We start from the raw sequence: 115343 nt of genomic DNA, 5'->3' as shown, positions 1-115343 counted from the left end.
ATAGCTGTATTAGGACATCCCGCAGGGCTCTGAAATCTAATATAATAAGTGCTTACTGAAGTAAGCAACTGCGTAGCTGCTATAGGGTTCGTTCCACTTTGTGCATTGGCTAGTGTTGTATAGAATGATAAGATGACAGCAGGATCTGTTGTGAACAAATTCTTATAATCATTAAGATTTACATTTTCAGAACCGTTGAGGTTATTATCACAGATATTCATGTTGGCAGTACCTGTGATTAATGGGATTTTATTTCCAATTTTAAAATTGATCTGTCCAAAAACAGTGGGGCAGTCACCGGAGTTAGCTGATACTCTCACATATACGATTGTATTGGCAGTATACGTCCAGTTCACAGGAAGCGTATTGTTATTTCCTGCAGTGGCATCTGCCTGGCTGAGATAATATTTAACCGTAAAGTTTCCTGAATTAGTAACAATCTGAGGAGTAACAGTTGCAAAGTTGACACTGATAATTCCATCGAAATTATCATCACAGATATCCGCGTTGAAATTACTTGTGTTAATGTTCGGAGAAGGATTCGCCGTTAAAGTGATCTGAGCCGTTTTAGAGCACCCTGCAGCTGATGTTACATTGGCATAAATAATACCTGTCGGTCCCGTATAAGCAGCCTGATTTGCGATCTGCCCGGTTAAATTGGCGTTCGTGAAATAAGTAACTGTCGTACCCAGATCAGGAGTAACGTTGGCTGTAGTCAGATTAAAAGTTCCATTTCCGTTGGTGGTGGTACAAGACGATAAAGATGCATTCGTTACCTGAAGCACATCTGTATTAATGATAATTTTGAAATATTCAAATGCAGCAGGATTTCCATTCCCTTGAATGTAATAGATAAATGTATCCGTTGTATCCACAGTAAGTCCTGGGTTAGGAGTATACGTAATCTGTCCTGTTGTTGGATTTACTGTTGCTGTTCCATTCGTAGGCTGCAAAATAATACTTGTAAAAGAAGGAACAATAGTCTGTGTTGAATTAGTAAATACAGGAGTAATTACTTTAGTATTACAAGAACCGATAGGATATGTTGTCGTAGATATAGGAGGGCATAGCGTATACTCGTATTCTGTAGTCATTCTCGACTCACAGTTATTTTTTGTTATATAACAGGTATAAGTTCCGGCACCATAGAGCTCAGGATTGATAGAAAAAGAAGTCGCTCCCGGAATTGAAACACCATTAAAATACCATTGATAAGCATCATAATTGCTGTCTACCTGAAGAATTATTCCGGCGTAGCAATCCCCTGATTTTGTAATCGCCGGTACCGAAGAAAATCCTGCAAAATATCCTCCATATCCTACTGCACCATTTCCGGCTGCTATTCCTGCGGTTACAGGTTTTGTAGAATTTACCGTTACATTCCCTGTGATATTCAGGATAGAATACGTTACCCAGCCAGCATTTCCCGTTACAGGATAAGGTCCGCTTGCAGCAGGAATTGAGTTTCCGTTTAATGTTACGGCCGCACCTGCCTGGGTGATGATATTAAGTTTAGTATCATAACTCGTAGCTCCAATTTTATTAATAATTCCAATTTCATTAATTTCCTTTGGTAGAAAACAGCTTAATGGGGGAATAAAATTCATTCCTCCCGTTGCATACACCGTACTTCCAGAAGTTCCTGCCAGAAGTTGATAGACATATACATTATTCGTAGCGGAAATACTCATATTATAGTTGCTGTTCCCCTGATTGATATAGTTGGTACCCTGCACAATATAGTATTGTCCTGCATTCAGGGTAACATTATTCAAAAGGTTTCCGTTTACAGTAAGTTTGGTATTGTTGACGGTTGCGACGACCAAAGCTGCTTCCATCCCTGAATTCGCCGGGCCGTTTCCTTTTACCATTACAAAATCTTTTCCTAAACGGTCTACAGGAACAGCTTGATCCATAAGCACATCTACATTGCTGTTGTTTTGGGTTGTATAAATACTGTTGAAATTTCCGTTGGTTACAGAAATAGGTTTGTTGGCTACAATTTTAGCCCCTACGAGCCCAGCTAAATTACTTGGAGCCAGGTCACTCTGTGCTTCGATGATATATGATTTCCCCTTATTAAGAGTGAAAGTTCTGGTAGAAGCCGAAATACCATCAGAAAACACCACGTTAGGATTATATCCGGATAATGTTACTGTAGTATTGTCTTCTGTTGCAATCACACCAATGGTTGAATTCACATATGGTTTTGCGGTTGTATTGGGAGCTAATCCTACGAAAAAGTTTTTTCCGATGGCAGCTAGCCCTTTTGAAGTTATAATTTCAGCCTGATTGGGAACGGCAAACCTGAAGTTGGCAAAGAATTTTTTGTTCCCTTTTACATTTAATCCCATGGGTCTTGGGTTAAACAGATTCGCCAGTGTAGAAGCCACCATGAAATTGTTAGGAATCGTCACTTGTACCGGGTTGCCCTTACTTACCTGTACGGTAGAAAATAAAGTATTGTTGTTATAAATCTGTACGGGAAAGGCTGCCGTTTCATTGGTAGATAAATATAAATAACATTCTGCGCTTCCCTGAAGAGAACTTGCAGACATTGGAGCAAACCAGTGTTCAGTATCTAATTGTGCATTAACTAACAAACAAAGGAAAGTGCAGATAGCGAGTAGAAGTTTTTTCATGTATTATTATAAGGGGCAGCAAATTTAAACATTAAAAGTCAAAATTTTACATAAAAAATCCCGTGTAATCCCGTTTACCTCGATATTGTTGTATATTTAAAATTAGCGTAATAAATGGTTCATAATGAGCACAAAAAATCCCGGTGAAAACTCACCGGGATCAGTATTTTTCTTTGAAAAGAGAAATTAAGCTAAGCTTGCTCTTACAAATCCAGTTACTTTAAGGTCTCCATTTACAGATTTTACATAATCAGCAATAGAAATACTTGCGTCTTTAATGAAATCCTGGTGTACCAAAGTGTTGTCTTTGTAGAATCTCTGCATTTTACCTTTCAAGATATTGTCGATAATGTTTGCAGGTTTACCTTCTTCAGTAAGTTTATGTCTTTCGATCTCTAATTCTTTATCGATTGTTTCCTGAGAAACAGCATGTTCGTCAAGAGCGATAGGGTTCATAGCAGCAACCTGCATAGAAACAGCTTTAGCAGCTTCGTCAGCTCCGTCTACTTTAGCAGAAAGAGAAGTGATCGCAGCGATTTTGTTTCCAGCGTGGATGTAAGCTCCAACGAAAGGTCCGTCTAATCTTTCGAAAGTACCGATCTCGATTTTTTCACCGATAACACCTGTTTGCTCGATAAGTTTTTCAGCAACAGTCATTCCGTGGAAATCAGTAGCTAAAAGCTCTTCTTTAGAAGCAGCAACAACAGCCATCTCAGCCAATTCGTAAGCTAGCTCGATGAACGCTTCGTTTTTAGCAACGAAGTCAGTCTCACAGTTTAGAGAAATGATAACTCCTAATGTGTTATCTTCGTTTACTCTAGCGATAACTGCACCTTCAGCAGACTCTCTGTCAGCTCTGTTAGCAGCAACTTTCTGTCCTTTTTTTCTAAGGATGTCGATTGCTTTGTCGAAATCCCCTTCAGCTTCAACTAAAGCTTTTTTGCAGTCCATCATACCTGCACCTGTAATGTTTCTCAATTTTGCTACGTCTGCAGCAGCTGGTGTATAAGACATAATATCTATTTTTTTTTATTTAAGATTGATTTTTTAGTTTATTTTTGAGCAGGGCAAAGATAATGATTTTAATGATAAACTAAAAAATGACTTTTTGCGTTATTTGTATATCTACTAATATTTAATAGCTAATTAATGAAAAAAATCTTTCTACTTCTATTTGTATGCATCTTCACACTTGGCTTTTCTCAAAAAAAGAAGAAAGCGAAAACTAAAGCTGTTATAGAAAAAGAAACTGTGATTATCTATACCGAGCAGGATGCGGAAAGCTCAAAAGAAGCCAGAATCATTGCAGGGTTTTTGAAACAGAATCCAGGACATGCAAAAACAGATTATTTCAAAAGAAAGCTTATCGATATGATCATGGCGGATAATTCCCCTGAGGCCAAACCTACAATTAAGCCTATCAGTAAAGAGAAAATTGAAAAAATTGTTAAAAATAATGAGCTGAACAGCGGTAAAACTATTGCTTCAAACGCTTCTTCGCCTGCCAAGGCCGAAAGAAGTGTAAACTATGCCTCTGTTGGTTCTGCAAAAGCTACAGGTTCCAATACCAAAGGTGAACCCAGCGAAGAAGCTAAGAGAACAGCCGCCATGCTTACCCATCTTTTCAATAATGATCCTACCAATACAGAAGCGTATCTGAATATTAAAAATAAATCCAGCTGTAACCTGATTGTAAAGCTTACCGGTAAGAAATTTTACAACCTGACGGTTCCGGCAAAAGGCCAGAATTTTATTTTGGTGAATAAAGGAGAATATGTTTTGACCACCATGGTCTGTGATGCAAAATATTCTTCGTTGAAGAGGATTGACCAGGATATTGAAATCGTGCTGAATGTAGCCGATTAATAAAAAACAAAAAAGGTTAAGAAATTTTCTTAACCTTTTTATTTTATCCTTTAAACTGACCCATTGCAATGAACTTGTCTTGTCGCTGGGTTTCGAGTTCTTGTCCTGTAAATTTAGAAAAAGCTTTAATATTCTGTAGAATAGAGTTTTTCAGATTTAAGAAGGTTGTCTCAGGATCATACTGTGCTCCTCCAAGAGGCTCTTCGATGATTCCGTCAATGAATTTCTCTCTTAAAGCATCTGCTGGGGTAAGATTCAATGCATTGGCTGCATCTTCCTTATGATCCCAGTTTCTCCATAAGATGGATGAACAGCTTTCAGGGGCAATTACAGTATACCATGTATTTTCAAGCATGTATACTTTGTTTCCCACACCGATTCCTAAAGCGCCACCACTGGCTCCTTCTCCGATGATGTATGTGAAGATTGGAGTTTTAAGCTGAACCATTTCAAAAATATTTCTTGCAATCGCTTCACCCTGACCTCTCTCTTCAGCTTCTAATCCAGGATAAGCTCCCGGTGTATCCACCAAAGTAATCACAGGAATATTGAATTTTTCAGCAAGCTTCATCAATCGTAAAGCTTTTCTGTATCCTTCAGGATTTGGCATACCAAATCTTCTGTGTTGTCTCTCCTTAGTTGTTCTTCCTTTCTGGGTCCCGATAATCATCACTTTCTGACCGTCAAGAGTGGCCAAACCGCCAATCAATGCAGGATCATCTGCGAAGTTTCTGTCTCCGTGAAGTTCTAAGAAGCTGCCTTTATCCACCATTCCATGAATATAGTCCAATGTATACGGACGATTCGGATGACGGGATAGCTGTACTCTCTGCCAAGGCGTAAGGTTTCCATAGATCTCTTTCTTCTTTTCTATGATCTTATCCTCAATTTGGCTGCATGCTAATTTTACATCAACACCACTTTCTTCTCCTACTAAAGAACAGGTCTGGTATTGATCCATTAAGTCTTTTATAGGAAGTTCGAAACTTAAATATTCCATTTCTTGAAGTAAATTAAATCTTTCAAATTTATGAAAAATTATAGAATTCTATTTAAAATTATTGATAGCATTGTGTATTCGGTCCTTACTTTCCTCTTTTCCAAGGATTTCCAGGATATCAGGAACGTCCGGACCTTTAAGTTCTCCAACCAATGCTAAGCGCAGCGGCATCATCACTTTTCCCATTCCCAGGCCTTTGTTTTCCGCGAAATCGTGAATTTCCTGTTTTAAGATTTCCGCCGTGAAATCTACTGATTCCAACTGTACAGAAAGTTCCCCCAAAATAGTAGAAGTTTCATCGTTCCATGCTTTTTTCGATGCTTTTTCATCGTAAGAAGTAGGAGTTTCGAAGAAAAATTTTCCGTTTTCATAAATATCTTTCGGGAACGTTGCTCTTTCTTTCATCAAATGAATGATCTTCAGTAATTTTTCATCAGAAACCGCTGAAATATTGGCTTCCGTATTTTTCAGCATCTGAAGAATTTCTTCATCAGATTTTGTCTGCAGATACTGATGATTGAACCATTCTGACTTTTCTTTACTGAATCTCGCTCCTGCCTTATGTACCTTGTGAAGATCAAATTCCTTGCTCATCTCTTCAATGGTAAGAATTTCTTTATCGTCAGCCGGTGACCAGCCCAATAATGCCACCATATTGATGAAAGCATCCGGAAGGTATCCGTTCTCTCTGTATCCTTTAGAAATATTTCCTGTTGCAGGATCTTTGAAATCTAACGGGAATACCGGGAATCCAAATTTATCACCATCTCTTTTACTTAATTTTCCGGAAAGACTTTTCTTTAGAAAAGCTTTTACAGCAGCAGTTAAAGCATCGTCTTTTTCATTTTCAGTTAAAGATGATTTAAACCTTGGACTTTTAATCTCTGCAAAGAAAGATTTAATCAAAACAGATGCTTCATCAAATGAATAAGCGTTGTTTTTTAGAATGAAGTCCTCGGTAAAAGCTTTGGTAATGCTGTCTATATTATCTTTATTAATAAGTGATGCGGCATCCGGTTTTAAGATCAGTGAAAGATGGGCAAATTCCGGAGCGGTCCAGCCCATTGCCTCATACAGCAAGGTATGAAGACCTAAAGAAGGCAGCCATTCTTCTCCACGGATCACATGAGAGATTTCCATTTCATGGTCATCAATAATGTTAGCGAAATGATACGTTGGCATGCCGTCGTTTTTAACCAGAACTTTATCATCTAAAGTATTGGTATTCACAGAAGAATGTCCACGGATGATATCTTCAAGGTTCAATGTTCTGTTAACAGGCATTTTAAACCTTACCACATAAGGCGTTTTCTGATCCAGCAATTGCTGTACTTCCTCTTCAGAAAGGGCAATGCTGTTTCTTAAACGGTTTCTGGTTTTGTTGTCATAAGAGAAAACATCACCGTTAGCCTCAAATTCTGCACGGACAGCATCCAGTTCTTCCGGAGTGTCAAATGCCAGATAAGCATAATCTGTTGTAAGGATCTGCTCGGTATATCTGTCGTAAATATCTCTTCTTTCAGATTGTCGGTAAGGAGCAAATTTTCCTCCTTTTTTAGGACTTTCATCAGGGATGATTCCGCACCATTCCAGGGCTTCTTCAATATATTCCTCAGCTCCTTCCACATACCTTGCCGTATCCGTATCTTCTATTCTCAATACAAATTCTCCGCCTTGGTTTTTGGCAAAAAGATAATCATATAATGCAGTTCTTACGCCTCCCAAATGTAAAGGTCCGGTAGGACTTGGAGCAAAACGTACTCTTACTTTCTCCATTTCAATTAAAATTTAGGTGCAAATTTACTTAAAATTATGCGTTTTAAGGATGTTTTACCATTTGGTTGTTGGCTTTTTTAATCTTAATTTTTACATTTGTATCAATTAAGAATTCAGAGATTATGCTAGAAATCGGCGAAAGGCCCTGGGGAAAATATTTTGTATTGGCAGATGAGCCCAATTACAAACTGAAAAGAATAGAAGTAAACCCGGGGGAGAAGCTGTCTTACCAATATCACCACAAAAGGCAGGAGCAGTGGACCATCATTGAAGGCGATGCAACGGTGGTTTTGGACGATAAAGAAATACAATTGGCTTATGGTGAAAGTATTTTTATTCCATTAGGAGCTAAACACCGGATGATGAACCTGTCAGAAAAGCCTGTTATCTTTATTGAAGTACAGACCGGAACGTATTTCGGAGAGGATGATATCGTAAGAATTGAGGATGAATACGACAGAAGCTAAACCATGAAACGAATGAACACCATTTCTCTTTTAATAGGATTAAAAAATAACGTAGAGTATTCAAAAAGCTGTTATCACTCGATACGAGAGAACTATCCGGATGCAGAAATTGTTTTTGTAAGCTATGGAAGTTCGGATGGAACCAACGAGTGGCTTGATTCTTTAAAAGACGAAAATCTTGTTCATTTTTTCAGTCCGGAGGAAAAAACGCTTTCGGATACCTACAACAAAGCCATAGAAATCTCCACCAAAGAATATGTGTGTTTTCTGCATAATGATATGGTGATTGGACGGAATTTTTTGGGTGAACTTGAAAACGCACTTTCAAAACACAATCTTGTCTATTATAAAGTGGTGGAACCACCTATCTTTGCTGCGGATAAAAGACTCTGGAAAGAAATACAGGATTTTGGAAGTGATTTTGATTCCTTCCAGTTCAACGATTTTTTTCAGTTTGAAAGTCAACAGGCAAAACAGGAAGAAAGCTATACCGAAGATGTAAGTTTCTTTCTGGTAGCCAAAAAAGAGGTATTGCGTAAAGTCAACGGTTTGGATCCGCTTTTCAAACCCATGTTTTGTGAGGATGATGACTTGATTTTACGATTGAGAATGTCCGGCGAAAAAACATTTGTGTGCCCAAACGCCATGGTATATCATTTTGTAAGCAAAACGTCCAGATTTTCGGAAGAATTTCAAGACAAAACCCAGAAAATAGAAGAGAACTCACTTCGTAATTTTATACGGAAATGGGGATTCATGAATCAGTCGAAAACCAAAAAGAAATTGAAGTACGGACTGATTTTAGAAAACCCTAATCACAAAGCTATCAGGGATTTGGAAATTTTTGCAGATCACATTTATTCCGATTATGCTGCCGAATCATATATTTCAGATGAGCAGCCGAAAACATCATTTGATCTCAACGAAAAGTTTAAAGCTAAAAATGATGAGGTTTTAGATGATGTTATTATCCGGTTTGATGCGAGAAAGCTTTCTGAAAAAAATATGCAAAGCTTCAGGAACCTTGCAGATAGTATAGACGAGAAGAAAAACTCGGAGAGATCGTTTTTCCAAAAACTTTTTGGAAAGCAGAATCACTTTAAAAGCAATAATCTGCAAATAGAAGTCGTAAAGGATGCTTCTTATGAGCACGAACTAATACAAAGGAAATAATGTTTGATTTTTTAAGACCTGTTACGGTAACCTACGGCATCACGGTATGCAATGAGCATAAAGAACTGAAAATACTTCTGGATAGTCTTTTGCCTTTAATTGATGCAAAAGATGAAGTGCTCATTTTACGTGATATGACGAACCCTGATGAGAAAGTAGGTGAGCTGCTGGCGCAGTACGGGTCGAAAATCAAAGTAGTTGAAGCCCGGTTGAATGGGGATTTTGCAACTTTTAAAAATAACCTGATTCACAATGCCAGCTGTAAATATCTTTTTCAGATAGATGCTGACGAATATCCTGCTGATGGTTTTATCAAAAGGCTTAAACCTTATTTAAGAAAAGAAAAAAGCGTGGAATGTTTCTTTGTTCCCAGAATTAATATTGTAGAAGGTATCACCGAAGATTACATCAGGGAAATGAAATGGAACATCAATTCAGAAGGATATGTCAATTTTCCGGATTATCAGGCTAGAATTATTAAAAATAACAAAAAGATCTTTTGGAAAAATAAAGTTCATGAAGTACTCTATGGCAACAAAAACTTCACAGAAATGCCCAAAGATTACGACTTTTGCTTAATCCACAAAAAAACTTTTGAGAAGCAGAAGAAACAAAACGACTTCTACGACACACTGGATTAATCTTCCCAGAAATATTTTCTTTTTTTGCCGGTAAGCTTATTTTGAAGATTTTTAAATTGTATTTTCCATTGTACCGGTTTTAAACTTCTGATTTTAGCTAGTTTTTCTTCAAGTATTTTAATTTCAAACTTTAAAAGCGATTCTTCGTTAGATGTTTTATTCGAAAAAGTAGGGATGATTTCTTTGTTGATCAGTTCCAGTCTCTGCTTGATTTTTTCACCCATAATTTCAGGTGAAAGGAATTTTTTAACGTCGCTTTGACCTCTTTGAGCTATTGCAGCTGCCTTATCTTTGTCTTTGTATACAAGAGACATTTGTTCAGAAGCATGATCTACATCTGCATCTGCCCAGATATCTTTTTCTGTACTGAAATAGTAGAGATCTCCTGTTTTTATAAGAGTATACTTCACCGGAAAAGAGTTGTTGATATTCATAAACTCTGTGTTTGCTGAATATGCGGTTGCAATAACGGGTTTCCCCAGATACATTGCTTCGGCCATCGTCAACCCGAAGCCTTCAGAACGGTGCAGGGAAACAAAACAGTTACAGCAGTTCATTAAGCTGTACAACTGATCTCTTTCTAAAATTTCTTCGATGATGATAATGCTTTTGTTGTCGGCGATTCTATCGACCAGCATTTTTTTCTCATCAGGAAACTCTTTACTGATAGAGGTTTTTATAAGAAGAAGAACATCCGGATTATTCTTTCCAAATGATTGCTCATACGCTTCAATAGTCGCAATAGGGTTTTTTCTTACGATCGAGCTGTAATAGTCGAACATCGTCATGAAAATGAACTTGTCTTCAGGAAGATCAAAATCCTTTCTCGTAAATGATGGAGTTTCAATTTCAATGGAGTGCATCATCTTGACCACTGGCACCGGTGAAACTTTGGAAATAGCTTCTGTACAAAAGTTACTTGGTACCCATATTTCATTAAAAAGACTAAAGAAAACTTTAGATTCTTCAGGGAAGTTTTCCAGCTCCCAAGCCCAGAAAGCGATGTTGTATTTATTTTGGAAATAGGACTTATCCGTTTCCTGCATTACAGAATGCAATCGGTCGATATTGATCTGTACCAGATTGATGTTGTAAGGATTCTCCTCAGAAACAGCCAGTGCATTTTGGGTGTCATCCATCACATGTTTTGAAATTGTGATGTTGAAATCATTGATGACATAAGGAACATCCGTGGTTTTAATGGCTCTGATGTTAGAGCGTACGCCCTCTCCCAAACCAAACTGCTTATTGATGTACCCCGAAATATTAACCCCAAAATTTGCGTTACTGCCCATATTGTATTAGAAATATAATAATTTAAATAGTTGATATTGTATGAAATTTGTCTTTTTAAGATGATCCTTTATATGGTTTTCATACTCTTGTATAGACTTCAACATTCGTGCAAAGATAGGATTGCTGGCGTAATTTTCTGTAGATAAAATTTTATTCTTTTTATCTTTCAACAGTAAAATCCGTCTTTTTAAGATCCGGAAAGAAACATTATTGTTGTGAATATTAAACCGTTGCATCATGATATCTTGATTGTCTTTGAAGAAAATTCCGCCTACCTGTTGCTGGTCATGGATTCGGTAGCAGGATTTTTTATCATCGATAAAATAAAAAGTGTTTTTACAGGAAGACACTAAGGCGATCCATTCATCGTGATGATAATAATTGGCAGGAAAGGGGATGATATCGTTGATAATGCTTCTTTTAAGGGCCATATTGGCTCCGGTAGCAATGTTTCCCACCAGATTGATCACCTCAAAATAAGTGAAAGCGATATGATGTTGCTTAAAAAGGCTGAAAATATCCCATATGGTGTTCTTTTCAATCGTTTCACCCTGTTCATTTATGGTGAGAGCATTGGATGCAATCACTTCAATAGCAGGGTTTTCCTCAAATACTTTCAGAAAATCTTTTACTTTATCAGGATGCCAGACATCATCCTGATCGCTCAGGAAAATAATATCACCGGTACAGAGGGAGATCGCCTTTTCAAAATTCTTGACGCTCCTTAGGTTTTCTGTATTAATGTAAATCTTAACAACTCCGGGAAATTTACTCTGATATTCTGATAAAATTCGGGATGTATGATCTGTAGAACCATCGTCGCAGACTACCATCTCATCTACCTGTACCGATTGGCCAAGGATAGAATCGATTTGCTGGTGAAGAAACTTTTCACCATTATAGGTACAGACTGCAACAGAAATTTTCATTATTTATCTAATTTGAAGATCGTATTGACCCAATTGTCTAACGTGTATTTATAATAAACTTCATCCGGAAGCTTTTCATATGGCTTTTCAAAAAAATCTTTTTCAATATTGTTAAAATCTTCGTTTAATATCAAGATATTCTCAGGATTGTAAAAATCGTAGTTCTTGATGGCCGGATTATCTGCGATTATTTTTTTTTCCAGGGCCATAGCCTCAAAGATTCTAAAACTTAGGCCTGTCTGATTGCAGCGCATCAAATCCAGAATAACTTTCGTGTTTTTATAATAATAGGGAAGGGAATGATGTGGGATGTTTTTTGTTCTGAATTTTAAAATTTCAATATTTTTGGTGTCAAAAATCTGTATCAGCTGATTTTTCCAGCTTTTTTTCCCGGCTGTAATCACTTCAAATTTAATGTTCAGAGGTTCTAATTTATTAATTAACGTATTTAAAACAGATAATCTTTTTTTATCATGGGAAGTGATGTAGAACAGATCCAGTTTAGGGTTTTGCTTTGCCGCAGGAAGATATTCCAGATAATTGTAATTGGTGATTTTTTCAAATCCAAAGTTTTTAACGTCTTCATCATCAAAGGAAAAAACGGTATCGAAATAATGCAGGAGATGTTTAACCGGATTTCTTGCCACACTGTCGTAAAGATAGGCGATGTTCCGGTCTGTATATTCCCTGATCTTTTGATGAATTCTTTCTTCAATAGCTTCGGGATTAATGACCAGGATTTGATCCTGTCTGCCGATTTTTTCCAGAGATTCTAAAATGAAATCTTGTCTCTTATGATATTTCAGATTTTTCCCTAGGAATACTTTACTGAAAGTATTCTTCAGGCGCTCTCCGGAATTTTTATGAGTAAAGGCGCCAATGTTGATATGGCAGGCGTCAATACCTTTTTCGTTTAGTTTTTTGACTATATGCTCGTCGTAATGCCAAAAATCAAAACTGATTAAACAAATTTTCATATTGCAAAAATAAAGATTTCATATTTAAATTTATATTTTTGGAGAAAAGCTCACTCATAATGTATCATAAAATTCTCATTGATGTTGAAAGACTGAAGTATCCTAAGTCGGGAATTGCCAATGTATGTGTCTCGCTGATAAAGGGATTGGATGAAAAAAAGAGTAATTTTGATTACTCTTTCTACGGGCCTGAAAAAAATATTCCTGTCACTAAAAATAAATTTACTATCATCAACTGGAAGTTCTGGCAGAAAAAACTTCCCATCCCAACAAAGTCTTTTTCTCTGATTCATTCTACCCATCAGCTTTCTGATTATTTTCATAAGGTAAAAGTTGGGCAGAAAAAGATTGTGACGCTTCATGATCTTAATTTTTTGCATGACAACAGCTCTGATCAGAAAATACAAAAAAGTATTAAACTGGTTCAGAAAAACATCGGATCAGCAGATACCATCGCCTGTATTTCTGAATTTGCTAAAGAAGATTTCATTAAAAATAAACATCTTTTCCATTTGAAAAGCAACGTTAGGGTAGAAGTGGTCTATAATGGCTTGATTTTTCCGGAGACATTGGATTTTGATTCAAAAAATCAGTACAGTTTTATCAATGAAAAATATATTGTCAATATCGGGGTTCTTTTTCCTAAAAAAAATCAGGAAATTTTATTAGATCTTATTTCACGAACTGACAGGCATCTTGTGCTAATTACTTCCTCAGCAAAATCTGCCTATAAAGAAAAGTTTTTAGAAAAAATTAAAACGTTGGGATTAGAAGAGCGGGTTCATATTTTAGAGAATCTTGATAATAATGAAAAATACTTTCTTCTTCAGCATTGTGAATCATACTGTCATCCTTCATTAGCGGAGGGATTTGGTATTCCTCCTGTCGAAGCTATGTACTTTGGAAAACCTGTGTTCCTGAGTAAACTGACAAGCCTGCCGGAAATAGGCGGTAATCTCGCTTTTTATTTTGATGATTTTTCTGTAGAAAATATGCAGAACGTTTATGAATCGGGGATAAAGCTATACAATGCAAATCAGCAGGAGTACGCTCTAAAGCTGAAAGAAAGAGCGCTGAAGTTCGGGTATAAGGAAATGGCCGTCGCTTATGAAAAACTGTATACAGCGCTGCTGGATTAAAGCTTTATTTTTCCCAGTCTAAGCTTCCATTTGAATGCATTAAAACTGTCACAACCTTTGATGTCGATTCTTTTGATTTCAAACTTATTTTTCCAGGGATAATAATCTACATTATTTCCAATCCTTACTGCAGCCGTAATTCCTGATCTTTCCAATATCTTGAAAAATTCTTCTTTTTGGGGATTTTTTTTAGGAAACTTCCCATACGGATAGGCGAGAACTTTCGTAAAGTTGATCTGCTTTTCCTCAAGCATGGCCATGTTTTCACGAAGGTCTTCTTCTACTTCCTGCAATGATATCTGGGAGTAATTTCTATGGGTATGACTGTGTAATGCAATCTCAACGAGTTCTGGATTTAGAGATCGTATTTCATCGAAAGTCATCATTTTCCTTTTATCGTTCTGGTCATCCTTTTGAATAATGTCTGTAGGAATGAATATTGTTGCCTTGAGCTGATATTTTTCAAGCAGAGGAAGCAGATATTCCAGGTTATTATAATAGCCGTCGTCGAAGGTTAATATAATTTTATTGTGAATGGATTTTTTACTTTCTAATTCTTTAAAAAACAGGGTTTGATAGTTTTTTTTAATATATTCAAATTGTTTTTCGAGATCTTCAGTGGTAACAATGAGATTATCTTTATAACTTTTTTCCTTGGGCAGGACCATATGATACATCAGGATCCGAATACTTTCCTTTTTCGAAAATCCCAATATTCTTGCAAAGAACTTAAGCATTGTCATTTATTTAAATTGGTAATCTCGTGTAGCTTTTTATATTTCAGAAAAGTGTAGAAAGCAGCTGTAAAGGCTGCATAATATCCTACCAAACCATCTAAAAAGCCCAGTCTTAAAAAATAAGATTTAATGAATTGATAAAGAGGTTTAAACAGGATTTTCGCAACGGTTGCTTTTTTTCCGTTTCTATACATCTTTTCCGCCATCATTGAAGTATACTTATTCGATTTTTCAATGTGGTGATGGATATCTTTATAGGTATAGTGATTGATTCTGCCGTTCAGCCTGCATTTTGTTTCTGTTGTAATGAATTCTTCATGCACGATATCCTCAGAATATTTTCCATATCCTTTTTTGAAAAAACGTTCCCTTCGGGTATTTCCCCAACCACCGTATTTCAGTGCTTTTCCTAAGAAGATATTATTAAACCTGATATCATAGACAAAGCATTTCTGATGTTCATCAGACATGATTTTACGGATGGAATCTTTTGCAGTCTCATCCGGTATTTCGTCGGCATCAAGAAAAAGAATCCATTCGGAGGTACATAAACTTATCGCGTAATTTTTCTGCCGGCCGAAACCTAAGAATTTTTGCTGAATAAATTTAAGTTTTGAAAAACGTTTACAAATTGTTTCTGTATGATCGGTAGAATAGCTGTCTACAATAATAATCTCATCTGCCAAACCCTCAATTGAGGATAAGGTTTTTTCAAGAATCCTTTCTTCATTGAACGTTATAATTGCAACAGAAAGTTTCATAAGGTACTCACTTTATTGTTGCAAAAATACAGTTTATTTTCAGATATTGTTATGAATACTGTTCTTTCAGGTATTCATATGTTTTGAAAGATGTTAAAGCGCTAAAATAAGAAAGTATAAATCCTTTTTTGCCATCCAGAATTCCTAATTTAAGAATATACATTTTGAAAAAATTAAAAGCACTTTTCCCTATTTGCTTAAAAAAACCATATTGAACATGCTTTTCGTGTAAATCTTTGGCTTTGAGATGAGCGTAATGCAATATTTTTCTATAATAGGCTTCGTAGGAATCAAAAGAGTAATGTAAAAGATAATTATGAAGAGTTCCTGAGCTTTGGATATTACTTAAGCCTTCATGCACTCTTTTAGTATCATCGTAATGTCCTACTTCCTTTTTAAAAAGACGTATATTCTTATCATTACGGGTGCCGGAGAAATTGACTGGTTTTTTCATAAAGAAAAACTTCCTTTTGAAAAAATACGCATCCTTTGCATCTGTTTTTTTTATTTCTTTCTTGATCTCATCTTTCAATGCATGAGGTATTCTTTCATCTGCATCTAAAAATAAGATCCAATCATGGCTGGCGTACGTAAGGCACAGATTGCGCTGTTTCGTAAAGTCTTCAAATTTATTTTGAAAAATTTTTACCTGAGGAAATTTTTTGCGGATAATTTCAAGTGTTCTATCTGTACTAAATGAATCAAGAACAATAATCTCATCAGCAAATTCGAGTGACTTTAAGGCACCCTCAATATTTTTCTCCTCATTGAACACGATCATCAGTGCGCTCAGCTTTATATCTTCCATTCGTTATTATTTTCATTTTTTTAGATCATAATAATTTCAGGAAGTTAAACAATCGTTTGTTGGGTTTTGCTTATAAAAATATAACACTCTGAATAAGAGTGTTATATTTTTATATTTTTGTGGTATTATTTTTTAAATTCGAGGAAAGTTTTCTCAATAATTTTCACACATTCGTGTAATTGCTCCTCAGTAATCACCAATGGGGGAGCTAATCTGATGATATTTCCGTGGGTAGGCTTTGCCAGCAATCCGTTTTCTTTTAATTGTAAACAAAGATTCCATGCTGTAGAACTTTCAGGAGTATCGTTGATGATAATCGCATTCAGAAGACCTTTTCCTCTTACTTTCGCGATAAGATCAGATTTTCCTATTAACTTTTCGATTTCAGCTCTGAAGATATTTCCTAAATTTTCAGCTCTTTCTGATAAGTGTTCTTCTGCAACCACATCTAAAGCTGCAATGGCTACTGCACAAGCAATAGGGTTTCCTCCGAATGTAGAGCCGTGTTGTCCCGGCTTAATAACATTCATAATAGCATCATCAGCTAAAACTGCAGATACTGGGTACATTCCCCCTGAAAGAGCTTTTCCTAAGATCAGAATATTGGGTTGTACATCTTCGTGGTGACATGCGATCAATTTTCCGGTTCTTGCGATACCCGTTTGAACTTCATCAGCGATAAAAAGAACATTATGTTTTTTACAAAGTTCAGAAGCTTTTTTCAGGAAACCTTCATCGGGAACATATACTCCGGCTTCACCCTGGATAGGTTCCACTAAAAATGCGGCAATAGTTCCGGCTTCTCTATTCAGAATTTCTTCTAAAGCAGGAATATCATTATAAGGGATTTTAATAAATCCTGGAGTAAACGGTCCGTAATTTTGGTTGGCATCAGGATCATTAGAGAAAGAAACGATAGTGGTGGTTCTTCCGTGGAAATTATTTTCGCAAACGATTATTTTCGCAGCATTTTCTGCAATACCTTTTACTTCGTAGCTCCATTTTCTGGCTAATTTTACAGCCGTTTCCACAGCTTCAGCTCCGGAATTCATTGGAAGTACTTTATCGAAACCGAACAGGGTAGTGATTTTCTGTTCATATTCTCCTAATTGAGAATTGTAAAATGCTCTTGACGTTAAAGCAAGCTTTTTGGCCTGCTCTACTAATGCGTTAACAATTTTAGGGTGTGAATGTCCTTGGTTTACAGCAGAATAAGCAGAAAGAAAATCATAATATCTCTTGCCTTCTACATCCCAAACGAAAACGCCTTCGCCTTTGTCTAATACAACGGGAAGAGGGTGATAGTTGTGTGCTCCGTGTTTGTCTTCAAGGTCAATGAAATACTGTGAATTTTTTACTGTTGCTGTTGACATATATTTTGGTTTTCTACAAAGTTATGAATTTGTATATGATTTTCTGTCTTAGAAATATGAAATAATACAAGGTTCCGGCTATCAAATTGATGGATTGAGCAATGTTCTGTAGTGAGGCAGGAGAGATTATCTTTTCATATAAGTGTAAAAACAATCATATTAAAATGCGTATTCAAGGTTTGAATTAAAATTCTTTTTAAGGTCGGTTTATAATAAAAAAACGGCCTCATTTGAGGCCGCTTTCAATATATTGCTAGATGATAATCTTAGTGGTTATCATACTTTCTATCCATTACAAAACTCTCCATGAATTTTGTAGTATAGTTTCCTGCAAGGTAATCTTCATCATCCATCAGCTGTCTGTGGAAAGGAATAGTTGTTTTTACTCCCTCAATATAGAATTCTTCTAACGCTCGTTTCATTTTTGCAATCGCTTCCTCACGGGTTTGAGCCGTAGTGATCAACTTAGCAATCATTGAGTCGTAGTTAGAAGGGATGGTGTATCCTGAATATACGTGAGTATCAACTCTGATTCCGTGTCCACCAGGAATGTTTAATCCTGTAATTTTTCCTGGAGAAGGTCTGAAATCAGCATAAGGATCCTCAGCGTTAATTCTGCATTCAATTGAATGTAACTTCGGATAATAGTTGATTCCTGAGATAGGTGTTCCTGCTGCCAAAAGAATCTGCTCTCTGATTAAGTCATAATCAATAACCTGTTCAGTGATCGGGTGTTCTACCTGGATTCTGGTATTCATTTCCATGAAATAGAAATTTCTGTGCTTGTCTACCAGGAATTCAATCGTTCCTACTCCTTCATATCCAATGAATTCTGCTGCTTTTACAGCGGCATTACCCATTTTCTCACGAAGTTCGTCAGTCATGAATGGAGAAGGCGTTTCTTCCGTTAATTTCTGATTTCTTCTCTGTACAGAACAGTCTCTTTCAGAAAGGTGGCAAGCTTTACCGAATTGGTCTCCTGCAACCTGAATTTCAATATGTCTAGGTTCTTCAATCAGTTTTTCCATATACATCCCTCCGTTTCCGAAGGCTGCTACTGCTTCCTGAATGGCAGATTCCCAGTGTTCTTTAAGATCTTCTGCTTTCCATACGGCTCTCATCCCTTTTCCACCACCACCAGCTGTTGCTTTGATCATCACAGGATATCCTGTTTCTTCAGCAGTTTTCACAGCGTGTTCGTAAGATTCGATAAGACCTTCAGAACCAGGTACACATGGTACGCCAGCTGCTTTCATGGTTGCTTTAGCGTTAGCTTTGTCACCCATTTTTTCGATCTGTTCAGGGGATGCTCCAATGAATTTGATGCCATTTTTCTGGCAGATTCTGGAGAAGTTCGCATTTTCAGATAAGAATCCGTAACCTGGGTGGATGGCATCAGCATTGGTAATTTCTGCTGCTGCAATGATGTTAGGGATTTTAAGATATGAGTCTTTACTCATCGCAGGACCAATACATACCGCTTCATCAGCAAACCTTACGTGAAGGCTGTCTTTATCCGCAGTAGAATATACTGCAACGGTCTTGATTCCCATTTCTTTGCAAGTACGAAGAATACGCATTGCAATTTCGCCACGATTGGCTATTAATATTTTTTTGAACATCTCTTCGAAAATTTTAAATTATAAATTTTGAATTTTAAATTATTTTAAATGAAAAAGATTCATCTAAAATTTATAATCTTTAATCTAAAATTCCTTAAGATGGGTCTACTAAGAATAAAGGTTGGTCGTATTCTACCGGAGTAGCGTCGTCTACTAAAATCTTAACGATTTTTCCGCTTACTTCAGATTCAATCTGGTTGAATAATTTCATTGCTTCAATTACACATACGATTTTTCCGTTAGAAACTTCGTCACCTACATTTACAAATACATCTTTATCTGGAGATGGTTTTCTGTAGAAAGTACCGATCATTGGAGACTTGATCGTTATATATTTACTGTCATCAGATGCAGCATCTGCTTTCTCAACAGGAGTACCTGAAACAGCCGGAGCTTGTGCAGGAGCTGCTGCTTGCTGAGGCGCTGTATGGTAAACTGCAGGCTGTGCATATGTAACTTCGCTTCCAGCTAATGGAGTTTTAATAGTGATTTCGAAATCTTTAGTTTTATATTTTACTTCTGAAACTTCAGCCTTAGATACAAACTTAATAAGATTTTGTATGTCTTTAATGTCCATAAATTTGATATTTGATTTTGGGTCAAAGATACCAAAAAAACACAAAAAACAACAAAAAACCGTCTAATTTTATCAAAATTGGACGGTTTTTGTATTAAAATGAGTCTTTTTTGAAAATTTGACTCTTAGTTTTCTTCAGTAGTTGCTACTTCTTTTTCCAATACTACTTTACCTCTGTAGTAAAGTTTTCCTTCATGCCAGTGAGCTCTATGATAAAGGTGAAGTTCACCTGTAGTTGCATCTTTTGCTAATTGAGGAACTACAGCTTTGTAATGCGTTCTTCTCTTATCTCTTCTTGTGGACGACTGTCTTCTCTTTGGATGTGCCATTTTGTAATAACTTTATTTAATTTGATGAGCGATGAGATGTATCATCTCATCATATTTAAATTATTTTTAATTTTTATCTCTTAACTTCTTAAGTGCCTCCCATCTTGGGTCACTTTTTTCTTCCTCTTCTTCCACCTCTTCAATATCTTTTGAACTGAATTTTTCAAGAATCTCCAGATCTTCATCACTTACGTTAGGTGAAACCTTTTTCATAGGAATGGAAAGGGCCACGTTTTCGTAAATCAACTGTGCGGTATTGAAAGCATGATCTCCGATAGGAATGGTGATTACATCCTCATCACTATCATCGTATTCTTCTCCAAACTTTACCAGAACATTGATTTGGTTTTCAACAGGATGCTGAAAATCTTCGTTTGTAATATCACAAACGAGGTCTACAGTACCTTCTGTTTTAATTTCAAATTCTAAAAAAGTAGTATGCTTATCTAATAAAACATCTGCTGTAATTTTAGGATTTGTGAATTCTTGCTCGGTGTCAAATAATTGAAAGAACGATTTATCTATCTCAAATTTGAACTGGTGCTTTCCGTTTTTAAGTCCGGGAAAGCTTACGTCGTAGTTTCTTAACTTGTCCATAAAATGAGTGTGCAAAAATATGCAATTTTTTTAAAATAACAAATAATTTCTCTAACAAATTAATTTAAAATCTGTTTTAATGATTTATGCATCAGTTTCATCTGGCAGATCTTCGTCAATTCCATTGTCTACAACCATTTTTCGCGGTTGCATGCGATTGGCCATAAGATCGTTGTATTCACTTCTGTTCTTGAAAATTTTAATAGCAGTGAAAATAGCTTCCATAAAACTCTGTTCATCGGCAACGTTTTTTCCTGCAATATCATAGGCTACTCCATGATCCGGAGAAGTTCTGATAAAAGGAAGTCCCGCAGTATAATTTACACCTTCTTCATATGCTAATGTTTTAAAAGGAGCCAAGCCCTGATCATGGTACATGGCTAAAACAGCATCAAAACTTCTGTATTTGCTCGGCTGGAAGAAGCTGTCGGCAGGATATGGCCCGAAAGCTAAAATTCCATTGTCTGAAAGTTCTTTGATGGCAGGGCCTATAATTTCTATTTCTTCAGTTCCAATCACGCCGCCGTCGCCGGAATGTGGATTTAATCCTAAAACAGCAATTTTCGGTTTCGAAATACAGAAATCCTCAATTAAAGTTTGGTTAAGAGCCCTGATTTGCTTTTTGATCTTCTCTTTGGAAATATTTTCAGCAACCTTTGCAATAGGAATATGATGGGTGGAGACTGCTACTTTCAGATCTTCAGTCACCAAAAACATTAGTCCTTTTTTGTCAAATTTTTCTTCAAAATATCCTGTGTGACCAGCATGTTTAAAGCCCATCTTCATCATTTCGTCTTTGTTGATAGGAGCGGTTACAAGAACATCTATCTCTCCTTTCATTAAAGCTTCGGTTGCAGCTTCCAGAGAATCAATGGCCATTCTGGTGGACTCTTCAGTGGGTTTTCCCAATTCTACATTCACATTGTCCTTTACAAGATTGATCATATTGAGTTTTCCTGCCTGCGCCTGAGAAGCCTCATTGATGTAGTTGAAGTTCAGATTAATCTTGAAAATATTTTTCTGATAGGTGAATAGTTTTCCAGAACCAAAAATAACAGGAGTAAAAAAATCGGTGATGGTTTTGTCTTTCAGGGACTTTATAATGATTTCCGGGCCGATGCCATTGAAATCACCAATTGAAATTCCTACTCGTACTTTATGGTTTTTTGGGCTCATTTTGATTATCTTTGAAGATTATAATTTTACAAATTTAGCAAAAAATAATATGTTCACAGGAATTATTGAAGCAGTTGGAGTTATTGAAAAGATTGAAGAAAAAGGAAGCAATATCGATTTCACTTTAACATGCCCTTTTACGAACGAGTTGAAAATAGACCAAAGCCTTGCCCATAACGGCTGTTGCTTAACAGTGGTGGAGATTAAAGGTGACCAATATGTCGTAACAGCAATCAACGAAACCTTAGAAAAGACCAATCTTGGAAAATGGGAGACGGGAAGCGTGGTTAATCTTGAGCGATGCATGAAAATGGACGGAAGATTAGATGGCCATATTGTTCAGGGGCATGTTGATAAAACAGGAGAGGTTACCGGGATTGAAAATAAAGACGGGAGCTATTTTATAACCATTACCTATCAGTCAGATGGCAGTTTTGTAACGGTTCCTCAGGGATCCATTACAGTAAACGGCATCAGTTTAACCGTAGCAAAAAGTGAAGATTTTCAATTTTCTGTAGCGATCATTCCTTATACGTGGGAGTTCACCAATATGCAGCATTTGAAAATTGGAGATCAAGTTAATTTGGAATTTGATATTATTGGTAAGTATATTGCTAGGTTAATTAATAAACAGAATGGCAATTAGTAAATACAAAGGATATAGCTTAAGAAACCGGGTCTTTTTCGGTTTCTTACTGGTATGTTTTTTAAGTGTTGTCGCTACTTCGCTGGTTCCTTATTTTGTCCTGAGAAAAAATTCAATGCAACAGAGCAGTATTGATATGCAGGAAAAGACCAACGCAGTAATGCGGTATATGGATTATGCCGTAAGCCGTACGCTGGTTGAGACAAAAGATCTTCCAAAAGTTTTAGAAAATAAAATCTTCGAAATAGCAGATATTAATCAGCATGATATTGTTATTTATGATTTGTCCGGCAAATATCTGCTTTCGAATAAGGATAAAAACCTGATTGAGCAGAAAGTAATTCCTGTCAGTATTGTCAATAGGATTTTAGCGACGGATGCTCGGGTTGATATCAAAGGATATGACAAAACGAAAGATGCAGGACTTACTTCATCTTATCTGCTCTTAAAAAACAATGAGCTTGAACCTATCGGGATCGTATATATTCCTTTGTATCATAATGAATCTGCCTATCTTGATGTTCTTCATCAATACATAAAATACATTCTTTTAGTCGATATATTTTTGATTCTGTTCAGTATCTGGATCAGCTGGGTGACGTCGAACAGTCTTGCGAAAACAATCACGAAGTTTTCTGATATGATTACCCGTATTACCTTGTTTGAAAATGAAATGCGTCCTATCAGGTACTATAAAAATGATGAATTGAATGCTTTGGCAAGGGCCTATAACAGGATGATTCTCCAGATTCAGGATCAAAAGGAAAGATTGCGTTTCAAGGCATCTGAAGAAGCGTGGCGTGAAATGGCAAAGCAGGTAGCCCATGAGGTTAAAAACCCGCTTACCCCGATGAAATTGACCATTCAGAATTTCGAAAGAAAATTTGATCCCGAAGATCCAAATGTAAGAGAAAGAGTAAAACAGATGAGTAAAACGATGGTTGATCAGATAGATTTGATCGCTACGGTTGCATCAGCGTTTTCAGAATTTGCCAAACTTCCCGAAAAGAATAATGAAGTCATTAATTTAAATACAGAAGTCGAAGATATTCTCCGTGTTTTCAATGATGATAGTATTTTCATGCATTCCAATAAGAGTAACATCATGATTAATATGGATAGGATTTACCTTTACAGAATCATTACCAATCTTGTTACCAATGCCAAGCAGGCGGAAAGTGAAGAAAGAAAACTTATTATTAATGTGGATGTAGAACAGCATCAGAGAAGAGTGATGGTCTCCGTTCAGGATAATGGGGTAGGTATCCCGGAAAATATGTACGAAAGGATTTTTGAGCCTAATTTCACTTCAAAAAACAGTGGAATGGGGCTTGGCTTATCCATGGTAAGAAAAATGATCGAGGATTATAAAGGGGAAATCTCTGTAAAATCAGAAGTCGGAAAAGGTTCAACATTCACCATTACACTCCCTACCAATTTATAGTGAAACCTTTTACTTTTAAATATTTCGAAATTACACAGTCGAAAGAAGTCTTCCGCGTGGGCACGGATGGTGTTTTGCTGGGTTCTTTGGCGAATATAGATACAGCTTCCCGTGTATTGGAGGTGGGAACCGGAACCGGATTAATTTCATTAATGCTTGCTCAAAGGAATTCTAAAGCCAATTTTTTGGGAATTGATATTAATGAAGATGCGGTACAACTTACCAGACAGAATTTTGAACATTCTATTTTCGCTGGCAGATTAAAGAATCAGTTACAGGATTTTAAAACATTTGAAACAGAAGGAAAGTTTGATCTTATTGTTTCCAACCCTCCTTATTTCGAGGAATCCGGTTCTGATAAAGATAAAATTGCACGGCAGACTGTGGAACTTAATTTTAAGCAGTTAATTTCAAAATCTTCAGGAATCCTTTCCGAAAAAGGAATTTTTTCCGTTATTATTCCTGCTGATGCCGGCGATGATTTCGTTAAAACGACAACAGAAAACCTTTTGTTTTTACACCGGAAAATTAACATTAAGGGAATAGAACATTCTAATGCAAAAAGAGTGATTCTTGAGTTTTCTTTAACAGAAAAACCGCTTGAAGAATCTGATTTTGTAATAGAAAAAAGTCCGAGAAAATACTCGGACCAATATCTTGAACTCACCAAAGAGTTTCATGTTTTCGGTAAATAATTATTCAAATAATTCTGCGGTATCCAATACAGAAACCTTTCCGTCTTCACATCTGATCGCTTCTCCCGGGAAGTTTTGGATCATATGGTAATCATGTGTTGCCATTACTACTGCCGCTCCGTTTTCAAGAGCTACCTGCTTCAGTAAGGTCATAATTTCGTTAGACGTTTCAGGATCAAGATTTCCGGTAGGTTCATCGGCTAATATAAGATCAGGATGATTTAATAAAGCTCTTGCAATGGCAATACGCTGCTGCTCTCCACCGGAAAGTTCGTGAGGCATTTTATGCTTTTTACTTTTCATATTAACGCTTCCAAGAACTTCATTAATACGATCTTCCATCTTTATTTTATCGCTCCATCCGGTAGCTTCAAGAACGAATTTCAGATTTTTCTCTACCGTTCTGTCTGAAAGCAACTGGAAATCCTGAAATACAATTCCTAATTTTCTCCTAAGATTTGGAATATCAGAGGTTTTCATTTTTGCCAGATCAAAACCCACGACTGCTCCATGTCCTGATGCTAAAGGAATATGTCCGTAAAGCGTCTTCAAAAGAGAACTTTTCCCGGAACCTGTTTTTCCGATAAGATAACAGAATCTTCCTTTTTTGATGTTAAGGTTTACATCAGAAAGAACCGTGAAGTTTTTTTGTGCAATCTTGGCGTGCTGTAAACTTATGATATTATCTCCGGAGATATTTGTATGTGGCATAATTGAATTTTAAGAGGCTATTTCTAAAAAATTTTTTCAGATTTTAAAAATAGAAAAAAGAATCCTAAAGAACGTAAATTTTATTATATTTTAACAACAAAAAATGCCTGAAAAACTTCTTTTCAAGCATGATTTGTATATGGTAACTAAAGAAATTATCTTTTAGCTCTTGCAGAACTAACAGTTAAACTCTTTCTGCCTTTAGCTCTTCTTGCAGCCAAAACTCTTCTTCCGTTTGGCGTTGACATTCTTTCTCTGAAACCGTGTTTGTTTCTTTTCTTTCTTTCTGATGGCTGGAATGTTCTTTTACTCATTACTATATGTTTAAATCGTAATTATCTATTAATTTTCAGGTTGCAAAGATATAGGTTTTTTTATAAGATACAAATTTTAATTGCCTTTTTTTCAAATATTTTAGCATGTTTTAAAAGAGAGAATCAGCAAACACTTTATAGAAACGAAATTCCGGAACCTTAAAAATTATCCTGATGATTTACATAAAAGCTTTATCTTTGGAAACTCAATTTTAAAGAAGCATAAATGTTTACACCGGCGGAACTTTTAGAAATCAATACTCTCCTTACTCCTGGACGCAAAATCGTTATTATTACCCACTATAATCCTGATGGGGATGCTGTAGGTTCCAGCTTGGGACTGAAACATTATCTGCATGCAAAAGGAATCGAGGCGGAAGTTGTGGTACCTAATGATTTTCCTAAGTTTCTGAAGTGGATGCCTGATGCTAAAAAGAATATTGTGGCCGAATACAAAAGAAAGGTTGCCTTTGACTTAATCAATGAAGCAGAGGTTATTTTCTGCCTGGATTTTAATTCTCCTTCGAGAATCGGAATTCTGGGTGACTGGCTTGTCAACGCAAGAGCTAAGAAAATCCTTATCGACCATCACCAGCAGCCGGAACAGTTTGATTTCGTATACTCTGATACCGTTATCCCGGCCACCTGCCAGATGATCTACCATTTTATCGAAGCGATGAATGATGAACATTTGGTGAATAAAGATATTGCTGAATGTCTTTATACGGGAATTATGACCGATACCGGTGGTTTCCGTTTCCGCTCTACAAGTGCTGATACGCATAGAATTATTGCCAACCTTATCGAAAAAGGGGCTGATCCTTCTGTGATCACATCCAATACCTGGGATACGAATACGGTTTCCCGTCTTCATTTGCTTGCCCTTATTTTAGGACGAATAGAAGTGGTAAACGACGGTAAAGTAGCGGTTCTGTACCTGACAAGAAATGAGTTGAAAGAATATGGCTTCCAGAAAGGAGATACGGAAGGTTTCGTTAACTATGGGCTGAGTATTGTCGGAGTGAGAATGGCAGCATTTTTCATGGAAGACCTGTATGAGGATTTCATTAAAATCTCTTTCAGAAGTAAAGATGATGTAGATGTGAACCAATTTTCCAGAAAATATTTCAGTGGAGGCGGGCACATCAATGCAGCAGGAGGAAAGTCTAATGAGCCGCTTCTTGATACGATTGAAACTTTCAAGAAAAGACTGGAAGGAGAGAATCTTTAAAGATTTTCACACACTTATATTTTACGATACCCTTTATCTTCCAATTCCAGGCAGGTGTATTCATATACCTGCTGAAACATTTCGTCTATAAATTTTTTATTGAAAAGACTGAATTTTGTCATTCTCGGAGGATCTAAAAATATATCGCAATGCTTCACTTTAGAATAGACTGATTTTGCAATAGCCAAATGCAGGATTCTGTCGAATTCCTTCATCAGGCTCATTTTTTTCAGTTCGTCATAGCTTATTGAATTGACATGGGAGGCGATCAGAAAGTCGCATTTGTCAATAATAGGCTCTATAGGCAGATTATCTAAAACACCGCCATCAACATATATTTTTTCGCCCATCCTTATAGGCGGAAGTATAAAAGGAACGCTTGAGGATGCCAGCAACGGATCAAAAAGTTTTCCTTCGGAAAAATAATCTACAATCCCATGGGTCATTTCTGTGGCCGTCACATATACCGGAATTTTTAAAATCTTAAAATCATCTTCCGGAAAATGGTCCTGAAGAAGTTTTAAAATAAAATTCGAACTGAAAAGTCCGTTTTTGGAGAGCTTTAAATAAGACCGGGAAAAGAAAGTGGTAGATTTTACGATTTCCATCATTTCATCCGGGGTTTTCCCGAAAGAATAGAATGCTCCAACGATAGAGCCCGCACTGGTACCCGAGATAATGTGCGGTTTTAAATTGTATTCTTCCAGAGCTTTAAGGACTGCAATATGAGCGATTCCGCGCATGCCTCCGCCGGAAAGTGTAAGACCTATTACTGGTGGTTTCTTTTTAGTGAAAGAGAATAAACCCATTGGCAAAATTGTTCTCTACTAAGATACAAGATTTTTTGATACCTGCCCTCCAGCCGTCTTTATTTCGAAACGATTCAGGCGTTTTCTATCATAAGAATGACGAAAAATATGTTTTTTGGTTATAGCAGTATGATGGAAAGTCTAGAATCTCTTGTCTGATATCTGACATCTCTCTACAACACTAATTTTTTAGGAAGATTATGAAGCAGTTCAGTATTAATGATTGCAGCGCAGATGGCTGGTTTCTCCCAATGACCGTTGTGACCGCAGTCCAGAATATAGGATTTTATATTGGTTCTGTCCGGAAGGTTCTTGATGGTAGTTTCTGTTTTTACTGCATTGTCGTGTTTTCCGGCTATTACTAAAATCTTTGAATCCAGATTTTCCAATACGTGTTTCTTGCCGGTTCTTTCCACCATCCCTTTTACACAGGCTAAAGCTCCCTGGTTATTGGTTGAAAGGGCAGTTGCTAAAGCCGTCTCTATTTTCCCTTCAAGAATATCTCTTTCGTTGGGATTAAAAAGGTTAGGAATGCCCGCTCTTGCATAATGAGCGAAAGAGTCGGTGATAATCCTGTAGCTCTTGATACGCTGATTTTTCTTCTCTTCATCATCGGGAAAATAAGTGGAAAAGAATAAGGTTAAGCTTTTTAAAGAATCAGGAAATTTTTCAGCGAAAGCCAATGATACATAACCGCCCATAGAATGGCCCAGCAGGTGCACTTTTTCTAATTTCTGATGGTCTAATACCTTTTTTACTTCATCTGCCATCAGTTCCATCGTATGAACCTCTGCTAAGATATCAGACTGTCCGTGGCCGGGAAGGTCAATCTTTACCAGCGAAAAATTTTCAGAAAGATGAGGCTGCATATCACTCCAGATTGATAGGTTTTCCATAAATCCGTGAAGCAGTACTAATGTTTCTTTTCCGTTTCCTTTTCGTTCAAAGTTCAGCATAGTTTCAAAGTTCTAACAGTTAAAAAGATTAAATATCTTTTCAAATGTATATAAAAAAAGAGCATTTAAAAAATGCTCTTCTGTATTATTTTGTTAATTCGTTGTATACTTTCTTTTCCCACGGCTTAATATCTGTAATCCCGTAACGTTCCTTTTTGGAGATCGCAATATTGTCTATTACGTCTACAAAATTTTTGTAGTTGGCTTCATCAGTAGGTTTTACAATGATGGTGAAGTTTTCAGGATTAGGAGCTTTTTTGTAAGCTTCAGAAATGATATTTGAAATTTTCACTCCGCTGAAGTCCGTCTCTTTTAAATTCCCTGCATTGAGCTCATTGGCATTGCTCTGATGATAAAATACCCGATTGTCTTTTCCAAGAATAAAAGTTACCTGGTTTTTGTCATTGACTACAGTGGTTGAATGGGGACCTTTTGCAGGCAGTCCCAAATCCATAACATTGGGTTTTGAGAAACTCGCTGTGAACATGAAGAACATGAGCAGCAAGAAATTTAAATCTACCATGGGGGTCATATCAACCTTAATTGTTTTTCTTTTTGATTTCCCGCCTTGCGTTTCTTTTGTAATTACTTCAGCCATAATACATTTTTTTTGGTGTTAAACAGTTGTGATAAAGAGTGAACTGTGAGTCTTTATTTGGAAGAAACAATACAAAGTTTATGCCTGAATTATCAAAATTTTACAAATTGTTTAAAACTATTGATTTGTTGATATATTAATGTGTATTTTGTTTTTAAATTGTTATGGTTTTATGATATTTTAAATATCTATTTGTTATTTGATTGTCATTACTTTGACGTTTTTTTTTACAATTATATTGAATGGGTTTTGATAAAAAAAGGCCTTATCAAAATGAATTGATAAGGCCTGCTTATTTTGAAGATTGAATCTTATTTATTTTTTTTAAAGTAATCCACTCCACACTCAAGGAATTTTTTGAAATCCTCTTTCGGCATATATCCCGATACAGGAGTATTGATTACTTTACCGTCCGGAGTTACCAAAACATAATGCGGCTGGGAATTGTTGTTGAAATTCACCTGTTGGAATAAACTCCATCTATCACCGATTGTTTTTACTTTTTTCACCTGTCCTTCTCCAAGGTCGATCTTGGTTTTTTCTGCTTCAGGAAGCTCTTCCTTATCATCTACATACAGAGAAGCCAGCACAATATCGTTCTGAAGAATTGGTAAAATATCAGGTTCACTCCACACAAATTCCTCCATTTTTCTACAGTTTTCACATCCGTAACCTGTAAAGTCAATCAGGATAGGTTTGTTTTCTTTTTTAGCAATTTCAATCGCCGTGAAGAAGTCATGTTCAGGATGCATTCCCAATATGCCGTCTTTCTCATCATGGAAATAACTAACGTTCAATGGAGGCAGAATACCGCTTAATAACTGAAGTTTTGGACGTTCTGAAGGAATTAATCCCTGAATCAGATAGATTACAAATCCTACTCCCAATACACCCAGAATTTTTCTTCCGATAGAAATTTTAGGTTTTTTGTCGTCATGCGGGAATCTGATCAGTCCGAATAAGTATAAGGCCAAACCTATGGCGATAACAATCCAGATGGCTATGAACAATTCTCTTTTTAAGAAGAATGTTTTAGAAACTAAGTCTGCTTTTGATAAGAATTTTAAAGCCAAAGCCAATTCTACAAAACCTAAAACTACTTTTACCGTATTCATCCATCCTCCTGATTTTGGAAGACTTTGAAGTGCCTGTGGGAATAATGCCAACAATCCGAAAATAATTGCCCATGCCAATCCGAAACCTGCCAGTGCAAAAGTCAGCAACATCGGGACGTTTGTGGAACCTGTAACCGCACTTCCCAGTAAGCTTCCCAGAATCGGACCTGTACAAGAGAATGAAACAATTACCAGTGTTAAAGCCATAAAGAAAATACCGATAATCCCGCCAGCTTCTTCTGCTTTAGAAGATTTATTGGCAATAGAACTTGGTAATGTGATGTCATAATATCCGAAGAAACTTCCTGCGAAGAATATGAATATGATGAAGAAGGCGATATTCAGCCAGATGCTGGTAGATATTTCATTGAATATATTTCCTGCAATCCCGTCAATAATATGGAACGGAACACTTAATAAAACAAAAATAAGAAGGATGAAAAATCCATAGATAAGAGCATCTCTTTTTCCTTTTGCTTTGTTTTTATTTCCTTTTGTAAAGAATGAAACCGTTAATGGAATCATCGGGAAAACGCACGGGGTTAATAAAGCAATCAATCCACCGATGAATCCTAAGAACAGATACGTCCAATAGTTTTCGTCCACTTTCGTTGAGGCTGTTCCGCAATCTGTTAAAGGTTTTTTGAAGTCTAGTGTTTCAATCTTTAATTTTTTAGGATCAAGTTTTGATACTTCCGTAACGGTCGTTACTGCTGTAGCAGGATGTTCTGCAACAGTCTCTACTGTTTTTACGGAATCTTTAATAGCGGCTGTTACTTCAGGGACAACTTCTTCGGGTACTCCTTTTGGGGTAACTTTCTGATTGAATTCTAAGGTATTGGGAGCCAGACACACTCTATCATCACACGTCTGATAAGTGATTTCAGACGTTACATCAGCAGGCTTAGCCGGATCTTTTAATTTGAATTTCTGTTTGAACCCTGCTGCATTGGAATAGAAAACAATCTTTCCACCAAAAGCTTCAGAAAACTCTTCATGCTTTTTACCGGTTTCTGTAAATTTCCCTATCAGTTCGATATTTTTCCCCGAAACTTTATATTCAGTAGGGATTCCTGTATCTTCAGGCAGATCTTTGGAATAAATATGCCAGCCGCTTTCCATCGTTGCATTCAGGACCGCTTCATATTGATTGTTGCCCAGATCATTGATGGTAAATTTAAATTTTACGGGATTTTTTATTTGTGCATTAATTCCTGTGAATAAGAATAACAGAATTAATAAAAACCAGTTTCTAAATTTCATTTTACTTTTCATTAAAAATTTTGAGAATATTTTTTGTTCTCTCATCACTTGCATTTCTCCTGTCCTGTCTGAATGGTATAACGCCAAGTACGGAATTATTGCCGTCAGTAAGGACCCATATTTTTTGCCTCGCTAAAATAGATAATTTTTCGTCCCTAAAAAACTTAGAAACTTTCTTTTTCCCTGAAAATCCACAGGGGAAAAACTCATCGCCATCCTGCTGTCTTCGTAAACGCAGAGGAAAGTGCAGTTTTTCAGCATCAAAATTCCATTCGAAGGCCTTATTGATTTCGTCAATGTCTTCTATAACCTCCTGAATATTGATACTGATTATGTTTTCAGAAAAATTAAAGCTTTCCATCAGGAGAATTTCACCAGGGAGCTTTTTTTCTTCACTTTTAGGAATTAATATTAATTCGTCTTTATGAATAATCAATTGATACTCTTTTGAATAGAAAGAGCTTCCGTTGGCTGCTGTAAAAATTTTCGAAATTTCTTCTTCCTGATTAAAACCATACTTTTTTAAAATTTCAAACTTTACAAAATCGCTTTCCTGATCCAGCTTCTCTTTTGATAACGTTTTATGGTCTTTGTTAAATATACTGAGACCGCTTTCTATCGCTGTAATTTGTTTTTCTACAAAATCTTTAGCCTGATTCAGATAGGAAGAACTCTTTTTAAAGTTTTCCAGAAAATGCTCATTCGTTTCTAGCAGCTTCGGAACAATTTCATTCCGGATTTTGTTTCTTAGATAATCACTTTTCTTATTGGAAAGATCTTCTCTGTATTCGATAGAATTTTCTTCTGCAAACTGATAAATTTCCTCTTTGGTAAAGGAAAGCAGCGGGCGGAGAATATTACGGTCAGCTGCCGGAATTCCGCTGAGCCCTTTAATACCAGATGCTTTTGATAGATGGATAATGAACGTCTCTAACTGATCATTAAGGTGATGTGCCGTTACCAGAAATTCAAGGTTTTCTTTTTCCCTGATTTCTTTGAAAAAAGCATATCGAAGTTCTCTTGCCCAAAGTTGAATGGAATGTTCCGGTTTACGGTCTTGTTCAGAAACTTCATAGAGATGGAATCGAATATGATTTTTCTCACAAAAATCCTGCACTACTTTTTGGTCCAAATCAGAATCCTTACCGCGAAGTTTATAATTGATATGAGCTACCTGAAATTTCAGCTTTTCTTTTCGGGAAGAGCTGAAAGACGCAAATAAACTGAGTAAAACCATGGAATCAGCACCACCGCTCACGGCTAAAAGAAAGGTGTGGTTTTCAGGAGAATTAACCAGATTTTCTAACTGATTTTTAAAACTTGCTTTTTTCAATGGGGATGTTGAGAATTTCTTTTATGCAAAGATAACTCATATAATTCAATTGAATTTCCCTAACTTTGATACGTCTAAAAATGATTACTTATGAAGATTTTTAAAATTGTAGCAGTTTCTGCAATGGTGTTGGGAATGACATCTTGTATCAGCAAAAAGCAATATGATGCTTTGAGCACAAACTATAAGCAGTGTATTGAGAATATTGGGGAAAGACAAAGAGAAATCCAGGATTTAAAGTCTCAAAACTCTGCATTGTCAGGTGAGAATAATTTACTAAAAAGTCAGCATGATGCATTAAAATCATCATTAGATGCCTGTTTGGCAAATACAGGGAAAAGTTCATCAAATATTGATAAATTGGTAGGGGAAATCAATGCTTCCAATTCTTATATCAAACAGCTTATTTCTAATAACGCTAAAAATGACAGTTTAAATTTAGCATTGTCCAACAAGCTGAAAAGATCATTGGATAACGTAACAGACGATGATGTTCAGGTAAAAGTATTGAAAGGGGTGGTGATGATTTCACTTTCTGATAAAATGCTTTATAAAACTGGAGATTACAACGTACTTCCTGCTGCTCAGGAGGTATTAGGAAAAGTAGCGAAAGTGATTAATGATTATGATAAATATTCAGTATTGATTGAAGGGAATACGGATAATGCTCCTTTAAGCTCTCCGAATTTACCAAAAGACAACTGGGATCTTTCCGCATTACGTGGTACTGCAGTGGCTAAAGTTCTTCAGTCTCAGTTTGGGGTAGATCCTGCAAGAATCACAGCAGGCGGACGTTCTGAATACAATCCTAAAGCAACGAATATGAGTGTTTCAGGAAGAGCGGAAAACAGAAGAACAGAAATCATTATTATGCCGAAACTTGATGAATTCATGAAGTTGATGGATATTGCTCCAAAGAAATAATCTCATTGATTTACCATAAAAAATAAATCCCGAAGTCATTCGGGATTTATTTTTTTAATCAGATTAATTCTTCTTTTCTCAGCAGAGAAATGACTCGTTGTAAAATTGAATTGGATATTTCAGGTTTGGTTTTTTTTAAAGAAGAAGCCGCATTACTTTTCAGTACTGCGGTTTTCTGATTCTTCACGTTAATTTGTTTTTCAGCGACGTTCATTGTGTTGATCACTTAGTGTTTTTACCCTTTGTTCTTTGCAAAGCTATGACAAAGAACAGATAAAACATATCCGGGTTTTTACGGTATTTACTATGGGGCTTTCCCTGTTTTATGATCTGATATTTTAATGATCATTCGTCCTTTTTGTTTATATTTAAGTAAATTTGAATCACAAAATTTGTAGAATGAGCTTTTTCGAAGAAAAAAATGCAGAAATGGACAGGTACCTGGAAACGCATGCTTCCTCAGAACCTGAAATCCTGAAGAAATTAAGAAGAGAAACCTACCAGAAAACAACGCAGCCTCACATGATCTCAGGATACCAGCAGGGAAGATTGCTGACGATTGTTTCTCAGATGCTGCAGCCTAAAAATATTCTGGAAGTAGGAACCTTTACAGGATATGCTACCCTTTGTCTTGCTACGGGTATGGCTAAAGATGGAAAAATTACAACATTAGACGTAAATGAGGATCTTGCCTATCTGCCCAGGAAATATTTTGCAGAAAGTGAATATGCAGATCAGATTGATTTTAAATTGCTTGATGCTAAAGAGTTTTTGAAAAACACGGATGAGATTTTTGATTTAATCTTCATTGATGCTGATAAAGAAAATTATGCGGAATATTTCAGACTTATCAAACCGAGAACCAGATCAGGATCTGTAGTGATGTTTGACAATGTTCTGTGGTACGGAAAAGTGTTGGAAGAAAATCCAAAACAAAGATCTACGCAGGTTATTAAGGAACTCAATGATTTGATTGCAAAAGACGAAGATTTTGAAAATCTTATTTTACCTTTGCGGGATGGAGTCAATTTCCTTCGCAGGAAATAATTGAAAGATTTAGCTGGATCTAATTTTTAATCTTTTTAATCGTTCAATCTTTTAATCTATAATTAATGAATAAAGGAATTTGTATTGTTACAGTAGCGCCGGTTCGGGCAGAAAATTCTGACCGGGCAGAAATCGTTACGGAAATATTGTTTGGTGAAAGTGCTGATATTTTGGAGGTAGATAAAAACTGGACCAAAATAAAAATGCATTATGATGACTATGAAGGATGGATGGATACGAAGCAGATCAAACCTGTAACAGACGAAGAACTGGCAAAAAGAAAGATTACCGTGGTGACGGAAGATTTTTCGTCAGTAATTATGAATGACGGGAAAACATTACTGTCAATGGGTTCTGAAGTGGAATTTCCTGTAGTAGCCTCCAGAAGAAGCCATGAGCCTCGCGAAAGTATTGCTTTAGCAGCCAGAGAATTCCTGAATGTACCTTATTTATGGGGTGGGAAAAGCTTTTTTGCCGTAGACTGCTCCGGTTTTACCCAATTGGTGTACAAAATTCATAATATTAAACTTCCCAGAGATGCATCTCAACAGGCGGAAGTAGGGGAGGCATTGACTTTTGTAGAAGAAAGCCGACCGGGAGATTTAGCCTTTTTCGAAAATCCTGAAGGAAAAATTATTCATGTAGGGATTATGCTGGAAAATCAGAAGATCATCCATGCTTCAGGAAAAGTGAGAATTGATACCCTGGATTCCACGGGAATTTTCAATAAAGAAATGAATAAGCATACCCATAAATTGAGGGTTATTAAAAATGTACTTTAAATCATAAACGGATTGAAATGAAAGAAGTGGCTCTTACGATTTTTGATTGTATTAATTTCGGATTGGTTGCTTTTTTATGGTGGTTGACGATAAAAAATTATAAAACCTTGCCTCAAAGAATTCCTGTTCATTTTGATCTGGATGGTAAAGCTGACAATTTTGGAAATAAAGCTTATATCTTTCTAATGCCTGTACTGGGAACGCTGCTTTATCTTGTCTTTATGTACATCACAAGACATCCTGAATCATCCAATTTTCCTGTTGAAATTACAGAATCCAACCAAGAGGCACAGTTTCTTATTATGATGATCTTTTTAAGATGGCTTCTCATGTTAGTTTTATTTATTTTTCTCAATAGCCAGGACCTAATGATAAGATATGCTTTTGATGAAAATGCCAAACCAAAAGCTTCTGTGGGGACTATGTTGTTTTCGGTTCTTGGAAGTGTAATCGTTGTTGTAATTATTGCTGCTCAATTTAAATAACATATCTTGTCCTACTCATCGCATAGAAATTGAAAACTCATCTGAATGTCTTTTTTATATAACATATTTGTCCGCCTTCTCATTCTCGGAATGAAGGTTTTTTCATGGTTTAATGATAAAACTAAAAAAGGCGTTGATGGCAGGAAGCAATCTTTGGGGGCGGTGAAAGCTGCATTTTCTAAAACAGATAAAGTAATCTGGATGCATGCCGCCAGTTTGGGCGAGTACGAACAAGGACTTCCTGTGCTGGAAAGATTAAAAGAAAATTTTCCAGACCATAAAATTCTGATTACGTTTTTTTCGCCTTCCGGATATGAGAATGTAATTAAGAAAAAGCATATCGCGGATGTTGTCTGTTATTTGCCTTTCGATAAAAAAAGTACGGTAAAAGAGTTTATTTCTCAATTTGATACAGAACTATTTTTTACGGTAAAATATGATTATTGGTACAACCTTCTTTCCGAACTGAAAAGACAAAATACCAGAATCTATGTAGTTTCTGCGCTGTTCTATGAAAGGCAGTCATTCTTTACCTCCTATGGGAAATGGTTTGTCAAGCAGCTGAAGGCGGACGTTGACTGGTTTTTTCATCAGACACCCTTTTCCCTGGCTTTGGCTAAAAGTGTTGGTTTGGTGCAGTCTTCGGTAACCGGAGATACCAGATTTGACAGGGTAAGGCAACTCAGAAACCGAAACAATCATGTGGATTATATTGCAGATTTTATAGGAGAGCATAGAGCGATTGTTTTCGGCAGTTCATGGCAGGAAGAGGAAAAGATTGCTGATATTATTTCTCAAAAAAATTATGCCGTAAGGATTATCATAGCTCCTCACGATTTAAAAAGAGTTACTCATTTAAAACAGCTTTTCCCCGATGCATTGCTGTATAGTGAAATCCAGAACCAACAGCCAGAAACCAACACCCAACAAATACTCATTATAGACAGTATTGGCTTACTATCAAAATTGTATTCCTATGCTGATATTGCGGTGGTAGGAGGCGGTTTTCATGAGGCCGGGCTGCATAATATTTTGGAAGCAGCTACTTTTGGAGTGCCTGTCGTTTTTGGAAATCAGTACAGGAAAAATCCCGAGGCCGATGCATTAATTTCTATGAATGGAGGGAAGTCTTTTGAAGACAGGTCTCAGGCATCAGAATTTATTCTTTTTCTACTCAATAATGAAGAAGTATTGGACGAAATGGCTGAAAATGCAAGGAAATTCGTTGACGAAAATCCCAATTCTACAGAGATGATTATCAAAAAAATTCTATCGTAAAAAACCCTGACTTTTTATTTCTTTAATCACCAGATCCAAATGATCAGGAATATTTTCACATTGAAGCCAGTTGAAATCAAAACTATTATTGACACATAACTTTTCGAAATAATGGTTGGTGAAGATATTTTTTTTCAGGCTTTCTAACAGTTCATCAATTTCCATCCAGTAATCTTCATCTAGTTTTTTCGCCAATACTAAACACTTGAACAGTTTATTAATCAGATAGAGGTACAGCTTGTAGACATTGTCAAATCTTTGTCTGCTCAGTTCCTCACTATGTTCAAGAACTTTGTCAATAAGCAGCAGATTAAGGGAGACATCTCCAAATTTATCCGTGGTTATTTTAACGTGTTCCGTAATTTCTGCACTTATTTTACGGATGATGCCTAGGAAATATTTTTGATTTCCAATATAATTACACGCCATAAGAACTTTCTCCTGAACGGTTTCTTCCATGGCATTACGCTTATCATCGGTTGTTTCCTGATCAATAAGTTCAAAATATAATTTTTTAGACAACAGCTTATCTTTTTTCAGCAGCCTGAAAATAAGACGGTCTTTTTCAACAGCGGAAAAATTACTCAATGCTGCTTTAAATTCTTTTGAATATTCCATTAGTTGAAAATTTTTGAATACTTTAAAAATCCGTTGACGGCCCAGTTGGCTGTATAATAGAGAGATTTTAATGAAGAGAATCCCATAAAATCTTTATACACCAGATATTGGTCTTTAATGATGTTTTTTTTGTTTCTCGAAACACTGTTTTCACGCATTCTGTATTTGGCAAGAGTCTTTGGTAAAGGATGCCCTTCGGGGATAACCTTTAGTAAATTCAGCCACATCACATGATCTTCCCGCTTACTTTTGATCGGGAACAAAAATTTCCCAACCCTTTTTGTATCATACATCGTGGAAACCGGAGCAAGCCTGCAGGTTTTTAGAAGATTAGAGAAGGTAACGACTTTATCTGCTACGAAATCTTTTAAAATAGGCTGTAGCTGCTCATCACATCTTGAATAATTACAGTATACAAGTTCTGTATGGTGTTCCTGCATATAATCCGTCATAGTTTCCAGATATTCTGGGTACCAGTAGTCATCAGAATCCAGAAAGGCAATATATCTTCCTTGAGCTCTTTCAAGGCTGTGGTTTCTTGCATTTCCTGCTCCGCCATTCTTTTCAAGAACATGGAGCTTTATTCTCGGGTCATTATATCTTTTAATAATTTCGACTGTGCTGTCTTTAGATAAATCATCAGTAATCAGCCATTCCCAGTTTTGATAGGTCTGGTTCAGTACAGACTGTATCGTTTCCTCGATAAACTCGGCGGAATTGTAGCTGGGGGTGATAATCGAGATAAGGTCTTTCATTCGTGTTTTAAAATTAATTATAAAAATTTTTTCTCGTAAAAATGCCATGAACTAACGCCGACACCAATGACCACTAACATACATATCAATGCCATTACGAAAGGATTATAATCTTCAAATAATCCCAGGGTTGTAAATGTCCTGATGATTGGGAAGTGGAAAATGTAAATTCCATACGTGAAATCTCCGTATTTCCCAAAATTATTTAAGAATTTGAATGAATACGCAATATAAAGTACAATAATGCCGATCATCATCGGAGAAACTAATTTTATATCAAAGATTAAGTCGATCCAAACGGTAATAATAGCGACAATGAAGAGTGGATTTTTATATTTAATAAATTTATCAAAATTAAAATAAATCAACATTCCAGGGATGAAATAACACAGTACTCCCGGAATTTGTTTTGCGATAGACATTTTATGTAATGATTCAAAATAATTAAGATAAACCAGTGATAAGAAATAGATAACAGTTAAGCTGATATTTCTGTATTTATTGTTTTTACCGAAAAGCAAAAATAATAACGGGACGCAAAAATAATAACACATTTCTACCTTGAGTGTCCAAAGAGCTCCGTTGACAGCCTGATTACCAAAAACTCCCGGAAGCCAGGGCGCTTTGAAATTCAGGAAAAGTGAATTCCAGAAAAGATATTTGTACACCTGAGTATTCGTGAAATAGTCATAAAAAGAAAGTGTACTGACCAAACTTAATAATATGGCACATAAAAATACCACCAATAAATAAGCAGGAACAATTCTCAGGATTCTCTTTTTCAGATAACTTTTTAAACTGGAAGATCGGTCGTAACTTCTAGCGATAAGAAATCCACTGACAACAAAAAAACCGAAAACGGCAATTTCTATCGGGCTATGTTCAAAAATTTTGAGGTCTTTCGAGGCGCTTAAGGTTCCCAAATGTCCAAGGAAAACTATAAAGGCGAGGAGAACCCTTAAAAAGTCAAAATTATTTTTCGTTATGTCTTGCATTTGCGTTTGCATTGTTTTGTGCAAAAATAGCTTTTTTAATAAAATATCAAATCTATTCCTGGGTTCAATATTTGTTAATTAAGAAGACTTTTAGGATTAATTGTTTAAAATACATAGAAATACAGCTTTTTAAAATAATTTTCGGTAAAAAATAGTTATATAATTCAAAAAAATTATAATTTTAGCGATTGAAAAATTTGATACATGAAGAAATTAGCATTACTATTTGCAGGTTTATCATTATTTATAGCTACAGGATGTAATAAAGATGACGATACTACAGTTGAATATCCGCTTGTCGGGGTATGGCAGCCACTAAAAGAAGTGGTAACCACGATCGAGACCGGAGAGCAGCCTGTTTCCGATCTGATTACGTATTCTGACTGTCAGAAGCAATCCAGATGGACATTCAATCCTGAAGCAACAGGAAAGAGAACTGAATGGGGAGATTCTGCGACACCTGGACAATGTGCAGCTTTGTCTCCGGATAGAACTTTTACCTATAATTATGATAAAAGCGGTAAAACAGTACAGATAAAATATCAGGGCACTGTAGAACCTTCAAATGGTAGTATCACAACCCTTAATGAAACCACATTAAACCTTGCCATCAGAGAAAATACGGCAGATCCGGATGTGTATAAAACAAGAACTTATACTTTCAAGAGAATTCCTCAATAAGGAGTAATAACTGAAAATACAATAACAGGTCTCATCTTCGGGTGAGACTTTTTTTATGAAGCGTCTCTTTATAATTAATTCAAAATTAAAGTTCTATTTCTTTTAAAATCATTATTTTTGTGAAAATGGATTTAAAAGAAATACAATTTAACATCCAAAGTCTAACATCTAACATCTAATATAAAGTGTTTTACGATCATCAGCAGATAGAAAAAAAGTGGCAGAAATACTGGGAAGAAAATCAGACCTATAAAACTTCCGATAACACAGATAAACCTAAATTTTATGTTCTCGATATGTTTCCGTACCCATCCGGAGCGGGACTTCATGTGGGGCACCCGCTGGGATATATTGCCTCGGATATTTATGCGAGATATAAAAGACATCAGGGTTTTAATGTTCTTCACCCGGTTGGGTATGACAGTTTTGGCCTTCCTGCTGAGCAGTATGCAATTCAGACGGGGCAGCATCCTGCTGTTACTACGGAACAAAATATTACAAGATATGAGGAGCAGTTAAGAAAAATTGGCTTTTCATTCGATTGGAGCAGAGAGGTGAGAACTTCCGATGCTTCTTATTATAAGTGGACGCAGTGGATCTTTATTCAGCTGTTCCATTCATGGTATAATAAAAATACAGATAAGGCGGAGTCTATTGAAACGCTGATTCAGCATTTTGCAGAAAAAGGATCGGAAGGAGTAAACGCCAACCAAAACGAAGAATTAAACTTCACTGCTGAAGAATGGAATAATGCTTCTGAAATTGATAAAGAAGATATCCTTTTAAATTATCGTTTGTCTTACAGAGCAGAAACAACTGTTAACTGGTGTCCTGCCTTAGGAACCGTATTGGCTAATGACGAAGTAAAAGACGGAAAATCTGAAAGAGGAGGATATCCCGTATTTCAGAAAAAAATGATGCAGTGGAGTATGAGAATTTCTGCGTACTCAGAAAGATTATTACAGGGACTGAAAACATTAGACTGGCCACAGCCGTTGAAAGACGCTCAGGAATACTGGATCGGGAAATCTCAGGGAGCTCAGGTGAAATTTGAAATAGAATATCAGAAACCTGAAGACAAAAATGGAGAATCAGCTCCTGAAAGTCATATTGAGGTTTTCACAACGAGACCTGATACTATTTTTGGAGCAACCTTTATGGTATTGGCTCCGGAAAATTCATTAGTAGAAACCATAACTACTGAAGCTCAAAAGGCAGAAGTGGACCATTATATTGAAGAAACTTCCAAGAAAACAGAAAGAGACCGAATGGCTGACGTGAAAAACGTGAGCGGTGCTTTTACGGGAAGTTATGCAATCAATCCTTTCAGCAATGAAAGAATGCCGATTTATATTTCAGATTACGTACTGATGGGTTATGGAACGGGAGCGGTAATGGCTGTTCCTGCTCATGATGAGAGAGATCACAGATTTGCAAAGAAATTTAATTTAGAAATTAAAAAAGTTGTTGAAACGGAAGAAGATGTTCAGGAGAAATCTTTTGATTCTAAAACAAGTACTTGCGTAAATTCTGATTTCTTGAATGGCTTAAGCTATGAAGAGGCAAAAGCATTGATTATTGATGCTGTTGAAAAGAAAGCCATCGGTCATGGGACAACCAATTACAGACAGCGTGATGCGATTTTCTCAAGACAGCGTTATTGGGGAGAGCCGGTTCCTATATATTATAAGGATGGGATGCCGTATACATTGCCAAACTCTGCTTTACCGTTGGAACTTCCTGAAGTTGAAAAATACTTGCCGACAGAAGATGGAGATCCGCCATTAGGAAATGCAAAAACATTTGCCTGGGATGAAGAAAATCAAAAAGTCGTAGCAACAGATTTAATCGATGACAAAACAATATTCCCGTTAGAATTATCTACCATGCCGGGTTGGGCTGGAAGCTCATGGTATTTTTTGAGATATATGGATCCTCACAATGATGAGGTTTTTGCTAAAAAGGAATTAGTTGATTATTGGGGACAGGTAGATCTTTATATTGGTGGAAGCGAACATGCTACCGGACATTTATTATATTCCCGTTTCTGGAATATGTTTATGAAAGACCGTGGTTATATCAATCAGGAAGAGCCATTCCAAAAACTGATCAATCAGGGGATGATTTTGGGTATGAGTGCTTTTGGATATAGAAGTTTTTTTAATCCTGAGCAATATGAGTTAAAGGATAAAAGTCTTGAAAAGAAAAGACTAAATGTTGTTATTCCTCCAAAATATTTGGAATATTTTAAAAATCCTGATGGTAGAGAAGTTAAAGATGTATCAGTTGTAAAAGAAGAATATTTAAATGATGTTATCGATCAGGTTAAAGAACAAACTGGAATTGATATTGAAAGGTTTAATAGTTTTTCTATTCAAAGATTCTTTATTGATATCTCATTATTAAAAGGAACTTCTGATGAACTAGATATTCAAGAATTCAAGGATAATAAAATTTATAAAAATGATTTTGCTGACGCTGTAATAATTACAGATAAAGGAAAATACATCACAGACCGTGAAGTAGAAAAAATGTCCAAGTCAAAATACAATGTAGTCAACCCTGATGATATCTGTAATGAATATGGAGCAGATGGATTGAGACTATATGAAATGTTCTTAGGTCCGTTAGAGCAGTCCAAACCTTGGAATACCCAGGGGTTAAGCGGAGTCTACGGTTTCCTGAAAAAATTCTGGAACCTATATTTCAATGGTGATGTTTTTGAGGTTTCTGATGAAGAACCTACCAAAGCTGAATATAAAGTATTGCATACCTTAATAAAAAAGGTGGTTTTTGATATCGAGAATTTCTCTTTCAACACTTCTGTATCTTCATTTATGATTGCGGTGAATGAACTTCAGAAAATAAAATGCAATAAGCGCAATATTTTAGAACCATTGGCCGTTATCATCTCTCCGTATGCGCCTCACATCTGTGAAGAGCTTTGGAGTCAGCTGGGACATACCACTTCGATAGAGTTTGAAACATTCCCAATCTTGAATGAAGACTATCTGGTAGAAGACGAAATTGAATATCCGGTGAGTGTAAATGGTAGAATGAAGTTTAAAATTTCACTTTCAGCACAGTTATCTGCCAAGGAAGTGGAGGATTCTGTGATCGCTGATGAAAAGATGCAGCAGATTTTGGAAGGGAAGACCCCTAAAAAAATCATTGTTGTGCATCACCGAATTGTGAATATCGTAATTTAAAAGAAAATTAACATTGGGAAATTAAAAAAAATGAGGGTCTTATTTTTTTAATATTTTAACGTAAATGTTAAAAATGAGAAAAATAAATAAAATATTTGAAAATAATTATAATATCGAAATCGTATTAAATTTTCTTTATCAAAAAAAAGCAAAATGTTTATTTAAGACTCTTGCATTTTAATTAATTTTGCCTTTAATTTACATCCTGTAAAATTTTAAAACAATATAATTTAGTTAAATATGGAAATGAATGTTTCAAAAAATGATGAGCAAGTTGTTGCTAGAAAAGCAGGAGGTTTAAACCCGGCTGTTATTATTCCTATTCTATTGGTTATAGGAATTTGTATTTGGTTATTTGTACTTGGTAGTCCGGGAAATTTTAAAGCTGATCCTAGATTATCTGGAGCATCAGTAGCTTTCTCCGATGTTGAAGGGAAAGAAATGCATCCTCAAGGATTCTTAGGGATGATTTATATGGGAGGTATCATCGTACCATTACTTGTTACATTCATGATCACGGTAATCGTTTTCTCATTCGAAAGATATTTTGTACTAAACAAAGCATCAGGTGCAGGAAATGTAGACAACTTTGTTGTTAAAATCAGAAGCTTATTAAATCAAAACAAAATTGATGAAGCTTTAGAAGAGTGTGACAGACAACAAGGATCTGTAGGTAATGTAGTAAAAGAAGGTCTTACGACTTACAAAGCATTAGCTCATGATACTACATTAAACAAAGAGCAAAAAATGGTTGCTCTTAACAAAGCTATCGAAGAAGCTACTACGCTTGAGATGCCAATGTTAGAGAAAAACATGATGATTCTTTCTACTTTAGGTACTGTTGCAACGTTAGTAGCACTTTTAGGTACGGTAATCGGGATGATTAGAGCGTTCTTCGCTTTAGGAGCTAGTGGAGGTACTCCTGATGCTGCTGCCCTTTCTATCGGTATTTCAGAAGCATTGATCAACACCGCTTTAGGTATTGGTACTTCAGCAGTAGCTATTATTCTTTATAACTTCTTTACATCTAAAATTGATGGATTAACTTATAAGATCGATGAGATCGCAATGAGCATCCAACAGTCTTTTGCTGAATTTCACTAATTCAATTCTTTACAAAAGGATTGTGGTCAATTCAAATTAAATAAGAAGTTTTAATAATTATATAAATAATAATGGCGAGAATAAAACCAAAAAGACATGGAGTAGTAACGGATATGACGGCGATGTGCGACGTTACGTTCCTATTGCTTACGTTCTTTATTATGACCACGCAGTTTAAAAAACCTGATGTGGAGCAGATCAAACCGCCATCTTCAATCTCAGAGAAATTACTTCCTGATGCAAGTTTAATGACTATTAATGCTACTCCTGACGGAAAATTTTATTTTCAGCCGGTAGAAAACGCATCAGAGAGATTAGAGCTTTTAAATAAAATGGGTCAAAAGTATAATATGACTTTTGATAACAACGAAAAAGCTGCATTCCAAAAAGTTCAGTCAATTGGAGTTCCTATGAGCCAGTTGAAAAGCTATTTGGATATGCCGGAAGATGAGCAGAAGAATTTCAAGAGTCCTAAAGGGATTCCTATGGATAGTACAAATCAGCAATTAATTGACTGGGTACAACAGAGTTTAAGCGTTAATCCTGATTACAAATTAGCAATCAAGGGAGACGTTACAACACAGTATCCTAAAATTAAAAGTTTATTTGAGGGTTTAAGAGATATCGATTTTCTTAAATTTTGGTTGATTACGTCACAAGAAGGTAAACCTAATTAATAAAAAGAAATGGCAGAAGTACAAGTACAGGAAAAAGGCGCCAAAGGCGGTAAGGTACGTTCCAAGAAAAATAACCCCAGAGTCGATATGACTCCGATGGTAGATTTGAATTTCTTATTATTGATGTTCTTTATGTTTACTTCAACGTTTAGTAAACCAAATGTGATGGACTTGGGGCTACCGGCAAAACCTAAAAAAGATACGCCGAAACCACCTCCAACTGAAATTAAACTTTCGAACTCTATTTCTTTGTTATTAGGTAAAGACAATAAGATTTTTTGGCATCAGCAAGATAATACATCATTGACTGATCAAAATCTTAATGAAACATCATATGATAGAGAGGGAATCAGAAAGGTAATTGAGCAGGCAAAAGCAAATGCGGCAGATAAAACAAAGTTTACTGTGATTATCAAACCGACTGACGATGCTGTATATAAGAACTTTGTTGATATTATTGACGAAATGGCAATTACAAAGAGCGAGCAATACGGTGTTACCGATGTGAAGCCTTGGGAAAAAGCTATTTATGAAAAGAAAGTAGGGAATTCCGGAACTACGGCTGCACCTGCAACAAAGTAATGTAACCCTAAAATTGTAAATCAATGGCAGATGAAAATATATACAATCAGAATCTTACTTTAGACGAGATTGTATTTGAAAATAGAAATAAGGAATATGGTGCCTATGATATCAGACATCAGTATTCTAAGATTTTAACAAAATCTTTTATTATTGGTACTTCTATATTCTTGGTTTTGGCTTTGTCTCCTTTTATTTATCTTACCATTAAGAACCTTACTGCTCCACCTACAAAGGAAGTGAAAGCAGATTTGGTAGACGTTCTTCAGGAAGATAAAATTATTGAGCAACCAAAAGATGAACCACCTCCACCACCACCACCACCACCAAAAGAGGAAGAGAAAGTAGAGGTTATTCAGAACGTAGTTCCGGAGCCGGTAAAAGCTCCAAAAATTGAAACTCCACCACCGCCAATTTCTAAGCAGTTAGAAACTACGACTGGTTTGCAGAATCAAGAAGGGGTGAAAGCTCCGGCATATGCACCGCCGCCGCCACCACCTTCAACAGGAACTAAATCTACGGCAGCAGAAGTGAAGCCAAGCAACAACCCTAATGAAATCTACAAAGATGTAGACCAGTCTGCAGATTATCCTGGAGGTATGGCAGCATTGAGAAAATTCCTAGGGGAGAACTTTGATACTTCTTTAATGGAAGGAGGAGAAGGGCAGCTTAAAGCAAAACTGAAATTCGTTGTAGAAAGAGACGGAAGTGTTTCCGGAGTTGTAATTGAAGAGAAATCTCCAAATGGCGACTTTAATAACGAAGCAATACGTGTAGTTAAGAAATTGAAAAAATGGACTCCTGCGAAAAGAAACGGGGAGAGCGTTAGATCTTACTATAGCGTTCCGTTTACAATGAACTTTGAATAAAATTAATATTCAAACATATTAAATAAAAAGAGAAGCATATGCTTCTCTTTTTATTTTTTTTGGTATTTTTGTTTTATGATGTTCAAATGGTTATCCTTAGTTACAGGATTTTTTTATATTGTTTTGGGAATTGTAGTTATTGTCTATAAATTCTTCTTTACAATCGTGGAGCCTGCCGTTGCCTATCCTTTAGGTGCGCTTATTATTCTTTATGGTTTATTTAGAATATACAGGGCGATTTTAAAAATTAAAAATTCCAATGATGAAGAATAGTATTAAATATATACTAGCTTCTATCTTCAGTATTATTTCTCTAAGCTGCAAAAAAGTAGATGCTTCTGTATCTTATAATAAAGGGGACCTTACTGTCTTTACTGATGAATCATTTAAAAGTGTCACAGAAGCACTTGCAGATGGCTATATGGCCAGCTATCCTGAAACACATATTAAAGTTACGACCAAAAAAGAAGACCTCGGCTTTGTAGATTTGGTTGATGGTAAAGCTAAAATAATAGTGTTGTCCAGAGATCTTTCTGCAAAAGAGATTAAAGCATACGAAGATAAAGTAGAGCTGAAATTCATACCTGCAAGATTTGCAGCAGATGCTGTGGTTTTTGTGGTTCCTAAAGAATCATCTAAAACAAGTATTTCTATGGATGAAATTACCAACGGCCTTCAGTCGGATGCTAAAGACTTTATTTTTGACGGAACGAATTCCAGTAATTTAAATTTTGTAGCTCAGAAGATAGGAAAGCTACCTAAAGATTTAAAATTCTCAATTATTTCAGGAAATCAAAATATTATAGAGCAATTAAATAAGTATCCAAATAAAATTGGAGTAGTAGGATTGAATACTTTCAGCCGTCCTTACGATAAAACAGCAGAGAAATTAAGAGAGATGGTTAAAATTCTCCCTGTTGAAAAAAATGGAAAACTATATACCGCTGATGTTACCCAATTACGTGGAATGAAATATCCTTTTACGAGAGTGCTTTATTTCTTAACCAACGAAGGTGGATTTAACATAGCCAATGGTTTTATAAGATATTCATGTACACAATTAGGCCAGATGATCGTTGAAAAAGAAGGACTACAGCCTTATAATTTGTACAAAAGAGAGGTGCAAATGCGTTAAAGAAATATAAATTAACATTATACCCCATATAATTACACTATTTTGGTCTAAAAATTGTGTAGAATATAACTCAATTTAGAAAAATATAAAATGAAAGATATAATGAATATGAATGTAAAGAAGATTGCTTTTGGAGCAGCTGTGGTATTTTTTGCCAATTTTGCCAGTGCACAGACGTTGCAGGATGGTATAAACAGTGTGGATAGTGATAAGTATGCACAAGCTAAAACTAATTTTACTGATATGATTGCGAAAGCACCTACTGCAGAAAATTATTTTTATTTAGGAAATACTTTCCTAAGACAAGGTGATCCGGATTACGCTAAAGCAACAGAAAGTTTCAATAAAGGGCTTGCTGCAGACAGCAAAAGTTACCTTAACAAAATTGGTCTGGCAACAGTAAAATTAGGAAAGGGAGACAAAAGTGCTATTGCTGAAATTCAAAAAGTTGTAACTGACTCTAAAGAGAAAGATGCTGAAGTATTGTTCAGAGCTGCAGAAGCTTTGACTTTATTTGAAAAGAACAACTCTCCTGACCTTGCTATTCAATTCCTGAATAAAGCAATTGAAAGAGCTCAGAAAAAAGAAGTTCCGGCTAACTATTACTATACACTAGGAGATGCCTACAGATTGAAAAAAATTCCTGGAGATGCGATGTCTGCTTATGACAAAGCATTACCACTTGCTAAAAACAAAGCATCTGTATACACAAGAATGGGTACGCTTTGGATGGCTGCACAACAATGGAAACTTGCTAAAGAAAGCATTGATAAAGCCGTTGCGGTAGACCCTACATATGCGCCTGCTTATAAAGCGTTAGCTTCATATGACATCAGATACCAGGAGAATGCAAAAGCAACTCAGGATTTGATCAATTATACAAAATATGCCGATGAAGATCCGTATACTTTATTAGAAATCTCAAAACTGTATTTCACCAATGAAGATTATACGAATTCTAAGGATGTATTAGATAAGATTTTTGATAAGATCAATGATCCTATTAAGTTCAAATTAAGAGCATACCAATTGTATGCAGACGGAAAATATGCTGATGCCAAGCAAAATATGGATACTTTCGTTTCTCAGGCAGAGCAGTCAAGAGTACAGCCTTCTGACCAGGGATTACAAGGACTTATTGCTGCAGGATTAGCAAAAACAGAAACAGATGCGGCTAAAAAATCTGCATTAAATGCTGAAGCACAACAAAAAATAGCGATTGCAAAAGCAGCAAAAGATGAGACAATGAAATGGGATATGGAGCTGGCTAAAATCTCTGGAGGAGGAGCTTCTCAGGCTGATGCAGATTCAGGACCTACCAATGCTACTATTGATGCATTGAAAAAACAGGCGGCTGCAGATCCTAAGAATACAGATGTTTTATACAAACTGGCAACTGCTTATCAGGATGCAAAAAACTGGAATGGAGCGATCCTTACATGGCAGAAAGTAATTGTACTTCTTCCAGATTGGGCACCGGCTTATTACAGCCAGGGATATTCTTATCAGCAAGCGGGAAACAATGAAGCAGCTAAATTAGCTTATGAGAAATTCATTGCTACAGTAAAACCTGCTGATCAGGAAGCTAACAAGCAGATTTTATCATATGCATACTTCGCAGTGGCTTATATCAGCAAAACTTCTGATGTAGCTAAAGCTAAAGACTATGTTGCAAAATCTCTTCAGTTAGATCCTACTTACCAGGATGCTGTGAAATTAAATGCAGAACTCAACAAATAATTTAAATTTTAAATTATAGATATTAAAACTTCCCATTCGTAATGTTTGGGAAGTTTTTACTTTAAATCTTATCTTTGAAAATATGAAACGCCCGGAGTTGAAAATTAGAAAATGTGAGAAAGATTATTGGGCGTTCCTGACAAATTAAAAAATAAAAAGAACAGATGAAAACAGATATACTCGCTTTTGGAGCACATCCCGACGATGTAGAATTGGGATGCGGAGGAACAGTCGCCAAAATGGTTTCGGAAGGAAAAATATGCGCAATTGTAGATCTTACCAAAGGTGAACTTGGGACCAGAGGGACCGATGAAATAAGAATGGCTGAAGCAATGGAATCTTCAAAGATTTTAGGCGTGGCAGCCAGAGAAAATCTTGGCATGAAAGACGGCTTTCTTGTTAACTCCGAAGAATACCAAATGAAGATCGTAAAAATGATTCGCAAATACCGCCCAGAAATCGTCTTAGCAAATGCAATTGATGATAGACATCCAGACCATGCAAAAGCAGCGAAATTAGTGTCGGATGCGTGCTTTTTAGCTGGGCTGAGAAAAATTGAAACAGTAGACGAAGGAGAAAACCAGGAGGTATGGAGACCGAAGCATATTTTTCATTATATCCAGTGGAAAGATATCAAACCAGAATTCGTTATTGACATTTCAGAGCATCTTGATAAGAAGATCGAAGCATGCATGGCATTCAAAACACAGTTTTATGACCCGACTTCTAAAGAACCGGTAACTCCAATTGCAACGAAAGACTTTTATGAAAGCTTAACCTACCGCGCACAAGATCTTGGACGTTTATCGGGAGTGGCTTATGCTGAGGGATTTACGTCAGAGAAGCTCATTGCGATGAAAAATTTTGAAGGAATTGTTTGGTAATTAAAAAATCTTCCCTATATTTGCAACCACAAAACGGTGATTGTAGCTCAGTTGGTTAGAGCGTCGGATTGTGGTTCCGAAGGTCGGGGGTTCGAGACCCCTCATTCACCCAAGAAAAGTACACTTTTTATAAGTGTACTTTTTTATTTTACCCCATTGTAAGACTATATTTTTCAGCAATATAGAGACAATAATTTAAAAATTACAGTGCAGAATTTCGTTTCCGATGATTTAATTGGGGCTCACAAGATACAATTCAGCTATTTTTATACTCGTTTAAAGCTATTGGATACCTTCACCTTATTTTCTTTTGAAGCTATTTCCCGCTTTCCACTGCAATCTTTTTTTTCAAAAAAGGATTTCCGCTACAATCGGGGCTAGGGTAGTCTCACTTATTAACTTTCCTCTTCCGGCACCAGACTTCCTGGCATTATCAAAAAAAACAAAATATCTTATCCCAAGCTCAGGTTATTTATCCTCAATCCCTGCCAAACGTCATGTACCACAGAAAAAAAAATTACTACATTTATGCTGATTAACTTCAGCTATGGAAATAAAAGTTACCGTAAAGCAGCTGGGAAAGAAGCATCCCATCCTCTCAGAACAAAAAATTGACATTGAATATCAAGGTACCGATATCTCAGTAAAGAACCTGTTACAATTAATTGTTCAGCAGCAGGTAGAAACATTTAATGCAAAATCATTTGAGTTGGAAGAACAGGATTATGCCAAAATTCCTATGGAAAACTATCTGAATATCCTTACCGATACCGGAAAGGCAGATTTTGGAAGCATTTACCATCAAAAGGAAGCTGATCTTCAAAAGGCGCAGGAAAATGCTGTACAAGCTTTTGAAGATGGCATGTTTGCTGTATTTTACAATGACGAGCAAGTCGAAAGTTTAACACAAATCATAGACTTAAGCTTGCAGCATACATTTGTTTTCATCAGGCTTACATTCCTGGCAGGAAGTTATTGGTAAATTAAAGACACTGAATCTCAAAATACATGGAAATCACAGAAAAATTAGAACCGAAAAAAGCGGTCAATCATTACAGGAATTTACGGAAAGAACTCAAAGACCAAATAGAAACCGATCCGGAATTACAAAATTCACAGCTCAAACTTAAAAAAGAAGTTGCAGAATTAGGATTGTTAATTGTTGGAAAAACCAACTATTATCAGGATTTAACTTTAGGCAGCGAGCGGGCAGAAAAAATTAAAGAACTTGTACACCCAGATATTTGGGAAGACGAAGAATATTATAAACTTTTGGTTTATTTTTTTGGAGATAATGCTGATCTGGTGAAGCATGCCTGGAATAAAATGCCTTATAAAATGTACCAGACAGGATACTACCGCCGTTCATTTCGTGCTCCTAATAATAGCAGATTTACACTGCTTAACCAGTTAAATTTAGTGGGAAATCTGTTGCAGCTTCCAAGTGTCTATTCTTATAATAATGGAGAACAGCACTATAAGCTTACTTTAGAAGAGCAGATCATTTATGACACTGCATTATCTAATAATTCACATCAGTTTTATCTTTGGTCGACCGCAATAGATACGGGAAATACAGCCATTTACCAATTAATTGAAGATATTATTTTCAATAAGCATACCGAGGGAAAAGTATCCCGGAACATCATCAAAGCATTACTCAACAGCGAACAGCAGCAATGCTGGGAATTGGTGGAAAAACTTCTGCTTGCAGCACAACGGCAGGAAGGGCTGCGGCAAACAGTGTTGGAAGCTTTGGATGAAACAAGCATAGGTGCTTTACAGTACATGACCAATGTTATTATAGAACATAAACTTACACGCTTCTCATCCATTGTCCGTTCCATAGATACCTGGACTGGTTTAGGCTGGGATACGGAGAAAGAATCGGTGGTGAAAAATATTGTGTCATTGGCTCATACCTATTTCAATAATCCGGAACAGATTCCGAATGCTGTAAAAAGCAAAAATAATAATGAAGTCTATATGGCGCTTTGGGTACAGGCGGTATGGGATGTGGAAAAAACAATTCCTTATTTACATCAGCTGTTTGATACAGGGAGTGTAGAAAAGAAATGTCTGGCCATAAAGTTCGCAGGAGAAACTCAGGATCCTTATATTCAGATGCCATTGTATTATAAAGCCGTATTGGAGGGTGATCTTCAGGTGCTGGCATTTGCGGGAGAGCCTTTATCAGCATTATTAAGTGCCAATGTAAAATCAAAATTCTTTATCAATAATGCGGATTATCCGGATTTCTTTGAAAAGCTGCATGCGCTGACTCAAAAGATTGAAATAAAGGAAAAGAAGTTTGAAGGAAAGATATTCTCATGGCTGAATGCGACTTTCAATAAAAGCAATTTATATGCTTCCATGTTCTATCTGGTAGGCGAAGATCGCAATAAACTGGATGCCGTACTTTCTTATTTCGATCAGTTTGAGCTTTCCCTGCGTGAACTGTTGACACGGAATATTTTAGAAGATTTCTATTGCTATTCTTATTCCTATAATTTTGAAAAGAAGAAAAAAGCGGTTACTCCATTCCAGAAAGAATTTGCCTTTACCATTATAAAAGACCGCGGGGAATCTCTGGTAGCCTCAGGAATCAATGTATTGCAGCAAAATCCTTTACATAAAGAGGAGGTAATGACCTTCTTTGATTTATTTAAAAGAAAAAGCGGAACCCTTCGAAAGAAACTGATAGAACTTGTGATGCAGCAGGAAGATGGGGTTGTTACGCCATTGGTTGATCAGTTAATGACCCACGGAGACATCGAACAACGAACGGCCTCGCTGGATATTATGCTTCAGCTTCAAAAAAACAAAAGAGTATCTGCCCAAATTGGAAACTGGACTCAGCAATATGCTGAAAAGCTGAAGGTAACGGAAAGAGAGCAGAGCCTTCTTGATCAGCTTGCTCCTTCCGATGATAAAAAAATCCTTTCAGCAGAGAATGGATTCGGGTTCTATGATCCTACTGCAGTCTCAACGTTTGAATTGCCGGTAGTAAAGAATGATTCAGTGTATCTGCAGGCTGTCAAAAAAGATAAATATGGCTTTACGCAATCTCTGGACCAGATTAAAGCAGAATTAAAAAAGTTGAACGATCTTTTCCTGAGCCATAAAGACCATGAATATGAAGCAGAGGAATGGAGTGGTGCTAAAGAAAGAGTCCTGATGGGAAATTCCTTTCGTCAGATCGTTAATAAAACAGAAGGCTTTACCCCTGAACAAATGGCTGAAAATTATCCGCTGCATGAAGTATGGGAACAGTGGTATAAAGATTCAGGATTGCAGCCACGGGATTTGTTTTTATTGACATTCATTGATAATTGTGACAGAAAGGTGTTCAGAGATTTTCTGGATGGCTATGTGTTTTATCATAAGGAGATCATTCCTAACCCAATGAAAGGAAACTATTATTGGGATAATCCGATCAGCAGAATTCTGTCATCACTAGAATATAAATTTGTATTTGCAGAAAAAACAGACTTTTTAATGGATGCATGCAGTACCCTGTTTGCCCATCTTCCTGAGAATATTATCAACTATAAAGGGAAAGATGATAAAGACTATTATTATACCTACAGAGGAAATGGATGGCAGCAATTAGGCTTTTTTGATGTCTTTTTAAGAGCGATCCCTTTAAAGAACCTTACCGATGAGCAGCATATCAAACAGTGGAATTTATACCGATGGATGCAGTATAATGGATTACCTGAAAATATTAAAATCAGTGTGGCTCCTTTCTATTTGTTTTGCAAGGCCTATGAATTGAATATCATTACCAAAGGTGAACTGTACGAAGGAATTCTCACGGCGGAATCTGCTATCCGCGATCTTACCAGAGCCGAATCATATCATCATTATGAAAAATACCTGGAAACATTTCCGTTCCTGAAACCGATCATTGAGGAGATCCAAAATAATTTCCTGGATGTTGAGCTGATTCGTGGGGATGCCAATACTGCCGTTTCCCATTTTGTACAGGAATTTCAAACCATATACGGAATGAATCGCCTGGTACAGCTTCTGAAAGGATTGGGCAAATCCGGATTATATGCCAATTATATCTACAGCTATGGGAATGAGAGCATGACCAAACAAAAGCTGTTTTCCTATCTTTTATCCAACTGTCATCCTTTAGAAAGCGATACACAGGAATCATTCAATGAAATGATGAAAAAGGAGAAAATTGCAGAATTACGTTTGATACAGGCAGCTGTCTATGCCCCGCAATGGCAGAAGCTGATCAGCAGTTATTTAGGTTGGAAAGGCCTGGATTCAGCGATCTGGTGGATGCATGCGCATACGAAAACTACTTCTTATCAGGCACAGAATTCAGGCCTGGAAAGTGAAGTCGCAAAATATTCATCAGTAGATGTTCAGGAATTTCAGGATGGGGCAGTCGATAAAGAATGGTTCACAAAAGCTTATAAAGAATTAGGGAAAGCCCGTTGGGAAATGCTGTATGAATCTGCAAAATACATCTCCGACGGAAACGGACACAGAAGAGCAAGACTCTATTCGGATACGCTTACAGGTGATTTAAAAATTAAAGAAGTTACCGCGAAAGTAAAAGACAAGCGGGACCAGGATTATCTGCGGGTATATGGACTCGTTCCACTCAGTAAAACCAATCCTCAGAAAGATGTATTGAGCCGTTATGAATACATCCAGCAATTTAAAAAAGAAAGCAGGGAGTTCGGTTCCATGAAGCAGTCGAGTGAAGCGCTGGCGATCCGGGTGGCTTTAGAAAACTTAGCACGAAATGCAGGATATCCGGATCCGATCCGATTGACCTGGGCTATGGAAACCCGCCAAATTCAGGGATTATTATCAAAAGATACGCAGGTAACAATTGACGGCGTTACAGTAGGATTAATCATAGAGACTGATGGTAAAGCAGAAATCGTTGTGTTCAGAGACGATAAGCAACTGAAATCCATACCGCCAAAGATTAAGAAAGACAAGGCAGTGGTAGAATTAGGAAATAACCGGAAGATCATGCGTGAACAGTGGACCCGCTCCCGAAAAGGACTGGAAGAAGCGATGATCAGAGGGGATGAATTTCTTCTTGCAGAGATCAAAAATTTATTTGAGCATCCTGTTATCGTAAGGCATTTGGAGAAACTGATATTTATTTCCAGTGATCACAAAATAGGATTCTTTAAAGATGGAAATCTGATAACAGCTAAGGGTGAAATTCAACAGCTAGGAGAGGATACGACCTTGCGTATTGCCCATTGTGTAGACCTACACAAGCATGCGGTCTGGAGTGAATATCAGCATTTTTGTTTTACAGAAAAATTGATACAGCCATTCAAACAGGTATTCAGGGAGTTATATGTACCTACTCCTGATGAATTGCAGGAAAAATCAATATCCCGACGATATGCAGGACATCAGATTCAGCCGAAACAGGCACTCGCATTGCTGAAAACAAGAGGCTGGAAAGTAGATTATGAAGAAGGTTTGCAAAAAGTATATCATAAAGAAGGCTTCCAGGTAAAGCTGTATGCTGCGGCTAACTGGTTTTCACCGGCAGAGGTAGAAAGCCCAACGTTGGAAACGATAGAATTCCATTCATTGAAAGATCATAAAAATATTCCTTTTGAAGATATTAATCCAAGGCTGTTTTCAGAAGTGATGCGGGATATAGATCTGGTAGTATCAGTAGCTCACGTAGGAGATGTAGACCCTGAAGCCAGTCATTCTTCCATCGAAATGAGAGCCGTATTAATGAAAGAAACCGCCAGATTGTTCAAATTGGATAATGTAAGTATTGAAGGCACACATGTATTGGTAAAAGGTAAAATGGCAGAATACAGCGTACACCTGGGAAGTGCTGTTGTTCATCAGGTTCCGGGTAAATATCTGTCGATACTGGCTGTTCAGTCTCAGCATAGAGGCAGACTGTTTTTACCCTTTGCAGATGACGATCCGAAGTCTGCTGAAGTGATGTCTAAAGTTCTATTATTGGCCAAAGATGATGAAATACAGGATCCAACCATTCTTTCACAGATCAAAAGGGAGTATGTGTAAAATAGAATAATGTATCATATAGAGAGAGTATACTTTTAGGAGTGTACTCTTTTTTATACCTATGTAAAAAGTATACGACCACAAATGATCATACTTTTTATACATTTTGCCATGTACATTGCATAAGAATAAAGCATAAAAAAAGCATCTTTTTTCAGATGCTTGTGTTTTTAGATATTCTTTTTTTATTAAACTTCGTCGTCAGAATCTATTGTGTAAGATTTGCTTTTGAAGTCTTTATCATGTTTCTCTGATATAACATCCTCACCCTTTTCGTTAATGATGAAATCTGTGGATTCATTAAACATCTCCTGAAAACTTTTAAAATCTTCCTTGTAAAGGTAAATTTTATGTTTCTCGAATGTAGCTTCTCCATTATCTCCGAAATTCTTTTTGCTTTCGGTAATCGTAAGATAATAATCTCCTGCTTTCGTCTCACGCACATCAAAGAAATAAGTTCTTCTTCCTGCTTTTAACACCTTCGTGAAAATTTCATTTTCATGGCGTTCCTTGTATTCACTCATTGTTAGATATTTTTTAATCTTGTTAAGAACAAATATAAAAGTTTTCTTTTAATCACAAAATTTTTTTTATGATTTATTTAACAATTCAGAATGAAACGGCTAAGCGGTTACAGAATTGGCAATTTCAGTAAGGTTAATGATTTTATCTGCTTTTTGAGCGCTAGACTCTCTGTGTGTGATGATTATGGATGTTGCGTTATGGATTTTTGCATCGATATTTTCCAGGATATTCTGTTCCGTTTCCGTGTCTAACGCCGAAAGGGAATCATCAAAAATGATAATATTTGGGTCTTTAATTAAAGCTCTTGCAATACAGATTCTCTGTTTCTGTCCACCGGAAAGCATAACGCCACGTTCACCGACCAGTGTTTTATACTCGTCTTTAAACTCTATAATGTTTTTATGAACGTCTGCAATCTTAGAATATTCTACCACTTTTTCATGAGAAGGGTGGTCGATCGCGAAACCAATATTGTTTTCAATAGAATCAGAAAACAAATAACTTTCCTGGGGAATATATCCGATAAAGTTTCTATAATTATTTAGATTATGATCCTTCAGGTTTTTACCGTCGATTAAAATTTCACCTTCTGTAGGATCAATTAGACGGCAGAGTAACAAGGCAATGGTTGATTTTCCACTTCCTGTTTTACCCATAATCGCGAGAGACTGTCCTGCATCAATCTTAAAGCTTAGATTTTCCAGTGCTTTGATTCCTGTATTAGGATACGTATAAGAAACATTTCTAAACTCAATGCTCCCTTTGATAGGAGAATTGTCTGAACTTGTATTGACGATGGCAGACTTTTTATCCATGAATTCATTGATCCTCTGCATGGAAGCCTCTGCTCTCTGGTTCACCGAAGTAACCCAGCCTACCATAGAAAATGGCCAGATCAGGATGTTGATGTACATAAAGAAATCGGCAATTTTACCTACGCTTAACTGTCCGGCAATATATTTTTGTCCGCCAATTAAAATAACGGCAACATTTAATAATCCGATAACGAATAAAATAATCGTAAAGAAATAGGCTTCGGTTTTAGCCAGATCCAACGCTTTATTTTGATAATCAGTAACTTTTATCCCGTAATTTTTTTGAATATATTTTTCTTTGGCGAAAAATTTCACCACCCGGATTCCCGAAAAACTATCCTGAACGAAAGTCGAAATAGCAGACTGGCTTTTCTGCATGATCTTAGACTTTTTGTTGATGATCGAACTTACTTTGAAAATAATATAGGATAAAATAGGCAGGGGAAGCAACGTCCATAACGTCATGGAGGCATCCGTCTTCACCATATAGATACTGGTAATGACTAATAATATGACCAGGTTGACCACATACATAACTCCGGGCCCCAAATACATTCTTACCGCCACCACATCTTCACTTAACCTGTTCATTAAGTCTCCAATAGTCGTTTGCTTATAATCGGTAAGAGATAAATCCTGATAATGTCTGTAGATTTTATTTTTCAGTTCATATTCAATTCTTCGTGAGGCAACAATAATGGTCTGTCTCATCATGAACGTGAAAAATCCGGTTAAAAGCGAACAGCCGACAATAATAGCAACATAAATTAATACCTGTTTGTTAAAGCCCAAATTCCCGCTTTTAGTAAGCTCATCTACGGACTTTCCTACAAACTGAACTTTATATATATTGAAGAAATTACTGGCAATAATAAATAACAATCCCCAAAACAATAATAGTTTATGTTTCCAGAAATAGGGGTTTAGAGTTTTTAGCGCTTTCATAAAGTTTTGCAAAATTACAAAAATAGAAGCAGACTACGAATTTCATAAATTTTAAATTTCGTATCTTTGCCCCCATAAAAAAGCTCTTTGAATGTTAGGAAGAAGACAAATCCGTGAAAAAGTGGTAGAAAGCGTGTATTCATACTACCAAAATCCTATAAAGTTTGATGTTTTAGAGAAAAATATGTTCTCTGGAATAGAAAAAATCTATTATCTGTATATCTATCAGCTCAACTTTTTGGTTGCTCTTAAAGATCTTGCAGAACATCAGATCGAAATTGGTAAAAACAAATACATCAAAACTGATGCGAATGTAAATCCTAATCAAAAGTTCATCAACAATCAGGTACTGATCAAGATAGAAGAAAATCCCGAGAGATTGTACTTTACAGGTCAGCACAAACAGTTGAAATGGGATCTTCATGATGATTTATTGGTAAAAACATTCCAAAGAATCACTGCAGGAAAACGTTATCAGGACTTTATGAAAGAAGATGGGTATTCTTTTGAAGAAGACCAGAAATTCATTGGAAAGTTGTTCTTAAGATACATTGCTGAAAATGAGGATTTTCATGATTATCTGGGAGATAAAGAGCTTACCTGGTATGATGATATTCACATTTCAAATTCAATGGTTCAGAAGACAATAGGCTTCCTGAGAGAAGATGAGGAGAGCAGAACTCTGATCAAGATGATTAAAGATGAAGATGATAATGACTTTGCCGGAAAACTTTTAAGGACTACCTTAAATAACTGGGAAAGCAATGAAAAGAAATTATCTGAAAGATTGGAAAACTGGGATCTGGAAAGAGTTGCTTTAATGGATAAGGTGATTTTAACCACTGCCATTACGGAACTTGATCATTTTGCTTTGACTCCTTCAAGAGTAATTATTAATGAATATATAGAAATTGCTAAAGTATTTGCAACAGACCGTTCAAATATTTTCATCAATGGAATTTTAGATAAATATTGTAAAGATCAAAATAGAATTTAACATGAAAAAGACGTTATCAATTATCGCTTTGTCTATTATAGGCTTTGGTTTAGTTTCTTGCAAAAAAGAAAATAAAGAAGTTCAGGGTGCTGATGCTGTACCTACAGATTCTACTGCTGCAGCTGCAATGCCTGCAACCACTGATTCTACAGCTGTTCCGGGAACCACTGCTGTTGCAGCTCCGGTGAAGTCTGACCAACCTTCTACATCGATTGCTTTATCAGAAAGCAACTTCGATTTTGGAAAAGTAAAAAAAGGAGATAAAGTACAACACATATATGAAATTACCAATACAGGAACTAATCCTTTGGTGATTTCTGAAGTGAAGCCAGGATGTGGATGTACCGTTCCTGATTTTACAAAAGAACCTATCTTACCAGGTAAAAAAGGAAAAATTACCCTTCATTTTGATTCTTCAAACTTTGACGGAAACGTTCAGAAATATGCAGATGTATTTGCAAATGTTGACAAGTCTCCGATCAAATTAACGTTCTCAGCGAACATCCAACCTTAATTCAACCAATATGTTAACAATATTTTTACAGGCAGCGCCAGGAGGATCATCCTCTCCAATGATGCTTATTATGATGGGTGTGATGTTTGTGGGATTTTATTTCCTAATGATAAGACCACAGATGAAAAAGCAGAAGCAGGAGAAAACTTTTCAGGAAACCCTGAAAGTAGGAAGCAGAGTAGTGCTTACTTCTGGTCTTCACGGAAGAATTGCTCAAATCCAGGATGACGGTTTCGTTATTGAAACATTATCCGGAAAGCTGAAATTCGAAAAAGCAGCGGTTTCAAGAGAATTTACTGATGCCCGTTTTGGAGAAAAAGCAGCTAAAGCAGCTGAAAAAACGGCAGACAAAAAAGAAATCGAAACTGAAAAGAAATAATTTTTAGTTTGAAAATATTTAATTCGGCGCGGTGAACTTTGTTCACCGCGCCGAATTTTTTTAGGATAGATTCAATTTCATGATATTCTAGTTTAAAAAAATCCCAGCTCTTAAAATTCATTTTTCATACTCTTCTCAAAATAAAATATCTTTGCGCTATGAATCAAAACAGAAACAAAACCGTTCTCATTCTAGGTGCCAATTCGGATGTGGCTAAACAATGTATTATTCAATATCTGGCAAAAGGTTTTTCTGTGATCGCTGCTTCACGCGATATTGCTTCACTTGAAAAGTTGGTCAGAGATCATTCATTGGATGCTTCAAAAATTAACATTCGGTATTTTGATGCTGTGGATTTTGATTCCCATCAGAAATTTTATGATGAACTTCCTCTCCAACCTCATATTGCAGTATATGCGGCTGGTTTTCTTGTGGATAATGAAAAGGCATTGAGAAATTTCAAAGGTACGCAGCAGATGATGCAGGTCAATTATATGGGAGCTGTTTCCATTCTGAATATCATCGCAATGGATGAGAGCAATACCAACCTGGAAAGAATTATCGGGCTGTCTTCGCTTTCCGGAGTGAGAGGAAGAAAAAGTAATTTTGTGTATGGAAGTACCAAAGCAGCATTTACCCAATATCTGGTAGGATTGAGACAGGAATTGGCTTCAAGAAATATCACCGTCAATGCTTTGGTGATTGGTTACATCCGAACCAAAATTAATGAAGGTTTAGAGTTGAATGAATCTTTAATCATGGAGCCGGATTATGTAGCAAAACATATCGTCAATGCAGGAAATTCGTTTACTATTGTCCCGAATTTTAAATGGAAGATTATTTATACGATTTTGAAAGTATTGCCGGAAAGCTTGGTGGCGAAATTGCCTTAAACTTAACATTATGAAAATATTATTTTTAATTTTTATTTCTTTCTCATCTTTAGCTTTTTCACAGCAATACATTGAATGGAATGAACAGCAGAAATTATCATTAGATGATTTTAAAGGTGAAATTGGAATTAGTACAGCTGCTGCAGTTTCAGCTGTAATCATTAATTATAAAATTATATCACAATCAATTTGGACAGGAAAAATTAAAATTAAAATATTTGCAAATTTTGATAAATCATCATCTTGGGTTAAGCCTGAGTTTAAGTCTCTGCAACTTTTAGCTCATGAGCAAGGCCATTTTAATATCACTGAAATCTTTTCGAGAAAATTGCAAAAAAAAGTGGATAAAGAGATAAAAGGTTCAAAAGATTTTTCACAAAAGTTCCAAAAAATGTATGACGACCTGTATGACGAACATTTTCTTTTTCAGACTAAATATGAAGTTGATACTGATAATGGCCGAGATGTTGAAAATCAAGAAAAATATAATAAATTAATTGAAGAAATGCTTAGTTAGTTTTTTGTTGCAATAGCTCCAATGCTTTTATCATATCAATTCCCTTACCCAGAACAGGTTTAAACAAATCTCCTTTTTCTTTAATTCTTTCAAGTGCATTATGAATCGTAAAATCTGTTGGCAGCAAACCTGGTTTTAGCTCCTCCCATTCCAACGGCATTGAGACAGAAGCTCCTTCTTTAGGTCTTATGCTGTATACACTTGCTAATGTTTGTCCCGATCTGTTTTGAAGATAATCGAGATAGATTTTCTTGTCATCTCTTTTCTGCAGGCTTCGTTCGAGTGTAGTGGTTTTCGGGAGTCTTTCATTCACCTGTTTCATCAGAATATGAGCAAAATCTTTTACCTGGTCAAAATCGTATGTTCCACCCATCGGAATATAAATATGGATTCCTGTACTTCCTGAAGTTTTGCAGTAACCTTTCACTTTAACAGACTGTAGAACTTCATTCACCTGAAGAGCTGTTTCTATCACCTCATCAAACGTATTTTTTTTGGATGGATCGAGGTCCAGTACCAGATAATCCGGATGTTCCAAATCCGGAAGCGAACTGTTCCACGGATTCAGGTCAATACAGCCCAGATTGTTGAGGTAAGCTAATGTTGCCTTATCATTACAAATAATATAATCAATGTACTTATCAGTAGATTCAGAAAATACTTTTGTGGTTTTTATCCAGTCAGGAGTATTTTCGCCTGCATCTTTCTGATAAAAACCGGATTCTTCAATACCATTGGGAAATCGGTTTAAAGATAAAGGCCTGTTTTTCAGATAAGGCAGAATGTATTCCGCTACAGATTGATAATATTCTATAACATCTCCTTTTGTGATTCCGTCTTTAGGAAAATAAATCTTATCCTGATGTGTCAGCTTTACTGCATGCTTATTCAATGTAATTTCCTTTTCTTTTTCAGCGTTTTTGGTTGATATTTTAGCTTTCATGTCTTTAGGTTTTTCATTACTATCTTCAGGGTTTTTATCTTCACGGATCGCGACAAAAACAGGATGTCGGAAAATGCCGTCTTTCGTAATCTCAGAATATTTAATCTCACATACCAGATCCGGTTGTACCCAGGTTACCGGCATATTGGTTTTTGGAATCGTTTCAAACGGAGCATTTTTTATCACTATTTTTTTCAGCCTCTCATGAAGCAAATTCAGTAATTCTTTATTAAATCCTGTTCCTGTGTGTCCGGCATAAATTAATTTTCCGTCAATATACTTTCCTAAGATTAATGCTCCAAAACCTTCTCTTGAACCTCTTGGTTCTGTAAAACCACAAATAATGGCTTCTTCCATATTCGTGAATTTTATTTTAAGCCAGTCAGTGCTTCTGTGATTTTCCAGATAGAGACTATCTGCTTTTTTAGCAATCATTCCTTCCAGCTCCATTTTTTTCATTTGATTAAAAAAATCGATGCCTTTTTCCGGGATATGATCGCAGTATTTAATAGAATCTGTTTCTACCAATGCTTCTTTTAACAGTTCCTTTCGTTGTAAAAGTGGGATTTCCTCTGTGGAATGTCCATTCAGCCAAAGCAGATCAAAAACCTGATATACTAAGGCTAAATTAGGATTATCCCCAATTTGCTGTAACAGCTGGAAATTCGGTTTTCCATTTTCGTCGTAGGCAACAATTTCACCATCCAGAATCATTTTGTGTTTCTGTAAGCTGAAATCCTGAGAAACTTTTTCAAATTTCGACAGAAAGGAAATTCCGTTTCGGGAATAGAAGAGCGGAACTTTGTGGCTGAGGTCGGCTACCGCTCTGTAACCATCCCACTTTATTTCAAAAATCCAGTCTTCATCATCAAATGCTTTTTCAGAAAGTTTTGCGAGCATGGGCTTGATAAAATTCTTTAATTTTTTTTCGTCAACTAAAGAATTAAATCTTTGAAAGGCAGGTTTTGTTTCTGATGTTATGACTTCTTTTTGCTGCTTTTTAGGCTTTTTTTTTCCTCTAAAAATTTCGTCACCAATGATTTTGGAGAGATATTCTCTTCTGCGTCGTATTTTTCTTCCGCAAAATCATCTTTATGCTTGATTAAAAGCCAGGCATTATTTTCAGCATTTTTCATTTTAACCAATGCAAATTCACCTTTCAGTTTTTTGCCATGTAAAATGAATTTCAGGGAACCGGCTTTTAATTCTTTCAGCAATTCTTTTTCATCCGAAAGCTGAGAGCTTTCATCTAAAGGCTCATAAGTGCCACTGTCCCAGACTTCCACTTGACCGGCTCCATAATTACCCTCAGGAATATTACCCTCAAAATCTTTATAATCATACGGATGATCTTCCACCATCATGGCAAGGCGTTTATCTTTGGGATCCAGTGACGGACCTTTGGGAACTGCCCAGCTTTTCAGAACTCCTTCCATTTCCAGTCGGAAATCATAATGAAGCCGGCTCGCCGCATGCCTCTGAATGACAAAAACAAGCTTGTCTTTACTCTTTTTTGTTTTTCCTTTGGGTTCACTGGTTTCGTCGAACTTCCGTTTTTCGTTATAATCTTTGAGTGCCATTATGATGCATTTTTAGATTTGGGATTTTGTAAACTGGCTTTTAATTGGGCCATCAGATCAATCACTTTGCCTTCTTTTACAGGCTCAGCCTTTTTCGTTTTCACATTTTTGCCTTTGGCTTTCTGTTTGATGATCTTTAACAGGGCTTCGGAATAGGTATCTTTATATACGGACGGATCGAATGTTTCCGACAGCTGGCTGATAAGGCTTTTAGCCATTTTGAGCTCGGCTGGTTTTGGAGCCTTTTTGGCGGGGATTTTAAGTTCTTTGTAATCTCTGATCTCCTGATTGAATCTTAAGCGATTTAAGACTAGTATTTCATCGTTATAGGGGCGGATCATGCCTATAGCCTCACTCTCCCGGAGTACAAAAGTTCCTATTCCAGCCATTTTTGTCTCCTGAAGGGCTTTTATCAAAAGTCTGTATGCATTTTCACCGTTTTTCTGAGGTTCAAGAAAGTAGGGCATTTCAAAATAAACGCTATCTACTTCTGATTCTTTTACAAAATGCTCAATAGAAAGGATTTTAGTTTTTTCAGGAAGTGCTTTGTCGTAATCTTCATCCTCCAGGACGACATATTTATCCTCCATAAGATAAGCTTTGACAATGTTTTTCCATTGTACTTCTTTCCCTGTTTTTTCGTTGACTCTTTTGAATTTAATATTAGAAAAATCGGATTTATCCAGCATGTCCAGATCCAGTTTGCTGGTTTCTGTGGCAGAATAAATTTTAACAGGAATATTCACTAAACCAAACCCAATGGCACCGTTCCAAATTGCTTTCATAGTCTTACGTTTGTAAGAATCAAGCAATTAATGTACCATTAGACGGGCTTTTTATCCGGGTTTTAAAGATTTGTTGTCAATTGACAATTGCTTTTAAAGACTATTTCAATACCTTTAAAATTCCAATAAACAGCAATATGGAAGAACTGTTCTCATACATTAAAAAGTTTGGAATCCTGAATGAAAAAGAGGAATTACTGATTGCAAAAGGCATTCAGGAAATGAGTATCCAGAAAGGAGAAATCTTTGTGGAAGCCGGGAAGATCAGTCAAACCATAGCTTTTGTAAAAGAAGGGGTATTCCGGTCACTGTATTACAACAAACAAGGCGATGATTTTACCCGGTATTTTATTTACGAAGGCCGGTTCATCGGAGATTTTCATGGTTTTGCAGATCAAATTCCTTCCAACGAATATATTGAAGCGATAACAGACGCTACTGTACTGACTCTTGATTTTGATTATTTTAAAATACTAGAAAAAGAGATTGCGGTCTGGCCGGTTTTAATTGCGAGGCTGCATGCTTTTGTTGCTGAAAACAAGCTGAAAGTCGTAAGCACGATGCTCAACCTTGATGCAAAATCCAGATACCTTCATTTTTTGAGCCACTATCCCGGACTGGCTAACCGTGTTCCTCAGGCGATGCTGGCTTCTTACCTGGGAATTACGCCTTCCTCATTCAGCCGGATCAGGAAAAATGTACTGTAAACTCCTTTCTTGTCAAATGACAATTGCCGCGTAAGGTACTTGCAATAGCTTTGTCCCATAAAAAGTAACATATGGATATTGTATTAGGATTGCAGTGGGGAGATGAAGGTAAAGGAAAATTTATCGATCTTATCAGTGAAGGGTATGACATTACAGCCCGTTTTAACGGTGGGGCCAATGCCGGACACAGTATAGAGCGTAACGGAAAAAGAATCACGTTGAAATCGCTTCCTTCAGGGATTTTTATGAAGGGAGAACAAAATGTCATCGGAACAGGGACGGTACTGGATCCGGTAAGCTTCAGAAAGGAAATTATAAACTTACAGGAATTTGATGCCACTGTACAGCCGGAAAAAAATCTGATTATTTCAAGGAAAGTACATCTGGTCCTTCCTACTTATAAGCTTTTGGATATCTTCATGGAAGACAATCCGGAGTATACGACGATCGGAACTACACGAAACGGGATTGCACAGGCATATTCTAATAAGATCTTAAGACAAAATCTAAGGGTAGGCGATATAGAGTCTGCGGATTTTAAAAGCAGGGTAGAGCATATTTTGAAAAGAGATTACCGATTGCTTGCCGGCGGGGATATGATTCTTCCTTCTCTAGAAGAAATCAGCAGTGAGTTTTTTGAAGCAGTAGATTTTTTAAAGAAATTCATCCGTACGGAAACAGAACTGTTTTTGAATACCGCTTTGTCTGAAGGGAAAAAAGTTCTGGCAGAAGGTTCTCAAGCGGCGATGCTGGATATAGACCATGGGACTTATCCATATGTAACTTCTTCTTCCACCATAGCTGCAGGAGCTTGCGGCGGGCTGGGTATTTCACCTAAAAAGATAGGTGAAATATTTGGCATTGCCAAAGCTTATTGTACAAGAGTAGGGAACGGAATATTTCCGACAGAGATTTTTGATGAACTGGGAGAAGAAATCAGAACGAAAGGCAATGAATTTGGTTCTAATACCGGACGCCCGAGAAGAATAGGCTGGCTGGATCTTCCGGCTTTACGATATGCAATTATGATCAACGGGGTTACGCAGGTAATTCTGACCAAAGCGGATATTTTAAGTGGAATGAAATCCATAGCAGTCTGCACTCATTACGAACTGGAGGATGGAAAAGTTGAAACCATTTCCGGATCACTTCCTGAAAATGCCCGTCCTGTATTGAAATGGATGGAAAGCTGGAATGCGGATATTTCGAATCTTAAAGAAGCATCTTTGTTGCCTGAAGAACTAAAGAATTTTCTTGCATTTTTGGAAGATGAGCTGGGAATTCCTGTAGGATATCTTTCAACAGGACCAGGAAGGGAGCAAATGATAAAAATGAAAGAACTTGAACTGGTTGAATAAAAAAGCGGAGAAATTTTTCTCTGCTTTTTTATATTAGTTGATATATATTTTTTCTACCTGTTCATTATCAGTGTCTAAAATAATGATCCCTTTATTTTGACTATTGAGTTGTCCCAGCAGGCTTCCATTTTTACTCCATAAAGAGGATTGGCCGGCACATTCATAGCCCCCGGATTCTCCTATGAAATTGGCCATTACAACATGCATGTGATATTTTGCAGCAATATTGGAGAGTTTAATAAGATCTTCGTCAATACCATTTACAGAATTGAGAACGCTTGCGGTGTAGATGTTTGATCCTATTTGATGAGCTTCCTGTGAATGTAAAGGATCCGATAAATCATAGCATATGGCCAATGAAATTTTATTCTGTGCTATTTCCAACTGACAGAAACTATCACCTTTTGAAAAAACACTCGTTTCCGTTGGGAAAAGATTGCGTTTTGAATACACCTCTCTTTTTCTTTCCGGTTGGAATATAATACTGCTGATGCATAACCGATCATCAGATTTTGTCGGCATTCCCACAGTGATATGGATGTTGTTCTCGTCTGCTGTTTTTTGAAAAATGTCTAAAACAGAATCTTCATAATGAATGGAAAGCTGTGCTGCCAACTCTGGTTCATATCCGGTAATGGACAGTTCGGGGAAGATAATCATATCAACATGATGATCAACGGCAGCGCTGATTAATATGTTATGATTTTCAATATTTTTAAGAATATTTCCTTTTACAGGCTGGATTTGGGCTGCTGCTATTTTCATTTTTTTTCATTAAAAAAGCGGAGAAAAAATCTCCGCTTCTAATTTATGCTTTTACATTTAATTTCAATTCCAATTCATCGAGTTGTTCATCAGCAATCGCAGCCGGTGCGTCGATCATGACATCACGTCCTGAATTATTTTTAGGGAATGCGATATAATCTCTGATCACTTCGTTTCCATCAAGGATGGCCACTAAACGGTCAAATCCGAAAGCCAAACCACCGTGAGGAGGTGCTCCGTATTTAAAGGCATTCATCAGGAATCCAAACTGAGCTTCTGCTTCTTCTTTGGTAAATCCTAGTAAGTCAAACATTCTTGACTGTAAGTCTCGATCAAAAATTCTGATAGATCCACCGCCGATTTCATTTCCGTTCAACACCATATCGTAAGCGTTTGCTCTTGCTTTTCCAGGATCTGTTTCCAGCAAATGGATATCTTCAGGTTTTGGAGACGTGAAAGGGTGGTGCATTGCATGGTAACGTCCGCTTTCTTCATCAAATTCCAATAACGGGAAGTCTACTACCCAAAGTGGTGCAAATACATTTCCTTTTCTTAATCCTAAACGGTTTCCAAGTTCCATTCTTAAGGCAGAAAGCTGTGCTCTTACTTTATTCTCGTTTCCGGATAAGATTAGCATTAAGTCACCTTCTTTTGCTCCGAATTTTTCGATGATCTTTGTCAGATCTTCTTCGTTGTAGAATTTGTTGACAGATGAGGTCTTCATTCCATCATTCTGAAACTTAGCCCAAACCATTCCTGAAGCACCGATTTGTGGACGTTTTACCCAATCCACCAATTCGTCGATCTGCTTTCTGGTATAGTCTGCACATCCTTCTACATTAATTCCGACAACCAATTCAGCGTCATCAAATATTTTAAAATCTTTTCCTTTTACTAATTCGTTTAATTCTACGAACTCCATTCCGAAACGGATATCCGGTTTGTCGTTTCCGTATTTCTGCATTGCTTCTGCGAATGTCATTCTTGGGAAAGTTCCGAATTCCTGACCTGTAATATCTTTGATCAGGGTTTTGGTCATTCCTTCAAAAACATTCATCACATCTTCCTGCTCTACAAACGCCATTTCACAGTCAATCTGTGTGAATTCCGGCTGTCTGTCGGCTCTCAGATCCTCATCACGGAAACATTTTACAATCTGGAAATATTTATCCATTCCACCTACCATCAACAATTGTTTGAAGGTTTGCGGAGATTGTGGCAATGCGTAGAATTGTCCAGGGTTCATTCTGCTCGGTACAACAAAGTCTCTTGCTCCTTCCGGAGTAGATTTGATTAAAACCGGAGTTTCCACTTCGATAAATCCTTCATCTGAAAGATAATTTCTTACTTTCTGCGCCATTTTGTGACGGAAGATCAGTTTATCTCTTACCGGAGCTCTTCTGATATCCAGATAACGGTATTTCATTCTTACCTCTTCTCCACCATCCGTTTCATCTTCAATCGTGAAAGGCGGCAGTTGAGATTCATTAAGAACCGTTAATTTTTCAACTAAAATTTCAATTTCCCCTGTTGGAATATTAGGGTTTTTGCTTACTCTTTCAATGACTTTTCCGCTTACCTGAATAACGAATTCACGGCCAAGTTTTTTAGCTTCTTCCATTAACTGGGCAGAAGAACGGTCCTGATCAAAAACCAATTGAGTAATTCCGTAACGATCTCGAAGATCTATCCAAATCATAAATCCTTTATCACGGATTGTTTGTACCCATCCTGATAGTGTAACTTCTTCATTAAGATTTTTTAGAGATAATTCTCCGTTTGTGTGTGATCGAAACATTTGTTTTAGATGTTAGATATTAGACTTTAGATATTGAGAACATAAAGGCCCCAATTTTAGACTGCAAAGATAAGATTTTTTGCAGGTTGTATAAACAAAAAAAGACTTCCTTTCGGAAGTCTTCAATATTATGTAGAGCTTTTAGTTTCTAACGGCTCCTTTTTCCAGTAATAATTTTACAGTTTCCTGTCTTTTTCCTAACTCAGCCAGATCAAGCGGAGTTTTTTCATTACAAGGTTTATTGATATCTGCTTTGTTATCCAGAAGATATTTAACAATCTCATTTTTACCATACATAGCACTGAATCCTAACGGACTGAATGAATTTGTTTTCACAACAAAACACTTATTATAGTCTGCTTTTGCAAACTGCTTTTTGAATACATCAATATTGTCTGTGTAAATAGCCTTCATCTGTGGAGCACTCAATTCCTGTGCAGATAGCCTATTTGCAGCCAGTGAAATTCCAAGTACAAAGAATGTAGAGATTATTTTTTTCATGAACTTCATTTTTAAGAATATACAAATCTAAATTAAATTTTGATAATGTTAATAATTAATCTCTATGAAATATTCATGTTTTTTTTAGTTTTCCTTGTTTAAAGATATTTGAGCTTATTATTTTTATAGAACTGTAGTTATATCAAATCACAGAGTATAATCTGTGTCTTTTTGCGATTAAATCAATACAATGTACAGTAAAGTGCCAACGATTATGAAAAGTTTAACAGTCTGTAGCTTTGAATTTTAAAGACTTATTTTTACATTAGTACTCATCAATAAAATATTTCATTATGGGAAAAGGAGACAAAAAATCAAAAAGAGGAAAAATCAATTCAGGAAGTTATGGTAAGAGAAGACTTAGAAAAAAAGGTAAAACTGCTGCAGCTTCAGAAAAAGCAAAGAGTTGATATCATAAAAATGGCGAAGAATACTCTTCGCCATTTTTGTGGTATTGTATTAAAATTCAATTATTTTCCTCCAAAAAGACCGCCAAGGATACTTCCTAATCCTCCGCCGCCTTGCTGCTGCTGTCCTCCACCGCCTAACACACTTCCTAAGATATCGTTCAAAGGATTTCCTGAAGATGAAGCCTGTCCGTTTCCAAGAACGCTTCCAAGAATGTCGTTCAATGGGCTTGATTGCTGACCTTGAGCCTGGTTTGAAGCATTTCCAAGAATTCCATCAAGTAAACCTCCCAAACCTCCGGCACCTACATTGTTTTGTTGCTTTTGTTGCCCGATATATCCCATGATAACAGGAGCTAACATCGCAAGAATAGGTCCTATTTTATCAATAGAGATTCCTGTGTTCTGAGACAATTGGTTTTCTACATTTTCTTTTTCTCCACCAAAAACATGGTTAAGAATAGATCCGCCTTCGGCTTGTCTGGCTTCTGCCTGTGAAGCATCATTTAAAATACTTCCATCATGGTCTTTATCCAAAGCATTATTTAAAGCTTCTGCTTCGTTGCTATCCTGTGATTTATTTCTAAGATGAGAAATAACAAGTGGTGCAGCTACTGCTAATAAGGCAATAATTTGGTTCTTGCTGATCCCAAATTTGTTTTCAGCCTGTTCTGCAACCTGGCTGCTGGTATTTCCTGTAAGTAAATCGATTAAACTCATGTTTGTGTTTATTTTTAAATATTAAGTTGATCAAATTTATTAAAAAATATGAATACCAAATTTTTTTCAACTTATAATTATTGTTAAAGTTTATGATCTTCCGTGGTAGTCGGCAAGAGCGATCATAAGACTTCTCCAAGAATAAATAAAACCTAAAGTAAGGAACAGGAATGATGAATGTTGATTTATGGATTAATTCTTTATAATAGGGACATTAGAACAAGCTTCCCCAAACATCAGAGATTTTACAATAGGTTTAATCTGCTCGACCAATTCTATATAGGCATTTTCAGGGATGTCTTTATCTGTGCAGCCTTTTACCAGAACTCTTTTTCCTCTCATAAAATCGAAATCATAGGTTTGGATGGCATTGTGCATCAAAATAACCTCCAAATCCTGACGGTTTCCGAAAACGATTTTTTTGGCAACATCCGTAAGTTTTGCAGTCAATACAAAATAAGCCCACAGCGGAACAATCGCATCTGCGGAATTGTAGATGTAAATATAAGCACCCTCATATTCCTCAGTGTTAATCGCTTCAACCTTTTCACGGAAGTCTTTCTCTTTCAGGATCATTTCCTGGAAAAGAAAATCTTTCAGGTCAATGCCTTTTCTCACTCCCTTAGGAAGCAGGGTTGAAAGGTCAAAATTTACCAGGCCGCTTTCCGCAACTTTATTTCGGATTTCAAATTCTTCTGACATTTTTTATCATTATCTTTGAACAAATTTACAAATTAAGATTCGATAAAGCCTTAATTTGTTCTCTATCCTTACCATAGAAATGAAGTATTATATTATTGCAGGAGAGGCTTCCGGAGATCTGCACGGAAGTAATTTAATGAAAGCGTTACAACAGAAAGATCCGGCTGCCGAGTTTAGATTCTGGGGTGGAGATCTTATGACCCAGCAGGGAGGCACATTGGTAAAACATTACCGTGATCTGGCTTTTATGGGCTTTCTGGAGGTTGCGATGAATTTAAAAACGATATTGAACAATATTAAATTCTGCAAAGAGGATATCAGAAAAAACAAACCAGATATTTTAATTCTTGTTGATTATCCGGGATTCAACCTGAGAATAGCCAAGTTTGCGAAAGAACTCGGAATAAAGGTAGTTTACTATATTTCCCCACAGCTCTGGGCCTGGAAAGAGGGCAGGGTAGAAATCATCAAAAAATATGTAGATGAAATGATGGTTATTCTTCCGTTTGAGGAAGAGTTCTATAAAAAACATGGTGTGCATTCCCATTTTGTGGGTCATCCATTGCTTGATGCCATTTCAAATCTTCAGGACATCAGTGTTGAAAATTTCAAAAAGGAACATGGCTTAAACGAAAAAGAGATCATTGCACTTTTACCAGGCTCCCGAAAGCAGGAAGTGGAAAAAATGCTTGAGATTATGCTTTCAGTCAGACCACAATTTAAAGATTATCAATTTGTAATTGCCGGTGCACCCAGTCTTCCTAAAGAATTTTATCAGAAATATGTGGATGACAATGTACATTTCGTATCCAATAAAACATATGACCTGCTGAGGTGCTCAAAAGCGGCTTTAGTGACTTCCGGAACAGCAACGTTAGAAACAGCTTTGTTGGATATTCCAGAAGTGGTTTGCTACCGCGGAAGCAAAGTTTCTTATGCCATCGCAAAAAGGCTGGTAAAAAATATCAAATACATCTCATTGGTCAACCTGATCATGGATCGGGAAGTGGTGAAAGAGCTCATCCAGAACGACCTGAATACTAAAAACCTTGTTGGAGAACTTAAAAAAGTCCTGGAAGGAGATAAAAGAGCTCAGGTGCTGACGGATTACAAACTTTTAAGAGAAAAGCTTGGAGGTAAAGGAGCCAGTGATCATGCTGCTGAAGTTATTTTAAAAGTTTAATGAGAATTCGATTTTTATAGGAAAAAATCACGCGTTCAATTGGCTGGTTTACAGTGGAAATTATTGTTAATCTGCAAATTCAGTGATAATTAATTAGCAACTAATTGATTATTTTGAAGGGAAAATAACTGCAGTTGAGTAAACAGCCTTTTCTTATTCTGACCCTCTGTTTTATCCTTGGAATTTTCTTTCAGGATCGTTTCATATTGGACAATACCGCAATTTATATAATTTGTGGACTTTGTTCGCTTATTCTCCTGTCAACTTTTTTTCATTCTTATTTTTTATTTAAATTGAGACCTGTACTCTTAGGTATATTATTTTTTGGAGCCGGAATAACACTTCATTCTTTCAATATTTTTACATCAAAAGACAGCCATATTTCCGGTCGGAAAATCATTGTTTTTAAAATTTCAAAAAAATTAAATTCCACTGAAAAGAATAAAAAATATGAAATTATTGTTCAGGATGGGAAAGAATCTTTAAATGCAATTTTACACAGTCCTAAGAACGGTAAAGAGTTGGATTTTAATCATTATTATAAAGCAGAGGCTTACATTTCTACACCCAAACATCCTCAATATGATTTTCAGTTTGACTACGCGAAATATCTGCAGCGCAAACATATAGTCTCTCAATATTATATTAATGGAGACTTGTCTTCTGCGATAAGAGATGATCTGAACGTAAGTGAAAAAATGGCTCAAAAAAGAATGGAGCTGCTTCAGAAAATCGATGCTATGGAAATGTCTATTCGAAGCCGGGAATTTTTAAAAGGCATTATTCTGGCGGACAGAACCGAAATGGATAGCAATACTGTACAGGATTTTAACAGATCAGGTCTTGTGCATTTTTTGGCTATTTCTGGAACTCATATTGTTGTTATTTTCGGATTATTTTACTTTCTTTTGACTCAAATATTACCGTTGAAATTCAGGAAATATGCTGTCATTACCAGTCTCATTTTTATATGGCTTTTTGCTTTATTTATTGGGTTGGGAAATTCTGTATTGCGTTCCTGTATTATGCTGAGTGTATATTTTATTTACGTATTGCTGCAGCGTAAACCAGATCTTCTTCACTCCCTGGCGTTGTCGGCTTTTATCATTCTGATTTTCGATACCCATCAGATTTTTGATGTGGGATTTCAATTAAGTTTTGCAGCGGTATTAGGAATTTTTTGGTTGAATCAGCCCATTTTACAGTATTTCCCGAAGCAGGATAATTATTTGAAAAAGCTTCTTTTTAATACCATTTCAATTTCCATTGCTGCTCAGGTGGCGACGCTTCCTTTAGTCTTATATTATTTCCATCAGTTTTCTTTTATTTCAATTCTTGCTAACTTCTTTATCGTTCCGTTTTCAGAAATTATTATTGTATTTTCATTTTTAATGACGACGCTGGTGGCACTTAATATTGATTTCAGTTTGATCAATGTGGTGTATGATTTTATTATTCAGGTTTTATTGACATGTATTCACTGGTTTGCGGACGTAGATATTTTGTTTTTTGAAAATATACCAATGAATCTGACGGAGGTTTTATCCATAGCTGTCGTAATTTACCTGCTGAGGTTTGTAATTTTGAGGGTAAACCTTAAAAATTCTGCGAGATTGATAATGGCGATTTTTGTTTTTATACTACTTAGAATAAGCTTCACAATTTATGAAAACAGAAAGGAAGAAGTTCTGTTTCATAGCTTTAGTAAAAATAAAGTGTTTTCAGTGAAGGAAGGGAATGAAGCCTGCTTTTGGATTGAAGAAAATTCAGAAAAAGATAAGGTCGTGCGATTTATTATCAATCCATACCAGGCTGCAAGGAGGCTCAATAGGATTGAAATAAAAACGTTGCCAAAGACGGCTCAAAAGGCGGTGTATAATGGCAAACTTTATAATATAAATTAATTGTTAATTTTTTTTATTTTTCCCGTATCTACAACGTTTTGAGCTCTTATTTAGAAAGGTTACAAACTAACTAATTGTGAGATTTCTCACTTTTTGATATTGTTAACATTTCTTAATTTTGTAGAAATTCAAATTTAAACTTAATATGGCAGGTTTAACGAGTTCTACAATAGGTAGAAAATATGCGATGGCATTATCAGCTCTATTTTTGCTGATCTTTCTTATACTGCATTTGACGACAAACTTATTATCGGTATTACCTAATCGAGATGTGTTCAATACAGCATCAGACTTTATGGGCTATAATCCGTTTGTGCAGTTCTTAATGCAGCCTATTCTTGGTTTTGCAGTGATTTTCCATTTTATTATGGGATTTGTACTGGAAATTAAGAATAACAAAGCGCGTCCGGTTAAGTATGCGGCAAACAACGCTTCTGTGAACTCTTCATGGATGTCTAGAAATATGATTATTTCTGGTGCTGTTGTTTTAGCTTTCTTGGCGCTTCACTTTTATGATTTCTGGTTACATGAAATTAATTACAAGTATGTGGAAAGGCTTGCTCCTGATGCAGAACGTTTTTGGCCGGAACTGCATGAAAAGTTTGCAGATATCTGGAGGGTGGCTATCTATGTGATTGCTTTTGTTTTATTAGGATTACACTTAGCTCACGGATTCCAGTCTTCTTTCCAGTCACTTGGTGCAAGGCATCCTAAATATACTCCGGTAATTAAAGCGTTTGGAAAGTGGTATGCTATCCTTATTCCTGCTGGATTTATTTTTATTGCAATTTATCATTTTATAACTCAATAATATCAATATACTAATATGAGTAAGTTAGATTCTAGAATTCCGGCTGGTCCTCTAAAGGACAAATGGAAAAATCATAAAGACCATATGAACCTTGTTGCACCAAACAACAGAGATAAGATTGATATTATTGTTGTAGGTACAGGTTTGGCAGGAGGTTCTGCAGCTGCTACTTTAGCAGAGCAGGGATATAATGTAAAAGCATTCTGTTATCAGGATTCTCCAAGAAGAGCACACTCCATTGCAGCGCAGGGAGGTATCAACGCCGCCAAGAATTATCAGGGTGATGGTGACTCTACCTATAGACTATTCTACGATACCATCAAAGGAGGTGACTATAGAGCAAGAGAAGCAAACGTATACAGATTAGCTGAGGTATCTGCCAACATTATCGACCAGTGTGTTTCACAAGGTGTACCATTCGGAAGAGATTACGGCGGCCAGTTAGATAACCGTTCATTTGGTGGAGTTCAGGTAAAAAGAACATTCTATGCAAAAGGACAAACAGGTCAGCAGTTATTATTAGGTGCTTATTCTTCTTTAAGCCGTCAAATCGGTAAGGGGAGAGTGAAAATGTATAACCGTCACGAAATGCTGGATCTAGTAATTGTAGACGGAAAAGCAAGAGGTATCATCGCAAGAAACCTTGTAACAGGTGAGGTTGAAAGACATTCTGCTCACGCTGTAGTGATTGCATCAGGAGGATACGGAAACGTATATTTCCTTTCTACCAATGCAATGGGTTCAAACGTTTCTGCAGCTTGGAAGATTCACAAAAAAGGAGCATATTTTGCAAACCCTTGTTATGTACAGATCCACCCGACTTGTATTCCTGTTCACGGAACGCAGCAGTCTAAGCTGACTTTGATGTCTGAATCATTAAGAAACTCAGGAAGAATCTGGGTTCCTAAGAAAATTGAAGATTCAGTTGCTATTAGAGAAGGGAAATTAAGACCTGAAAATATTAAAGAAGAAGATAGAGATTACTATTTAGAAAGAAGATATCCTGCATTCGGAAACTTAGTTCCTCGTGACGTTGCATCTAGAGCGGGTAAAGAAAGATGTGATGCCGGTTTCGGAATCGAAAATAATGATACCAAAGAAGGTGTTTACTTAGATTTCTCTACAGAAATTATCAAAAAAGGTAAAGAATCTGCTATTGAAAAGCATATTCATAATCCTAGTGACCAGCAAATTTACGACCTCGGAAAAGCTTGGATTGAAGAAAAATACGGTAACCTATTTGTAATGTACGAAAAGATTACTGCTGCTGATCCTTACAAGACTCCAATGAAGATTTATCCTGCAGTTCACTACACCATGGGTGGGGTTTGGGTTGATTATAACCTTCAGTCTACCATTCCTGGATGTTTCGTAATTGGTGAAGCTAACTTCTCAGACCACGGAGCAAACAGACTTGGGGCTTCTGCATTGATGCAAGGTCTTGCAGACGGATATTTCGTACTTCCTTACACCATTGCAGATTATCTTTCTGCAGATATTAGAACTGGAACCATTCCTACAGATTCAGCTGATTTTGTTGAAGCTGAAAAAGGAATTAAAGATAAAATAGATTTCTTCTTAAATAACAAAGGAACTCATTCTGTAGACCATTTCCATAAGCAATTAGGAAACATTATGTGGAATAAAGTAGGAATGGGAAGAACTCCTGAAGGATTAAGAGAAGCGATCAGCGAAATTGAAGAAGTGAAAAATGATTTCTGGAAAAACGTAAAAGTTCCTGGAGATGTTGAAGGTATGAACACTGAGCTTGAAAAAGCATTCAGAGTAGCAGACTTTATTGAACTTGGACAATTAATGGCTATCGATGCATTACACAGAAACGAATCTTGTGGTGGGCATTTCAGAGAAGATCATGCGACTCCGGAAGGGGAAGCAGAAAGAGATGACGTCAACTTTAAATATGTAGGAGCTTGGGAATATCAAGGTGATGATATCAAACAGGAAGTTCTGCACAAAGAAGATCTTATCTATGAAAACATCGAAGTTAAAGCGAGAAGTTACAAATAATCTCCAACCTATAAATATAAAATTATGAGTGCAAAAAAAGGCCTTCATCTTACGCTGAAAATTTGGAGACAAAAAAATAGTAAAACTAAAGGTCAGTTTGAGACCTATAAAATATCAGATGTTTCTACAGATTCCTCTTTTCTGGAAATGCTGGACATCTTGAACGAAAACTTAATTAACGAGGGAAAAGAACCTATCGCTTTCGACCACGACTGTCGTGAAGGGATATGCGGGATGTGCTCCCTTTATATCAATGGTAGAGCCCATGGTCCTGATACCGGGATTACAACATGTCAGCTTCACATGAGAATGTTTAATGACGGTGAAACCATCGTTATTGAACCTTGGAGAAGTGTGGCTTTTCCGGTTATTAAAGACTTAATGGTTGATAGAAGCGCGTTCGACAGAGTAATGGCTGCAGGAGGTTTCATTTCTGTCAATACTTCAGGAAATACCCTTGATGCCAATGCAATTCCGGTTCCTAAAGAAGATGCAGACAAAGCAATGGATGCTGCGGCTTGTATCGGATGTGGAGCTTGTGTTGCTACTTGTAAAAACGGATCTGCAATGCTATTTGTAGGAGCTAAAGTATCTCAGTTTGCATTATTGCCGCAAGGTAGAGTGGAAGCGAAAAGAAGAGTTCTGAACATGGTGCAGGCTATGGATGATGAAGGATTCGGTAACTGTTCAAACACAGGTGCATGTGAAGTAGAATGTCCGAAAGGAATTTCTCTTGAAAACATCGCCAGAATGAACAGAGAATACATGGCAGCTCTTGTAGATAAAGGATAAAACCGATTGAAATACATAAAAAAAATCGTCTCCTTACCGGATGACGATTTTTTTAGTTAAATCTTTCATAAAAAGTCCTATTAAATTGTATTTAGTATATTGAAAAACTTATTTTTGTTTAATTATAAAATTCAAAATGAAAAAATATCTTTTATTGTTTATCATTGCAATCTTTGTGATGTCTTGCTCAAAAAAAGTTGAGGTAAAAGGAAAAATTACGGGAAGTTCACCACTGGAGAGAATCGAGTTTGTGGAAGCTTCAGGAGTCGGAACACTTCCTCTTGCCAACATCGGTTTAGATAAAGACGGTAATTTTTCTGGCAGTTTTGAAGCTCCGAAAGATGGAATGTATGTGATCAACTATGCTGGAAGACAGAATTTAATTTACCTTGAAGGAGGTCAAAAAGTGAATATTTCAGGGAATGGAGCTACTTTCCCGAACGAATATATTGTTACAGGAGATGCTAAAAAGAATAATGATTTCTTTCAGGCAAATCAAAAGTTCTTATCCGAATATGGTAAGAAAATTAACATCCAGGAATTAATGGGTGGCGATGAAAAGGCATTTTTAAAAGGAGCACAAAAAATTGAAGCAGATATCAATAAAAATGTTGATGAAATTGCTAAAAAATATAATCCTAGCAAAGGTCTGATCGAATGGAAGAAAAATGACGTTAAAGTAATTATTCTTAATTTATTAGGAAACTACGAAATGTCTCATGGTCAGATGTCAGGGAACCCTTCATTCAAAGTAACAAAGGTGTTTACAGATTATGAAAATAAGCTGCAGGACAATAAAGATGTAATGGTGAAAACTATTCCTCTTTACAGACAATATTTATTGGTTAAAATGAGTCCTGGTTTCCAGAAATATGCAGAAGCAAATAGCAAAGGAAAAACTGACGTAATCACTTCAGAGCTTTTTGCTGAATATTTAAAAAGTCAGAAAGAAGTAACACAAACTGCTAAAGATTATCTTTTAGGATTTGTATTAGCTCAGGATATTCACCCGACTTCACAACCGAAGACGATTGATAAAATCAAGAAAATTATCGATACAGATATTAAAGATGCAACCATTAAATCAGATTTAAATAAAATGCAGGTTGCCATCACCGGTCTTAAAATTGGTGAAGTTGCACCGGAGGCATCTTTAGTGAAACAAGATGGAAAAGCATACAAGCTTTCTGAAAATAAAGGAAAACCTTATATGTTGTTTTTCTATGCTTCTTGGAATCCTTACATTGCAGAAGGTACGGTACCAGTATTGAAAGAAGTAGCAAACTTCTATAAATCTAAAATGAACTTCGTGTATGTAAACGTAGACGATACAAAAGATCAGTTTGTGAAAACAAGCAATGCTTTATTAAAAGGAGTTGAAGGAATTAATGTATATGCTGACGGAGGATTAAACTCTGATATTGCAAAAAAATATGGCGTATACGGTTTCAAATTACCTTGTTTCGTTATCATTGATAAAGACGGTAAAATTGCCAGCAGATCATTTGTAAACCTAGGAGAACAGGATCTTGTTACTATTCTGGATAAACAAACAGGGCTTTCTGCTCCAAAAGTAGATCCTAATATGCAAGTACAACCGGGAATGAATGTTGACCCTGCTGCAATGCAACAACAACAACAACAACAACAACAACAAGCTCCGCAGCCTGCTAACCCGCAGCCGGTTCAGACAAAATAATAAACTTTACCATAGAGGAAAACCTTGTCTTCGGATAAGGTTTTTTTTTGTTGTATTTTTGCGAAATGAAACCGGAAGGTTTCATTCAGTTATATAGAAAAAATAGAATTACGGATGAAACCGAAAGGTTCCTCCGGCCTTATAGAAAAAATAAAAGATTCGGATGAAAAAGAAGAAAGATATCATTCTTGAAAATATCAAATTATTTGCAGCAGGAGCTAAAGGAGTAGCGATTGGAAAAACTGAAGATGGGAAAACTGTATTGATTTCAGGAGCAATTCCAGGAGATGTGGTGAATGCCAGAGTGAAAAAATCTAAGTCCAAATACTATGAAGCTGAAACGGTAGAAATATTGGAGAAATCTCCATATAGAGTAGAGCCAAAATGTATTCATTTTGGAACTTGCGGCGGATGCAAATGGCAAAACATGAGCTATGAAAAACAGCTTGACGTTAAACAGGAAGAAGTATATAATAATATCAAAAGAATTGGCGGAATCGATGATTTCGAAACTATGCCTATTTTAGGAGCTGCCGAACAGTATTTCTACAGAAACAAAATGGAATTCTCGTTCTCCAACGCGAGATGGCTTACCAAATATGAAATAAGCTCAGAAGAAAATTTTGGAAGCAAAGATGCCCTGGGATTCCATATTCCGGGAATGTGGAGTAAAATTCTGGATCTTAAAGAATGTTTTCTTCAGGAAGATCCATCAAACGCAATCCGTTTGGCAGTGAAAAAATTCGGGGTAGATCATGGGCTGGACTTCTTTGACGTTAAAAATCAGGAAGGTTTCCTGAGAACTTTAATGATGAGACAGAACTCTAAAGGAGAATGGATGGTATTATTCCAGCTATACAGAGAAGAAAAAGCCAACAGAATACAGCTTTTTGATTATCTACTTGAAAATTTCCCACAGATAAAAACATTGGTATATGCCATCAATCCTAAACAGAATGATTCTATTTATGATTTGAATGTCAATACCTATTTTGGAGAAGGATTTTTAATGGAAGAAATGGATGGGCTTAAATTTAAAATAGGACCAAAATCATTTTTCCAGACCAATTATAAACAGGCTTTGGAACTGTATAGAAAAACGCTGGAGTTTGCAGATTTAAAAGGAGATGAAGTGGTATACGATCTCTATACAGGAACCGGAACCATTGCTCAGTACGTAGCAAGAAATGCAAAACATGTTATTGGGATTGAATCTGTTCAGGAAGCGATAGACGCTGCGATTGAACATGCCGAATTAAACGGCCTTACCAATACAACATTCTATTGTGGAGATATGAAGAACGTATTTAATGATGAGTTTCTTGAAAACCATCCTAAAGCAGACGTTTTAATTACCGATCCGCCAAGAGACGGAATGCACCAGAAAGTCGTAGAGCAAATTCTGAAACTGGCTCCTGAAAAAGTAGTTTATGTAAGCTGTAATTCAGCAACACAGGCCAGAGATCTTGCATTGATGAAAGATCATTATACCTTGGTGAAAATTTTACCGGTAGACATGTTCCCGCAGACCCACCATGTTGAAAATATTGCTTTATTGATTAAAAAATAATTTAATTAAATTTGAAACTAATAATCTGAAAATTTAATGAAAAGAGCGAAAAATCTTAGTGTTGTATTCATCTTATTGGCCCTGATATTTAATCAGTGTGAATTGAAAGGCCAGGAAAAAGATTCTGTCAATGTAAAAACTGATACTGCTAAAGTAAAAAAAGACGATAAGAAAAAGCCTTTAATAAAACCTTATAAAGAGGTTATTACGGATAAAGCGGTATCCGATCAGGGCGTTTTTACGGTTCATAAAATTGACGATAAGTATTACTTTGAAATTCCTGATTCAATGTTGAAAAAGGAATTTCTATTGGTAACAAGACTTACAAAAGCTGCTGCAGGAATGCGTTCCGGAAGTACGGGCTATGCAGGAGATCAGATTGGTCAGCAGGTAGTAGCTTTTGAAAAAGGTCCTAAAGATAAAATTCTACTGAGGGCCATATCTTATGTAGACTATGCAAAAGATTCTACTTCGGATATGTATAATTCTGTAAGAAGAAATAACGTCCAGCCGATTGTAAAGTCTTTTGATGTAAAAACGTATGGAGTTAATACAAAGTCATCAGTCATTGATGTTACAGATCTTTTGAATTCTGATAACGAAATGGTTTCTTTCTCTGTAAATTATAAAGACGCCTTTAAAGTAGGAGCTTTTCAGAAAGATATGTCTTTTGTGAACTTTGTGAAATCATTTCCTAATAATATTGAAATCAATACCACTAAAACCTTTGCTCGTACTTTAGGAAGAACCATGCCTGGAACTCCACCGGGAGATGTTCCTAAAATAAGTGGAAATTATACAGTAGAAATCAACGCTTCATTTGTTCTGTTGCCTGAAAATAAAATGCAGGCGAGATATTTTGATCCGAGAGTAGGATATTTTACCGTAGGATATACCGATTTTGATCTTGATCCTCAGGGAGTAAAAAAGATTTCTCTAGTAAAAAGATGGAAACTGGAACCGAAACCTCAGGATCTTGAAAAGTATAAAAGAGGAGAACTGGTGGAACCTGCAAAACCAATCGTATTCTACATTGATCCTGCAACCCCGAAAAAATGGGTGCCTTTTCTTATTCAGGGAGTAAACGACTGGAAAAAAGCATTTGAAAAAGCCGGTTTTAAAAATGCTATTTATGCAAAAGTTCCTGATGCTAAAACAGATCCGGAATGGAGCCTTGAAGATGCACGGTTTTCTGCAATAGTATATAAACCCTCAGATGTTCCTAATGCTTCGGGACCTTCAATTTCAGATCCGAGAACAGGAGAGATTCTTGAAAGCCACATCAACTGGTATCATAATGTAATGATGCTGTTAAGAAACTGGTATTTCGTTCAGGCATCACCGAATGATCCAAGAGCAAGAAAAGTTGAATTTGATGATCAATTAATGGGAGAGCTGATTCGTTTTGTTTCCTCTCACGAAGTTGGACATACTTTAGGACTGAGACATAACTTTGGTTCAAGTTCTACGGTTCCGGTTGAAAAATTGAGAGATAAAAAATGGCTTGAGAAAAACGGACATACGCCTTCAATTATGGACTATGCGAGATTTAATTATGTTGCACAACCGGAAGATAATATCGGAGATTCCGGGATTATGCCGAGAATTGGAGATTATGATGACTGGGCGATCGAATGGGGATACAGAAGATTTTATCAGTACAATACTCCGGACCTGGAAAAAGAATATTTAAATAAATGGGTGATTAAAAACCTTCAGAATAACAGACTTTGGTTCGGAACAGAATCGAATCCTCTGGATCCGAGATCACAAAGCGAACAGGTGGGAGATAATGCAATGATTGCAAGTACCTATGGAATCAAAAACCTGAAAAGGATAATCGATAATCTTGAAAAATGGACGGCTACTCCGAATGAAGATTATGAAAACCTTGGAATGATGTATGATCAGGTGACCACCCAGTTCAGAAGATATACGGGACACGTTTCCAAATATATCGGCGGCCAGATGGAAACACCTAAAACGGCTGAACAGTCAGGTGCGGTATATGAGGTAGTTTCTAAAAAAGATCAGAAAGAGGCCATGAAGTTCCTAGAAGAGAATGTATTTACCACTCCGCAGTGGCTGATTAAAAAGGATATTTTTGAGAAGACAGGAAAAACACCTGTAAAAACCGTTGAAGATATTCAGAACGGGGTTCTTTCCAGAATTTTAAGCCCAATGGTTTTGCAGAATATGTATCAGATGGAAACGGTAGATCAAAATACCTATACGATTACAGAATTATTATCAGATCTTAATTCTTCCATCATTAAAAAAGAAAATCCTGATGTGTACGGAAGAAATCTTCAGCGAAATTATGTTGATAATTTAATCAAACTGGTAGATACAAAATCTTCTGACAGATCTGATGTTTCTGCTATTGCAAGAGGTAATTTGAATTCAATTAAAAAAGAAATTTCTGTAAAAACAGATGCTAATATGGTTAATAAATATCATTATGAAGATCTTGTTTTCAGAATAGAAAAAGCATTAGATCCAAAATAAAATTATGAAATACCTTAAATTCATTTTATTAATATGCGTTCTCGGAACACTCTTTTCTTGTGGTGGGGATGATGATATCTGTGAAAGCGGAGAGGGAACTCCCAGAATGAAGGTGGCTTTCAAATCTCTTCAGACGGGGAAGACGGTTACATTAGATTCATTATATGTAGCCGTAGATTATGGGTCCGGAAAAGTGCAATTGGGGAAACTCGAGAAGATTGGTTCAAGACTTATTCCATTGCGCGTAGATGATTCACCCTACACGGATGTTTACTTTAGATTATCAGATAAAGGAGCAGAATCCAAAGTCAGAGTCAATTATACAACTAAGTCAACGTATGTGTCTCCGGGATGTGGGATTAAAAAATATTACGAGAATTTAACTTCAGCATTAACAATTCCTAATCCTGTTCAAAATCTGGAAGAAGGACAAAATCAAATAGAGAATGAAGACAAGACTAATCTTTACCTTCTTTTTTAGTCTATTGGGAATATTGAGCTTTGCTCAGGAAACTAAAGAACCTAAAAAAGAAAAATGGAAATACAAACCCAATTTTATGGTTGGTCTTGATGCACTCAATGCTGGAGCTTCCTTTTTTTCAGACAGAAAACTATACGAAGGATTTATCTCCTCAAAGCTCAATGATAATGTTCATGCTGTCATAGAAGCTGGTTTTGAGAAGAATATCTATCAGAAGAACAGCTACGATGCAAAAGTGAGCGGGCCTTTCCTGAAATTAGGCGCATTTTATATGCTTGCCAAGGATGCTGAAAATGAGTTTAATGGATTTTATGTAGGGGGAAAAGCAGCAACATCATTCTATACTCAGGAATATATGGCAGTTCCTGTCCGTGGATATGGAGGCAGTAATTTTTCCTTAGCCTTTCCTTCATCTTCACAATCGTCTTATTGGATAGAAGGAATGATAGGAGGCAGGGTACAGCTGTTTGATTCAAATTTTTATATTGATGTCAATCTGCAGCCTAAATACTTGATAGCAACATCTAAGCAGGATGATATACAGCCGATGATTGTTCCGGGATTTGGGAAAAGCTCATCGAAATTTAATATGGGTTTTGCATGGAATATTGCCTATAAGTTTTAAAAATAGATGTTATTGTTAAAAAATATAGATATAATATAAAACTCCAGTTTATTCTGGAGTTTCTGTTTTTGTATAATTACCTTTGTTTTAGTAGAGTTATCGAAAAAAAATATAGATAATTTTAATGATTTAATTTTAAAAAAAGTTATATTTGGAGAAATTATTAATTAAATTAGTTTATGAAAAGAATACTTACTACTTTAATGTTTACTCTGGTAGGAGGGGCAGTGTTCGGTCAGTGGACACCAACTTCCTTTAAAAAAGAGGATAAGAAAAGAGGTACAGAATTTAGCGTAAATGGATCAAGTGTAAGAGATAACGGATACTATAAATTAGACCTAGACTTACTAAGATCTCAGTTGAAGAATGCACAAGAAATGGGAGCGGGTGCAAAACCGGTAATTATTTCTTTACCTACCCTTAGTGGAAAAATAGAGAAATTCTCGGTATATAGCTTTCCTGTGGTGGTAAAAGAACTGGCTGATCAATATCAGCTTGGTTCTTACGTAGGAGTAGGAGTAGATGATCCTACTAAATATTTAAGGTTTTCTTTAGCTCCAAATGATTTTCAATCGATGATTATTGGAAACGAGAATTATGAATTTATTGAACCTCAAATTGGTGATAAAACCATTTATGTGGTACACCCTAAAACAAACAAAACGAAAGGCAATACTTTCTTATGTGGTACGCATGAAACCGCAGCACAGAAAAAACAGATTGCCGGATTGCTGAAAAACGGGAGTTCTTTTACTAATCAACCAGGCGATTTCTCCAAATCTTCTGATAAGAAATACAGAACCATGAGATTGGCAATGTCTGTAACTGGAGAATATACAGCCTATTTTGGGGGTACTGTTTCTGGTGCATTAACAGCTATTAATGCCACTCTTACTAGAGTAAACGGAGTGTTTGAAAAAGATTTTGCCTTGCATTTGAATCTTCAAAACTATCAGGGAGTTATCTATACTGACGCGTCTTTAGATCCTTACTCTGCTGCATCTGCTGGAGCAGCCGGAGCCTGGAATCTTGAGTTAATGAATGCTTTACATAACAATGTTGGAGACGCTAATTTTGATATAGGACACTTATTTGGTGCTTCCGGTGGTGGTGGTAATGCGGGATGTATTGGTTGTGTTTGTAGCAATGATATGACTCTTGACGAAAATGGTTCTCCGGAAGCATATAAAGGTTCAGGATATACTTCACCCGCAGATGCTATACCGCAAGGAGATAATTTTGATATCGATTATGTAGCTCATGAAATGGGGCATCAATTAGGAGGTAACCATACATACTCTCATGTTCTTGAGGGGTCAGGAGTGAATATGGAGCCGGGTTCAGGATCTACTATTATGGGATATGCGGGAATTACAGGTGCTACTACTGATGTACAGCCTCACTCAGATGCATATTTTCATGTGGCAAGTATAGGGCAGGTATTAGAAAATCTAAAGACTACAACCTGTGACGTAGAAACTTCCGTAACAAACGATCCTCCAGTAATTGCTGCTTTACCTACCTATAATATTCCTAAAGGAACAGCATTCGTTTTGACAGCTTCTGCTACTGATGCACAAGGAGATCCAATGACATATTCTTGGGAAGAAATAGATGATGCGAGTACGGCTATTAATAAAAATAACTTAGGGACAACCTCTACTGGTGCATCATTCCGATCTGCTATACCATCTACTAATCCTACGAGATATTTTCCTAAACTTTCTTCTGTATTAAATGGAGTATTGAATAATAGCGGAAATACTTGGGAGTCAGTATCTATGGTTCCGAGAACAACTAACTATGCTGTGACGGTAAGAGATAACAATGCTAATGCGCTTCAACAGCAAACACAGTTTGCGACGCAAACTATTGTTGTGGGAGATAATGGTCCCTTTAAAGTAACCACTACAGTAGCAGAGGCAAACGGCGCTCCAACACCTATTTCATGGGCAGTTGCCAATACTACAGCATCTCCTTACAATGTAGCAAACGTTAAGATAGATTATACTACAGATAATGGTGCTACATGGACAGTGCTATCTGCTTCTACACTAAATGATGGTTCTGAAAGCTTTACATTCCCAACTTCGTTGAATGGAAGTACTGTTAAAGTGAGAGTTTCTTCTATAGGAAACGTATTCTATGCTATCGGAAGTGTTGCACTTACTACATTATCACCTTGTAGCAATACTGCACCTTCTGGTCTTACAGTAATTACTTCGTTAGGGGGAGCCTCAATTTATTGGACTCCTTATTCAGGAACTAGCACTACGTATATTGTACGTTATAAGAAAACTACTGATACTACTTGGACGCAAGTTGCTACATCAGGATCTGCAATTAATGTTACTGGTTTGACAGCTGGAACGTATGAAGCACAGGTAGCTGCAGTATGTTCTGGTACTACAGGTACGTATTCTGTATCTGTAAACTTTACAGTAACTACTTTTTCTACAGTTACCTATTGTGATTCTTCTACAGTATATACTACATACGAATATATCTCGAACGTATCGTTGGCGAATGTAAATAATCCTTCTGGAGCTTCTACGTATACAAACTATACTGCAAACCCTGCATTACAAATTAATTTGGTAAAAGGAGCAGCTCCTTATACTTTAACAGTAAGTGTAGGAAGTGGAGATTCGTATGATGCTGCTTCTGTATGGATAGACTGGAATAGGAACGGAACATTTGAAGATTCTGAAAAAGTATTGAATGCTGCGGTGTCTGCTGCCATTCCAACTCAATATACTTCGTCCGTTACTGTACCTTCCACAGCTGTAGAAAATCAGCCGTTGAGAATGAGAGTAGTGTATATTTATGCAGACTCTGACAATGATGGAGCATCTCTTCCTTCTACTTTTGCTTGTGGTACCAATTTCTACTATGGAGAAACTGAAGACTACAACGTAATGGTAACATCAACATTAGGAACAAGTGATGTAGCCGGTCCTAACAATGGTATCCAGTTATATCCGAACCCTGTATCTGATATCTTGAACGTAACTAAAGTTTCTGATAAGGCTACTTATAAAATCTATAGTGTTGCCGGTCAGTTATTAGACAGTGGAAATATCAACGGTGGAAAAATTAATGTTTCATCTTTAATTAAAGGTGGATACATGATTACCATTGATGAAAAAGGAAGAGATCAGTTCAGATCTAAATTCATTAAGAAATAAATAATCTTAAAAATACAATCAGATTAATAAATTATTAAATCTGATAGAAAAATCCTCTGCTTTATAGTGGAGGATTTTTTGTTTTTATCATATTGTAAACTATTTGTATTTACTTTTATATATGTAGCTTATTGTGTTTGTTATTTGTTTTATAGTAATAATAGTGTTTTTTTGTGTTTATTATAATTTGTATTAAATTAATGTTTAAATTTTTATACTTTTGTTCATTGTGAATTTAAAAAAAAGAATTTTTATGAAAAAATTACTTACTACCTTACTTTGCAGTTTGATAGGTGTATCCGCTAGTGCTCAGTGGACGCCTGCGAGCTCCAAAGTGGATAGCAAAAAAAGAACAGTAGATGTGAAGGGCACTACTGTTGCATCATATTTCAAATTAGATCTAAATCTGCTGAGATCTCAATTGAAAGGTGCGCAAGAAATGGGACAGAACTCTACACCAGTTGTTGTTTCAATTCCAACATTGGATGGAAAAATTCAAAAATTCAATGTTTATAGCTTTCCTGTTGTTGTGAAAGAACTTGCGAATCAATATCAGCTTGGTTCTTATGTAGGAACAGCAGTTAATGATCCTACACAGAGCATTAGGTTTTCTGTAGCACCAAATGATTTCCAGTCTATGTTATTTAACAATGGAAATTATGAATTTGTAGAGCCTGTTGATAAATCAACTGGATTATATTCTGTACATCCCAAAACTGCAAAAACCGGAGATAAGGCTTTTGTATGTAGTACAGAAGAAGATCCTGCAGAAGTGAAAGATCTTCAGAATTTATATGATAATGCAAAAACATTCGCGCATAATCCGAATGTATTTAATAAAAACTCGGATAAAAAATACCGTACCATGAGATTGGTGGTTTCAACTACCGGAGAGTATACTCAAAAATTTGGTGGAACGGTTGCTGGAGCATTAGCACAAATTAATGCTACCTTGACAAGAGTAAATTTTGTTTTTGAAAAAGATTTTGCTTTACACTTAAATTTACAGAATTATACAAACGTAATTTTTCTAACTGGAGCGTCAGATCCATACTCAGTGCCTTCAGTAGGTACGGCTCAGGGTAATGCAAATAATGCTAATGGTTGGAATGTTCAGCTTCAGCAAACTTTAAGTCAGCTCGTTGGAAATAATAACTATGATATTGGTCATTTGTTTGGTGATTCAGGTGGTGGCGGAAATGCGGGATGTATTGGTTGTGTTTGTATTAATCCAACAGGAACTCCAGCTACGTCTCTTTCCAAGCAAAAAGGTTCAGGATACACCTCACCTGCTGACGGTAATCCACAAGGTGATAGTTTTGATATCGACTATGTGGCTCACGAAATGGGGCATCAGCTAGGAGGTAATCATACCTATTCTCATATTATAGAAGGTTCTGGAGTAAATATTGAACCGGGTTCCGGATCTACGATTATGGGATATGCTGGTATTACAGGGGCTACTACAGATGTTCAGGCACATTCTGATCCTTACTTTCATAAAGCGAGTATTGGGCAGATTCAAACAAATTTGATTGCGAAAACATGTGATGTTGAAACAGCAGTTACCAATAACCCGCCTGTTATTGCAGCACTATCAAGTTATACAATTCCTAAAAAGACAGCATTTGTACTTACAGCAAATGCTACAGACCCGGAAAATGATCCAATGACTTATACATGGGAAGAGATGGATAGTGGAATGACTTCAGCTCAGACTATTGATAATTCAAACCTAGGGCAAACAACTTTTGGAGCATCCTTTAGATCTGTTGCACCATCAACAAGCCCAACAAGATATTTTCCTAAATTTTCGTCAGTACTTGCCGGCGTTTTAGATAACTCTTTAAATACATGGGAATCAACTTCTCAAGTGGCGAGAAATTCAAATTTCGCAGTTACTGTGAGAGATAATAATGCTAACATTGCACAGCAGCAAACGAATTTTGCACAACAAAGTATTACAGTAGGAAATGACGGACCATTCCAGATTACGCAAGGGTTCTTGTTTACAAATGCGGCTTCTAATTTAACGTGGGATGTTGCTAATACATCATCAGCTCCTTATAATGTAGCAAATGTTATGGTTGATTATTCAACTGATAATGGTGTGACTTGGACTGTACTTTCTGCAACAACCCCTAACGATGGATCAGAACCTTATACAATGCCTGCATCTCTAAACGGACAGACTATTGTTATGAGAATTTCTTCTGTTGGAAATGTTTTTTATGCAGTGAAAAAAGTAGTAGTAACTACTCAGGTTTCTTGTGGAACTGCCCCTACAGGTGTTAATGTTAATAACATTACAATATCAGGAGGTGTAATGAGCTGGGCACCAGTGGTGGGAGCTACTTCTTACAGTGTACAATATAAGAAGACAACTGATACTAGCTGGTCTCAGGCTACTGCCACAAGCAATACCTATACATTAGCTGGTTTGTCCGACTGTATATCTTACCAGGTACAGGTTGCTGCAATTTGTTCCGGAACTACTGGTGCGTATTCTGCACCATTAACATTCTCAACGGTATGCGTAACATATTGTACTGCTGCAAGTGGTAGTGGGCAGTATAATTACATTTCTAATGTAACATTAGGAACAGTAAACAATACTACAGTTGGAACACCGTATTCGAACTTTACAACGAATGCAGCATTGCAGCCTAATTTGTTACCAAATAGTACAAATACAATCAGTGTTTCCCTTACGACAACTGTTTCCGGGGCTTCAGTGAATGGAATGGCAGCATGGATAGATTTCAATAAAAATGGAGTATTTGAGGATACCGAAAGAGTTCTGGATATGCCTATAACAGCTTTACCTGTTGGAGCTACCCCTACTACAACAACATTTACAGTTCCATCAACAGCAGTAACAAATTCTCCATTAAGAATGAGAGTTGTTACTGTGTTAATGGATCCTGCTTATGTGGGTCTTAGTATCCCAGATTCTTTTGCATGTGGTACTTTCTATAATGGAGAAGTTGAAGATTATAGTGTTGTTGTTGGAACACCTTCTCTGGGAACAAGTGATGTAGCCGGACCTAACAACGGTATCCAGTTATATCCAAACCCTGTATCTGAGATCTTGAACGTAACTAAAGTTTCTGATAAGGCTACTTATAAAATTTATAGTGTTGCCGGTCAGTTATTAGACAGTGGAAATATCAACGGTGGAAAAATTAATGTTTCAGCTTTAATTAAAGGTGGATACATGATTACCATTGATGAAAAAGGAAGAGATCAGTTCAGATCTAAATTCATTAAGAAATAATCTTATTTTTTTTAATAATATTAAATCCTCAGGTTTTCCTGGGGATTTTTTTTATTCTGAACCATAAAAAGGATTTTTATGAAATTTTTATAAAAAAAATACTTGTACCTATAATATTAGTAATGAAAAATGATTAGATTTGTATGATTAATATAATAATGAGAACATTATGAAGAAACTCTTTACTTCTTTAATACTCTTTCTGTGTTTAGTTCATATAGGCTTTGTTTCCAAAGTCTATGGTCAAGCAGGGCAGATTGGGACGGGAACTACCTCCATGGTTGAGCTTCCTATATATTCATATTATGGATATAATTATTCTCAGCAGATCTATACTGCTGCTGAAGTTTCGGCTGCGGTCGGAACGGCAACTTATATTACAGCGATAAAATTTTACGTTGATTCAGCTGTATTGCCACAAACCAATTATAGTGATTGGGTAGTGTATATGGGAAATACGACCCAAGCCAATTTTGCTACTACAACCAGTTGGGTGCCTTCAACTTCATTAACACAAGTTTTTGCAGGAACATTACCTCCTATAACAAGTGGAAACTGGGTTACCCTGCAGTTATCAACTCCATTCCTGTGGAACGGAACTGATAATATTGTTGTTGGCGTTGACGAAAATACACCCAGTTATTCAGGTTATCCGGGAACAGGTTGGGGGAACTATAATGCAGGAACCAACAGAGGTATTCTTTATTATAATGATACCACAGATCCTAGCCCTACAGCCCCGCCGGCTGCAACAACAAGATATAGTACCATCCCAAGATTACAGTTGGTAAGTGTAAGTTTACAGCCTTGTACAACTGCGCCACCTGCCGGGATTGCAGTAGGAAGTATAACACCAACTTCAGCTAACGTTTCATGGACTCCATCTACCGGAGCAACTTATGTAGTGAGATATAAACCTGTATCTGGAAGTGTTTGGACTAGTATTTCTGTAACCACTCCATTAACAGGAAGTCAGGTTATTTCAGGTTTAACAGAGCAAACTCAATATGAAGTTCAGGTAGCTACCATTTGTGGTGGTACTCAGGGCGCATTTTCAGCGAGTTCAACTTTTACAACTCCAGCGATCAGCTACTGTTCAGCTGGTTCTACAAGTACGACAATAGATGGTTATATCGGTCAGGTTGCTGTTAACGCAACAGGAGCACCTTCTATGGTAAGCAATTCTGGATTCAGTAATTATACTGATTATAGTACAGATGCAACGAGACAAGTTACTTTAGTAAGAGGAAGTGCAAATAATACAGTTACGGTTACGAAAAATTGGCCGGGTACACAATACAGTTTCACAACAGGAGTTTGGATCGATTTTAACAGAAATGGTATTTTCGAAGCAACTGAGCGTGTGTTAACTTCTCCAAGTAATACAACATCTCCAGTTTCTGTTACCTTTGCGGTACCTTCTGGTGCAGCTGTTTACGGAGGAAACCTTACGACTCGTATGAGAGTAGGTTTAGCGGAAAGCTCTTCAGTATCAGCTTGTGGAACATTTACATGGGGTGAGGTAGAAGACTATGCAGTAAAACTTATTGATCTGCAAGCTTGTAGTGCTACTCCTCCTACTAACATTGGTGTCAATAACTTAACACCTACTTCGGCTAACGTTACATGGACGGCAGCTACAGGAGCAACTTATGTAGTAAGATACAGACAAGCCCCTGCAGGTGCGTGGACCACTCTTCCTGCTACAGCTGTATTAGCAAGTAACCAGCTGATTTCAGGTTTATTGGAGCAAACTCAATATGAAGTTCAGGTAGCTACAATTTGTGGTGGAACGCAAGGGGCATTCTCAACAGGAGTACTCTTTACAACACCGGCGATTAGCTACTGTACATCAGCATCAACCAGCAGTACTATTGATGGATTTATCAGTAATGTAACGGTGACGCCTACCAACTCAACAGTAATGGTTAGTAATTCAGATTTTAGCAACTATACAGATTACAGTACAGATGCTGCAAGATTAATTACATTGATAAGAGGATCTGCAGGTAATTCAATTTCTATTGCTAAAAGCTGGCCGGGAACTCAGTATTCTTTTGGAACTGGTGTTTGGATCGATTTTAACAGAAATGGGGTATTTGAAGCCAGTGAACAGGTTTTAACTTCGGCAAGTAATACAACAAGTCCAGTGACTGCTACATTTGCTGTACCTTCTGGTGCTGCCGTTTATGGAGGTATACTTAATACCCGTATGCGTGTAGCATTAAGAGAATCTGCTACTGCTGCAGCATGTGGAACTTTCACATGGGGTGAAGTAGAAGATTATGCTGTAAAATTAATAGATCAGCCAGCGTGTACTACAGCTCCGCCTGCGAGTCTTACGCTTACGAATCTTACCTCTACAACAGTGAATGTATCTTGGATCGGAGCAACAAATGCTACGTATACTATAAGATGGAGAGTTTCTCCTGCAGGAGCTTGGCAAACGCAAACTTTAGCTGCCGGTGTAAGTACGTATACAATTACAGGTCTTACAGAGCAGACTACCTATGATGTACAGGTTGCTACAAAATGTGGAACCAGTGCATTAGGAGGATATACTCCTTCATCAACATTTACGACACCACCATTATCATACTGTCCAATGACAGGAACAGGAACTAACGACTACATTTCTAATGTAACTGTTACTTCTTCAAACCTTGGTGTTCCGCCAATGAATAACACTTCTGTACAAACTAACTATACCAGTTATACAACACCAGCGACTCTTATTACTTTGGATATTGGTTCTCAAAACAATAAGATCTCTGTAGCAAAAGGATGGACAGGAGCAACAAGTAATGACGCTGTTACAGCGTGGATTGATTTCAACAGAAACGGAGTGTTCGAAACAACAGAACAAATTCTTGTTTCACCAGCAAATACAACCACTCCGGTTAACGCTACATTTGCCGTACCAGCAGGTGCTTATTCAGGAGCATTAACTACTACCATGAGAGTTGTACTTAAGCGTACAAGTGCTCCGGTTTTATGTCAGAATGCGATCAACGGAGAAGTAGAAGATTATGCTGTAAGATTGAGACCATGTAGCAATATTACCCCTAACCAGCCTACGATTGTACCTACGCACAACTCTGCTACGATCAGCTGGACAGGAGTAACGAATAACGTAAGTTATATTGTAAGATATAGAGTTCAGGGACCTCCTGCAGGTGCATGGACACAGGTATATGCTTCAACGCTTTTAGGAAATATTCCTCTTAACGTAACAGGCTTAACTCCTGCCACTATTTATGACGTTCAGATTGCTGCGATTTGTGGTGATGTTATAGGTACATTTACTCCTATCAAATCATTTACAACGAGATGTGATCCAACGCCTCCAAACGTTACAATAAGTAATATTACAACGAACTCTGCATTGATTACATGGGCACCGCTTGCTGCAAGCTCAAATTACATTATGAGATGGAGAAAAGTAGGAGATACGGGATGGCCAAATCCTTTAATCAACTTACCTGCAGCTCCGGCAAATACTTATACATTAGGAAGTTTAGACCCATATACTAAATATGAAGTTCAGATCGCTAACCAATGTGTTGGAGAAACGACTCCGAACCCATATTCAAACCCTAGAGTATTTACTACAGAAAGAACGTGTGAGCTTCCTCCTCCAGGATTAACGATCACTAATATTTCACCTACAACTGCAGAAATTGTTTGGGATCCTTTCCCAGGTGCAACGTATATATTGAGATATAGAAAAGTAGGAATTCCTAGTTGGACAAACATATCAACAGTAACTAATACGTATACACTGACAGGACTTACTGAACTTACGAAATATGAAATGCAGGTTGTGAATATCTGTAACGGTACCCCTGGTACATATACTCCTCCTTACTTCTTTACTACGCCTACAGTAATTTACTGTCAGATGTCTTCAGGAAGTTCTGCAGCAGAGTATATTTCAAAAGTAACAGTGAAGCCAAATGGTAAGCCTGTTATGGAAAATGTTTCGGGAGCTTCAAACTATACAAATTATACTGCAACTACTGCCGCATTCATCGAGTTGATCCAAGGATCTACAGGCAATGAAATTACTATCGAGAAAAAATGGGTAGGAAATAGCCAGGATGAAGGTATTGCGGTATGGATTGACTTCAACAGAAACGGATATTTCGATATCAATGAAAGAGTATTCACTTCACCTCCAAATACTACAAGCCCTGTAACAGGAACATTTAATGTACCGGCAGACGCATTTGTAAGCATGACTGATTACAAATATGTAGTAATGAGAGTAGCGATGCAGAAAGGAAGTATTCCTGTAAACTGTACAAGCTTTGACAATGGAGAGGTTGAAGATTATACTGTGAGAATTTCTAAACAAGCTGTTCCTAATGCAACGAATCAAACTGATATTCTGATCTATCCTAATCCTGTAAGTACAGTATTATATGTGAAGAACATCAGCAAAAGAGCGAGTTATAAAATTTACAACTCAGCTGGACAGATTATTGCAAGCGGTATTCTATTGAACAACCAGATCAATGTAAGTAAACTGATCAACGGAATTTATGTAATAGATATCGACGACAACGGGAAAACCGTTCAGAAGAAATTTATCAAAGAATAATATTTAAATTTCAAATAGAATAAGCCCTCAGTAATGAGGGCTTATTTTTTTATAATAAAGATTTCTTACAGCATGGAAGAAATCTTTTCAATTAGAGTAATATTTTTATGTTAATAACAAAGAAAAGCAAGGCAGAATAATTTTAAAATATATCCTCCCTTCAACAAAATAAGCTCTCATTTTTGAGAGCTTATTTTTATTATTGATCAAACAATTAGAAGGGTATTCTAACGTTTTTCTATTTTATTCAATACTGAAAATTATTCGTTCAGTTTGTTCCTTTAAATCCTCCAGATTGGTGTTGTTATAGATCACGCAGTCTGCCAGTTTTATTTTATCTTTTTCAGGCATCTGTTTTTCCATAACGGCTTCCACTTCCCGATAGGTTTTGTGGTCTCTGTCCATCACCCTTTTTATTCTGATATTATCTTCTGCTGTTACCAGAAGAGATTTATAACATTGACGGTTCAGTTTTAGTTCAAACAATAATGCGGTCTCTTTAAAAACCAAATATTTAGTTTGTTTCTGTACCCATTCTTCAAAATCTATTCTTACGGCCGGGTGAATGATTTCATTCAATTGATGAAGCAGATCTTTATCATTGAAGACTTTTTCTGCTACCCATTTCCGGTTATACATTCCATTTTCATCATAAGATTCTTCTCCTAAAAGTTCTTTTATTTTAACCTTTAGATCTTCATTGTCATTCACAATGGTTTTCGCCCGGTCATCCGAATAATAAACCGGAAATCCGAACTCTTCAATATAATGGGCAACGGTTGTCTTTCCTGAACCAATTCCACCGGTTAATCCAATAATCTTGGATGCTGGTTCCGGTTCAGCTTTCTTTGTTTCTGAGTGTAATTCTTCCATACTTAAAAATTAATATCCAAAAACATCATTAAAGCTATACGTTTCGTTCAGTCTAACCCCTTTTTCAGTCATTTTGAGACTGGCCAGTTCGTTGTGTGCATCATGCTCAAAAAATAAGAGATATTCGTTGTCAACACACTGTTTCAGGAATTTCCCTTTCTCTTCCATAGTCAAAAGAGGGCGGGTGTCGTATCCCATTACATACACCTGGTTGACGTGCCCTGCAGTAGGAATAAGATCTGCGGCAAAAACAATTGTTTTTTCCTGGTATTGAATAACCGGAAGCATTTGTTTTTCGGTATGTCCGTCAACAAAAATTACGTCCATTTTCAGGTCTGGAGCGAAACCGTAATTTCCTGTCTTAGGAAGCGGTAAAAATTGTAACTGTCCGCTCTCCTGTATCGGGATGATATTTTCTTTCAGGAAGCTTGCTTTTTCTCTGGGATTAGGCTCTGTAGCCCATTGCCAGTGATTTTCATTAGTCCAGAATTGAGCATTTTTAAAAGCAGGTCTGTAGCCTGTTTTATCATCATTCCATTCAATGGCACCACCACAGTGGTCAAAATGAAGATGCGTTAAAAATACATCGGTAATATCTTCTTTTACAAAACCATATTTTTTTAAATTTTTGTCCAGATTATCATCTCCCCAAAGAGAGTAATGGCCAAAGAATTTTTCATCCTGTTTGTTTCCAAGACCGCAATCTACAAGGATTAGCTTCTTGCCGTCCTCAATAAGCAGAGAACGGGTTCCAAGGTCAATTAGATTTTTTTCGTCTGCTGGGTTAGTTTTCTCCCACAGACTCTTCGGGACGACTCCGAACATTGCGCCGCCGTCCAGCTTAAATTTTCCACATTGTATTGGATATAGTTTCATAGGTATATTTTGTTGAATTTATTTCTTAATTAATTTCATTTTTTCTGCAATCTTTCTTGCATTATCATCCGCATTTTCAAGATGGGAAATAATGTTTTGAAAGTCATTCTCTTTTCTGTTTTGAGAAAGTTTTTGCTTAATAAATATTTCAGTCGGAATTATTTTTAACCCGAAAGCTCCCTTCATCTCCTTTTCTACAAATTCCTTTCCCATGTCTTTCACCATCATAGGGCACTGCTGAAAATTCTCATACTTTGATGTTAACTTTTCAAGATGGCTGTAAAGCTCATCATGATTCATCAGTTCCACTGTTCCGTAGATTTGTACAGCTTCATAGTTCCAGGTGGAAACATTGATATGATCATACCAGCTGCTTGAAATATAGGTATGGGCTCCCAGGAAATCACAGAGAACTTCATCCCCATTTTGTAACGCTTTCGCTTGCGGATTCGCCCGGGAAATATGACTTTCTAGGTAAATTTCTTCCGGATTATCTTCATTGAGCATCATCATCGCATGGGTAGCTCTGATTTTCCCCACCGATGAGATGAGTAATGCAAATGAATTTTCACTGATGATCTCTTTCATCAGTTGATAATCTTCGCTTCTGTATATTTTTGGGACGAACATATAATTTTAAAATAACTCTCCTGGGGTTTTGGGTCTTGTAATATTCAAATGTTGATAGGCCTTATCCGTTACTTCTCTTCCTCTGGGAGTACGGATGATAAATCCTTCCTGAATAAGGAAGGGTTCGTAGACTTCTTCTAGTGTTTCAGGATTTTCAGCGATAGAAGTTGCCAAAGCAGAAATTCCTACCGGTTTTCCTTTAAAGTTTTCAATCATAACACGCATGATTTTATTATCCATTTCATCCAGACCGAATTCATCTACATTCAGAGAGTCCAGTGCATATTTGGTGATGTTGATTTCAATTTCTCCGTTTCCTTTGATCTCTGCAAAATCACGTACCCTTCTTAAAAGAGCATTGGCAATTCTGGGAGTTCCACGGCTTCTTCTTGCAATTTCAATAGCAGCATCCTCATAGATCTTTACCCCTAATACTCTTGAACTCCTTTGGATAATAGTCGAGATTAGCTCTACGGAATAATATTCAAGCCTGCTCTGAATACCAAATCTGGCGAGCATAGGCTTGGTAAGCATACCACTTCGCGTAGTTGCTCCCACTAAAGTAAAAGGATTCAGTCCGATCTGAACACTTCTTGCATTGGGACCGCTTTCCAGCATAATATCAATCTTATAATCTTCCATCGCAGAATATAAATATTCTTCTACAACAGGAGAAAGACGATGGATCTCATCAATAAAAAGAACATCGTTTTCTTCAAGATTGGTTAAAAGACCGGCTAAACTGCCGGGTTTATCTAAAACAGGTCCGGAAGTTACCTTGCAGCCTACGCCAAGTTCATTAGCGATTATATTGGCTAAAGTAGTTTTACCCAGCCCTGGCGGGCCGTGCAGCAATACATGATCCAGAGCTCCGCCACGTCTTTTTGCAGCCGTAACGAATACTTCAAGATTTTCTAACGTTTTTCTTTGTCCAGCAAAATCTTTAAAGCTTTGCGGACGAATTTGTTCCTCCTGCATGAGCTCCTCGTGCGAGTAGTTTTCCCTATCTGGATGTAAAAAATCAGGCATTAATTCATTTCATTTACCTCAAAGATAGGAAATTTAGACTTAGGTTGAGGTAGAGGTGGAAAAAAGGTGAAGACTTCATCTTAACCTCATGAAAAGCTTGAGATAAAAGATATTTTTGAGTATTTTTGACAGAGAAAATCTAAGCTGAATACGCTTTAGGCATAAATCTTACGACTACCACATGAAATTAATAGGACCATTCAAGCAAATTGTAACACTTGCGAACCTTCCGTTAAGAGGAAAATTATCTGATGAACAACTTGAAATCATCACAGATGGCGGAATTTTAATTGAAAATGATACCATCCGAAAAGTAGGTAATTTTATTGCATTACAATCTGAAAATCCAGGCCTGGAAATTGAGACCATAGAAGGTGAGCAGATTGTTCTTCCGGCTTTTGTAGACTCCCATACCCATATTTGCTTTGGCGGAAACAGAGCCAATGATTTTGCCATGAGAAATGCCGGAAAAACATATCTGGAAATTGCTGAGAGCGGAGGTGGAATATGGAGTTCCGTACAGCATACGAGAAGTGCGTCGGAAGAAGAATTATTATCAACACTCTTAGAAAGAATAGATTTCCTGATCTCCCTGGGAATTACTACTATAGAAGTGAAAAGCGGCTATGGACTGGACGTGGAAAATGAGCTTAAAATGCTCAGAATAATAAAAAAAGCACAGGAAAAAACGAAAGCGACGTTAGTTCCTACTTGTCTTTCTGCCCATTTGAAACCCAGAGATTTTGAAGGAAGTAATCAGGAATATTTAGAGTATATCATCACGGAAATTTTACCCAAAGTGAAAGAAGAGAACCTTGCCGGGCGTGTAGATATTTTTATTGAAAAATCTGCATTTCAGCCTGAAGAAAGTAAAGATTTCCTTCTTAAAACTAAAGCCTTAGGTTTTGAAATTACGGTTCATGCAGACCAATTTACCCCGGGAAGTTCAAGGATTGCGGTTGAGGTTGGTGCCCAATCTGCAGACCATTTAGAAGCAACGATTGATGAGGATATAGAATTTCTTGCCCAATCCAACACTGTAGCAACAGCATTGCCGGGAGCAAGTTTGGGATTAGGTGAAAAATTTACACCGGCTCGAAAATTATTGGATGCAGGAGCCATTCTTGCCATAGCCAGCGACTGGAATCCAGGTTCCGCACCGATGGGTAATCTGATAACCCAGGCTTCTATTTTAGCAACCTTTCAAAAATTATCAACTGCAGAAGTGATAGCTGGAATCACTTTTCGTTCGGCATATGCTCTGGGATTAACAGATAGAGGGAGGTTAGAAAACGGATTAAAAGCAGATTTTGTAACGTTCAAAACAGATAACTTTCAGAATGTACTCTACAACCAGGGAAGCCTGAATGCTGAAAATGTGTATATTGATGGAAATAAAGTGTAAACTCAATTTGAATAACAGGAATTCAATAGAAAGAGATCCTCCTTCGTTGGAATGACCATACAATAGGCTTTATTAAAAATCCCCCATTTCTTATTTTTGAGAAATGAGGGATTTAAAAGTTAGTCTAAAAAATTATTAATACTTCTGATATTTTTTATGATTCTTTCTTCGCTGTCTTTTGGAGCCGGTCTGCCAAATGCTGTAAAGAAAGAACCTAAAGGATCATCCATTTTTTCCTTTCTTTTCTTATAAAATTTTTCATACGTGGTATCAATACCAAATGGAAGCTTTCCAATAGGTTTTTTAATTTTTTTTAAACCCATTAATGTAAAATGAAAGTAATCTTTGGAATCATATGCTTCTAAAACCAGACCTGGCAGTCCTTTAAAAGTATATGGCCCTTCCTGAATTGGAATTTGATCAGTATACCAAACTGTAATAAGCTTATTTCCATATTTACTTATTGCTTTCCTGCAATGATATCCCTGTATAATCTTTGTGTCATTTTCAATTTTCCATGCAATTTTATCAGGAGCTGCAAAATGATAATGCTCTTTCGAAATTTCATCATAAATTGTTAGCTTTCCTTTTTCGTAAAATACTTCCGGTTTAAATTTTGCAGCCGGAACTGAAGAAGTATTGATTTCAATTTGCCCGTTAACGGGATTTGACACACTTTTTTCAACTGAAATCAAAGTCAAAGAATCTGCAATTTGTTTCTGATCACTTTTAAAGAGTGATATATGAGTACCAATTAAAAGCGAAGCATTTTCTTTTCTCAGAGTATTTATATTTGCTGTATCGATCAAAAAAGTGATCAAGTATTTGCATTCAATCTTAGAACTATCTATTTCCTGAGAAAAAAATTGAAGTGGTAAAAAAAATATTAATAAGAAATACTTATAGAATAATCTCATTGTTTAAAAAATTAATATGAACAGCTTGCCTTACCAGATTTATATTTAAAGTTCAAATATAAATAATTTCAGCACGGTGAAATTATTTTAAACTCATTATCTTTACCATTAGAAAATGGATAATTTTACCATCATGAAGCCGGAGAAAAAGTATATAACCTAAGAGAAGAAATCACGCTGCACAACATAGAAAGTGAGGATTCTGAAAATAGATTTACGCTCATTTTTAATAAAGGTTTTGAGTATTCTTGTAACAACCTATATTTTCCCTCTTTTATATCAAGCATGATAAAAAAAATCTTATTATTTTAACTGCTTTTCCAATCAATGAAATGTCGTTTTATTATCCAAACAATATTAATTAGCTTTACTGGACATAACCCCAATTGAATTATAAAGAATGATTTCACAAAATATTTGGCAAGGCAGACTGGATGGAGAGGAACTTCTTTTCCACAGAATATTTCAACGAGTAAAAGAAGAAAACCATTACGATACTATTTCAACGAATGATTACGTTTTACATGGTTTTGCCATTGATGAAGGCGTGAGAAGGAATAAAGGTAGATTAGGAGCTAAAGATGCACCGGATGTGATCCGAAAAAACATGTCTAATTTCCCCGTGATCCTTCCTGATTTTTCATTACTGGATTTTGGAAATCTGACGTGTGAAGACGGCGATTTGGAAACTGCACAGAACAATCTCGCAAAGAACGTGTCAAAAGTTCTTTTAAAAGGCGGAAAATCAATCGTACTGGGTGGCGGACATGAAGTCACCTATGCCCATTATTTAGGAATCAGAACGGCATTTCCTGAGCAGAAAATAGGGATTATTAATATTGATGCCCATTTTGATAACAGACAGCCTGAAAATGGGGTAGGAGCAAGCTCCGGAACAGGATTCTGGCAGATTGCACAGGAGGGGGAGATCAACTCCCTTCACATTGGAATCCAGAGAAACTCCAATACACTTAAATTATTTGATACTGCCCATCAGCTTGGGATGAAGTATATTTTGGCAGACGAGTTATTTTTTGAAAACCTTCCATCGATCTATCAGCGAATCAATGATCTTTTGGAGACAGTAGATTTTGCCTATGTGACGATTTGTATGGATGTATTTAATGCGTCCATTGCCCCGGGAGTTTCGGCTTCGGCTTATAATGGGATTTTTGCAGATCCTACTTTCATGCATTTTTACAGACATATTTTGAAAAGTGAAAAGATTGTTGCATTGGATGTGGCAGAAGTAAATCCTTCACTGGATATTCAGGAGAGAACAGCCCGATTGGCCGCATGTCTTGTGAATGAATGGTTTATGGTCTGATCAAAAAAAGTGGATCCTTTCGATAGAGAAAATCATTATTTTATATAGCAGTAAGGAACAAAATTTGTTGCCTTCAAGATGCTTTGTAAAAAGCATTCATAAATTCATTATTTTGAATTTAAAACAGAAATTATATTATGGAACAATTAATTGAAGATAAACTTATTAAAGCAGATAAGGCTTTTTCAGTTTGGAAGAAAGTACCGTTTGAGGAAAGACAAAAACTGATTGCAAAGGCAGCGGAGATTTTCAAAACTCATTCTGAAAAGTTTGGTAAGATTATTACAACAGAGATGAATAAGCCGGTCTCCCAATCTATTGCTGAGGTAGAAAAGAGTGCTTTAATGATGAATTATTATGCGGATGCTGAAAATGTCCTGAAACCTGAAAAGGTGGATTCCGAATATCGTTACTCTGAAATACATTATGAGCCGAAAGGAGTTATTTTGGGAGTAATGCCTTGGAATTTTCCTTTCTGGCAGGTATTAAGATTTGCTACACCCGCCATTTTATCTGGAAATACAGTTGTTTTGAAGCATGCTTCAATTTGTTTCGGAAGTGGAAATGTAATTGAACAGGTTTTGCTGGAAGCGGGTTTTCCGGAAGGGGTTTTCCAAAATCTTGAAGTAGGACATAAAGAAGTAAAAGAAATTCTTGAACATAAAACGATTAAAGGAGTAAGCCTTACAGGAAGTGAAAAAGCCGGTGCTGAGGTAGCTTCTATTGCAGGACAGAATATTAAAAAATCTCTTCTTGAATTAGGAGGAAGTGATGCTTTCATCGTTCTGGATGATGCTGATCTTGATAAGGCGGCAAAAGAAGGAGCAAAAGCAAGGCTTCAAAACTGTGGACAGACTTGTGTTGCGGCAAAAAGATTTATCATTGATGAAAAAGTAGAAGATGAGTTTCTTCCGAAGTTCATTGAAGAATATAAAAAATACATTCCTGCAGATCCGATGGAGAAAGAAACACTGATCGGGGGAATGGCAAGACCGGATCTGGCTGATGATCTGGAAAATCAATTTAAAAAAGCATTAGAAAACGGGGCGGAAATTATTATTCCGCTTGAAAGAATTTCTGATATTGAATTTAATCCAGGATTGATCAGAGTGCAGGAAGGAAATCCTATTCTTCAGGAAGAACTGTTTGGACCTCTTGGAATGGTAATGATCGCTAAAAATGATGAAGAAGCATTGCAGATGGCGAACGATATTCCTTTTGGACTGTCTAACTCTGTTTGGACTGCAACCAAAGAACGCCAACTATTTTTTATTGAGAACCTGGAATCCGGAACGGTGAATATCAACAGAATGACCAGTTCTGATCCGCGTTTTCCTTTTGGTGGTACTAAGTCTTCCGGGTATGGAACCGAGCTGTCACTACATGCTTTAAAAGAGTTTGTGATTACGAAGACAATTGTGGGAAATTAATCTTCTTTGTACAATTGTATTATGTACAATGTAAAAAGTAGAATGTATTAATGATTTTTAATCTTATATATTAAAAACTCCTGGAAATAGCTATTTCCGGGAGTTTTTGTATGATTGCAAAAAAGCAAATTTGCTTATTGTATTAAACTGTTGTCAATCTCAATGTATTTGTTTTTCCTCCTTCATACGATGGAGTAGCATTGATGTTGATTACAAAATCTCCGCTTTCAATATACCCATGATTATGTGTCAGCATGTTTACCTGGATAATGGTTTCATCCGTAGGTTTTTTCATGTCGTAGTAATACGCGCGAACTCCCCAAAGAAGGTTCAACATCGTAATTACTCTTTTATTACCACTATACACAATAATATGAGAATTAGGTCTGTGTGCAGAAAGCTGGAACGCTGTATATCCGGAATGCGTTAATGTAACAATTGCCGAAACGTTGGTTGTTTTTGCAATTCTTACCGCTGCAAGACATACTCTGTTCGTAATGAATCTCTCATCGATACAGTTGTAGTCTTTTTCCATTGGCTCGTTCTTATGTTGATAAAAACTGGTTTTTTCAATATTCTGAACAATTTTAGCCATATTTTCAACCACCTGAACCGGATATCTTCCTACAGAAGTTTCTCCTGAAAGCATTACGGCGTCCGCTCCGTCCAATACAGAGTTGGCAACGTCATTTACTTCCGCTCTTGTTGGTGTTAAGCTATTGATCATCGTTTCCATCATTTGAGTGGCGATAATCACCGGCTTGGAATAGAATCTTGCTTTTTCAACCAGATTTTTCTGAATAGCAGGAACTTCTTCCATTGGAACTTCTACTCCTAAATCTCCACGGGCAACCATTAAACCGTCACATTCCAATAGAATTTCGTCGATGTTTTTAACCCCTTCAGGTTTTTCAATCTTAGCGATGATCGGCGTTTTGAATTTACCGTTTGGATGTTTTTTGATCAGTTCTTTAAGATCAATAATATCCTGAGCATGACGAACGAATGACAAAGCGATCCAGTCAACTTCCATGTCAAGCATGAAATTAGCATCCTGAATATCCTTTTCCGTTAATGCAGGAAGAGATACGTTTGTATTAGGAAGGTTTACTCCTTTTTTAGAACTCAAAGGTCCCCCTTGAATTGTTTTAGCTTTTACAGTATCAATTTTGTTGGTCTCAATAACCTCAAGCATTAGCTTTCCGTCATCAATAAGGATTTTTTCCCCAACGTTTACATCCTGTGGAAACTGTTGGTACGTCATGTATACTTTGGTAGAATCTCCTTCGATTTTTTCATTCGTAAAAGTAAGAATGTCGCCAGGATTCAGGTAAGAACCTTCCTTTACCACACCTACTCTTAATTTTGGACCCTGTAAATCTCCCAGGATGCTTACAGAATATCCATGTTCCTTATTAAGGTCTCTGATGAGATCAATATTTGATCGAACTAAGTCGTAATCTGCATGTGAAAAATTTATTCTAAAAACGTCAACACCTGCTTTCATTAATCCTAACATTACTTCTCTTGATGATGAAGCCGGGCCTAGCGTTGCGATAATTTTTGTCTTCTTTAAATACTTATTCATAATACTGGATAATTTGATAAAGTTCCTCATCAGAACTTAGTGTATAATCTTGAATTGGAAAAACAAGATTTTCAGGGAGCAAAATTACGGAAAAATCAGGAAACTGTTCCGAACTATGCAGAATATATTCTACATCTACCTGATTATTTAATAAAAATTTAATGTTTTCTTCTCCTGTGAAGAGTTCGGTTTGTAATTTTTTTTGATTACTTTCCGAGCATCTGTTTGAGATGAAAGTAAAACAGGTCTTTGTAGACTTGTGATACGCTTCGTACCTTGGAAAAGAATATTCAAAATAAGCTCCATGAAAGATCAGATCTTTCTTTCTTGAAAACTTGAGGTCATTATTTTGATTGATGGTATAAAAAAACTCATGAGCGGGTATATTTTTTGCTAATCTTACCAATCCTATGGCAATATCTTCAAATTCTATATCGTCTAAATCATAAAGCTTTTGAATTTCCAAGTATATTTTCTTTTTTGTTTAAAATATAAAATGCTCTTTGTGCAGCTTTTTCTTCTGCTTTTTTCTTGGATGTTTCTGTAGCATTGGCGATTTTTTCCTGTCCCAGCCAAACGTGGCAGCGGAATACGATCGCTTTATTTACCTGAATCTCCTCACAAGTCTCGTACTTTATACTTACTTTTTTCTTCTGGCTCCATTCGAGCAGAAGACCTTTGTAACTTACAATTTTGTTTTCAAGCTTGTTCATCTCAGTAGGCGTTAATAGTCTTTCCAGAATGAGTTTTTTACAAAATTCATAGTGGAAGTCCAAATAAATGGCACCAATTAAGGCCTCAAATAAATTTCCGGAGATATTTTCTCCTAAGGCTACAGAACCCTGCTTCAGCAAAAGATCAGTAAGCTTTAAGTCTTCTCCTAATTTATTAAGATTTTTCCTATTAACAATTTTAGATTTCATTTGTGTCAGATATCCTTCATTGGCTTTTGGATAAGCCTGGAATAAATGACAAGAAATAATTGTACCCAAAACAGAATCCCCTAAAAATTCAAGTCTTTCGTAGTTACTGTCTTGATTTTTAGAAGAACTTTTCAAAGAAAAAGCTTCACGGTAAAGAGCAACGTTTTGTACCTCGGTACCTAACATCTTGCTGAGCTGGGTACTAAGGAAATAGTCTCTTTCCGTTAATTTTCTTTTTCTTTTTTTGAGAAGGAATTTAGAAAAGTATTTCTGTAACTCCATTCAGTAAATTTAGATTTTCGTAAATAGAACGCAGGCATTGTGCCCACCAAATCCAAAAGTATTACTCATGGCTACTTTTACGTCTTTCTTTACAGCTTTGTTGAATGTAAAATTCAGTCTGCTGTCAATGTTTTCATCATCAGTAAAATGGTTGATGGTAGGAGGAACAATACCATGAATAATCGTTCCTAATACAGCAATAGCTTCAATCACTCCTGCTGCACCCAAAAGGTGGCCTGTCATTGATTTTGTAGAATTGATCTGAATGTCGTAAGCGTGCTCGCCCAGTAATTTCGAAATTGCGCTGGATTCTGCAACATCTCCTAATGGAGTAGAGGTACCATGCATATTGATATGGTCTACTTCATCAGCAGTTAAGCCGGCATCTTCCAAACAGTTTTTCATTACCAGATAAGCTCCTAGTCCTTCCGGATGAGGTGCTGTCATATGATGTGCATCTGCACTCATACCACCGCCCGTTAATTCTGCATAAATTGTTGCACCACGTTTTACTGCGTGTTCGTATTCTTCAAGAATAATGGATCCAGCACCTTCTCCTAATACAAATCCATCTCTGTCTTTGTCAAAAGGTCTTGAAGCTGTTGTAGGATCATCATTTCGTGTAGAAAGTGCCATCATCGCATTGAATCCGCCGACGCCACTTGCTGTAACGGCTGCTTCAGAGCCACCGCATACAATAACGTCTGCTTTTCCTAGCTGGATAAGCATTTTAGAGTCGATTAGAGCATTGGCAGAAGATGCACAAGCAGATACGGTTGTATAATTGGGTCCATGGAAGCCATACTCAATAGAGATGTGGCCTGGTGTAATGTCCGCAATCATTTTAGGAATAAAGAATGGATTAAACCTAGGTATATCTGTTTTTGCCCATCCCAGGACTTCTGTTTCAAAAGTCTCTAAGCCTCCGATTCCGGAACCCCAAATTACGCCGACTCTGTTTTTATCTACATTGTCTTCCATAATTCTGGAGTGTGCTACTGCTTCTCTAGCGGCAACAAGTCCCAACTGGGTATTTCGGTCCATTTTTTTAGCTTCTTTCTTATCGAAATGCTGTAATGGATCAAAATTTTTCACTTCGCAAGCGAACCTTGTTTTAAAGTTTGTGGCATCAAAAAGAGTAATCGGAGCTGCACCGCTCTCACCTTTAACAAGATTTTCCCAGTATTCTTTTGCATTATTTCCAATCGGTGTTATTGCTCCAAAACCGGTTACAACTACTCTTTTTAATTCCATAAACTTTTAAAATTTTCTTTTTTGTTGAAGAATATTATTTATTTACTACTTCTTCGATATAAGCAATAGCGTGCCCTACAGTAGTAATTTTTTCAGCTTGGTCATCAGGAATCTGAATATTAAATTCTTTTTCGAATTCCATGATTAACTCAACTGTATCTAGTGAATCTGCTCCCAAATCGTTAGTGAAGCTAGCTTCAGGAGTTACTTCTGTTTCTTCAACGTCAAGCTTATCAGCGATGATAGCTTTTACTCTTGATGCAATGTCTGACATAGTAAATTATTTTTTTAATTGTTAGATGGTGCAAATATATAAAATTCTTTACGATAAAACATTTTTTTAGTCTTTTTTGTGGGTAGACTGTTCTTATTTTATAGTGGAAAGATTTAGTCTTTTAGTTTTCAGGGGTTTATATTGAAGACTAATTGTATGCTATGAATTCAATTATGGAGTACAGGAGATTGTTTTTACTGAAAGATCTTGGTCTTTGCAGAGGATTATATTATAATGAGGGTGGAATTGCAAAGATTTTAAGATAGGAATAAGAATAATTAGGCTGTTTTAAAATGCATAATAAGCTTAAGTAGAATAATGATATAGAATTTGATGATTAATAATGCTCTTTTTGAAAAAACTAGGTATTTGTTTCTTTTTAAGAATGACTTTTTTAACAAAGCAATATTGAGCTTTTTAACAAACTGAAGTAGTGTTTATATGATTGAAATTTGTATTTATAAAGTTCAAAAGAAAATGAAAAAAGTTTGGTTTATAACAGGAAGCTCAAAAGGCTTAGGAAAAAGCCTTGTAGAGGCAGTTTTATTAAAAGGTGATCATGTTGCCGCTACGGCCAGAAATCCTGAGACACTTAAAGAACTGGCAGAAAAATATCCTGAACAGTTGCTTACATTACCTCTTGATGTCCAAATAAAGGAGCAGATTCATGCTGCGGTTGAAGAAACGATGAAACACTTCGGACGTATTGATGTTTTGGTTAATAATGCGGGGTTTGGGATTACTGGTGCTGCGGAGGCATTTACGAATGAGCAGGTAAGAAGCCAGCTTGAAGTAAATCTATATGCTCCGATTGAAGTTACCAGAGCTGTATTGCCTTATATGCGTCAACACCGGTCAGGAAATATTTTACAGATCAGTTCTATAGGCGGAAGGGTAGGAAATGCAGGGCTTTCCATCTATCAGGCTGCAAAATTCGGCCTTGCAGGTTTTTCGGAATCGCTTGCTAAAGAAGTGGCTCCTTTGGGAATTAAGGTGACCTGTATTGAGCCGGGAGGATTCCGTACGGATTGGGCTGGAGCATCAATGAGTTTTGCAGATGATATTGAAGGGTATGAAAATACGGTAGGGGGAATTAAGGCTTATTTAACATCAGGAAAATTTCTTCCAATGGGAGATCCTGTAAAAGCAGCTCAGGTTATGGTTACACTGGCAGATCATCCGGAACCGCCGTTGCATCTCGTCTTAGGAAGCGAAGCGGCGGCCATTTTGAAGCAAGCAGATGAGTCAAGAAGAGAGGAATTTGAAAATTGGCTGGATGTTACTATTTCTACAGATCATGATGAAGCAGTAAACATTTTCGAATCGGAGTATGGGAAACAATATTTTACACATAAAGGAATCAAAAATTAATTTATTTGAGCTTTCTTAAGAAGGGAAGACCATTACAGGTTATCATACCCCTATTATTAGTGCATTCTGGTATATAATTTTTAACTGCTATTTTTATATAATCATTTACATTTGTATTGTATGAAACCTATACAACAAAACCTGGGTAATATTGTGTATTCCTGCTATGCTGAGCTCAGCAGACGGGGAGAGCATTTTGTTTCTGATCATGTGCTGAGCTATCAGGTTTCCGGTAATCTGATATTGAGTGACGGTGTTAATGAATATGCATCTGTCGGAGGTTCTATCCGTTTTTTGCGACGCAATCAACTGTTGAAGTTCACCAAACAGCCTCCTGAAAACGGGGAATTTCAGTCGCTGTCTATTTTCCTCGATCAACAGGTCTTAAAAGATTTTAGTCTGGAATATAGCCTGGATACAGAAAAGAAAACGAATGACAAGCGACTGCTTTTTCTCGAAGAAGATCTTCAGCTGAAAAGTTATATGGATTCTCTTCTGGCATACCAGTTGGCTGGAAAACTTATGGATCCTCGTCTTGCAGCATTAAAAATAAAGGAAGCTGTCATTTTACTGCTTCAGGATTATCCTGAAATGAAAAATATCTTATTTGATTTCAATGAGCCGGGAAAGATGGATATTGAAGCCTTCATGAATAAAAATTATCACTTTAATGTCAACCTGGATCGCTTTGCTTATCTTACAGGAAGGAGCCTGGCTACTTTTAAGAGGGATTTTGAAAAGATCTTCGGGCTTACTCCCGGGAAGTGGCTTCTACAGAAAAGGCTTCGGGAGGCTCATTATTTATTGGGAAAAGGAAAGATGGCTTCTGATATCTATACAGATCTCGGTTTTGAAGATCTTTCCCATTTTTCGTTTACTTTTAAGAAACTGTATGGCATTCCGCCAAGTAAAGTAGTACATTAATAGAGTTAATATGGCCATATATAAGCCTTCAGAGATTGTCTGAGGGCTTTTTTGTGTTTTTATTTGTCAATGTTTTAGATCATTCATTGCATTAAAAATATACTTTAACTGGAAATTTTGCATTTCCAACCGACAAAACGGGTACTTCATCGAAAAGAATTTAATTTCTCTTCCGGGCTGTCTACTTTTGACATATCAAATTTAAACAGACATGCAAAAGACAAGTATAATAGCAGCATCATTTTTCTTAGCCTTCACTACATTGAGTGCTCAGAATACGATCAATGGAAAGGTTACCGATGCTACAGGACAGTCTATTCCTTTTGCTTTAGTTAAGATATATTCTTCAGAAAATAAAACAACTGTCATTTCTGAAAAGATAACTGATGAGAATGGAGCTTTTAACACTCAGGTTCCTAATAATGGAAGTTATAATGTACTTACCTCAGCATCCGGATATTCTGATTCTTCTAAGAGCTTTGCTTTTAATACGGTCTCTACAAGTATAGGGATCTCTATAGAAAGGGAAAAAGTTTCAGGAATTAAGGAAGTGGTTCTGGTAGCCAATAAAAAGAAGACTTTTGAAAGAAAAATAGACCGCTTTGTTTTTAATACTGAAAATTCTATTGCTTCGAAAGGGGTAGACGGACTGGATGTTCTGGCAGCGACTCCTATGGTAAAGGCTGATGATGAAGGGAATATAGAAATAGTAGGTAAGAGTGCGGTTTCTATCATGATCAACGACAGACCGGTGAATCTTTCAGGAAAGGACCTTGTATCTTATTTAAAAACAATTCGCTCAGAAAATATCGAACGGATTGAGGTGATCACTACACCGCCGGCTAAGTATGAAGCACAGGGAAACAGCGGAATCATTAATATCGTGTTGAAACAGAATTCGAGTATGGGATTCAGCGGGAATATTTCCACAAGCTTCCAGAGAAAGTCCAGAAACGGGTATTCCAACAACGGATCGCTTAATTATCAGTCTAAAAAGATCAATACTTCGTTAAGGGTTTCGCAATTTGACAATGAAAAGAAATCTGATGAGAATTTATCTATTTATTCAGGGAATATCCTGAAGACTGAAAATACGAGATTAGACAAAAATAAGGGCTACAATATTAATTATAGTATTGATTATAAGATCAATGATAAAACATCGGTAGGTGCGATCTATAATTTTTCGGACACGAATGGGAATAATGATTCCAGGAACTTTTCGAGATATTATCAGGGAAATGTACTTGACTCAACGGTGGTTTCCAATACGTATAATGCCAACAAGATAAAGAATAACCAGCTGAATGTATATTTTGAAAGAAAACTGGACAGTCTTGGAAAGAAATTATATGTAGGGGGAAATCTTTTTGACAGCAGAAATACGAATCCTTTTTCTCTGGCTTCCGAATCTGACGTGAACAGCATTAATTATCAGCTTAATTCAAAGTATAAGTATAAAATATATTCCGGGCAGGTTGATTTTTATCTTCCATTCAAATCATTTGTAGGGGAAGTGGGAGGAAAGTATACGCGTTTTAATACGGATACGGGACTGGATTTCTTTGTGACAAATACAGGTGTTCCGGTGTATGACAGCAACAGAAGTAATTCTTTTCTCTATCATGAAGACAACTGGGCTTCCTATGTAGCACTTTCTAAGGCTTTCAATGAAAAATGGGAGGGAAAAGCGGGCCTCAGATATGAATATACGATGGTGAACGGAGTGGCAGGAAATGGAGCAGAGGTAGATAATAAGTATGGAAAATGGTTCCCGAGCCTGTATCTTACGTATAAACCGAACAATAAAAATATTTTTACGGTAAGTTATTCTAAGCGTATTACGCGTCCTGATGCCAGATCGCTGAATCCGACCACCATTTACCTGGATCCTTATGCCTATGCGACGGGGAATCCTTACCTGAAACCGTCATTCAGTAATAATTTTGAGCTGGGATATGTCTTCAACAGTAAGTTATCTGTTACGGGATATTATCAGTTCAGTAAAGATAATTTTGGACAGATCGTAGAGCTGCAGGGCGCCAACAGAGCGATCAAATACCTGAATAACTATGATGAAAACAGCATAGGGATCAATGCGACCTATTCTAATACATTTCTTAAGAGATGGGATCTGTATGCATCGGTGAATTATGCTTATGTGGAGTCTAAAGGACTGATCAATCAGGTGGAAGGACTGAGTTCCAACTCACTGTACTATTCTATCAACAATACGATTCATCTGAATTCTAATAAGACGTTTTCTTTCTTGTTGAACTTCTGGAATTTTCTGCCTCATACGAAAGGAAACTTCAAGTTTGAGAATGTGTACAACTTATCATCAGGGCTGAGAATGTCGCTGTTTGAAAAGAAACTACAGGTGAATATGACGATCCAGGATATTTTCAAAGGGATGAAATTCAGAGGAAAAGCGTACTACACAGATTATTATACGTATTCCAACAATTATTATGATGCTAGAACTTTCAACCTTAGTGTGACCTATCAGTTTGGAAACAGCAAAGTGAAAGGAAATAACAAGCAGATTAAACTGGAAGAGGCTGACAGAGCCAATTAAAAGATTCTAAAACCCCAATTCAACTGAAAATTTATTTACCATGAACCCCATTTTAAAAGGAGCACACAACCAGTTTTTTAATGTGAATACTGTTAACTGGACTCCAACAAAACCAGAATTACCAGAACAAAACATTGAATATTAACCATAAATAAAAACAACATGACTCAAATCGAAAAACCAAGAGACAACGACTTCTTCGACATTAACATCTATTGTCCACAGCAGCCAACCACGTCAACCTCCGCTTTATAATTAACCTTAAAAATCAAATTATTATGACTCAAATTGAAAAACCAAGAGACAACGACTTCTTCGACATTAACATCTA

At 36.6% G+C, this 115343-nt stretch carries 100 protein-coding genes and 1 tRNA gene (1 of these 101 running past the window's edge); 54 read left to right on the top strand and 47 right to left on the bottom strand.

What is annotated here, in order from left to right; genetic code table 11:
* Both SB679_RS20110 and tsf read right to left on the bottom strand, forming a co-directional pair.
* Positions 1–2642 carry the 5' portion of a T9SS type B sorting domain-containing protein gene (locus SB679_RS20110; protein WP_410704102.1) on the bottom strand. It extends 706 nt beyond the left edge of the window, so 2642 of the gene's 3348 nt are visible here — the first part of the coding sequence; its start codon is at positions 2640–2642; its stop codon lies beyond the left edge, outside the window.
* Between the two features lie 186 nt (positions 2643–2828).
* Positions 2829–3656, bottom strand: a complete 828-nt coding sequence (gene tsf, locus SB679_RS20105; RefSeq protein ID WP_034714209.1) for a translation elongation factor Ts — start codon at positions 3654–3656, stop codon at positions 2829–2831.
* Between the two features lie 135 nt (positions 3657–3791).
* Here tsf and SB679_RS20100 point away from each other — a divergent pair, with 135 nt between their 5' ends.
* Positions 3792–4508, top strand: a complete 717-nt coding sequence (locus SB679_RS20100) for a DUF6759 domain-containing protein (RefSeq protein ID WP_410704101.1) — start codon at positions 3792–3794, stop codon at positions 4506–4508.
* Between the two features lie 43 nt (positions 4509–4551).
* Here the strand turns inward: SB679_RS20100 and SB679_RS20095 are convergent, their stop codons facing one another.
* Positions 4552–5508 (bottom strand): acetyl-CoA carboxylase carboxyltransferase subunit alpha, encoded by a 957-nt coding sequence (locus tag SB679_RS20095; protein WP_410704100.1) that lies wholly within the window; start codon positions 5506–5508, stop codon positions 4552–4554.
* A gap of 48 nt (positions 5509–5556) precedes the next feature.
* Positions 5557–7284, bottom strand: coding sequence for a glutamate--tRNA ligase (gene gltX / locus SB679_RS20090; RefSeq protein ID WP_410704099.1), 1728 nt, complete (start codon positions 7282–7284; stop codon positions 5557–5559).
* 122 nt (positions 7285–7406) lie between these two features.
* Here gltX and SB679_RS20085 point away from each other — a divergent pair, with 122 nt between their 5' ends.
* From SB679_RS20085 to SB679_RS20075, 3 genes are read left to right on the top strand one after another with little or no spacing between them, the layout of a single operon-like run.
* On the top strand, positions 7407–7751 hold the full coding sequence (locus tag SB679_RS20085) for a phosphomannose isomerase type II C-terminal cupin domain (protein ID WP_410704098.1): 345 nt from the start codon (positions 7407–7409) through the stop codon (positions 7749–7751).
* Between the two features lie 3 nt (positions 7752–7754).
* Positions 7755–8924, top strand: coding sequence for a glycosyltransferase family 2 protein (locus SB679_RS20080; protein WP_410704097.1), 1170 nt, complete (start codon positions 7755–7757; stop codon positions 8922–8924).
* The gene (locus SB679_RS20075; RefSeq protein ID WP_410704096.1) at positions 8924–9565 is read left to right on the top strand and encodes a glycosyltransferase; all 642 of its coding nucleotides are present in this window, start codon (positions 8924–8926) and stop codon (positions 9563–9565) included. The genes SB679_RS20080 and SB679_RS20075 overlap by 1 nt, the downstream gene beginning before the upstream one ends.
* On the opposite strand, the gene SB679_RS20070 is transcribed toward SB679_RS20075, so the two are convergent.
* The 3 genes from SB679_RS20070 to SB679_RS20060 are packed head-to-tail and all read right to left on the bottom strand — an operon-like array spanning position 9562 to position 12767.
* On the bottom strand, positions 9562–10860 hold the full coding sequence (locus SB679_RS20070; RefSeq protein ID WP_410704095.1) for a glycosyltransferase: 1299 nt from the start codon (positions 10858–10860) through the stop codon (positions 9562–9564). The genes SB679_RS20075 and SB679_RS20070 overlap by 4 nt on opposite strands.
* 6 nt (positions 10861–10866) lie before the next feature.
* Entirely contained in the window at positions 10867–11790 is a 924-nt protein-coding gene (locus SB679_RS20065; RefSeq protein ID WP_410704094.1) for a glycosyltransferase family 2 protein, read from the bottom strand.
* On the bottom strand, positions 11790–12767 hold the full coding sequence (locus tag SB679_RS20060) for a hypothetical protein (RefSeq protein WP_410704093.1): 978 nt from the start codon (positions 12765–12767) through the stop codon (positions 11790–11792). Before SB679_RS20060 ends, SB679_RS20065 begins: the two co-directional genes overlap by 1 nt.
* Before the next feature lie 59 nt (positions 12768–12826).
* On the opposite strand from SB679_RS20060, the gene SB679_RS20055 reads away from it, so the two are divergent.
* A complete protein-coding gene (locus SB679_RS20055) occupies positions 12827–13906 on the top strand; it encodes a glycosyltransferase family 4 protein (RefSeq protein ID WP_410704092.1) in 1080 nt (359 codons plus the stop codon).
* Here SB679_RS20055 and SB679_RS20050 read toward each other — a convergent pair.
* From SB679_RS20050 to pdxA, 9 genes are all read right to left on the bottom strand, one after another.
* Entirely contained in the window at positions 13903–14643 is a 741-nt protein-coding gene (locus SB679_RS20050) for a polysaccharide deacetylase family protein (protein WP_410704091.1), read from the bottom strand. The genes SB679_RS20055 and SB679_RS20050 overlap by 4 nt on opposite strands.
* 2 nt (positions 14644–14645) lie before the next feature.
* Positions 14646–15404, bottom strand: a complete 759-nt coding sequence (locus SB679_RS20045; protein ID WP_410704090.1) for a glycosyltransferase family 2 protein — start codon at positions 15402–15404, stop codon at positions 14646–14648.
* 49 nt (positions 15405–15453) lie between these two features.
* Entirely contained in the window at positions 15454–16212 is a 759-nt protein-coding gene (locus SB679_RS20040; RefSeq protein ID WP_410704089.1) for a glycosyltransferase family 2 protein, read from the bottom strand.
* 125 nt (positions 16213–16337) lie between these two features.
* Positions 16338–17585 (bottom strand): ornithine--oxo-acid transaminase, encoded by a 1248-nt coding sequence (gene rocD / locus SB679_RS20035; protein ID WP_410704088.1) that lies wholly within the window; start codon positions 17583–17585, stop codon positions 16338–16340.
* A gap of 266 nt (positions 17586–17851) precedes the next feature.
* Entirely contained in the window at positions 17852–19207 is a 1356-nt protein-coding gene (accC, locus tag SB679_RS20030) for an acetyl-CoA carboxylase biotin carboxylase subunit (RefSeq protein ID WP_410704087.1), read from the bottom strand.
* A gap of 94 nt (positions 19208–19301) precedes the next feature.
* Positions 19302–19784: an acetyl-CoA carboxylase biotin carboxyl carrier protein gene (gene accB / locus SB679_RS20025; RefSeq protein ID WP_034714240.1), complete on the bottom strand. Its 483-nt coding sequence runs from the start codon at positions 19782–19784 to the stop codon at positions 19302–19304.
* A gap of 125 nt (positions 19785–19909) precedes the next feature.
* A complete protein-coding gene (gene rpmF, locus SB679_RS20020) occupies positions 19910–20113 on the bottom strand; it encodes a 50S ribosomal protein L32 (RefSeq protein WP_007843326.1) in 204 nt (67 codons plus the stop codon).
* Positions 20114–20179: 66 nt separating this feature from the next.
* Positions 20180–20710 carry a YceD family protein gene (locus SB679_RS20015; RefSeq protein WP_410704086.1) on the bottom strand — a complete coding sequence of 177 codons (531 nt, stop codon included), beginning with the start codon at positions 20708–20710 and terminating at the stop codon, positions 20180–20182.
* 84 nt (positions 20711–20794) lie between these two features.
* On the bottom strand, positions 20795–21886 hold the full coding sequence (gene pdxA, locus SB679_RS20010; protein ID WP_410704085.1) for a 4-hydroxythreonine-4-phosphate dehydrogenase PdxA: 1092 nt from the start codon (positions 21884–21886) through the stop codon (positions 20795–20797).
* A gap of 49 nt (positions 21887–21935) precedes the next feature.
* On the opposite strand from pdxA, the gene SB679_RS20005 reads away from it, so the two are divergent.
* From SB679_RS20005 to SB679_RS19995, 3 genes are read left to right on the top strand one after another with little or no spacing between them, the layout of a single operon-like run.
* Positions 21936–22532, top strand: a complete 597-nt coding sequence (locus SB679_RS20005; RefSeq protein WP_034714382.1) for a riboflavin synthase — start codon at positions 21936–21938, stop codon at positions 22530–22532.
* Positions 22522–23976 carry a sensor histidine kinase gene (locus SB679_RS20000; RefSeq protein WP_410704084.1) on the top strand — a complete coding sequence of 485 codons (1455 nt, stop codon included), beginning with the start codon at positions 22522–22524 and terminating at the stop codon, positions 23974–23976. The genes SB679_RS20005 and SB679_RS20000 overlap by 11 nt, the downstream gene beginning before the upstream one ends.
* The gene (locus SB679_RS19995; protein ID WP_410704083.1) at positions 23976–24671 is read left to right on the top strand and encodes a tRNA1(Val) (adenine(37)-N6)-methyltransferase; all 696 of its coding nucleotides are present in this window, start codon (positions 23976–23978) and stop codon (positions 24669–24671) included. The genes SB679_RS20000 and SB679_RS19995 overlap by 1 nt, the downstream gene beginning before the upstream one ends.
* Here SB679_RS19995 and SB679_RS19990 read toward each other — a convergent pair whose 3' ends face one another.
* Entirely contained in the window at positions 24672–25382 is a 711-nt protein-coding gene (locus SB679_RS19990; protein ID WP_410704082.1) for a cell division ATP-binding protein FtsE, read from the bottom strand.
* A gap of 155 nt (positions 25383–25537) precedes the next feature.
* A complete protein-coding gene (gene rpmH / locus SB679_RS19985) occupies positions 25538–25696 on the bottom strand; it encodes a 50S ribosomal protein L34 (protein ID WP_034679005.1) in 159 nt (52 codons plus the stop codon).
* 226 nt (positions 25697–25922) lie between these two features.
* On the opposite strand from rpmH, the gene SB679_RS19980 reads away from it, so the two are divergent.
* Entirely contained in the window at positions 25923–26927 is a 1005-nt protein-coding gene (locus SB679_RS19980) for a DHH family phosphoesterase (RefSeq protein WP_410704081.1), read from the top strand.
* Between the two features lie 14 nt (positions 26928–26941).
* On the opposite strand, the gene SB679_RS19975 is transcribed toward SB679_RS19980, so the two are convergent.
* From SB679_RS19975 to tilS, 5 genes are all read right to left on the bottom strand, one after another.
* Positions 26942–27736 (bottom strand): patatin-like phospholipase family protein, encoded by a 795-nt coding sequence (locus SB679_RS19975; RefSeq protein ID WP_410704080.1) that lies wholly within the window; start codon positions 27734–27736, stop codon positions 26942–26944.
* A 173-nt stretch (positions 27737–27909) separates the two neighbouring features.
* Positions 27910–28692 carry an alpha/beta fold hydrolase gene (locus tag SB679_RS19970; RefSeq protein ID WP_410704079.1) on the bottom strand — a complete coding sequence of 261 codons (783 nt, stop codon included), beginning with the start codon at positions 28690–28692 and terminating at the stop codon, positions 27910–27912.
* Between the two features lie 85 nt (positions 28693–28777).
* The gene (locus tag SB679_RS19965) at positions 28778–29290 is read right to left on the bottom strand and encodes an ExbD/TolR family protein (RefSeq protein ID WP_034714254.1); all 513 of its coding nucleotides are present in this window, start codon (positions 29288–29290) and stop codon (positions 28778–28780) included.
* A gap of 311 nt (positions 29291–29601) precedes the next feature.
* Positions 29602–31668: a protein-disulfide reductase DsbD family protein gene (locus SB679_RS19960; RefSeq protein ID WP_410704146.1), complete on the bottom strand. Its 2067-nt coding sequence runs from the start codon at positions 31666–31668 to the stop codon at positions 29602–29604.
* Between the two features lies 1 nt (position 31669).
* A complete protein-coding gene (gene tilS, locus SB679_RS19955; protein ID WP_410704078.1) occupies positions 31670–33001 on the bottom strand; it encodes a tRNA lysidine(34) synthetase TilS in 1332 nt (443 codons plus the stop codon).
* Positions 33002–33091: 90 nt separating this feature from the next.
* Here tilS and SB679_RS19950 point away from each other — a divergent pair, with 90 nt between their 5' ends.
* Entirely contained in the window at positions 33092–33925 is an 834-nt protein-coding gene (locus tag SB679_RS19950; protein ID WP_410704077.1) for an OmpA family protein, read from the top strand.
* Positions 33926–33983: 58 nt separating this feature from the next.
* Here the strand turns inward: SB679_RS19950 and SB679_RS19945 are convergent, their stop codons facing one another.
* Positions 33984–34112 carry a hypothetical protein gene (locus SB679_RS19945; RefSeq protein WP_410704076.1) on the bottom strand — a complete coding sequence of 43 codons (129 nt, stop codon included), beginning with the start codon at positions 34110–34112 and terminating at the stop codon, positions 33984–33986.
* Between the two features lie 212 nt (positions 34113–34324).
* On the opposite strand from SB679_RS19945, the gene SB679_RS19940 reads away from it, so the two are divergent.
* The 4 genes from SB679_RS19940 to SB679_RS19925 all read left to right on the top strand — a co-directional run bounded on the left by SB679_RS19940 (position 34325) and on the right by SB679_RS19925 (position 37517).
* Complete coding sequence (locus SB679_RS19940) at positions 34325–34972, top strand: O-methyltransferase (RefSeq protein WP_410704075.1); 648 nt, start codon at positions 34325–34327, stop codon at positions 34970–34972.
* Between the two features lie 65 nt (positions 34973–35037).
* A complete protein-coding gene (locus tag SB679_RS19935; RefSeq protein ID WP_410704074.1) occupies positions 35038–35754 on the top strand; it encodes an NlpC/P60 family protein in 717 nt (238 codons plus the stop codon).
* Between the two features lie 17 nt (positions 35755–35771).
* Entirely contained in the window at positions 35772–36239 is a 468-nt protein-coding gene (locus tag SB679_RS19930) for a DUF1648 domain-containing protein (protein ID WP_410704073.1), read from the top strand.
* A 45-nt stretch (positions 36240–36284) separates the two neighbouring features.
* Positions 36285–37517: a 3-deoxy-D-manno-octulosonic acid transferase gene (locus SB679_RS19925; protein ID WP_410704072.1), complete on the top strand. Its 1233-nt coding sequence runs from the start codon at positions 36285–36287 to the stop codon at positions 37515–37517.
* On the opposite strand, the gene SB679_RS19920 is transcribed toward SB679_RS19925, so the two are convergent.
* The 3 genes from SB679_RS19920 to SB679_RS19910 are packed head-to-tail and all read right to left on the bottom strand — an operon-like array spanning position 37509 to position 39885.
* Positions 37509–38135: a deoxyuridine 5'-triphosphate nucleotidohydrolase gene (locus SB679_RS19920; protein WP_410704071.1), complete on the bottom strand. Its 627-nt coding sequence runs from the start codon at positions 38133–38135 to the stop codon at positions 37509–37511. The genes SB679_RS19925 and SB679_RS19920 overlap by 9 nt on opposite strands.
* Positions 38135–38890, bottom strand: a complete 756-nt coding sequence (locus tag SB679_RS19915; protein ID WP_410704070.1) for a glycosyltransferase family 2 protein — start codon at positions 38888–38890, stop codon at positions 38135–38137. Before SB679_RS19915 ends, SB679_RS19920 begins: the two co-directional genes overlap by 1 nt.
* 17 nt (positions 38891–38907) lie before the next feature.
* A complete protein-coding gene (locus SB679_RS19910; protein WP_410704069.1) occupies positions 38908–39885 on the bottom strand; it encodes an acyltransferase family protein in 978 nt (325 codons plus the stop codon).
* Between the two features lie 204 nt (positions 39886–40089).
* On the opposite strand from SB679_RS19910, the gene SB679_RS19905 reads away from it, so the two are divergent.
* The 13 genes from SB679_RS19905 (at position 40090) to SB679_RS19845 (ending at position 56811) form a co-directional block, all read left to right on the top strand.
* A complete protein-coding gene (locus SB679_RS19905; RefSeq protein ID WP_410704068.1) occupies positions 40090–40566 on the top strand; it encodes a lipocalin family protein in 477 nt (158 codons plus the stop codon).
* Between the two features lie 185 nt (positions 40567–40751).
* On the top strand, positions 40752–43775 hold the full coding sequence (locus SB679_RS19900; protein WP_410704067.1) for a class I tRNA ligase family protein: 3024 nt from the start codon (positions 40752–40754) through the stop codon (positions 43773–43775).
* Positions 43776–44015: 240 nt separating this feature from the next.
* Positions 44016–44879: a MotA/TolQ/ExbB proton channel family protein gene (locus SB679_RS19895; protein ID WP_410704066.1), complete on the top strand. Its 864-nt coding sequence runs from the start codon at positions 44016–44018 to the stop codon at positions 44877–44879.
* Between the two features lie 71 nt (positions 44880–44950).
* A complete protein-coding gene (locus SB679_RS19890; protein ID WP_034714277.1) occupies positions 44951–45556 on the top strand; it encodes an ExbD/TolR family protein in 606 nt (201 codons plus the stop codon).
* A gap of 9 nt (positions 45557–45565) precedes the next feature.
* A complete protein-coding gene (locus tag SB679_RS19885) occupies positions 45566–46138 on the top strand; it encodes an ExbD/TolR family protein (RefSeq protein WP_410704065.1) in 573 nt (190 codons plus the stop codon).
* 23 nt (positions 46139–46161) lie between these two features.
* Positions 46162–47007: an energy transducer TonB gene (locus SB679_RS19880; protein WP_410704064.1), complete on the top strand. Its 846-nt coding sequence runs from the start codon at positions 46162–46164 to the stop codon at positions 47005–47007.
* Between the two features lie 75 nt (positions 47008–47082).
* On the top strand, positions 47083–47280 hold the full coding sequence (locus tag SB679_RS19875) for a C4-dicarboxylate ABC transporter (RefSeq protein ID WP_228384396.1): 198 nt from the start codon (positions 47083–47085) through the stop codon (positions 47278–47280).
* On the top strand, positions 47270–48142 hold the full coding sequence (locus tag SB679_RS19870) for a PstS family phosphate ABC transporter substrate-binding protein (protein ID WP_410704063.1): 873 nt from the start codon (positions 47270–47272) through the stop codon (positions 48140–48142). The genes SB679_RS19875 and SB679_RS19870 overlap by 11 nt, the downstream gene beginning before the upstream one ends.
* Before the next feature lie 90 nt (positions 48143–48232).
* Positions 48233–49882, top strand: a complete 1650-nt coding sequence (locus tag SB679_RS19865) for a tetratricopeptide repeat protein (RefSeq protein WP_410704062.1) — start codon at positions 48233–48235, stop codon at positions 49880–49882.
* Between the two features lie 164 nt (positions 49883–50046).
* A complete protein-coding gene (bshB1, locus tag SB679_RS19860; protein WP_410704061.1) occupies positions 50047–50766 on the top strand; it encodes a bacillithiol biosynthesis deacetylase BshB1 in 720 nt (239 codons plus the stop codon).
* A 35-nt stretch (positions 50767–50801) separates the two neighbouring features.
* Positions 50802–50877, top strand: a tRNA-His gene (locus SB679_RS19855).
* A gap of 436 nt (positions 50878–51313) precedes the next feature.
* The gene (locus SB679_RS19850; RefSeq protein WP_410704060.1) at positions 51314–51748 is read left to right on the top strand and encodes a hypothetical protein; all 435 of its coding nucleotides are present in this window, start codon (positions 51314–51316) and stop codon (positions 51746–51748) included.
* Between the two features lie 26 nt (positions 51749–51774).
* Positions 51775–56811, top strand: a complete 5037-nt coding sequence (locus tag SB679_RS19845) for a DUF4132 domain-containing protein (protein ID WP_410704059.1) — start codon at positions 51775–51777, stop codon at positions 56809–56811.
* Between the two features lie 188 nt (positions 56812–56999).
* Here the strand turns inward: SB679_RS19845 and SB679_RS19840 are convergent, their stop codons facing one another.
* Together SB679_RS19840 and SB679_RS19835 are read right to left on the bottom strand one after the other, a co-directional pair.
* Positions 57000–57335 (bottom strand): DUF3276 family protein, encoded by a 336-nt coding sequence (locus tag SB679_RS19840; RefSeq protein ID WP_034714292.1) that lies wholly within the window; start codon positions 57333–57335, stop codon positions 57000–57002.
* Positions 57336–57434: 99 nt separating this feature from the next.
* Positions 57435–59096, bottom strand: a complete 1662-nt coding sequence (locus SB679_RS19835; RefSeq protein ID WP_410704058.1) for an ABC transporter ATP-binding protein — start codon at positions 59094–59096, stop codon at positions 57435–57437.
* Positions 59097–59187: 91 nt separating this feature from the next.
* Between SB679_RS19835 and SB679_RS19830 the strand changes: the two genes are divergently transcribed.
* From SB679_RS19830 to SB679_RS19810, 5 genes are all read left to right on the top strand, one after another.
* Positions 59188–60093, top strand: a complete 906-nt coding sequence (locus tag SB679_RS19830) for a transcription antitermination protein NusB (RefSeq protein ID WP_034714297.1) — start codon at positions 59188–59190, stop codon at positions 60091–60093.
* 1 nt (position 60094) lies between these two features.
* A complete protein-coding gene (locus SB679_RS19825) occupies positions 60095–60607 on the top strand; it encodes a DUF1573 domain-containing protein (RefSeq protein ID WP_034714299.1) in 513 nt (170 codons plus the stop codon).
* Between the two features lie 10 nt (positions 60608–60617).
* The gene (gene yajC / locus SB679_RS19820) at positions 60618–60986 is read left to right on the top strand and encodes a preprotein translocase subunit YajC (protein ID WP_034714300.1); all 369 of its coding nucleotides are present in this window, start codon (positions 60618–60620) and stop codon (positions 60984–60986) included.
* 158 nt (positions 60987–61144) lie between these two features.
* A complete protein-coding gene (locus SB679_RS19815; RefSeq protein ID WP_410704057.1) occupies positions 61145–61879 on the top strand; it encodes an SDR family NAD(P)-dependent oxidoreductase in 735 nt (244 codons plus the stop codon).
* Between the two features lie 10 nt (positions 61880–61889).
* Positions 61890–62396 carry a hypothetical protein gene (locus tag SB679_RS19810; RefSeq protein ID WP_410704056.1) on the top strand — a complete coding sequence of 169 codons (507 nt, stop codon included), beginning with the start codon at positions 61890–61892 and terminating at the stop codon, positions 62394–62396.
* Here SB679_RS19810 and ligD read toward each other — a convergent pair.
* The 3 genes from ligD to SB679_RS19795 form a co-directional block, all read right to left on the bottom strand.
* Positions 62389–64239 carry a DNA ligase D gene (gene ligD, locus SB679_RS19805; protein WP_410704055.1) on the bottom strand — a complete coding sequence of 617 codons (1851 nt, stop codon included), beginning with the start codon at positions 64237–64239 and terminating at the stop codon, positions 62389–62391. The genes SB679_RS19810 and ligD overlap by 8 nt on opposite strands.
* A gap of 77 nt (positions 64240–64316) precedes the next feature.
* Positions 64317–64919 carry a DNA polymerase ligase N-terminal domain-containing protein gene (locus tag SB679_RS19800; protein ID WP_410704054.1) on the bottom strand — a complete coding sequence of 201 codons (603 nt, stop codon included), beginning with the start codon at positions 64917–64919 and terminating at the stop codon, positions 64317–64319.
* Positions 64919–65704 carry a Ku protein gene (locus SB679_RS19795; protein WP_410704053.1) on the bottom strand — a complete coding sequence of 262 codons (786 nt, stop codon included), beginning with the start codon at positions 65702–65704 and terminating at the stop codon, positions 64919–64921. Before SB679_RS19795 ends, SB679_RS19800 begins: the two co-directional genes overlap by 1 nt.
* Positions 65705–65841: 137 nt before the next feature.
* On the opposite strand from SB679_RS19795, the gene SB679_RS19790 reads away from it, so the two are divergent.
* On the top strand, positions 65842–66411 hold the full coding sequence (locus tag SB679_RS19790; protein ID WP_410704052.1) for a Crp/Fnr family transcriptional regulator: 570 nt from the start codon (positions 65842–65844) through the stop codon (positions 66409–66411).
* Positions 66412–66482: 71 nt separating this feature from the next.
* On the top strand, positions 66483–67769 hold the full coding sequence (locus SB679_RS19785; RefSeq protein ID WP_410704051.1) for an adenylosuccinate synthase: 1287 nt from the start codon (positions 66483–66485) through the stop codon (positions 67767–67769).
* A 33-nt stretch (positions 67770–67802) separates the two neighbouring features.
* Here the strand turns inward: SB679_RS19785 and SB679_RS19780 are convergent, their stop codons facing one another.
* The 3 genes from SB679_RS19780 to SB679_RS19770 all read right to left on the bottom strand — a co-directional run bounded on the left by SB679_RS19780 (position 67803) and on the right by SB679_RS19770 (position 70833).
* A complete protein-coding gene (locus SB679_RS19780; protein ID WP_410704050.1) occupies positions 67803–68534 on the bottom strand; it encodes a carbon-nitrogen hydrolase family protein in 732 nt (243 codons plus the stop codon).
* Positions 68535–68577: 43 nt separating this feature from the next.
* A complete protein-coding gene (aspS, locus tag SB679_RS19775; RefSeq protein WP_410704049.1) occupies positions 68578–70332 on the bottom strand; it encodes an aspartate--tRNA ligase in 1755 nt (584 codons plus the stop codon).
* Positions 70333–70473: 141 nt separating this feature from the next.
* On the bottom strand, positions 70474–70833 hold the full coding sequence (locus tag SB679_RS19770; RefSeq protein WP_410704048.1) for an ankyrin repeat domain-containing protein: 360 nt from the start codon (positions 70831–70833) through the stop codon (positions 70474–70476).
* Positions 70834–71126: 293 nt separating this feature from the next.
* Here SB679_RS19770 and SB679_RS19765 point away from each other — a divergent pair, with 293 nt between their 5' ends.
* Complete coding sequence (locus SB679_RS19765) at positions 71127–71243, top strand: 30S ribosomal protein THX (RefSeq protein ID WP_410704047.1); 117 nt, start codon at positions 71127–71129, stop codon at positions 71241–71243.
* A 60-nt stretch (positions 71244–71303) separates the two neighbouring features.
* Here SB679_RS19765 and SB679_RS19760 read toward each other — a convergent pair whose 3' ends face one another.
* Positions 71304–71960: a DUF937 domain-containing protein gene (locus tag SB679_RS19760; RefSeq protein ID WP_410704046.1), complete on the bottom strand. Its 657-nt coding sequence runs from the start codon at positions 71958–71960 to the stop codon at positions 71304–71306.
* Between the two features lie 192 nt (positions 71961–72152).
* Positions 72153–72662 (bottom strand): DUF2480 family protein, encoded by a 510-nt coding sequence (locus tag SB679_RS19755; RefSeq protein ID WP_317742262.1) that lies wholly within the window; start codon positions 72660–72662, stop codon positions 72153–72155.
* Between the two features lie 79 nt (positions 72663–72741).
* Between SB679_RS19755 and lpxB the strand changes: the two genes are divergently transcribed.
* The 13 genes from lpxB (at position 72742) to SB679_RS19690 (ending at position 97331) form a co-directional block, all read left to right on the top strand.
* The gene (lpxB, locus tag SB679_RS19750; RefSeq protein ID WP_410704045.1) at positions 72742–73845 is read left to right on the top strand and encodes a lipid-A-disaccharide synthase; all 1104 of its coding nucleotides are present in this window, start codon (positions 72742–72744) and stop codon (positions 73843–73845) included.
* Positions 73846–73979: 134 nt separating this feature from the next.
* A complete protein-coding gene (locus tag SB679_RS19745; RefSeq protein WP_410704044.1) occupies positions 73980–75749 on the top strand; it encodes a ComEC/Rec2 family competence protein in 1770 nt (589 codons plus the stop codon).
* A gap of 145 nt (positions 75750–75894) precedes the next feature.
* Positions 75895–76560 (top strand): succinate dehydrogenase cytochrome b subunit, encoded by a 666-nt coding sequence (locus SB679_RS19740; RefSeq protein WP_410704043.1) that lies wholly within the window; start codon positions 75895–75897, stop codon positions 76558–76560.
* A gap of 15 nt (positions 76561–76575) precedes the next feature.
* On the top strand, positions 76576–78588 hold the full coding sequence (locus tag SB679_RS19735; RefSeq protein WP_410704042.1) for a fumarate reductase/succinate dehydrogenase flavoprotein subunit: 2013 nt from the start codon (positions 76576–76578) through the stop codon (positions 78586–78588).
* A gap of 24 nt (positions 78589–78612) precedes the next feature.
* The gene (locus tag SB679_RS19730) at positions 78613–79380 is read left to right on the top strand and encodes a succinate dehydrogenase/fumarate reductase iron-sulfur subunit (protein ID WP_410704041.1); all 768 of its coding nucleotides are present in this window, start codon (positions 78613–78615) and stop codon (positions 79378–79380) included.
* Between the two features lie 136 nt (positions 79381–79516).
* Positions 79517–81079 (top strand): TlpA family protein disulfide reductase, encoded by a 1563-nt coding sequence (locus tag SB679_RS19725; protein WP_410704040.1) that lies wholly within the window; start codon positions 79517–79519, stop codon positions 81077–81079.
* A gap of 163 nt (positions 81080–81242) precedes the next feature.
* On the top strand, positions 81243–82649 hold the full coding sequence (gene rlmD / locus SB679_RS19720; protein ID WP_410704039.1) for a 23S rRNA (uracil(1939)-C(5))-methyltransferase RlmD: 1407 nt from the start codon (positions 81243–81245) through the stop codon (positions 82647–82649).
* Between the two features lie 36 nt (positions 82650–82685).
* Positions 82686–85157: a zinc-dependent metalloprotease gene (locus SB679_RS19715; protein ID WP_410704038.1), complete on the top strand. Its 2472-nt coding sequence runs from the start codon at positions 82686–82688 to the stop codon at positions 85155–85157.
* Positions 85158–85161: 4 nt separating this feature from the next.
* Positions 85162–85638: a DUF6452 family protein gene (locus SB679_RS19710; RefSeq protein ID WP_410704037.1), complete on the top strand. Its 477-nt coding sequence runs from the start codon at positions 85162–85164 to the stop codon at positions 85636–85638.
* The gene (locus SB679_RS19705; RefSeq protein ID WP_410704036.1) at positions 85604–86263 is read left to right on the top strand and encodes a DUF6048 family protein; all 660 of its coding nucleotides are present in this window, start codon (positions 85604–85606) and stop codon (positions 86261–86263) included. Before SB679_RS19710 ends, SB679_RS19705 begins: the two co-directional genes overlap by 35 nt.
* Before the next feature lie 179 nt (positions 86264–86442).
* Positions 86443–89451 (top strand): reprolysin-like metallopeptidase, encoded by a 3009-nt coding sequence (locus tag SB679_RS19700; protein WP_410704035.1) that lies wholly within the window; start codon positions 86443–86445, stop codon positions 89449–89451.
* Between the two features lie 253 nt (positions 89452–89704).
* Positions 89705–92728 (top strand): reprolysin-like metallopeptidase, encoded by a 3024-nt coding sequence (locus tag SB679_RS19695; protein ID WP_410704034.1) that lies wholly within the window; start codon positions 89705–89707, stop codon positions 92726–92728.
* 169 nt (positions 92729–92897) lie between these two features.
* The gene (locus SB679_RS19690) at positions 92898–97331 is read left to right on the top strand and encodes a GEVED domain-containing protein (RefSeq protein WP_410704033.1); all 4434 of its coding nucleotides are present in this window, start codon (positions 92898–92900) and stop codon (positions 97329–97331) included.
* Positions 97332–97574: 243 nt separating this feature from the next.
* Here the strand turns inward: SB679_RS19690 and coaE are convergent, their stop codons facing one another.
* From coaE to ruvB, 4 genes are read right to left on the bottom strand one after another with little or no spacing between them, the layout of a single operon-like run.
* The gene (gene coaE / locus SB679_RS19685; protein ID WP_410704032.1) at positions 97575–98204 is read right to left on the bottom strand and encodes a dephospho-CoA kinase; all 630 of its coding nucleotides are present in this window, start codon (positions 98202–98204) and stop codon (positions 97575–97577) included.
* Between the two features lie 9 nt (positions 98205–98213).
* Positions 98214–99080, bottom strand: a complete 867-nt coding sequence (locus SB679_RS19680; protein ID WP_410704031.1) for an MBL fold metallo-hydrolase — start codon at positions 99078–99080, stop codon at positions 98214–98216.
* Positions 99081–99098: 18 nt separating this feature from the next.
* Positions 99099–99710, bottom strand: a complete 612-nt coding sequence (locus tag SB679_RS19675; protein ID WP_410704030.1) for an FMN-binding negative transcriptional regulator — start codon at positions 99708–99710, stop codon at positions 99099–99101.
* 6 nt (positions 99711–99716) lie between these two features.
* Positions 99717–100739 (bottom strand): Holliday junction branch migration DNA helicase RuvB, encoded by a 1023-nt coding sequence (gene ruvB, locus SB679_RS19670; RefSeq protein ID WP_410704029.1) that lies wholly within the window; start codon positions 100737–100739, stop codon positions 99717–99719.
* A gap of 181 nt (positions 100740–100920) precedes the next feature.
* Here ruvB and hutI point away from each other — a divergent pair, with 181 nt between their 5' ends.
* Complete coding sequence (gene hutI / locus SB679_RS19665; protein ID WP_410704028.1) at positions 100921–102144, top strand: imidazolonepropionase; 1224 nt, start codon at positions 100921–100923, stop codon at positions 102142–102144.
* 119 nt (positions 102145–102263) lie between these two features.
* On the opposite strand, the gene SB679_RS19660 is transcribed toward hutI, so the two are convergent.
* Positions 102264–103061 carry a GLPGLI family protein gene (locus SB679_RS19660; RefSeq protein ID WP_410704027.1) on the bottom strand — a complete coding sequence of 266 codons (798 nt, stop codon included), beginning with the start codon at positions 103059–103061 and terminating at the stop codon, positions 102264–102266.
* A gap of 400 nt (positions 103062–103461) precedes the next feature.
* On the opposite strand from SB679_RS19660, the gene hutG reads away from it, so the two are divergent.
* Complete coding sequence (gene hutG, locus SB679_RS19655) at positions 103462–104388, top strand: formimidoylglutamase (protein WP_410704026.1); 927 nt, start codon at positions 103462–103464, stop codon at positions 104386–104388.
* A 137-nt stretch (positions 104389–104525) separates the two neighbouring features.
* Positions 104526–105818 (top strand): aldehyde dehydrogenase family protein, encoded by a 1293-nt coding sequence (locus SB679_RS19650; protein WP_410704025.1) that lies wholly within the window; start codon positions 104526–104528, stop codon positions 105816–105818.
* A 142-nt stretch (positions 105819–105960) separates the two neighbouring features.
* Here the strand turns inward: SB679_RS19650 and pyk are convergent, their stop codons facing one another.
* Genes pyk through SB679_RS19625 form a run of 5 tightly spaced genes read right to left on the bottom strand, consistent with a single transcriptional unit; the run spans position 105961 to position 110139 of the window.
* A complete protein-coding gene (gene pyk, locus SB679_RS19645) occupies positions 105961–107406 on the bottom strand; it encodes a pyruvate kinase (RefSeq protein WP_034714394.1) in 1446 nt (481 codons plus the stop codon).
* On the bottom strand, positions 107399–107872 hold the full coding sequence (locus SB679_RS19640) for an IPExxxVDY family protein (RefSeq protein ID WP_034714363.1): 474 nt from the start codon (positions 107870–107872) through the stop codon (positions 107399–107401). Before SB679_RS19640 ends, pyk begins: the two co-directional genes overlap by 8 nt.
* The gene (gene rnc / locus SB679_RS19635) at positions 107850–108611 is read right to left on the bottom strand and encodes a ribonuclease III (RefSeq protein ID WP_410704024.1); all 762 of its coding nucleotides are present in this window, start codon (positions 108609–108611) and stop codon (positions 107850–107852) included. The genes SB679_RS19640 and rnc overlap by 23 nt, the downstream gene beginning before the upstream one ends.
* Before the next feature lie 9 nt (positions 108612–108620).
* The gene (gene fabF, locus SB679_RS19630; protein ID WP_034714367.1) at positions 108621–109865 is read right to left on the bottom strand and encodes a beta-ketoacyl-ACP synthase II; all 1245 of its coding nucleotides are present in this window, start codon (positions 109863–109865) and stop codon (positions 108621–108623) included.
* A gap of 34 nt (positions 109866–109899) precedes the next feature.
* Entirely contained in the window at positions 109900–110139 is a 240-nt protein-coding gene (locus tag SB679_RS19625) for an acyl carrier protein (protein WP_002976354.1), read from the bottom strand.
* A gap of 477 nt (positions 110140–110616) precedes the next feature.
* Between SB679_RS19625 and SB679_RS19620 the strand changes: the two genes are divergently transcribed.
* The 3 genes from SB679_RS19620 to SB679_RS19610 all read left to right on the top strand — a co-directional run bounded on the left by SB679_RS19620 (position 110617) and on the right by SB679_RS19610 (position 115012).
* Complete coding sequence (locus tag SB679_RS19620; RefSeq protein ID WP_410704023.1) at positions 110617–111510, top strand: oxidoreductase; 894 nt, start codon at positions 110617–110619, stop codon at positions 111508–111510.
* A gap of 120 nt (positions 111511–111630) precedes the next feature.
* A complete protein-coding gene (locus tag SB679_RS19615) occupies positions 111631–112434 on the top strand; it encodes a helix-turn-helix domain-containing protein (RefSeq protein WP_410704022.1) in 804 nt (267 codons plus the stop codon).
* Between the two features lie 211 nt (positions 112435–112645).
* Positions 112646–115012 (top strand): TonB-dependent receptor domain-containing protein, encoded by a 2367-nt coding sequence (locus SB679_RS19610; protein ID WP_410704021.1) that lies wholly within the window; start codon positions 112646–112648, stop codon positions 115010–115012.
* Positions 115013–115343 lie beyond the last annotated feature (331 nt).

Source organism: Chryseobacterium sp. SIMBA_029, assembly GCF_046535275.1.
Classification (GTDB): Bacteria; Bacteroidota; Bacteroidia; order Flavobacteriales; family Weeksellaceae; genus Chryseobacterium.
The sequence above is the reverse complement of the archived record's forward strand: the minus strand, read 5'-3'. Positions and strand labels throughout refer to the sequence as shown.

What these genes read in the sequence shown, in the direction of transcription:
- tsf (WP_034714209.1), bottom strand. Translation starts at nt 3,656, where the DNA reads ATGTCTTATACACCAGCTGCTGCAGACGTAGCAAAATTGAGAAACATT.
- SB679_RS20100 (WP_410704101.1), top strand. Translation starts at nt 3,792, where the DNA reads ATGAAAAAAATCTTTCTACTTCTATTTGTATGCATCTTCACACTTGGC.
- SB679_RS20095 (WP_410704100.1), bottom strand. Translation starts at nt 5,508, where the DNA reads ATGGAATATTTAAGTTTCGAACTTCCTATAAAAGACTTAATGGATCAA.
- gltX (WP_410704099.1), bottom strand. Translation starts at nt 7,284, where the DNA reads ATGGAGAAAGTAAGAGTACGTTTTGCTCCAAGTCCTACCGGACCTTTA.
- SB679_RS20085 (WP_410704098.1), top strand. Translation starts at nt 7,407, where the DNA reads ATGCTAGAAATCGGCGAAAGGCCCTGGGGAAAATATTTTGTATTGGCA.
- SB679_RS20080 (WP_410704097.1), top strand. Translation starts at nt 7,755, where the DNA reads ATGAAACGAATGAACACCATTTCTCTTTTAATAGGATTAAAAAATAAC.
- SB679_RS20075 (WP_410704096.1), top strand. Translation starts at nt 8,924, where the DNA reads ATGTTTGATTTTTTAAGACCTGTTACGGTAACCTACGGCATCACGGTA.
- SB679_RS20070 (WP_410704095.1), bottom strand. Translation starts at nt 10,860, where the DNA reads ATGGGCAGTAACGCAAATTTTGGGGTTAATATTTCGGGGTACATCAAT.
- SB679_RS20065 (WP_410704094.1), bottom strand. Translation starts at nt 11,790, where the DNA reads ATGAAAATTTCTGTTGCAGTCTGTACCTATAATGGTGAAAAGTTTCTT.
- SB679_RS20060 (WP_410704093.1), bottom strand. Translation starts at nt 12,767, where the DNA reads ATGAAAATTTGTTTAATCAGTTTTGATTTTTGGCATTACGACGAGCAT.
- SB679_RS20055 (WP_410704092.1), top strand. Translation starts at nt 12,827, where the DNA reads ATGTATCATAAAATTCTCATTGATGTTGAAAGACTGAAGTATCCTAAG.
- SB679_RS20050 (WP_410704091.1), bottom strand. Translation starts at nt 14,643, where the DNA reads ATGCTTAAGTTCTTTGCAAGAATATTGGGATTTTCGAAAAAGGAAAGT.
- SB679_RS20045 (WP_410704090.1), bottom strand. Translation starts at nt 15,404, where the DNA reads ATGAAACTTTCTGTTGCAATTATAACGTTCAATGAAGAAAGGATTCTT.
- SB679_RS20040 (WP_410704089.1), bottom strand. Translation starts at nt 16,212, where the DNA reads ATGGAAGATATAAAGCTGAGCGCACTGATGATCGTGTTCAATGAGGAG.
- rocD (WP_410704088.1), bottom strand. Translation starts at nt 17,585, where the DNA reads ATGTCAACAGCAACAGTAAAAAATTCACAGTATTTCATTGACCTTGAA.
- accC (WP_410704087.1), bottom strand. Translation starts at nt 19,207, where the DNA reads ATGTTCAAAAAAATATTAATAGCCAATCGTGGCGAAATTGCAATGCGT.
- accB (WP_034714240.1), bottom strand. Translation starts at nt 19,784, where the DNA reads ATGGACATTAAAGACATACAAAATCTTATTAAGTTTGTATCTAAGGCT.
- rpmF (WP_007843326.1), bottom strand. Translation starts at nt 20,113, where the DNA reads ATGGCACATCCAAAGAGAAGACAGTCGTCCACAAGAAGAGATAAGAGA.
- SB679_RS20015 (WP_410704086.1), bottom strand. Translation starts at nt 20,710, where the DNA reads ATGGACAAGTTAAGAAACTACGACGTAAGCTTTCCCGGACTTAAAAAC.
- pdxA (WP_410704085.1), bottom strand. Translation starts at nt 21,886, where the DNA reads ATGAGCCCAAAAAACCATAAAGTACGAGTAGGAATTTCAATTGGTGAT.
- SB679_RS20005 (WP_034714382.1), top strand. Translation starts at nt 21,936, where the DNA reads ATGTTCACAGGAATTATTGAAGCAGTTGGAGTTATTGAAAAGATTGAA.
- SB679_RS20000 (WP_410704084.1), top strand. Translation starts at nt 22,522, where the DNA reads ATGGCAATTAGTAAATACAAAGGATATAGCTTAAGAAACCGGGTCTTT.
- SB679_RS19990 (WP_410704082.1), bottom strand. Translation starts at nt 25,382, where the DNA reads ATGCCACATACAAATATCTCCGGAGATAATATCATAAGTTTACAGCAC.
- rpmH (WP_034679005.1), bottom strand. Translation starts at nt 25,696, where the DNA reads ATGAGTAAAAGAACATTCCAGCCATCAGAAAGAAAGAAAAGAAACAAA.
- SB679_RS19980 (WP_410704081.1), top strand. Translation starts at nt 25,923, where the DNA reads ATGTTTACACCGGCGGAACTTTTAGAAATCAATACTCTCCTTACTCCT.
- SB679_RS19975 (WP_410704080.1), bottom strand. Translation starts at nt 27,736, where the DNA reads ATGGGTTTATTCTCTTTCACTAAAAAGAAACCACCAGTAATAGGTCTT.
- SB679_RS19970 (WP_410704079.1), bottom strand. Translation starts at nt 28,692, where the DNA reads ATGCTGAACTTTGAACGAAAAGGAAACGGAAAAGAAACATTAGTACTG.
- SB679_RS19965 (WP_034714254.1), bottom strand. Translation starts at nt 29,290, where the DNA reads ATGGCTGAAGTAATTACAAAAGAAACGCAAGGCGGGAAATCAAAAAGA.
- SB679_RS19960 (WP_410704146.1), bottom strand. Translation starts at nt 31,668, where the DNA reads ATGAAATTTAGAAACTGGTTTTTATTAATTCTGTTATTCTTATTCACA.
- SB679_RS19950 (WP_410704077.1), top strand. Translation starts at nt 33,092, where the DNA reads ATGAAGATTTTTAAAATTGTAGCAGTTTCTGCAATGGTGTTGGGAATG.
- SB679_RS19940 (WP_410704075.1), top strand. Translation starts at nt 34,325, where the DNA reads ATGAGCTTTTTCGAAGAAAAAAATGCAGAAATGGACAGGTACCTGGAA.
- SB679_RS19935 (WP_410704074.1), top strand. Translation starts at nt 35,038, where the DNA reads ATGAATAAAGGAATTTGTATTGTTACAGTAGCGCCGGTTCGGGCAGAA.
- SB679_RS19930 (WP_410704073.1), top strand. Translation starts at nt 35,772, where the DNA reads ATGAAAGAAGTGGCTCTTACGATTTTTGATTGTATTAATTTCGGATTG.
- SB679_RS19925 (WP_410704072.1), top strand. Translation starts at nt 36,285, where the DNA reads ATGTCTTTTTTATATAACATATTTGTCCGCCTTCTCATTCTCGGAATG.
- SB679_RS19920 (WP_410704071.1), bottom strand. Translation starts at nt 38,135, where the DNA reads ATGGAATATTCAAAAGAATTTAAAGCAGCATTGAGTAATTTTTCCGCT.
- SB679_RS19915 (WP_410704070.1), bottom strand. Translation starts at nt 38,890, where the DNA reads ATGAAAGACCTTATCTCGATTATCACCCCCAGCTACAATTCCGCCGAG.
- SB679_RS19910 (WP_410704069.1), bottom strand. Translation starts at nt 39,885, where the DNA reads ATGCAAGACATAACGAAAAATAATTTTGACTTTTTAAGGGTTCTCCTC.
- SB679_RS19905 (WP_410704068.1), top strand. Translation starts at nt 40,090, where the DNA reads ATGAAGAAATTAGCATTACTATTTGCAGGTTTATCATTATTTATAGCT.
- SB679_RS19895 (WP_410704066.1), top strand. Translation starts at nt 44,016, where the DNA reads ATGGAAATGAATGTTTCAAAAAATGATGAGCAAGTTGTTGCTAGAAAA.
- SB679_RS19890 (WP_034714277.1), top strand. Translation starts at nt 44,951, where the DNA reads ATGGCGAGAATAAAACCAAAAAGACATGGAGTAGTAACGGATATGACG.
- SB679_RS19885 (WP_410704065.1), top strand. Translation starts at nt 45,566, where the DNA reads ATGGCAGAAGTACAAGTACAGGAAAAAGGCGCCAAAGGCGGTAAGGTA.
- SB679_RS19880 (WP_410704064.1), top strand. Translation starts at nt 46,162, where the DNA reads ATGGCAGATGAAAATATATACAATCAGAATCTTACTTTAGACGAGATT.
- SB679_RS19875 (WP_228384396.1), top strand. Translation starts at nt 47,083, where the DNA reads ATGATGTTCAAATGGTTATCCTTAGTTACAGGATTTTTTTATATTGTT.
- SB679_RS19870 (WP_410704063.1), top strand. Translation starts at nt 47,270, where the DNA reads ATGAAGAATAGTATTAAATATATACTAGCTTCTATCTTCAGTATTATT.
- SB679_RS19865 (WP_410704062.1), top strand. Translation starts at nt 48,233, where the DNA reads ATGAAAGATATAATGAATATGAATGTAAAGAAGATTGCTTTTGGAGCA.
- bshB1 (WP_410704061.1), top strand. Translation starts at nt 50,047, where the DNA reads ATGAAAACAGATATACTCGCTTTTGGAGCACATCCCGACGATGTAGAA.
- SB679_RS19850 (WP_410704060.1), top strand. Translation starts at nt 51,314, where the DNA reads ATGGAAATAAAAGTTACCGTAAAGCAGCTGGGAAAGAAGCATCCCATC.
- SB679_RS19845 (WP_410704059.1), top strand. Translation starts at nt 51,775, where the DNA reads ATGGAAATCACAGAAAAATTAGAACCGAAAAAAGCGGTCAATCATTAC.
- SB679_RS19840 (WP_034714292.1), bottom strand. Translation starts at nt 57,335, where the DNA reads ATGAGTGAATACAAGGAACGCCATGAAAATGAAATTTTCACGAAGGTG.
- SB679_RS19835 (WP_410704058.1), bottom strand. Translation starts at nt 59,096, where the DNA reads ATGAAAGCGCTAAAAACTCTAAACCCCTATTTCTGGAAACATAAACTA.
- SB679_RS19830 (WP_034714297.1), top strand. Translation starts at nt 59,188, where the DNA reads ATGTTAGGAAGAAGACAAATCCGTGAAAAAGTGGTAGAAAGCGTGTAT.
- SB679_RS19825 (WP_034714299.1), top strand. Translation starts at nt 60,095, where the DNA reads ATGAAAAAGACGTTATCAATTATCGCTTTGTCTATTATAGGCTTTGGT.
- yajC (WP_034714300.1), top strand. Translation starts at nt 60,618, where the DNA reads ATGTTAACAATATTTTTACAGGCAGCGCCAGGAGGATCATCCTCTCCA.
- SB679_RS19815 (WP_410704057.1), top strand. Translation starts at nt 61,145, where the DNA reads ATGAATCAAAACAGAAACAAAACCGTTCTCATTCTAGGTGCCAATTCG.
- SB679_RS19810 (WP_410704056.1), top strand. Translation starts at nt 61,890, where the DNA reads ATGAAAATATTATTTTTAATTTTTATTTCTTTCTCATCTTTAGCTTTT.
- ligD (WP_410704055.1), bottom strand. Translation starts at nt 64,239, where the DNA reads ATGCTCGCAAAACTTTCTGAAAAAGCATTTGATGATGAAGACTGGATT.
- SB679_RS19800 (WP_410704054.1), bottom strand. Translation starts at nt 64,919, where the DNA reads ATGGCACTCAAAGATTATAACGAAAAACGGAAGTTCGACGAAACCAGT.
- SB679_RS19795 (WP_410704053.1), bottom strand. Translation starts at nt 65,704, where the DNA reads ATGAAAGCAATTTGGAACGGTGCCATTGGGTTTGGTTTAGTGAATATT.
- SB679_RS19790 (WP_410704052.1), top strand. Translation starts at nt 65,842, where the DNA reads ATGGAAGAACTGTTCTCATACATTAAAAAGTTTGGAATCCTGAATGAA.
- SB679_RS19785 (WP_410704051.1), top strand. Translation starts at nt 66,483, where the DNA reads ATGGATATTGTATTAGGATTGCAGTGGGGAGATGAAGGTAAAGGAAAA.
- SB679_RS19780 (WP_410704050.1), bottom strand. Translation starts at nt 68,534, where the DNA reads ATGAAAATAGCAGCAGCCCAAATCCAGCCTGTAAAAGGAAATATTCTT.
- aspS (WP_410704049.1), bottom strand. Translation starts at nt 70,332, where the DNA reads ATGTTTCGATCACACACAAACGGAGAATTATCTCTAAAAAATCTTAAT.
- SB679_RS19770 (WP_410704048.1), bottom strand. Translation starts at nt 70,833, where the DNA reads ATGAAAAAAATAATCTCTACATTCTTTGTACTTGGAATTTCACTGGCT.
- SB679_RS19765 (WP_410704047.1), top strand. Translation starts at nt 71,127, where the DNA reads ATGGGAAAAGGAGACAAAAAATCAAAAAGAGGAAAAATCAATTCAGGA.
- SB679_RS19760 (WP_410704046.1), bottom strand. Translation starts at nt 71,960, where the DNA reads ATGAGTTTAATCGATTTACTTACAGGAAATACCAGCAGCCAGGTTGCA.
- SB679_RS19755 (WP_317742262.1), bottom strand. Translation starts at nt 72,662, where the DNA reads ATGTCAGAAGAATTTGAAATCCGAAATAAAGTTGCGGAAAGCGGCCTG.
- lpxB (WP_410704045.1), top strand. Translation starts at nt 72,742, where the DNA reads ATGAAGTATTATATTATTGCAGGAGAGGCTTCCGGAGATCTGCACGGA.
- SB679_RS19740 (WP_410704043.1), top strand. Translation starts at nt 75,895, where the DNA reads ATGGCAGGTTTAACGAGTTCTACAATAGGTAGAAAATATGCGATGGCA.
- SB679_RS19735 (WP_410704042.1), top strand. Translation starts at nt 76,576, where the DNA reads ATGAGTAAGTTAGATTCTAGAATTCCGGCTGGTCCTCTAAAGGACAAA.
- SB679_RS19730 (WP_410704041.1), top strand. Translation starts at nt 78,613, where the DNA reads ATGAGTGCAAAAAAAGGCCTTCATCTTACGCTGAAAATTTGGAGACAA.
- SB679_RS19725 (WP_410704040.1), top strand. Translation starts at nt 79,517, where the DNA reads ATGAAAAAATATCTTTTATTGTTTATCATTGCAATCTTTGTGATGTCT.
- rlmD (WP_410704039.1), top strand. Translation starts at nt 81,243, where the DNA reads ATGAAAAAGAAGAAAGATATCATTCTTGAAAATATCAAATTATTTGCA.
- SB679_RS19715 (WP_410704038.1), top strand. Translation starts at nt 82,686, where the DNA reads ATGAAAAGAGCGAAAAATCTTAGTGTTGTATTCATCTTATTGGCCCTG.
- SB679_RS19710 (WP_410704037.1), top strand. Translation starts at nt 85,162, where the DNA reads ATGAAATACCTTAAATTCATTTTATTAATATGCGTTCTCGGAACACTC.
- SB679_RS19705 (WP_410704036.1), top strand. Translation starts at nt 85,604, where the DNA reads ATGAAGACAAGACTAATCTTTACCTTCTTTTTTAGTCTATTGGGAATA.
- SB679_RS19700 (WP_410704035.1), top strand. Translation starts at nt 86,443, where the DNA reads ATGAAAAGAATACTTACTACTTTAATGTTTACTCTGGTAGGAGGGGCA.
- SB679_RS19695 (WP_410704034.1), top strand. Translation starts at nt 89,705, where the DNA reads ATGAAAAAATTACTTACTACCTTACTTTGCAGTTTGATAGGTGTATCC.
- SB679_RS19690 (WP_410704033.1), top strand. Translation starts at nt 92,898, where the DNA reads ATGAAGAAACTCTTTACTTCTTTAATACTCTTTCTGTGTTTAGTTCAT.
- coaE (WP_410704032.1), bottom strand. Translation starts at nt 98,204, where the DNA reads ATGGAAGAATTACACTCAGAAACAAAGAAAGCTGAACCGGAACCAGCA.
- SB679_RS19680 (WP_410704031.1), bottom strand. Translation starts at nt 99,080, where the DNA reads ATGAAACTATATCCAATACAATGTGGAAAATTTAAGCTGGACGGCGGC.
- SB679_RS19675 (WP_410704030.1), bottom strand. Translation starts at nt 99,710, where the DNA reads ATGTTCGTCCCAAAAATATACAGAAGCGAAGATTATCAACTGATGAAA.
- ruvB (WP_410704029.1), bottom strand. Translation starts at nt 100,739, where the DNA reads ATGCCTGATTTTTTACATCCAGATAGGGAAAACTACTCGCACGAGGAG.
- hutI (WP_410704028.1), top strand. Translation starts at nt 100,921, where the DNA reads ATGAAATTAATAGGACCATTCAAGCAAATTGTAACACTTGCGAACCTT.
- SB679_RS19660 (WP_410704027.1), bottom strand. Translation starts at nt 103,061, where the DNA reads ATGAGATTATTCTATAAGTATTTCTTATTAATATTTTTTTTACCACTT.
- hutG (WP_410704026.1), top strand. Translation starts at nt 103,462, where the DNA reads ATGATTTCACAAAATATTTGGCAAGGCAGACTGGATGGAGAGGAACTT.
- SB679_RS19650 (WP_410704025.1), top strand. Translation starts at nt 104,526, where the DNA reads ATGGAACAATTAATTGAAGATAAACTTATTAAAGCAGATAAGGCTTTT.
- pyk (WP_034714394.1), bottom strand. Translation starts at nt 107,406, where the DNA reads ATGAATAAGTATTTAAAGAAGACAAAAATTATCGCAACGCTAGGCCCG.
- rnc (WP_410704024.1), bottom strand. Translation starts at nt 108,611, where the DNA reads ATGGAGTTACAGAAATACTTTTCTAAATTCCTTCTCAAAAAAAGAAAA.
- fabF (WP_034714367.1), bottom strand. Translation starts at nt 109,865, where the DNA reads ATGGAATTAAAAAGAGTAGTTGTAACCGGTTTTGGAGCAATAACACCG.
- SB679_RS19625 (WP_002976354.1), bottom strand. Translation starts at nt 110,139, where the DNA reads ATGTCAGACATTGCATCAAGAGTAAAAGCTATCATCGCTGATAAGCTT.
- SB679_RS19620 (WP_410704023.1), top strand. Translation starts at nt 110,617, where the DNA reads ATGAAAAAAGTTTGGTTTATAACAGGAAGCTCAAAAGGCTTAGGAAAA.
- SB679_RS19615 (WP_410704022.1), top strand. Translation starts at nt 111,631, where the DNA reads ATGAAACCTATACAACAAAACCTGGGTAATATTGTGTATTCCTGCTAT.
- SB679_RS19610 (WP_410704021.1), top strand. Translation starts at nt 112,646, where the DNA reads ATGCAAAAGACAAGTATAATAGCAGCATCATTTTTCTTAGCCTTCACT.